This is a genomic window from Acinetobacter sp. LipI_23, from assembly GCF_058243045.1.
Genome location: NZ_JBZAYJ010000001.1, coordinates 2,534,552 through 2,649,894, shown reverse-complemented (window position 1 = coordinate 2,649,894; position 115,343 = coordinate 2,534,552). Strand labels below are relative to the sequence as shown.

100 protein-coding genes, 6 tRNA genes, 1 other RNA gene, 7 pseudogenes and 1 riboswitch (2 of these 115 running past the window's edge) are annotated in these 115,343 nt (G+C 40.9%); of the genes and pseudogenes, 71 read left to right on the top strand and 43 right to left on the bottom strand.

Going from position 1 to position 115,343, the window contains the following annotated elements; translation table 11 throughout:
* The 11 genes and pseudogenes from nuoG to AC4CVD_RS13010 all read left to right on the top strand — a co-directional run.
* On the top strand, window positions 1-2,300 hold the 3' portion of the coding sequence (gene nuoG / locus AC4CVD_RS13060; RefSeq protein WP_094148763.1) for an NADH-quinone oxidoreductase subunit NuoG. It extends 382 nt beyond the left edge of the window; 2,300 of the gene's 2,682 nt are visible here — the last part of the coding sequence; its start codon lies off the left edge, out of view; the stop codon is at window positions 2,298-2,300.
* 3 nt (window positions 2,301-2,303) lie between these two features.
* Window positions 2,304-3,311 (top strand): NADH-quinone oxidoreductase subunit NuoH, encoded by a 1,008-nt coding sequence (gene nuoH / locus AC4CVD_RS13055; protein ID WP_004695391.1) that lies wholly within the window; start codon window positions 2,304-2,306, stop codon window positions 3,309-3,311.
* Window positions 3,312-3,327: 16 nt separating this feature from the next.
* The gene (gene nuoI / locus AC4CVD_RS13050; protein WP_004651038.1) at window positions 3,328-3,870 is read left to right on the top strand and encodes an NADH-quinone oxidoreductase subunit NuoI; all 543 of its coding nucleotides are present in this window, start codon (window positions 3,328-3,330) and stop codon (window positions 3,868-3,870) included.
* The gene (gene nuoJ / locus AC4CVD_RS13045) at window positions 3,870-4,388 is read left to right on the top strand and encodes an NADH-quinone oxidoreductase subunit J (protein ID WP_171056751.1); all 519 of its coding nucleotides are present in this window, start codon (window positions 3,870-3,872) and stop codon (window positions 4,386-4,388) included. The genes nuoI and nuoJ overlap by 1 nt, the downstream gene beginning before the upstream one ends.
* The gene (gene nuoK / locus AC4CVD_RS13040) at window positions 4,388-4,696 is read left to right on the top strand and encodes an NADH-quinone oxidoreductase subunit NuoK (RefSeq protein ID WP_004695395.1); all 309 of its coding nucleotides are present in this window, start codon (window positions 4,388-4,390) and stop codon (window positions 4,694-4,696) included. The genes nuoJ and nuoK overlap by 1 nt, the downstream gene beginning before the upstream one ends.
* Entirely contained in the window at window positions 4,693-6,582 is a 1,890-nt protein-coding gene (nuoL, locus tag AC4CVD_RS13035; protein WP_490753262.1) for an NADH-quinone oxidoreductase subunit L, read from the top strand. Before nuoK ends, nuoL begins: the two co-directional genes overlap by 4 nt.
* Window positions 6,583-6,589: 7 nt before the next feature.
* Window positions 6,590-8,197: an NADH-quinone oxidoreductase subunit M gene (gene nuoM / locus AC4CVD_RS13030; protein ID WP_171262524.1), complete on the top strand. Its 1,608-nt coding sequence runs from the start codon at window positions 6,590-6,592 to the stop codon at window positions 8,195-8,197.
* 3 nt (window positions 8,198-8,200) lie between these two features.
* Window positions 8,201-9,697, top strand: a complete 1,497-nt coding sequence (gene nuoN, locus AC4CVD_RS13025; protein WP_004982902.1) for an NADH-quinone oxidoreductase subunit NuoN — start codon at window positions 8,201-8,203, stop codon at window positions 9,695-9,697.
* Window positions 9,698-9,819: 122 nt separating this feature from the next.
* Complete coding sequence (upp, locus tag AC4CVD_RS13020) at window positions 9,820-10,455, top strand: uracil phosphoribosyltransferase (protein WP_004695401.1); 636 nt, start codon at window positions 9,820-9,822, stop codon at window positions 10,453-10,455.
* A gap of 81 nt (window positions 10,456-10,536) precedes the next feature.
* Window positions 10,537-10,830 carry a cold shock domain-containing protein gene (locus AC4CVD_RS13015; RefSeq protein WP_490753261.1) on the top strand — a complete coding sequence of 98 codons (294 nt, stop codon included), beginning with the start codon at window positions 10,537-10,539 and terminating at the stop codon, window positions 10,828-10,830.
* Between the two features lie 121 nt (window positions 10,831-10,951).
* Window positions 10,952-11,683, top strand: a pseudogene (locus tag AC4CVD_RS13010) (cold shock domain-containing protein).
* A gap of 30 nt (window positions 11,684-11,713) precedes the next feature.
* Here the strand turns inward: AC4CVD_RS13010 and gigC are convergent.
* Window positions 11,714-12,592, bottom strand: a complete 879-nt coding sequence (gene gigC / locus AC4CVD_RS13005; RefSeq protein ID WP_004695408.1) for a LysR family transcriptional regulator GigC — start codon at window positions 12,590-12,592, stop codon at window positions 11,714-11,716.
* A gap of 85 nt (window positions 12,593-12,677) precedes the next feature.
* On the opposite strand from gigC, the gene AC4CVD_RS13000 reads away from it, so the two are divergent.
* The 6 genes from AC4CVD_RS13000 to AC4CVD_RS12975 all read left to right on the top strand — a co-directional run bounded on the left by AC4CVD_RS13000 (window position 12,678) and on the right by AC4CVD_RS12975 (window position 18,785).
* A complete protein-coding gene (locus tag AC4CVD_RS13000; protein ID WP_058870135.1) occupies window positions 12,678-13,439 on the top strand; it encodes a ferredoxin--NADP reductase in 762 nt (253 codons plus the stop codon).
* Between the two features lie 155 nt (window positions 13,440-13,594).
* Window positions 13,595-14,617: a molecular chaperone DnaJ gene (locus AC4CVD_RS12995; RefSeq protein WP_490753260.1), complete on the top strand. Its 1,023-nt coding sequence runs from the start codon at window positions 13,595-13,597 to the stop codon at window positions 14,615-14,617.
* A gap of 88 nt (window positions 14,618-14,705) precedes the next feature.
* Window positions 14,706-15,896: a molecular chaperone DnaJ gene (locus tag AC4CVD_RS12990; RefSeq protein WP_490753259.1), complete on the top strand. Its 1,191-nt coding sequence runs from the start codon at window positions 14,706-14,708 to the stop codon at window positions 15,894-15,896.
* A 446-nt stretch (window positions 15,897-16,342) separates the two neighbouring features.
* A complete protein-coding gene (locus tag AC4CVD_RS12985; RefSeq protein WP_490753258.1) occupies window positions 16,343-17,206 on the top strand; it encodes a phosphoribosyltransferase-like protein in 864 nt (287 codons plus the stop codon).
* Window positions 17,206-17,526, top strand: a complete 321-nt coding sequence (locus AC4CVD_RS12980; protein WP_490753257.1) for a hypothetical protein — start codon at window positions 17,206-17,208, stop codon at window positions 17,524-17,526. Before AC4CVD_RS12985 ends, AC4CVD_RS12980 begins: the two co-directional genes overlap by 1 nt.
* 221 nt (window positions 17,527-17,747) lie before the next feature.
* Window positions 17,748-18,785 carry a reverse transcriptase family protein gene (locus AC4CVD_RS12975; RefSeq protein ID WP_490753256.1) on the top strand — a complete coding sequence of 346 codons (1,038 nt, stop codon included), beginning with the start codon at window positions 17,748-17,750 and terminating at the stop codon, window positions 18,783-18,785.
* Between the two features lie 45 nt (window positions 18,786-18,830).
* Here AC4CVD_RS12975 and AC4CVD_RS12970 read toward each other — a convergent pair whose 3' ends face one another.
* Window positions 18,831-21,725: a valine--tRNA ligase gene (locus tag AC4CVD_RS12970; RefSeq protein WP_490753255.1), complete on the bottom strand. Its 2,895-nt coding sequence runs from the start codon at window positions 21,723-21,725 to the stop codon at window positions 18,831-18,833.
* Window positions 21,726-21,908: 183 nt separating this feature from the next.
* Here AC4CVD_RS12970 and AC4CVD_RS12965 point away from each other — a divergent pair, with 183 nt between their 5' ends.
* Together AC4CVD_RS12965 and AC4CVD_RS12960 are read left to right on the top strand one after the other, a co-directional pair.
* On the top strand, window positions 21,909-22,583 hold the full coding sequence (locus AC4CVD_RS12965) for a hypothetical protein (protein ID WP_004982886.1): 675 nt from the start codon (window positions 21,909-21,911) through the stop codon (window positions 22,581-22,583).
* A gap of 12 nt (window positions 22,584-22,595) precedes the next feature.
* Complete coding sequence (locus tag AC4CVD_RS12960) at window positions 22,596-23,402, top strand: SDR family NAD(P)-dependent oxidoreductase (RefSeq protein ID WP_490753254.1); 807 nt, start codon at window positions 22,596-22,598, stop codon at window positions 23,400-23,402.
* A gap of 94 nt (window positions 23,403-23,496) precedes the next feature.
* On the opposite strand, the pseudogene AC4CVD_RS12955 reads toward AC4CVD_RS12960, so the two are convergent.
* From AC4CVD_RS12955 to sdsA, 9 genes and pseudogenes are all read right to left on the bottom strand, one after another.
* Window positions 23,497-24,525 (bottom strand): annotated as a pseudogene (locus AC4CVD_RS12955) (agmatine deiminase family protein).
* A 180-nt stretch (window positions 24,526-24,705) separates the two neighbouring features.
* Window positions 24,706-25,143, bottom strand: coding sequence for a YbjQ family protein (locus AC4CVD_RS12950; RefSeq protein WP_078389118.1), 438 nt, complete (start codon window positions 25,141-25,143; stop codon window positions 24,706-24,708).
* A gap of 3 nt (window positions 25,144-25,146) precedes the next feature.
* On the bottom strand, window positions 25,147-25,503 hold the full coding sequence (locus AC4CVD_RS12945; protein WP_176538152.1) for a YbjQ family protein: 357 nt from the start codon (window positions 25,501-25,503) through the stop codon (window positions 25,147-25,149).
* A 103-nt stretch (window positions 25,504-25,606) separates the two neighbouring features.
* Window positions 25,607-27,064 (bottom strand): multidrug efflux RND transporter AdeIJK outer membrane channel subunit AdeK, encoded by a 1,458-nt coding sequence (gene adeK, locus AC4CVD_RS12940; protein ID WP_490753523.1) that lies wholly within the window; start codon window positions 27,062-27,064, stop codon window positions 25,607-25,609.
* Window positions 27,064-30,243, bottom strand: a complete 3,180-nt coding sequence (adeJ, locus tag AC4CVD_RS12935) for a multidrug efflux RND transporter permease subunit AdeJ (protein ID WP_286407478.1) — start codon at window positions 30,241-30,243, stop codon at window positions 27,064-27,066. Before adeJ ends, adeK begins: the two co-directional genes overlap by 1 nt.
* Before the next feature lie 12 nt (window positions 30,244-30,255).
* Entirely contained in the window at window positions 30,256-31,500 is a 1,245-nt protein-coding gene (locus AC4CVD_RS12930) for an efflux RND transporter periplasmic adaptor subunit (protein ID WP_419277694.1), read from the bottom strand.
* Between the two features lie 25 nt (window positions 31,501-31,525).
* Window positions 31,526-32,137 (bottom strand): phosphatase PAP2 family protein, encoded by a 612-nt coding sequence (locus AC4CVD_RS12925; RefSeq protein WP_490753253.1) that lies wholly within the window; start codon window positions 32,135-32,137, stop codon window positions 31,526-31,528.
* Window positions 32,138-32,283: 146 nt separating this feature from the next.
* Window positions 32,284-34,338, bottom strand: a complete 2,055-nt coding sequence (locus AC4CVD_RS12920) for a site-specific recombinase (RefSeq protein WP_490753252.1) — start codon at window positions 34,336-34,338, stop codon at window positions 32,284-32,286.
* 33 nt (window positions 34,339-34,371) lie between these two features.
* Window positions 34,372-35,349 (bottom strand): All-trans-nonaprenyl-diphosphate synthase, encoded by a 978-nt coding sequence (gene sdsA, locus AC4CVD_RS12915; RefSeq protein WP_004982856.1) that lies wholly within the window; start codon window positions 35,347-35,349, stop codon window positions 34,372-34,374.
* A 467-nt stretch (window positions 35,350-35,816) separates the two neighbouring features.
* Between sdsA and rplU the strand changes: the two genes are divergently transcribed.
* The 8 genes from rplU to AC4CVD_RS12875 all read left to right on the top strand — a co-directional run bounded on the left by rplU (window position 35,817) and on the right by AC4CVD_RS12875 (window position 42,727).
* Window positions 35,817-36,128, top strand: coding sequence for a 50S ribosomal protein L21 (rplU, locus tag AC4CVD_RS12910; RefSeq protein ID WP_004695441.1), 312 nt, complete (start codon window positions 35,817-35,819; stop codon window positions 36,126-36,128).
* A gap of 19 nt (window positions 36,129-36,147) precedes the next feature.
* The gene (rpmA, locus tag AC4CVD_RS12905; protein WP_004695443.1) at window positions 36,148-36,402 is read left to right on the top strand and encodes a 50S ribosomal protein L27; all 255 of its coding nucleotides are present in this window, start codon (window positions 36,148-36,150) and stop codon (window positions 36,400-36,402) included.
* Window positions 36,403-36,762: 360 nt separating this feature from the next.
* A complete protein-coding gene (locus AC4CVD_RS12900) occupies window positions 36,763-37,527 on the top strand; it encodes a YadA C-terminal domain-containing protein (protein WP_490753251.1) in 765 nt (254 codons plus the stop codon).
* Window positions 37,528-37,747: 220 nt separating this feature from the next.
* Window positions 37,748-38,446, top strand: a complete 699-nt coding sequence (gene lolA, locus AC4CVD_RS12895; protein ID WP_490753250.1) for an outer membrane lipoprotein periplasmic chaperone LolA — start codon at window positions 37,748-37,750, stop codon at window positions 38,444-38,446.
* Between the two features lie 131 nt (window positions 38,447-38,577).
* Entirely contained in the window at window positions 38,578-39,390 is an 813-nt protein-coding gene (locus AC4CVD_RS12890; protein WP_490753249.1) for an RsiV family protein, read from the top strand.
* A 100-nt stretch (window positions 39,391-39,490) separates the two neighbouring features.
* Window positions 39,491-40,762 carry a serine--tRNA ligase gene (gene serS / locus AC4CVD_RS12885; protein WP_004695457.1) on the top strand — a complete coding sequence of 424 codons (1,272 nt, stop codon included), beginning with the start codon at window positions 39,491-39,493 and terminating at the stop codon, window positions 40,760-40,762.
* Between the two features lie 76 nt (window positions 40,763-40,838).
* Complete coding sequence (gene cysG / locus AC4CVD_RS12880) at window positions 40,839-42,215, top strand: siroheme synthase CysG (RefSeq protein WP_490753248.1); 1,377 nt, start codon at window positions 40,839-40,841, stop codon at window positions 42,213-42,215.
* Window positions 42,216-42,247: 32 nt separating this feature from the next.
* Window positions 42,248-42,727 carry a tRNA (cytidine(34)-2'-O)-methyltransferase gene (locus AC4CVD_RS12875; RefSeq protein ID WP_428854106.1) on the top strand — a complete coding sequence of 160 codons (480 nt, stop codon included), beginning with the start codon at window positions 42,248-42,250 and terminating at the stop codon, window positions 42,725-42,727.
* A 24-nt stretch (window positions 42,728-42,751) separates the two neighbouring features.
* Here the strand turns inward: AC4CVD_RS12875 and AC4CVD_RS12870 are convergent, their stop codons facing one another.
* Entirely contained in the window at window positions 42,752-43,138 is a 387-nt protein-coding gene (locus AC4CVD_RS12870; protein WP_436905599.1) for a winged helix-turn-helix transcriptional regulator, read from the bottom strand.
* Window positions 43,139-43,253: 115 nt separating this feature from the next.
* On the opposite strand from AC4CVD_RS12870, the gene AC4CVD_RS12865 reads away from it, so the two are divergent.
* Window positions 43,254-44,036, top strand: coding sequence for an SDR family NAD(P)-dependent oxidoreductase (locus tag AC4CVD_RS12865; protein ID WP_490753522.1), 783 nt, complete (start codon window positions 43,254-43,256; stop codon window positions 44,034-44,036).
* Between the two features lie 95 nt (window positions 44,037-44,131).
* Window positions 44,132-44,685, top strand: a pseudogene (locus AC4CVD_RS12860) (flavodoxin family protein).
* A gap of 65 nt (window positions 44,686-44,750) precedes the next feature.
* On the opposite strand, the gene AC4CVD_RS12855 reads toward AC4CVD_RS12860, so the two are convergent.
* From AC4CVD_RS12855 to rpoD, 6 genes are all read right to left on the bottom strand, one after another.
* Entirely contained in the window at window positions 44,751-46,145 is a 1,395-nt protein-coding gene (locus AC4CVD_RS12855; RefSeq protein ID WP_005400375.1) for an APC family permease, read from the bottom strand.
* Between the two features lie 265 nt (window positions 46,146-46,410).
* Entirely contained in the window at window positions 46,411-47,595 is a 1,185-nt protein-coding gene (locus AC4CVD_RS12850) for an iron-containing alcohol dehydrogenase (RefSeq protein ID WP_490753247.1), read from the bottom strand.
* 1 nt (window position 47,596) lies between these two features.
* Window positions 47,597-48,076: a hypothetical protein gene (locus tag AC4CVD_RS12845; protein WP_216076700.1), complete on the bottom strand. Its 480-nt coding sequence runs from the start codon at window positions 48,074-48,076 to the stop codon at window positions 47,597-47,599.
* Between the two features lie 132 nt (window positions 48,077-48,208).
* On the bottom strand, window positions 48,209-48,868 hold the full coding sequence (gene lipB, locus AC4CVD_RS12840; RefSeq protein ID WP_010327322.1) for a lipoyl(octanoyl) transferase LipB: 660 nt from the start codon (window positions 48,866-48,868) through the stop codon (window positions 48,209-48,211).
* A 162-nt stretch (window positions 48,869-49,030) separates the two neighbouring features.
* A complete protein-coding gene (locus AC4CVD_RS12835) occupies window positions 49,031-49,318 on the bottom strand; it encodes a YbeD family protein (RefSeq protein WP_010327321.1) in 288 nt (95 codons plus the stop codon).
* A gap of 122 nt (window positions 49,319-49,440) precedes the next feature.
* Entirely contained in the window at window positions 49,441-51,327 is a 1,887-nt protein-coding gene (rpoD, locus tag AC4CVD_RS12830; RefSeq protein WP_062033953.1) for an RNA polymerase sigma factor RpoD, read from the bottom strand.
* 433 nt (window positions 51,328-51,760) lie between these two features.
* On the opposite strand from rpoD, the gene AC4CVD_RS12825 reads away from it, so the two are divergent.
* Window positions 51,761-51,970: a PA3496 family putative envelope integrity protein gene (locus tag AC4CVD_RS12825; RefSeq protein ID WP_004982817.1), complete on the top strand. Its 210-nt coding sequence runs from the start codon at window positions 51,761-51,763 to the stop codon at window positions 51,968-51,970.
* Window positions 51,971-52,040: 70 nt separating this feature from the next.
* The gene (locus AC4CVD_RS12820; protein ID WP_004695482.1) at window positions 52,041-52,565 is read left to right on the top strand and encodes a YecA/YgfB family protein; all 525 of its coding nucleotides are present in this window, start codon (window positions 52,041-52,043) and stop codon (window positions 52,563-52,565) included.
* 117 nt (window positions 52,566-52,682) lie between these two features.
* Here the strand turns inward: AC4CVD_RS12820 and AC4CVD_RS12815 are convergent, their stop codons facing one another.
* The gene (locus tag AC4CVD_RS12815) at window positions 52,683-53,285 is read right to left on the bottom strand and encodes a LysE family translocator (protein WP_490753246.1); all 603 of its coding nucleotides are present in this window, start codon (window positions 53,283-53,285) and stop codon (window positions 52,683-52,685) included.
* A 104-nt stretch (window positions 53,286-53,389) separates the two neighbouring features.
* Between AC4CVD_RS12815 and AC4CVD_RS12810 the strand changes: the two are divergent.
* The 3 genes and pseudogenes from AC4CVD_RS12810 to AC4CVD_RS12800 all read left to right on the top strand — a co-directional run.
* A pseudogene (locus AC4CVD_RS12810) lies at window positions 53,390-53,585 on the top strand (LysR family transcriptional regulator); the annotation flags it as partial.
* A 61-nt stretch (window positions 53,586-53,646) separates the two neighbouring features.
* Window positions 53,647-54,597 (top strand): IS481 family transposase, encoded by a 951-nt coding sequence (locus AC4CVD_RS12805; protein WP_006582413.1) that lies wholly within the window; start codon window positions 53,647-53,649, stop codon window positions 54,595-54,597.
* Window positions 54,594-55,292 (top strand): annotated as a pseudogene (locus AC4CVD_RS12800) (LysR substrate-binding domain-containing protein); the annotation flags it as partial. The gene AC4CVD_RS12805 and the pseudogene AC4CVD_RS12800, both read left to right, overlap by 4 nt.
* A 64-nt stretch (window positions 55,293-55,356) precedes the next feature.
* Here AC4CVD_RS12800 and AC4CVD_RS12795 read toward each other — a convergent pair.
* The 4 genes from AC4CVD_RS12795 to trhO form a co-directional block, all read right to left on the bottom strand.
* The gene (locus AC4CVD_RS12795) at window positions 55,357-55,770 is read right to left on the bottom strand and encodes an ABZJ_00895 family protein (RefSeq protein ID WP_333641536.1); all 414 of its coding nucleotides are present in this window, start codon (window positions 55,768-55,770) and stop codon (window positions 55,357-55,359) included.
* 22 nt (window positions 55,771-55,792) lie between these two features.
* Window positions 55,793-56,407: a DedA family protein gene (locus AC4CVD_RS12790; RefSeq protein ID WP_490753521.1), complete on the bottom strand. Its 615-nt coding sequence runs from the start codon at window positions 56,405-56,407 to the stop codon at window positions 55,793-55,795.
* A 78-nt stretch (window positions 56,408-56,485) separates the two neighbouring features.
* Window positions 56,486-56,785 carry a hypothetical protein gene (locus AC4CVD_RS12785; RefSeq protein WP_004695491.1) on the bottom strand — a complete coding sequence of 100 codons (300 nt, stop codon included), beginning with the start codon at window positions 56,783-56,785 and terminating at the stop codon, window positions 56,486-56,488.
* A 214-nt stretch (window positions 56,786-56,999) separates the two neighbouring features.
* Window positions 57,000-57,932 carry an oxygen-dependent tRNA uridine(34) hydroxylase TrhO gene (trhO, locus tag AC4CVD_RS12780; RefSeq protein ID WP_490753245.1) on the bottom strand — a complete coding sequence of 311 codons (933 nt, stop codon included), beginning with the start codon at window positions 57,930-57,932 and terminating at the stop codon, window positions 57,000-57,002.
* Window positions 57,933-58,112: 180 nt separating this feature from the next.
* Between trhO and AC4CVD_RS12775 the strand changes: the two genes are divergently transcribed.
* Both AC4CVD_RS12775 and AC4CVD_RS12770 read left to right on the top strand, forming a co-directional pair.
* Complete coding sequence (locus AC4CVD_RS12775) at window positions 58,113-58,598, top strand: DUF1289 domain-containing protein (protein WP_490753244.1); 486 nt, start codon at window positions 58,113-58,115, stop codon at window positions 58,596-58,598.
* An 82-nt stretch (window positions 58,599-58,680) separates the two neighbouring features.
* A pseudogene (locus tag AC4CVD_RS12770) lies at window positions 58,681-59,294 on the top strand (LysE family translocator).
* 62 nt (window positions 59,295-59,356) lie between these two features.
* On the opposite strand, the gene ribB reads toward AC4CVD_RS12770, so the two are convergent.
* A complete protein-coding gene (gene ribB / locus AC4CVD_RS12765) occupies window positions 59,357-60,013 on the bottom strand; it encodes a 3,4-dihydroxy-2-butanone-4-phosphate synthase (protein ID WP_490753243.1) in 657 nt (218 codons plus the stop codon).
* A 105-nt stretch (window positions 60,014-60,118) separates the two neighbouring features.
* Window positions 60,119-60,281, bottom strand: a riboswitch (FMN riboswitch).
* A gap of 249 nt (window positions 60,282-60,530) precedes the next feature.
* Between ribB and AC4CVD_RS12760 the strand changes: the two genes are divergently transcribed.
* Together AC4CVD_RS12760 and AC4CVD_RS12755 are read left to right on the top strand one after the other, a co-directional pair.
* Window positions 60,531-62,315: a DUF2157 domain-containing protein gene (locus tag AC4CVD_RS12760; RefSeq protein WP_490753242.1), complete on the top strand. Its 1,785-nt coding sequence runs from the start codon at window positions 60,531-60,533 to the stop codon at window positions 62,313-62,315.
* Window positions 62,312-62,914 carry a GDYXXLXY domain-containing protein gene (locus tag AC4CVD_RS12755; RefSeq protein ID WP_490753241.1) on the top strand — a complete coding sequence of 201 codons (603 nt, stop codon included), beginning with the start codon at window positions 62,312-62,314 and terminating at the stop codon, window positions 62,912-62,914. Before AC4CVD_RS12760 ends, AC4CVD_RS12755 begins: the two co-directional genes overlap by 4 nt.
* 63 nt (window positions 62,915-62,977) lie before the next feature.
* Here AC4CVD_RS12755 and panD read toward each other — a convergent pair whose 3' ends face one another.
* The 11 genes from panD to AC4CVD_RS12700 all read right to left on the bottom strand — a co-directional run bounded on the left by panD (window position 62,978) and on the right by AC4CVD_RS12700 (window position 69,066).
* Complete coding sequence (panD, locus tag AC4CVD_RS12750; RefSeq protein WP_004695506.1) at window positions 62,978-63,358, bottom strand: aspartate 1-decarboxylase; 381 nt, start codon at window positions 63,356-63,358, stop codon at window positions 62,978-62,980.
* A gap of 143 nt (window positions 63,359-63,501) precedes the next feature.
* A complete protein-coding gene (gene pth, locus AC4CVD_RS12745; RefSeq protein WP_004695508.1) occupies window positions 63,502-64,083 on the bottom strand; it encodes an aminoacyl-tRNA hydrolase in 582 nt (193 codons plus the stop codon).
* Window positions 64,084-64,101: 18 nt separating this feature from the next.
* Window positions 64,102-64,398 (bottom strand): 50S ribosomal protein L25, encoded by a 297-nt coding sequence (gene rplY, locus AC4CVD_RS12740; protein WP_078389139.1) that lies wholly within the window; start codon window positions 64,396-64,398, stop codon window positions 64,102-64,104.
* 101 nt (window positions 64,399-64,499) lie between these two features.
* Complete coding sequence (locus tag AC4CVD_RS12735; RefSeq protein ID WP_004695513.1) at window positions 64,500-65,453, bottom strand: ribose-phosphate pyrophosphokinase; 954 nt, start codon at window positions 65,451-65,453, stop codon at window positions 64,500-64,502.
* A gap of 36 nt (window positions 65,454-65,489) precedes the next feature.
* A tRNA-Gln gene (locus AC4CVD_RS12730) sits at window positions 65,490-65,564 on the bottom strand.
* A 90-nt stretch (window positions 65,565-65,654) separates the two neighbouring features.
* Window positions 65,655-65,729 (bottom strand) — tRNA-Gln (locus tag AC4CVD_RS12725).
* 19 nt (window positions 65,730-65,748) lie between these two features.
* A tRNA-Gln gene (locus tag AC4CVD_RS12720) sits at window positions 65,749-65,823 on the bottom strand.
* 28 nt (window positions 65,824-65,851) lie between these two features.
* A tRNA-Gln gene (locus tag AC4CVD_RS12715) sits at window positions 65,852-65,926 on the bottom strand.
* Between the two features lies 1 nt (window position 65,927).
* The gene (ispE, locus tag AC4CVD_RS12710) at window positions 65,928-66,758 is read right to left on the bottom strand and encodes a 4-(cytidine 5'-diphospho)-2-C-methyl-D-erythritol kinase (RefSeq protein ID WP_490753240.1); all 831 of its coding nucleotides are present in this window, start codon (window positions 66,756-66,758) and stop codon (window positions 65,928-65,930) included.
* 11 nt (window positions 66,759-66,769) lie between these two features.
* Window positions 66,770-67,351, bottom strand: a complete 582-nt coding sequence (lolB, locus tag AC4CVD_RS12705) for a lipoprotein insertase outer membrane protein LolB (RefSeq protein WP_004695517.1) — start codon at window positions 67,349-67,351, stop codon at window positions 66,770-66,772.
* 5 nt (window positions 67,352-67,356) lie between these two features.
* Complete coding sequence (locus AC4CVD_RS12700) at window positions 67,357-69,066, bottom strand: tetratricopeptide repeat protein (protein ID WP_490753239.1); 1,710 nt, start codon at window positions 69,064-69,066, stop codon at window positions 67,357-67,359.
* A gap of 77 nt (window positions 69,067-69,143) precedes the next feature.
* Between AC4CVD_RS12700 and hemA the strand changes: the two genes are divergently transcribed.
* Window positions 69,144-70,427 (top strand): glutamyl-tRNA reductase, encoded by a 1,284-nt coding sequence (gene hemA, locus AC4CVD_RS12695; protein WP_490753238.1) that lies wholly within the window; start codon window positions 69,144-69,146, stop codon window positions 70,425-70,427.
* Window positions 70,428-70,453: 26 nt separating this feature from the next.
* Here hemA and AC4CVD_RS12690 read toward each other — a convergent pair whose 3' ends face one another.
* Together AC4CVD_RS12690 and AC4CVD_RS12685 are read right to left on the bottom strand one after the other, a co-directional pair.
* A complete protein-coding gene (locus AC4CVD_RS12690; RefSeq protein ID WP_419276338.1) occupies window positions 70,454-72,349 on the bottom strand; it encodes a DNA primase in 1,896 nt (631 codons plus the stop codon).
* A 193-nt stretch (window positions 72,350-72,542) separates the two neighbouring features.
* The gene (locus AC4CVD_RS12685; protein WP_490753237.1) at window positions 72,543-73,526 is read right to left on the bottom strand and encodes an outer membrane protein assembly factor BamD; all 984 of its coding nucleotides are present in this window, start codon (window positions 73,524-73,526) and stop codon (window positions 72,543-72,545) included.
* Window positions 73,527-73,597: 71 nt separating this feature from the next.
* On the opposite strand from AC4CVD_RS12685, the gene rluD reads away from it, so the two are divergent.
* The 3 genes from rluD (at window position 73,598) to AC4CVD_RS12670 (ending at window position 76,094) form a co-directional block, all read left to right on the top strand.
* Window positions 73,598-74,650 carry a 23S rRNA pseudouridine(1911/1915/1917) synthase RluD gene (gene rluD, locus AC4CVD_RS12680; RefSeq protein WP_087012731.1) on the top strand — a complete coding sequence of 351 codons (1,053 nt, stop codon included), beginning with the start codon at window positions 73,598-73,600 and terminating at the stop codon, window positions 74,648-74,650.
* Window positions 74,651-74,680: 30 nt separating this feature from the next.
* A complete protein-coding gene (pgeF, locus tag AC4CVD_RS12675) occupies window positions 74,681-75,421 on the top strand; it encodes a peptidoglycan editing factor PgeF (protein ID WP_490753236.1) in 741 nt (246 codons plus the stop codon).
* Window positions 75,422-75,527: 106 nt separating this feature from the next.
* Window positions 75,528-76,094 (top strand): flavodoxin family protein, encoded by a 567-nt coding sequence (locus AC4CVD_RS12670; RefSeq protein ID WP_490753235.1) that lies wholly within the window; start codon window positions 75,528-75,530, stop codon window positions 76,092-76,094.
* Between the two features lie 41 nt (window positions 76,095-76,135).
* Here AC4CVD_RS12670 and smpB read toward each other — a convergent pair whose 3' ends face one another.
* Window positions 76,136-76,612, bottom strand: a complete 477-nt coding sequence (gene smpB, locus AC4CVD_RS12665; protein ID WP_004695532.1) for an SsrA-binding protein SmpB — start codon at window positions 76,610-76,612, stop codon at window positions 76,136-76,138.
* 141 nt (window positions 76,613-76,753) lie between these two features.
* Between smpB and coaD the strand changes: the two genes are divergently transcribed.
* From coaD to AC4CVD_RS12645, 4 genes are all read left to right on the top strand, one after another.
* Window positions 76,754-77,245 carry a pantetheine-phosphate adenylyltransferase gene (gene coaD, locus AC4CVD_RS12660; RefSeq protein ID WP_004695534.1) on the top strand — a complete coding sequence of 164 codons (492 nt, stop codon included), beginning with the start codon at window positions 76,754-76,756 and terminating at the stop codon, window positions 77,243-77,245.
* 1 nt (window position 77,246) lies between these two features.
* A complete protein-coding gene (locus AC4CVD_RS12655) occupies window positions 77,247-77,510 on the top strand; it encodes a YfhL family 4Fe-4S dicluster ferredoxin (RefSeq protein WP_183174784.1) in 264 nt (87 codons plus the stop codon).
* 26 nt (window positions 77,511-77,536) lie between these two features.
* Window positions 77,537-77,914: RNase P RNA component class A (gene rnpB, locus AC4CVD_RS12650), an RNA gene on the top strand.
* Window positions 77,915-77,987: 73 nt separating this feature from the next.
* Window positions 77,988-78,064: transfer RNA gene (locus tag AC4CVD_RS12645), tRNA-Met, on the top strand.
* A gap of 52 nt (window positions 78,065-78,116) precedes the next feature.
* Here the strand turns inward: AC4CVD_RS12645 and AC4CVD_RS12640 are convergent.
* On the bottom strand, window positions 78,117-79,109 hold the full coding sequence (locus AC4CVD_RS12640; protein ID WP_490753234.1) for an RDD family protein: 993 nt from the start codon (window positions 79,107-79,109) through the stop codon (window positions 78,117-78,119).
* 692 nt (window positions 79,110-79,801) lie between these two features.
* Between AC4CVD_RS12640 and AC4CVD_RS12635 the strand changes: the two genes are divergently transcribed.
* Window positions 79,802-79,878, top strand: a tRNA-Met gene (locus AC4CVD_RS12635).
* 117 nt (window positions 79,879-79,995) lie between these two features.
* Here AC4CVD_RS12635 and AC4CVD_RS12630 read toward each other — a convergent pair.
* Entirely contained in the window at window positions 79,996-81,621 is a 1,626-nt protein-coding gene (locus AC4CVD_RS12630) for an NAD+ synthase (protein WP_490753233.1), read from the bottom strand.
* A 203-nt stretch (window positions 81,622-81,824) separates the two neighbouring features.
* Between AC4CVD_RS12630 and AC4CVD_RS12625 the strand changes: the two genes are divergently transcribed.
* The 4 genes from AC4CVD_RS12625 (at window position 81,825) to AC4CVD_RS12610 (ending at window position 85,943) form a co-directional block, all read left to right on the top strand.
* On the top strand, window positions 81,825-82,331 hold the full coding sequence (locus AC4CVD_RS12625; RefSeq protein ID WP_078425310.1) for a type IV secretion protein Rhs: 507 nt from the start codon (window positions 81,825-81,827) through the stop codon (window positions 82,329-82,331).
* Between the two features lie 183 nt (window positions 82,332-82,514).
* The gene (locus AC4CVD_RS12620; RefSeq protein WP_335997463.1) at window positions 82,515-83,471 is read left to right on the top strand and encodes a metal-dependent hydrolase; all 957 of its coding nucleotides are present in this window, start codon (window positions 82,515-82,517) and stop codon (window positions 83,469-83,471) included.
* A gap of 15 nt (window positions 83,472-83,486) precedes the next feature.
* The gene (locus AC4CVD_RS12615; protein ID WP_490753232.1) at window positions 83,487-84,332 is read left to right on the top strand and encodes an SDR family NAD(P)-dependent oxidoreductase; all 846 of its coding nucleotides are present in this window, start codon (window positions 83,487-83,489) and stop codon (window positions 84,330-84,332) included.
* A gap of 18 nt (window positions 84,333-84,350) precedes the next feature.
* On the top strand, window positions 84,351-85,943 hold the full coding sequence (locus AC4CVD_RS12610; RefSeq protein ID WP_490753231.1) for a flavin-containing monooxygenase: 1,593 nt from the start codon (window positions 84,351-84,353) through the stop codon (window positions 85,941-85,943).
* 148 nt (window positions 85,944-86,091) lie between these two features.
* Here AC4CVD_RS12610 and gltA read toward each other — a convergent pair whose 3' ends face one another.
* A complete protein-coding gene (gltA, locus tag AC4CVD_RS12605) occupies window positions 86,092-87,366 on the bottom strand; it encodes a citrate synthase (RefSeq protein ID WP_004695551.1) in 1,275 nt (424 codons plus the stop codon).
* 1,027 nt (window positions 87,367-88,393) lie between these two features.
* On the opposite strand from gltA, the gene sdhC reads away from it, so the two are divergent.
* From sdhC to AC4CVD_RS12555, 10 genes are all read left to right on the top strand, one after another.
* Window positions 88,394-88,792 carry a succinate dehydrogenase, cytochrome b556 subunit gene (gene sdhC / locus AC4CVD_RS12600; protein ID WP_005400408.1) on the top strand — a complete coding sequence of 133 codons (399 nt, stop codon included), beginning with the start codon at window positions 88,394-88,396 and terminating at the stop codon, window positions 88,790-88,792.
* Window positions 88,792-89,157, top strand: coding sequence for a succinate dehydrogenase, hydrophobic membrane anchor protein (gene sdhD / locus AC4CVD_RS12595; protein WP_262470122.1), 366 nt, complete (start codon window positions 88,792-88,794; stop codon window positions 89,155-89,157). Before sdhC ends, sdhD begins: the two co-directional genes overlap by 1 nt.
* 12 nt (window positions 89,158-89,169) lie before the next feature.
* Window positions 89,170-91,068: an FAD-binding protein gene (locus AC4CVD_RS12590; RefSeq protein ID WP_004695556.1), complete on the top strand. Its 1,899-nt coding sequence runs from the start codon at window positions 89,170-89,172 to the stop codon at window positions 91,066-91,068.
* Window positions 91,069-91,082: 14 nt separating this feature from the next.
* Complete coding sequence (locus tag AC4CVD_RS12585) at window positions 91,083-91,793, top strand: succinate dehydrogenase iron-sulfur subunit (RefSeq protein ID WP_004982744.1); 711 nt, start codon at window positions 91,083-91,085, stop codon at window positions 91,791-91,793.
* An 804-nt stretch (window positions 91,794-92,597) separates the two neighbouring features.
* Window positions 92,598-95,420, top strand: a complete 2,823-nt coding sequence (locus AC4CVD_RS12580; protein WP_490753230.1) for a 2-oxoglutarate dehydrogenase E1 component — start codon at window positions 92,598-92,600, stop codon at window positions 95,418-95,420.
* A gap of 16 nt (window positions 95,421-95,436) precedes the next feature.
* Entirely contained in the window at window positions 95,437-96,651 is a 1,215-nt protein-coding gene (gene odhB, locus AC4CVD_RS12575) for a 2-oxoglutarate dehydrogenase complex dihydrolipoyllysine-residue succinyltransferase (RefSeq protein ID WP_004982740.1), read from the top strand.
* A 59-nt stretch (window positions 96,652-96,710) separates the two neighbouring features.
* Window positions 96,711-98,144: a dihydrolipoyl dehydrogenase gene (lpdA, locus tag AC4CVD_RS12570; RefSeq protein WP_078425314.1), complete on the top strand. Its 1,434-nt coding sequence runs from the start codon at window positions 96,711-96,713 to the stop codon at window positions 98,142-98,144.
* A 172-nt stretch (window positions 98,145-98,316) separates the two neighbouring features.
* The gene (gene sucC / locus AC4CVD_RS12565) at window positions 98,317-99,483 is read left to right on the top strand and encodes an ADP-forming succinate--CoA ligase subunit beta (protein WP_490753229.1); all 1,167 of its coding nucleotides are present in this window, start codon (window positions 98,317-98,319) and stop codon (window positions 99,481-99,483) included.
* An 11-nt stretch (window positions 99,484-99,494) separates the two neighbouring features.
* The gene (gene sucD, locus AC4CVD_RS12560) at window positions 99,495-100,385 is read left to right on the top strand and encodes a succinate--CoA ligase subunit alpha (protein ID WP_078425316.1); all 891 of its coding nucleotides are present in this window, start codon (window positions 99,495-99,497) and stop codon (window positions 100,383-100,385) included.
* A 377-nt stretch (window positions 100,386-100,762) separates the two neighbouring features.
* The gene (locus tag AC4CVD_RS12555; protein WP_279736877.1) at window positions 100,763-101,137 is read left to right on the top strand and encodes a hypothetical protein; all 375 of its coding nucleotides are present in this window, start codon (window positions 100,763-100,765) and stop codon (window positions 101,135-101,137) included.
* 300 nt (window positions 101,138-101,437) lie between these two features.
* Here AC4CVD_RS12555 and AC4CVD_RS12550 read toward each other — a convergent pair.
* A pseudogene (locus AC4CVD_RS12550) lies at window positions 101,438-102,580 on the bottom strand (flotillin family protein); the annotation flags it as partial.
* Window positions 102,581-102,639: 59 nt separating this feature from the next.
* Here AC4CVD_RS12550 and AC4CVD_RS12545 point away from each other — a divergent pair.
* The 5 genes from AC4CVD_RS12545 to AC4CVD_RS12525 all read left to right on the top strand — a co-directional run bounded on the left by AC4CVD_RS12545 (window position 102,640) and on the right by AC4CVD_RS12525 (window position 109,501).
* Window positions 102,640-104,019 carry a tyrosine-type recombinase/integrase gene (locus tag AC4CVD_RS12545; protein WP_490753228.1) on the top strand — a complete coding sequence of 460 codons (1,380 nt, stop codon included), beginning with the start codon at window positions 102,640-102,642 and terminating at the stop codon, window positions 104,017-104,019.
* Window positions 104,020-104,042: 23 nt separating this feature from the next.
* On the top strand, window positions 104,043-106,055 hold the full coding sequence (locus AC4CVD_RS12540) for a hypothetical protein (RefSeq protein ID WP_490753227.1): 2,013 nt from the start codon (window positions 104,043-104,045) through the stop codon (window positions 106,053-106,055).
* The gene (locus tag AC4CVD_RS12535; RefSeq protein ID WP_490753226.1) at window positions 106,042-108,000 is read left to right on the top strand and encodes a hypothetical protein; all 1,959 of its coding nucleotides are present in this window, start codon (window positions 106,042-106,044) and stop codon (window positions 107,998-108,000) included. The genes AC4CVD_RS12540 and AC4CVD_RS12535 overlap by 14 nt, the downstream gene beginning before the upstream one ends.
* A complete protein-coding gene (locus tag AC4CVD_RS12530) occupies window positions 107,993-108,394 on the top strand; it encodes a hypothetical protein (protein ID WP_490753225.1) in 402 nt (133 codons plus the stop codon). Before AC4CVD_RS12535 ends, AC4CVD_RS12530 begins: the two co-directional genes overlap by 8 nt.
* Before the next feature lie 81 nt (window positions 108,395-108,475).
* Complete coding sequence (locus AC4CVD_RS12525) at window positions 108,476-109,501, top strand: IS30-like element ISAba125 family transposase (protein WP_201702131.1); 1,026 nt, start codon at window positions 108,476-108,478, stop codon at window positions 109,499-109,501.
* Between the two features lie 171 nt (window positions 109,502-109,672).
* On the opposite strand, the gene AC4CVD_RS12520 is transcribed toward AC4CVD_RS12525, so the two are convergent.
* Complete coding sequence (locus AC4CVD_RS12520; RefSeq protein ID WP_490753224.1) at window positions 109,673-110,161, bottom strand: hypothetical protein; 489 nt, start codon at window positions 110,159-110,161, stop codon at window positions 109,673-109,675.
* A 69-nt stretch (window positions 110,162-110,230) separates the two neighbouring features.
* Here AC4CVD_RS12520 and AC4CVD_RS12515 point away from each other — a divergent pair, with 69 nt between their 5' ends.
* The 5 genes from AC4CVD_RS12515 to AC4CVD_RS12495 form a co-directional block, all read left to right on the top strand.
* Window positions 110,231-110,449, top strand: a complete 219-nt coding sequence (locus AC4CVD_RS12515) for a helix-turn-helix domain-containing protein (protein WP_130131375.1) — start codon at window positions 110,231-110,233, stop codon at window positions 110,447-110,449.
* Window positions 110,450-110,770: 321 nt separating this feature from the next.
* On the top strand, window positions 110,771-112,252 hold the full coding sequence (locus tag AC4CVD_RS12510; protein WP_490753223.1) for a type I restriction-modification system subunit M: 1,482 nt from the start codon (window positions 110,771-110,773) through the stop codon (window positions 112,250-112,252).
* On the top strand, window positions 112,252-113,454 hold the full coding sequence (locus AC4CVD_RS12505; protein WP_490753520.1) for a restriction endonuclease subunit S: 1,203 nt from the start codon (window positions 112,252-112,254) through the stop codon (window positions 113,452-113,454). The genes AC4CVD_RS12510 and AC4CVD_RS12505 overlap by 1 nt, the downstream gene beginning before the upstream one ends.
* A gap of 14 nt (window positions 113,455-113,468) precedes the next feature.
* Window positions 113,469-114,218: a DUF4850 domain-containing protein gene (locus AC4CVD_RS12500; RefSeq protein ID WP_490753222.1), complete on the top strand. Its 750-nt coding sequence runs from the start codon at window positions 113,469-113,471 to the stop codon at window positions 114,216-114,218.
* Window positions 114,219-114,274: 56 nt separating this feature from the next.
* Window positions 114,275-115,343, top strand: partial view of a DEAD/DEAH box helicase family protein gene (locus AC4CVD_RS12495; protein WP_490753221.1) — the start only. It continues 2,372 nt past the right edge of the window; only the first 1,069 of its 3,441 coding nucleotides appear in the window; the start codon lies at window positions 114,275-114,277; the stop codon falls past the right edge of the window.

Sequence of the window (115,343 nt, the reverse complement as noted above, 5' to 3'; positions counted from 1 at the left end):
ACCGTTTCACTAAACGTACACACTACAACCAAGAACTAGGCTCATTTATTTCACACGAAATGAACCGTTGTATTGCATGTTACCGTTGTGTTCGTTACTACAACGACTATGCGGGTGGTACAGACTTTGGTGTGTATGCAAGCGCGTCACGTGTTTACTTTGGTCGTCCTGAGTCAGGTACTTTAGAGTCTGAATTCTCGGGTAACTTGACTGAAGTCTGTCCTACGGGCGTATTCACCGACAAAACTCACTCAGAACGCTATAACCGTAAGTGGGACATGCAGTATGCGCCAAGCGTATGCCAAGGCTGTTCTTCGGGTTGTAACATTTCTCCGGGTGAGCGTTATGGCGAACTTCGTCGTGTCGAAAACCGTTTCAACGGTGAAGTGAACCAATACTTCCTTTGTGATAAAGGTCGTTTTGGTACAGGTTATGTGAACCGTGCAGATCGTCCACGTCAACCGCAGTTCCGTGATGGTGCTGAAGCAACTACAGTTTCTGTAGATCAGGCATTAGATACCGTGATTGCAAATATCCAAGGCAAAAAAGTATTAGGTATTGGTTCTCCACGCGCATCACTTGAGTCGAACTTCGCGCTTCGCGAATTAGTCGGTCAAGAGAACTATTCAACAGGTATGTCTCAAAAAGAGCAAAACTTGGTTGAATTGGCTGCATCGATTATGCAAACCGAAGGTGTATATAACCCCGGTATGCGTGAAATCGAAAGCTATGATGCCGTGCTTATTTTGGGTGAAGACTTAACGCAAACTGCGCCACGTATGGCGTTGTCTGTTCGTCAAGCGGCGAAAAACAAAGCCAAAGAAATGGCTGCAGAACGTCGTACCCAAGACTGGTTAGCAGAACCGCTACAACGTATTGCTCAAGATGCGAAATCACCGATTTTCATCCTCGCTGCAACGCAAACTCGTCTTGCTGATGTTGCTGCAGGTGAAGTGGTTGCTTCTCCAAACGACATCGCTCGTTTAGGTTTTGCCGTTGCTGCTGCTGTGAAAGGTGATGCAATTCTTGGTCTGGCAGATGATGCGAAAGCATTTGCTCAGAACATTGCAGATACACTGAAAGCGGCGAAGAAACCACTGATCATTTCAGGTACAAGTTTACAAGACGCATCCATCATGGAAGCTGCTGCACAAGTTGCGCAAAACCTTGGTGGAAATGCTGGCTTAAGCTTGACGGTTCCTGAAGTGAACTCTATGGGCTTAGCAATCTTCGGTGGTCAAAGTTTAGAACAAGCGTTTGCGCAAGACTATGACACGGTTGTGATCGTTGAAAATGATCTATTCCGTCGTTTGCCAGCGGTACAAGTTGAAGCAGCACTTTCTGGTAAAGACGTGATTGTTTTAGATCACTCTGAAACTGAAACTGTGAAGAAAGCGGATATCGTACTTTCTGCTGCGTCATTTGCTGAAGGCGATGGTACGGTTGTTTCTCAAGAAGGCCGTGCACAACGTTTCTACCAAGTGTATGACCCGAGCTACTACAAACCTGAACTGGCGATCAAAGAATCTTGGCGCTGGTTACATGCCATTGAAACCGGCGTGAAGGGCAAAGCGATTTCTTGGACCTTACTTGATGACGTGATTGAGTCAGTTGCGAAAAATGTACCTGCACTTGCTGCGATTCAAGATGTAGCTCCAGATGCGGGCTTCCGTGTCCATGGTTTGAAAGTTGCGCGTGAACCGCGTCGTTACTCTGGTCGTACCTCTATGCGTGCACCATTGAACGTGCATGAACCGAAACAACCGACAGATATCGACTCTGCATTAACATTCTCTATGGAAGGTTATGTTGGGAACCAGACGCCGTCTCCACTGGTACCATTTGCATGGTCAGCAGGTTGGAACTCACCACAAGCTTGGAACAAATTCCAAGATAACGTGGGTGGTCACTTAAAAGGTGGTGATTCGGGTGTGCGTTTATTCGATCGTTTAGCGAAGCGTCCAGCACGTACTTTCGTTGCTCCAGCGGTTGTGGTTGCAAACCCTGAAAGCTTCCGTCTAGTGCCAATGCATCACATTTTTGCTTCTGGTGAATTTACTGTGAAAACACCTGCAATGGAATCGCGTATTCCTGAAGCGGTCTTTGCAGTGGGTGAGCAAGATGCAACTCGTTTGAATGTTCAAGATGGTCAAAAAATCACTGTGAAATCAGGTGAGACTTCGATCGTACTTCCAGTTCAAGTGATTGATTATTTACCTACAGGTTATATTGGTTATCCAGTTGGTCTTGCACCTACGGTTTCACTTGCTGAGCCTGTATCAGTCGCGGTAGGAGCGTAATTCATGCAACAAGAATTAATCCGTCAAACGCCGCTTTGGGCTGAGAACTGGCCAATTGCCTACTCAGTCATTCAAGCGATTGTGATTTTACTCGTTGTAGTACTCATCGCTGCGTTGATGTCTTTTATTGAGCGTCGTTTACTGGGCTTATGGCAAGACCGTTATGGTCCGAACCGTGTAGGTCCTGGGGGAATGTTCCAGATCGTTGCCGACATGTTGAAAATCATGTTCAAAGAAGACTGGACACCAAAGTTTGCTGACAAATTGACTTTCCGTTTAGCTCCTGCTGTTGCCATGGCAACAGCGGTGATGTCGTTCATGGTTATTCCTGTATCACCATACTTAGGTGTTGCAGACATGAGCATCGGTCTATTGTTCTTTATGGCAATGGCAGGTATTGCAGTCTATGCTGTATTGTTTGGTGGTTGGTCCTCAAACAACAAATATGCATTGCTTGGCGGTCTACGTTCTGCAGCTCAAACCATTTCCTATGAAGTGTTCTTGGGTATTTCATTGATGGGTGTGGTTGCAATTGCAGGCTCATTCAACATGCGTGAAATTGTAGAAGCACAAAAAGATGTATGGTTTGTAATTCCACAGTTCTTAGGTTTCTTAATCTTCGTGGTTGCAGGTGTTGCGGTAACTCACCGTCACCCATTTGACCAACCAGAAGCAGAACAAGAATTGGCGGAAGGTTACCACGTCGAGTACGGCGGTATGAAATGGGGGATGTTCTTCGTTGCGGAATACGTCAACGTAGTTCTGATCTCTGCATTGATCGTAACGCTATTCTTCGGTGGTTGGTTAGCGCCATTTAACATCGATATTCCGTTCATTCCACCAGTATTCTGGTTCATTATCAAAACAGCATTCTTTGTGATGATGTTTGTCTTGGCTCGTGGTTCACTTATGCGTCCGCGTTATGACCAAGTGATGAACTTTGGTTGGAAGATTTGCTTACCATTAGCGTTAGTTAACTTATTAGTTACTGGCGCAGTGATTCTGTGGTAAGGGCAGGGAGAATAAAATGTATAAAATTCTAGCTGGGTTCGGGTCAATCGTACGTTCACTGTGGATGGTTTTCTCACACGTGACACGTAAACGTGACACCATTCTTTACCCAGAAGTGCCAGCCGAACAAATTGTTCCACCACGTTTCCGTGGTCGTATCGTGTTAACACGTGACCCAGATGGTGAAGAACGTTGTGTTGCGTGTAACTTATGTGCAGTTGCATGTCCTGTTGGCTGTATTTCATTACAAAAAGCAGAAAAAGAAGATGGTCGTTGGTATCCGGAGTTTTTCCGTATCAACTTCTCACGTTGTATTTTCTGCGGTATGTGTGAAGAAGCATGTCCGACGACTGCAATTCAAATGACTCCAGATTTCGAGTTGGGTGAATACGTTCGTCAAGACTTGGTATATGAGAAAGAAAACTTACTCATTTCAGGTCCTGGTAAATACCCAGACTACAACTTCTACCGTGTAACAGGTATGGCTGTAACTGGAAAAGACAAAGGTCAAGCACAGCGTGAAAGCGCACCAGTTGATGTACGGAGCTTATTACCATGATGTGGCCATTTTATTTGATGGCACTTGTGGCCATCGTTTCTACGATTCGTGTTGTGACCAACGCGAATCCTGTACATGCTTTATTAAGCTTGATCGTGTCACTTCTTGCAGTTGCAGGCATGTTTATGATCGTGGGTGCGCCATTTGCTGGCGCGCTTGAGATCATCGTCTATGCAGGCGCGATCATGGTGTTATTCGTATTCGTAGTGATGATGTTAAACCTTGGTCAACACACCGTTGAACAAGAGCGTAAATGGTTAACATCGTCTGCTTGGGCCTATCCAGCACTCATGAGCTTCTTAATGGGCTTGGTGTTGGTGTGGATGCTCGGCTCTGACTACACAGCGGCTGGCCCTGTTATGGGTACTGAAGTTGTGGGTCCAAAAGTCGTTGGCCAAGCACTCTTTACTCACTATTTATTATTGGTTGAAGTTGCTGCCATGTTATTGCTTGCTGCGTTGGTTGCAGCATTCCATCTTGGCAAACGTGAACCAGGTGCAGAAGAGGACAAACAATAATGGGCAACATCCCTTTAGAACATGGTTTGATTGTTGCAACCATTCTTTTTGCACTGGGTTTTTACGGTGTGATGGTGCGACGCAATCTATTATTTATGTTAATGAGCCTTGAAATCATGATGAACGCAGCTGCGCTTGCGTTTGTTTTGGCTGGTAGTGCATGGGTACAACCAGACGGACAAATCATGTTTATTCTGATCTTAACGCTTGCTGCGGCAGAGGCTTGTATTGGTCTTGCAATCGTCCTTCAGTTCTACCATCGCTTCCATCACTTGGATGTGGATGCTGCTAGTGAGATGCGCGGATGAGTTTTTTATATTTAACAGTATTATTCCCGCTCATTGGTTTTGTCCTTTTAGCGGCAGGTCGTAACAAGCTTCCTGAAAATGTCGCTGCCATTATTGGTGTGGGGGCGGTTGGCCTTTCTGCATTGGTTGCTTTGATCGCTGGTCTAGACTTTGTTACTAATGGCAAAGTGACTTATGTTCAACATCTTTGGACATGGTTCAATGTTGGCAATCTAAGTCCAGGCATTAGCTTACATCTTGACGGTTTATCACTGCTCATGATGGGTATGGTGACAGGTGTGGGTTTCCTGATTCACATCTTTGCATCATGGTATATGCGTGGTGAAGAAGACTTCGCGCGTTTCTTCTCTTATTTCAACCTGTTCGTTGCTAGCATGTTGCTGCTCGTATTGGGCGATAACTTAGCGTTATTGTTCTTAGGTTGGGAAGGCGTAGGTCTATGCTCTTACTTGCTGATTGGTTACTACTACCAAAACCCTGCAAATGGTTTTGCAGCAATTAAAGCATTCACCGTAACACGTGTCGGTGACGTTTTCTTACTGATCGCTTTGTTCTTAATTTACCAACAGTTCGGTACTTTAAACATTGCAGAAGTGGTTGCAGCTGCACCAACAGTGATGACACAAAGTTCATCTTTAACCATTTGGACAGCACTGATGTTGTTCTTGGGTGCTGCAGGTAAATCTGCACAGATCCCATTACAAACATGGTTGGCCGATGCAATGGCAGGTCCTACTCCTGTATCTGCATTGATCCACGCTGCAACGATGGTAACTGCAGGTGTTTACCTGTGCTGCCGTATGTACACCGTGTTTGAAATGGCCCCTGAAGTGATGATGTTTATCTCAATCACGGGTGCGGTAACGTTGTTAGTGGCTGGTTTTGCTGCATTGGTTCAAACCGACATCAAACGTATTTTGGCTTACTCAACGATGAGTCAGCTGGGTTATATGTTTATGGCTGTGGGTGCTGAAGCTTATCAAGCAGGCTTGTTCCACATGCTGACTCACGCATTCTTCAAGGCATTATTGTTCTTGTCTTCGGGTGCAGTGATTTTGGCTTACCACCACGAACAAAACATCTTCAAGATGGGCGGTTTGTTCTACAAGAACAAATTCCTATTTGCTTGTTTCGCCATTGGGGGCGGTGCATTGGCCGCGATTCCATACATCACCGTAGGCTTCTTCTCTAAAGACGCGATCTTGGGTGCAGTTTGGGTACAAGGCGAATCAATCGCAGTGTATAACTCATTATACTGGGCGGGTGTAGCAGGTGCATTCTTAACGTCGATTTACACATTCCGTCTGATTTGGGTTGTGTTCTTTGGTAAAGAAAATACGCCGTATCATGCGATTAAAGGCATCACATACTGGGGACCTTTGGGTATTCTCGCTGTACTTTCGACCTTCATTGGTGCGGTACTTAAAGCGCCTGTAGAAAGCATTTTAAATGCAGCAAAAATTCCAGCATTTGTAATTCCAGAAGCGTTAGAACATGGTATGCACAGCGCTGAATGGACTGCTGTGGGTATTGCATTGGTTGGTTTAGTGATTGGTGTGGTCTTGTTCGCGTTTGCTTATAACGCAGTGAAAGGCTTTGCTAAAACGTCATTGGGTGCAGGTCTTGCAAACATTTGCCGTAATGCACTGGGCTTCGATGCGCTTTATGACATCGTTTTTGTGAAACCATATTTGCTTATTGCGAAGATTTTAGGTCGTGATCCAATTGATCGTTTGTGGTTAGTCTTGCCTGCACTTGTAAAAGGCGGTCACAGCTTCACAAGTTCACGTCAAACGGGTTCATTGCGTGATTACGCATCAAGTATGGCATTAGGTATCTTTGTATTGCTAATGGTCTTGATCGTAACTCAGATCGTGGGGAAATAAGATGGAAATCACAAACAACTGGATTCTACCCGCGCTGATCTTAGTTCCGTTCATTGCTGGTTTTATTTGTTGGTTAGTCGACAAACTCGACGACAAACTGCCGCGTTATATCGCATTAGTGGGTATGCTCATTACTTTGGGCTTAACTGTTGCGCTATGGCAGACAGGTACATTTAACTACGAACTTGGCGCGAAAGTGCCATCGTGGTCTGCTGAATTCATGTTGCCATGGATTCAGACTTTAGGCATTAACATCCACTTAGCGGTGGATGGTCTATCTCTATTAATGGTGGGCTTAACGGCACTTTTAGGTGTGTTGGCTGTCGGCTGTTCTTGGGGTGAAATTCAAAAGAATGTTGGTTTCTTCCACTTAAACCTTTTATGGTCTTTAGGTGGTGTGATCGGTGTATTCTTAGCGATTGACATGTTCTTGTTCTTCTTCTTCTGGGAGATGATGCTTGTACCTATCTACTTCTTGATTGCGCTTTGGGGTCATAAAGGGGCGGAAGGTAAATCACGTGTTTACGCTGCAACCAAATTCTTTATCTATACGCAAGTCGCTGGTCTTATTATGTTGATCGGTATCCTAGGCCTCGTGGTTTATGGTTACATGATGACAGGTATGATCGGTTTTGATTACAACTACTTATTAGCTGTAGCCAACACTTTAGACAAAGAATTACCTACCGTTGCTTATGCATTCATGCTGTGTTTATTTGTCGGTTTTGCGGTAAAACTTCCAGTTTTCCCATTACACGGCTGGTTACCAGATGCGCATGCACAAGCACCTACAGCAGGTTCGGTTGACCTTGCAGGTATCTTAATTAAGACCGCTGCATATGGTTTACTACGTTTTGTGATTCCATTCTTCCCAGCGGCTTCTGCACAGTTTGCAGACATCGCAATCATTTTCGGTTTAATCGGTATCTTCTACGGTGCTTGGTGTGCTTTCCAGCAAACCGATATGAAACGTTTACTTGCGTATACTTCAATTTCACACATGGGCTTTGTTTTACTTGCGATTTACGCAGGTAACATCTTAACCTTCCAAGGTTTGATGATCATGATGTTGGCACATGGCCTATCATCTGCTGCATTGTTCATTATGTGTGGTCAAGTGTACGAGCGTGTTCATACACGTGATATGCGTTTGATGGGTGGTATGCGTGGTCAGTTCCCATATCTTGCATTCTTCCTCATGTTCTTCGTGGCGGCGCTTGTAGGTATTCCAGGTCTAGGTAACTTCATTGGTGAGTTCCTGATCTTGATGGGTTCTTATGCAAAATTCCCAGTGTTTACTATTCTTGCAGCAGTAAGCTTAGTATTTGCAGGTCTTTATGGCTTGATTCTGATCCACAAAGCGTTGTTTGGTACGCCAAACGAAGAACAACAGCAGCACTACAACAACCCATTGAAAGATTTAAATGCGCGTGAAGTAGTGATCTTGTTAATCTGTGCTTTCGGTCTGTTATGGCTTGGTCTGTACCCACAAAGCTTCCTTGATATTTCAAATTCAAGCATGGCGTGGTTAGCGAACAGCTACATTCCTGTACAAGAAGTAGTTGACGTTGCGAGTCAAGCAACTGTTCAACTCGAAAATGTGGAGATGCAATAAGTCATGAACTTCACAATGTCATTTTCTGAGCTTATGCCTTTAGCTCCTGTGATGATCGTTGCTTTAACAACGATTGTCGTGATGATTCTTACTGCGATTAAGCGTAACCATAACTTAATTGCAACAGCATCAGTGGTGGGCTTAAACCTTGCAGCAGCATATGTATTATTCACAATGTTCGGTGGTGCTTTTGCACCTGCGAACGTGATGGGTATGTTCATGGTGGATGCGTTCACCTTGCTGTACCAAGTAATTATTCTAATTGCTGCTTTGGCATGCTGTACTTTGTCGCATGCCTATATCGAAAGCTATAAAGATAACCGTGAAGAACTGTATATCTTAATGTTGTCATCAGTGACTGGTGCAATGTTAATGGTGGCAAGCTCTCACTATGCATCTTTCTTCATTAGCCTTGAGTTGATGTCGATTCCTGTATATGGCTTATTGGCCTATACACACCAGCGCTCTAAGTCTTTAGAAGCGGGTGTGAAGTACTTGGTGCTTTCAGCAACAGCTTCGGCAATGTTGTTGATGGGTATGGCTTATATTTACGCGTACACAGGTTCAATGTCGTTCTATGACAATGTTCAAGCGTTAATGCAAAACATCCAACAGCCAATGGTACTTTTAGGTTTAGGCCTGATTGTTTTTGCTGTGGCATTCAAACTGTCTTTAGCGCCATTCCACAAATGGACGCCAGACGTTTATGCAGGTGCACCGACTCCGATCGCAACATTCCTTGCTACAGCTGCAAAAGTAGCGACGATTGGTCTGTTTGTACGTTACATCCTTACTTCAGGTGCGATTCTTGTTGACTCAATCGTGACGATCTTAACCGTGATTGCGGTGTTATCGATCTTGGTGGGTAACTTCCTTGCAGTGAAACAAGTGAACTTGAAACGTATCTTGGCATACTCTTCAATTGCGCACTTTGGTTACTTGTTGATTGGTTTAATCAGCATGACTTATGCAAGCCTTGGTAATGTATCTGTTTATGTAATCACTTATGTGTTAACTACGATTGGTGCGTTCGGTGCGGTTGCATTGATGTCTAGTCCATACAACAACGTAGACGAAGCAGAAAGTCTAGCGGACTACCGTGGTCTATTCTGGCGTCGTCCAGTGTTGACTGCCGTATTAACCGTGATGATGCTATCGCTTGCTGGTATTCCATTGACAGCGGGCTTCATTGGTAAGTTCCTTGTGGTCATGGCTGCTGTAACGACTCAGCATTGGTTCCTTGCTGCGATGATCATCGTTGGTTCTGGTATTGGTCTGTACTACTACCTCCGTGTGATGGTTGTTATGTACATGACACCACCAGATGCACCGCGTGTAGACGCTGTGGATCATTGGGGCCAAAAAGTGGGTGGTATTATGGTGCTTTTAGCTGCGGCAGCAGTGCTTGTGATTGGTATCTATCCAGATCCAATTATCAAGTTAGCACTCCAGTCAGAGATTCTATCTCCAATCCACTTTATGCTTTCTCAACAGCACTAATTTTTAAAAACGTTTCGTTTTAACAAAAAAGCCTCCATCAATTGGGGGCTTTTTTGTTTTTATCACACGATAAAAAGCTTTATAATGTAAGGAATTTTATTTTACCTTTTAGGTGCTCTCCCGTGGCTATCCATGAAATTCGTCATCCACTCATTCGTCATAAGCTTGGTCTTCTTCGTCGTGCAGATATCAGCACTAAAAACTTCCGTGAGCTGGCTCAGGAAGTGACCATGCTGTTGACCTATGAAGCGACCAAAGATTTACCTGTTTGCGACCATGAAATTGATGGTTGGAATGGTAAAGTAACGGTAGATCGCATTGTGGGTAAAAAAATCACGGTTGTGCCAATTTTACGTGCGGGTATTGGTATGTTGGATGGTTTTTTAAACCTGATTCCAAGTGCCAAAGTGTCTGTACTGGGTTTAGAGCGTGATGAAGAAACACTTGAAGCACGTACTTATTACAAAAAATTAGTTCCAGATGTACAAAACCGTTTAGCGATGATTATCGACCCAATGCTTGCAACGGGTTCTTCATTGGTTGCTGCAATTAATGTATTGAAAGCAAGTGGCTGTAAAGACATCCGTGTGATGGTGTTGGTTGCGGCGCCTGAAGGTATTAAACGTGTTTTGGATGCGCATCCAGATGTCACTATTTTCACGGCTTCAATTGACCAAGGCTTAAATGCCAATGGTTATATCGTGCCGGGTCTAGGCGATGCGGGCGACAAAATCTTTGGTTCAGTTCAAAAAGATTAAGATTAAGCCCCAGCAAAAAGAGGCTTTTATAGCCTCTTTTTTATATACTACAACAAAGCGTGTACATATTAGGATCTGTTTATGAAGGCCGAGCAATATCAAGGAAAAGTTAAGCAATATAACGCTGACAAAGGTTTTGGCTTTATTTCCTCACCTGAAGGCGACGTATTTTTTCATATCTCGGATTTCCCTGCAGACTCAGGTGAGCCGAAACGTAATGAACGCGTGAAGTTTAATGTGGTTGAAAATGGCGATCGCTATAAAGCAATTAAAATTGAGCGGGTTGAAGACAACTCTGCCAAAGCCAAGAAATCGAAAGTCTCAAGTCATAATGAATCGATTACCACAGACTTATTGTCTAATTTTAGACGCTAAGTCAGCGTTGATTCAGAGTGAAATCGTGCAAAGGTTAATCTTTGCACTTTGAAGCAAAGAGGCTTTTTAGCCTCTTTTTTATTGATTACAATACGAAAAAGACAGTTGAATAGAGCAGATTATGTTTCTGAAAGGAAAAATCAAAAGCTTTAGTACCCCACGTGGTTTTGGTTTCATTGCGGTGGAAGGGGATATTGATGATGTGTTTTTTCATATCAAAGATTTGCCACAGAACAACATTGAACCCAAGCTTGGTGAAGTGCTTAAGTTTATGATTGTAGAAGACCAAGGCAAATTTAAGGCTGGCAATATCCAGCGGCTTGGTCTGTTCTCAGAAAGCAAAGCAACGATATCATCAAATAAGAAAAAAGCGCGTACCCAAGCCTCACCACGTTACCATTAGGCAGGGCATAAAAGTACCATCATCACCGTGATTGGCATCATTATCGTCGCGGTATTGAGCTTTTTGACCTATGGGAAATATCAAAGTTATAGTGCAGAAAAACAGCGTAAAGCTGAACAGTTGATGCTTGAGCAGCAACAGATTGTAGAAGAACAGCGTAAAGCTTTAGGAAAGTTGCCCGATCAAATCCTATCTGAGCAAGGGAAGCGTAATTTAGATGCAGGTCTGCATCAGACCAATCAACCTCGCTCGGAACGTGTGACGCAGAGCATTGATAAACAAAATGGTCGTTTACCTGTCAGCACTGGACAGTTTAAATGCGATGGACGAACCCATTGCTCCCAAATGCGTTCTTATGAAGAAGCGGTTTATTTCTTAAGGAATTGTCCAAATACCAAAATGGATGGGAACAATGATGGTGAGCCTTGTGAGCGCCAATTTGGGAAATAAAAAAAGCACCCTCGGGTGCTTTTTGCTTACTTATTTTTCGCAGAATTTCATAAAGGCTTTGAGTCCTGGGCCTTGGTACTTCTGACGATGTACCAACATGAACAGTGGACGTGTTAGAGACCAGAACGGCGTATCAAGTACCACCAACTGGCCTTTTTCGCGCAAAGGTTCAGTTGCCAGCTTTGAAATACAGGACATCCCTAAACCACCCGCCACGATTTTTAAAATCGCTTCATTATGACCCAAGGTCAGACGGATGTTGGCATCAGGCAAGTCTTTTAAAATAGCGTTATCAAACACTTCACGTGTACCTGAACCTTCTTCACGCAAGATCCATTCGACTGATTTAAAGTCTTCAGGCGTTAATGTACGATTTAACTGCGCCAAAGGATGTTCTGGTGCACAGCAGACCGCTAATTCATCATCACGCCAGTGAATACATTGCAGTTGAGGCAAGTGACAAGAGCCTTCAATCAAGGCCAAATCTAGTTGGAACTGATTTACCGCCTCAATCATTTGACGAGTGTTGCCAACTTGCAGCTGTAAATGGGCTTGAGGCTGAATTTGTAAGAAGTCAGCCATCAGGTCAGGCATGAGGTAGTCACTGATGGTCAGGGTTGCACCCAAACGTAAATCAATGCTTTGTAACTCACCTTTAGCGGCTTGCTCGAAAGCATCACAGCGACCCAAAATTTCTAAAGCTTGTGGCAGCAGGAAACGACCCAGATCATTGAGCTGAAGACGCTTACCTAGACGGTCAAACAGAGGAGCCCCCAAACCGTCTTCTAGATCTGCTAAAGCCATACTCGCAGCACTCTGGGTGAGTCGAACCGCATCACTGGCTTTGGTTACTGTGCCTTCTTGAGCAACTGCTACAAAAACCGCCAACTGGCGTAAAGTCATGCGCATGAATATAGCCTTAACATTTAAAAAATATTAACAAATTATGTGGTCATGCTAACATGAGCAACGTCTTTGATGCCACGCTGAAATCATGTCAATTGAAAAATTTAGCCTAGAAAAGGTTTTATCCGTACACCGTTGGACCAATACACTTTTTAGCTTCACCATGACGCGACCTGCACATTTTAAGTTTACCGCAGGACAATTTGCCCGTATTGGCATCAAAGTGGGTGATGAATTGGTGGTTCGAGCGTATTCGGTGGTGTCCTCTCCTTTTGATGAAACTTTAGAGTTTTTCTCGATTGTGGTGCCTGAAGGTGCATTTACCTCAAATTTACAACATTTAAAAGTTAATGATGAGATCTACCTCGAAAAGATCCCGTATGGCTTTTTGACTTTGGCGCGTTATCAGTTGCCGTTACCAAAAGACTTATGGTTACTGGGCACGGGCACAGGACTTGCACCTTTTATTTCGATGTTACAGGACTTTGAGACGTGGTCGAAGTACGAGAGCATTACACTGGTGTATAGCGTACGCACAGCCTCTGAACTGGCCTATGCAACACGTATTCAGGAAATTGCAGAGACTTTTGGTGAGGGGCATACGGGCTTTAAATTTGTGCCGATTATTACCCGTGATCCGCATGCGCCACTGCATGACCGCTTACCTGTACTGATTGAAAATGGTGACTTGGAAAAAGCAGTTGGTTTAAGTCTAAACCCTGAAACCAGCCATGTGATGCTGTGTGGTAACCCGCAAATGGTCGAAGATACCAAAGAGGCATTAAAAGCACGTGGCCTGACCATGAACCGCCGTGGTGAAGGGAATATTGCGGTCGAAAACTATTGGTAAAGCTATTTCGCTAAATAAAAGGCTCATCGAATGATGGGCTTTTTTTCACTCAAAATTTGAATCACTCAGATTTTAAACTTGGCTCAAAGAGAGTAGCACTGCTTGTGCGTTAAGATCGCGCTATAATTTCTCCTTTGTATTGGATTGGATGGGTTATGTCTTCAGCGTTAAAAACGACGGCTCAGCCAGAGGCGAGGCTTAGCCCACAGCAGAAAAAATTAAATCGCTTAATTGACCAGATTGAACAACAAAAACAAGAACTGGCAGCATGGAAAAATGCGCAAGCCGATATTCAAAACTATACGCGCAGTAAGCTTTTACCTGTGTATAGCGAGTTACACACGGTTTTATTTGCACAGCTTGATACTCTATGGAATCACTTAGCCAGCGATGGCTTTAGCAAAGTTGATCTGGCGCAGATTGACACCAAAATAGCCGCTTTAGCCAAGATGCTAAGAAAATCACAAATGCTAACTTCAGCGCAGAAAGAGCAAGTAGAGAAAATTGATACTTTCTATATGCAGCATGCAGAGCATATACGCTCGAAGAAAACCAAAGCGAACTCAATACAAAATCATGACCTCGCTGAAATAGTAGAACAAAACGTGGATGTAGACTGGGAAAATTATGAATACGATTCTGCCCAATATGAAGCAGAGCGAGAACGTGCCAAGCAGTTAAAACAACAAGAAAAACGCGAGCAAGCCGCCAAAATGGCAGCGCAGTCACTGAAAACGGTGTATTTAAAAATTACTGCGATGATCCATCCTGACCGTGAGCCTGATGAAGCGAAGAAGTTGAAGAAGACCGAACTTTTGCAGAAGGTCAATGAAGCTTATGCAGCGCAGGATTTATTTTATTTATTGAAGCTTCAGTTACAGCTAGAGATCAATAAAAGCCTAAGCTCAAAAGCTTTAAGCTCGGAGCAAGTGAAGTTTTATCAGTTGGTTTTGGAAGCGCAGAGTCAGAGTTTACAAGGTCAATTAGATGAGATCTTTGCGTCTTTTCACTTGAGTAGTCATATCAATACCCAACAGCTCAAAATGAGTGATGTGTATAAGGTCATAGATCAGGATGCTACCGAGTTAAAACAGCAATTGAAGTGGGAAAAAGAACGTTTAAAGCATATGAAAAAGGTGAGTGGAGTAGAGATGTTGTTGGAGCATGGGGTTCTATGAGATAAGATTTTACTTTTTAAACAAATAGTCGTAGGCATGCTTTCTGTTAAAATATTGAGTCAAATCGCATTTGTATTGAAATAAAGTCATGAGCATTTTAGATTTAAGTTTGCATCACGAAACTGAAAATTTATCTCCACAACAAAAAAAGTTTAATCGTCAGATTCAAAAAATTGAGAAATTACAACTCTCTTTGGTTGAGTGGCAACAAGCACAACAAAAAGTACAGGAGGATGCAAGTGTTGAACTCTTGCCATTATATGTCCAATGGCACCAAGTTTTATTTAGTCAACTAGAGGTACTTTGGCAATATAAACAATCGCATAAATTTGCTAAAACCCATTTAGAGCGTTTAGATGAAAAAATCTCAATTTTAGTGAGTCAACTGTTAGATAATCCCAATCTGTCTGAAGAGCAACATGCATTGACCATCGTCATTGCTCAATTTTATAAAATTTTAGAAGACCGTGATCATTTGCTTACCTCACAAGTAGAGAATGCAGAAGATGATTTTCATTCAGAGCATGATGTTGATGAAATGATGCAAAAACAAGTGATGAAAGAAATTTTTGCAGATCAATTAGGTGTGTCTGAGGACTGGATTGACTTTGATTTTGATCTCGAAAATCTTGAAGAGTTTATGCAAAAAGTAAAAGAAAAGTTTGATCGAGAGGAAGCTGATTTCATTCAAAATCAACTTAATGATCATGAACGTGAGGCATATCAAAAGTTTGCAGAAAAAGAAAAAAAGAAAATTTTAAAGAAGAAAATGCAACTTGAAGATGCAAAAAAAATGGCAGGGCAGTCATTAAAAAGTATTTATTTAAAAATTGCCTCTGTGATCCATCCTGACCGTGAACGAGATGAGCAAAAACGTATAGAGAAAACTGAGCTTTTGCAGCAAGCAAATACTGCACTTGAAGAAAAAGATTTACTTACGATGTTAAAGTTACGTGCTTATACAGAACAAGGTGATCAAAAACAAGCAGTTAAAATCGCAAATGAACATTTGAAATCTTATAATTTATTGCTAGAAGATCAAATTGAACAATTGCAAATTGAGTTAGATCACATTATTTACTCATTTGATTGGGAAAGCTCAGGTTTTTATAAACAGACTTTTAAACCTGCTGATTTGGCTAAGAAGTACCAATATGATTTGACAGAAATTCGAAGAAAGCTATTGCAAGATGAACAGTGTTTAAATAGTTATAAGGATTTTGATTGTTTAAAAAACTTACTTAAAAATAGAGCATTCGGCTGGTCATTTAATTTTTAAAGTGGGTTGAGCCTGTAAATAATTTTGTGTAATTGATTTTCATCAATTAAAGGTGATTGCTTAGGGGTGGTCAACAAATTCAATAATAAAGCGGCTCATGGCTAAACGCCATGAGCTGCACAGCAGCGCAAGATAAGCGTATTTCACTTTTTAGACGCTGCATCACAATGGCTAGATAAATCACGTTACGCACAGCATCTTCATTGGAGAGACTTTACGCTTTTTAATCGCTTAGCGTATTTTCCATCTTTAATGACTTGATTGCTTTGGTGGCGTATATGGCTTTGCATATCTCTAATGGATAAGCAAAAAAGTAAAAGTCGAGCATGTGTATAGGAAAAAAGTGAGTGGGGTAGATAAATTGATGGAGAATGGGTGCTTGTAAACTTGTATTGAAATTATTATTTTGATAGTTTAATTTTTTATACAATATTTTACAGTAGTTTATGAGTAGAAAAGAACATCTTGAACTATCAAAGATAATTGCTCAACATCCATGGCTAAGTGATAAATCAAAAGAAATTAGAAATCTTTTATTTAGTGAATGCGAAACTGATGAACATAGACACTTAATAACAGCCTTAATTTCTGAACTAGTCCATGTAGATATGCATTCTTACAAAGAGTTAATTAAAAGTGTAGCTGAAAATATTAAAAATACACATCTCATGCCTTCCACAACTTTGATTGTATCTATGACAGGAGATCGTTCCGCTGATAGTGGGCAGCATGTTCTATATGAGCTTAAGTATTTTTTGAGATATTACAAATGGACAGGCTATACAGCTGTTAATAAATATAATGAATCTCACAAGATTTTTAAAGATAATGGACAACAAGATACTGATTTGATTTTAGTTGATAACTTTATTGGTAGTGGTCGAACGGTGCAGACACGAATTAATTGGGTACAGGAAACTTTCACAACAAAAAATTATAAAACTCCCAATATTAGTGTAAAAGTTGCTTTATGTACTAAAAGTGGATTTGACTTTCTAAAAAGTCAAGGCGTAGATGTTTATGCCTCTAAAATTATAAATGATAAACTTATTGAAAATTTATTTTCTTCCAATAAAGATCATTATATTGAAATGATGCAGTATCTAGAGAGTAAATTACTAACTGTGTATAAAACTAAGAAAAATATTACAAAGTTATTACCATCTCTAGGTTACGGTAAAGCTCAAGTTGCATTGTCAATTGAAACAATGAATACGCCTAATAATGTATTTCCAATTTTTTGGTGGCAGTATGCTAATAATGCAGAGGAAAGAGAAGTATTATTGCTTAGGGATATGGAGGATGCTTAATGAAAGCATTGGATTACACCGAACAACTTTTACTTGGTGAGCTGTTTTCATCATCTCAAAAAAGACTCCAATCCTATACTTTAATGACTAGATTGGCGCTAGATGAGAATGTATTTTTTAGTACTATTGGTCGTTTACAAACCAAAAATATGATCAATTTTCATGAAATCTATGTAGAAATAAATGAATTAGGAATAGAAACTTTGATGGCACATCAATATATGAAAAAAATTAAATCTGATGTACCAGAGGAGTTCAAAAATCCTTATAGAGTCAAGATGAACTCTTTCTATACACCAAAGAAAAAATTGATTTTTTAGAAATAAATTGTTATCAATATATTACCTGTTAGGGATTAGTATATTGAAGTGATGTCGCTTCTTGTGTTTAGGGGTCATTGACCTTGTACCTATATAAATTTTTTCAAAATTTATATAGGTACCGATCAAGCTTTGCTTGGCTCGGTTCTATCAACAAAACCTTAGGTTTTTGTTGATAGAAAAGCAAGTATTTTGAGTAATCCCTAATAGGTACCTAATTCATGTCATACACCATAGAATCTGTTAAAAGCCCAAAAGAATGGCTTATATACTTTGAAGATGTAGGGGTTAAAGAAGAATATATTTCAATATATATTGAAATTATTGAAAAGCTTTATAAAAATAAAAATCCTATTATTTTTGAAATAGAACATTTTTCGAAACTAGTTGGTGTGGAAGTAGATGTACTACTTAGTATGATTTTTTCTAAGAAAAAATTTTATAGACAATTTAAAATTAAGAAAAAATTAGGTGGAGATAGGCTTATCACTGTGCCATCTCCATCCTTAATGATGGTTCAAAAATGGATTTATAAAAATATTTTGATAGGTAAAAGAGTTCATTATTCTGCTCATGGATTTAATTTTAATAAATCAATAATTACTAATGCTAAAATGCATATTGGCCATAAAGCATTTCTTAAAATTGATTTAAAAGATTTTTTTCCTTCTATTCCTATAAATTGGATTATAAATTATTTTAAGCAACAGGGGTATCCACCGAAGATAGCATTTTATATGGCATCCCTTTGTACCTTAGATGACTCTTTACCCCAAGGAGCTCCTACAAGTCCTATTTTATCCAATATACTTTTTTACAATTTAGATAAAACTTTATATAAGTTTTCTAAGAAAAATAATTTGATTTATACTCGATATGCTGATGATTTGATCTTTTCTGGCGATTATATATCATTAAAATTCAGAAATTTCGTGATCTTTTTAATCAAGAAATACGGTTTTAAAGTTAATTCTAAAAAAACAAGTTTAAAAATTAATGCGGGTCAAAATATTGTTACAGGTGTTTTAGTGAAAGACAGTATTTTTGTCCCCAAAAAGTATAAAAGAAAATTACGTCAAGAAATGTTTTTTATTAATAAATTTGGGATTTTATCCCATATCGCTAGTTCTAATATTAGAGATCCTAATTATATTTATAGTTTAATGGGGAGAATTAATTTTGTACTTAGTGTTGAGCCAGATAACAAGGAATTTATTGAATATCAAAATAAAATCAAAATAATAATAAAAAAGGGCTGAATAATCAGCCCTTTATACTACAAATTAGATCAAACTAACAACACATTAAAGCGCTGCAATCTGCTCCATATTCGCTTTAATCTTAGCTAATTGATCAGCAAACTCAGCAAGTTTCACTTTCTCACCTTCAACTACAGCCGCAGGTGCTTTTGCAACGAAACCTTCGTTAGAAAGTTTGTTGGCAATTTGGTCATGCTGTTTCTGAACTTTGTCTAAGTCTTTTTGCAGACGACCCAATTCAGCTTTCGGGTCAATTAAACCCTTCATTGGAACGAATACAGATACGTGACCAACAACTGAAGATGAAGACAGAGGAGGTTGCTCGCTGTCGCCTAAGAAATTGATGCTTTCAACTTTCGCCAATGCTTTGAACAGTGCTTCAATACGTGTGATCTGTGCTTTTTCAGCTTCAGTGGTGTTCTGAAGAAGAACAGGCAACAAGCGAGCATTACCTAAGCCCATTTCACCACGAATGTTACGCACCGCACCAATCAAACCTTGTAGCCATTGCATATCTGCTTCGGCTTGTTCGTTGATTTTGGCTTCATCTGCAATAGGGTAGTTTGCCAACATAATGGTTTCGCCACCCAAGCCAATCATTGGCGCAAGGGTTTGCCAAATTTCTTCCGTCAAGTACGGCATGATTGGGTGCGCAAGACGTAAAGAAGCTTCCATCACCGCAAGTAATACACGACGAACTTCGGCTTTGCGTTCTTCAGAAACAGATTCATCATTCAGAACAGGTTTGGTTAGCTCTACATACCAGTCGCAGTATTCATTCCAAATAAAGTCATAAATCGCTTGCGCAGCCAAGTCTAAACGGTAAGTTGCAAACGCTTGATGAACAGCTTGTTCTGCCTTTTGTAAACGGCTCACAATCCACTGTTCAGGCAATTCCCAAAGGTCTTGACGTGCTTCTTGACCAACCGTTTGACCTTCAACATTCATCAATACAAAACGAGTTGCATTCCAAATTTTGTTGGCAAAGTTACGGTAACCTTCCACACGTTTCATATCAAACTTGATGTCACGACCTGTGTTTGCCAATGCACAGAAGGTAAAACGAACGGCGTCTGTACCATAAGCCTGAATCCCTTCTGGGAATTCTTTGCGGGTTGATTTTTCAATCTTCGCCGCTTGTTTCGGGTTCATTAGACCAGTCGTACGTTTTTGTACCAAGGTCTCAAGGTCTACACCGTCAATCAAATCTAATGGGTCAAGCACGTTGCCCTTAGACTTCGACATTTTTTGACCTTCGCCATCACGGACTAAACCGTGAACATAGACCGTTTTAAACGGGACTTGTGGCGTACCATCTTCATTCTTCATGAAGTGCATCGTAAACATAATCATACGTGCAACCCAGAAGAAGATGATGTCAAAACCAGTCACCAATACATCCGTTGGGTGGAAGGTATTGAGGAAATAGTTTTCCGCATCGATCGAAGCATCGCCAGTCCAACCAAGGGTTGAGAACGTCCAAAGCGCAGAAGAGAACCACGTATCTAATACGTCTTCATCTTGACTTAAAGTAACATCAGCAGGGATGTTGTTTTTCGCACGGACTTCAGCTTCGTCACGACCCACATAGATGTTGCCCTCAGCATCGTACCAAGCAGGGATACGGTGACCCCACCACAATTGACGCGAGATACACCAGTCCTGAATGTTGTTCATCCACGCCATATACATATTGCTGTATTGTTCAGGCACGAACTTGATGCGACCATCTTTCACTGCTTCAATTGCAGGCTGCGCCAACGGTGCAATTTTGACATACCATTGGTCGGTCAATAATGGCTCAACAATCACGCCCGAACGGTCACCGCGAGGTGGTTTTAGCGTGTACGGTTGGATCTGATCTAACCAGCCTTCAGCTTCCGCTTGCTCAACCAGTTTCTTACGTGCTTCAAAACGCTCTAAACCGATGTAATCTGCAGGTGCAGGAATGGTTTTAGAAATTTGTTCGCCGGCTTTTTCGATATATTCAAACTCAGCCAGAACTTCGGCATTTTTGTTGAAGATGTTGATGATTGGCAATTCGCAGCGTTTACCCACTTCATAGTCATTGAAGTCGTGGGCAGGGGTAATTTTCACACAGCCTGTACCGAATTCTTTATCGACATATTCATCTTTAACGATTGGAACCGCACGACCAGTAATCGGCAGAATGATGTTTTGACCAACAAGGTGCGAATAACGCTCATCATCAAGTGCAACCGCAACCGCTGTATCACCTAACAATGTTTCTGGACGCGTGGTTGCAACCACGATGTGATCTTTACCATCGTGGGTGCGAAGTGATTTATCTTCAAAGAAGTATTTGAAGTGCCACAAAGAACCTTGTTCTTCTTTATCAGACTCAACTTCTAGGTCAGACAGGGCAGTTTGCAGTTTAGGGTCCCAGTTAACTAAGCGTTTACCGCGGTAAATCAAACCTTCTTCATGCAGTTTCACAAACACTTCTTTGACTGCATTGGATAAACCTTCATCCATGGTGAAGCGTTCACGTGACCAGTCAACAGAAGAGCCTAAACGGCGAATTTGACGAGTAATCGTACCACCAGATTGTTCTTTCCATTTCCAAATCTTTTCAATGAACTTTTCACGACCTAAGTCATGACGGCTGATATTTTGTGCGCCAAGCTGACGTTCTACGACCATTTGTGTGGCAATACCTGCATGGTCTGTACCCGGTTGCCATAAGGTATTTTTGCCCGACATACGGTTAAAGCGAGTGAGAGCATCCATAATGGCGTTGTTAAAACCATGACCCATGTGCAAGCTACCTGTGACGTTTGGCGGCGGAATCATGATACAGAATGATTCGCCTTTTTCAGACGGCTTAAAGTAGCCGTTTTCTTCCCAAGTCTTGTACCATTTTTTCTCGATCTCGGTAGGATCGTAGGTTGTAGCAATATTTTGCGCTGAATCAGTCATAGTTCAAACAGTTCAAAAGTAGATAAAAAATTGCATCTATTGTAGCAAAGAAATCGTAAATGGGGGCATGTAAAGCAAATGCGTTGATCTAGCAATTGCGACATGATGCAGAGCGCTTTATGATGTGTCTAAACCTAGAGTGCGCTTTGTTCGCAGTAAAAATCAAAAAAGGGGAGGATCATTATGACTTATCAAATATCATTAAAATTAAAACCTGAAACTCACCAACGCTTTGCTCACATTCATCAACAGCTTAATGCCGGCGAAAGCCAAAGTCTTGCCAAACCTTTGGGTGAGGTTTTAGCGGATATTTCATGTGAAGTGATTGATCAAGTCTTTGGCGATCTTGCACGCTTGTCTACCTCAGGCGATGGGGAGTCTGAGAAAATTATTCAGCACATTGTAGACACTATGCGTAAGTACATGCCGTGGTCCGTGTCTTTTTTTTCAAATGACCGTCTAATTCCAATGGTGAATTATCTAGAGCAAATGATGTATGACACCGAGAGCATGCATTTTTTAAGCTACCCAGTCGAAAAAACCTTAGTTACCGAACTTTTGGGTTGTGCGGAACAGATGGAAAAGGGCAATAACAGTTATGTTGCTCCAGCTTTGAAGGTGTTTACGCAAATAGTCGATCAAGGGGTGACCAGTCTGGTTCGCGAACCCAAAAAGATGCTTAAATTTAATCTGGTGGTCGATAAAACACTAAATGGGGTGATTAACTTGACGACCCAGTTGGGCTATAAACGTTTTGATAAATTAGGGCGTATCTATGATGCGCAGATGATGAGTCAATATTTCGATCATTTCCTGACTTTTTTAAATGATCAATCTGCAAATAAAACTTCGGTATGAGGCAATAAGGACATGGCACAGTTAAACAGTTTAGACGCTAAAGTGGTATGGATTACGGGGGCATCTTCAGGGTTAGGTGAAGCACTAGCTAAAGAATGTGCTTTACAGGGTGCTGAGGTCGTACTCACGGCAAGACGTTTTGACGAACTCGAAAAAGTTCGTGTCGGGCTGCTCAATCCAGATCAACACATTTCCATTTGTGCCGACATTACCGACGAAGCTCAAGTTCGTCATGCTTATGAGCAAGTGCTACAGAAAAAAGGTCGAATTGATTGGTTGATTAATAATGCAGGTTTAAGCCAACGTGCCTTGATTTCTGACACCAGCATGCAGACTGAACGTGCGATTATGGAAGTGGATTATTTTTCACAAGTGTTTTTAACCAAAACCGTTCTACCGACATTTTTAGCACAAAAATCTGGCCGTATTGCCTTTGTTTCGAGTGTTGCAGGGCTATTGGGGACGCAGTACCGTGCCAGTTATTCAGCAGCCAAGGCTGCCATTCATATGTGGGCAAATAGCCTGCGTGCCGAAGTGGCCAATGAGGGCGTAGATGTATCGGTGATTTTCCCAGGCTTTGTTAAAACCAATGTCTCGTTTAATGCTTTAAATGGTGAGGGTAAACCACAGGGGCATCAAGACGAAGCAATTGAAAATGGTTTAGAACCCGATATCTTTGCGCAAACGGTGGTGAGTGCATTGCTCAAAGGTGAAGAATACATTGTAGTCGGCGGTCGCAAAGAGAAAATGGGGGTGCTGGTGTCTCGTTTATCGCCTACAACGTTGTATAAAATGATTCGTAAGATGAAAGTGAAGTAAATTTAAAAAGGCAGGAGGAAAGTCTCTTTCACCTGCCTTTTGGGATCAAGTTGTTCCTATACCCCCCATGTTTTGATAGGGGAACAGCACTGTACTACTTACTGATTTTATTTAAATAGTTTAAGAACATTCCGCATTTTTCCCACGCACTTGCCAAGACATACAACGCACACCACCGCTCATATGACAGACATTAGCAGACTGTACTGGAACAACAGTACGTTTGGTTATGCTACGAATTTGCTGTAACGCGACAGCATCCTCTTTAATGCCAAACTGTGGGAAGTAAATCCGTTCAGGCGTCACCAGCATATTGGTGTATAAGCCACATGCAGAACCAAATTTTTCATCGTAGATTTCGCTGCCATCATAAGGGGGGATGATTTCACGAATTTTAACATTCGGAATGCTGCGCTTTAAATCGGCTTTAAGTTGCTTGGCATAGTCGGGATGGGTAAGCGTTAATCACCAAGGTATTTTGGTCGACAAAGCTGACCACACCATCGGCATGTTCCAAGCCCCCTTGTTCATCGGCCTCAATGAAGGCAATCTGCTTTGCACCTGTTAGAGCCATGAGTTTCTTACGGGCTTCGCTTTCGGTGAGCTTGTTATCCGCTAGGAATTTGGTGCTGAGGACGAGATTGCCATAACCATTTTCAACCCAGTTTCCGCCATCATTCAATAGCTTGCTTTGAGTAAACTGTAAGCCTGCTTTTTGACTATAGTATTTAAACTCATCTTGCACTTCATCAGAAATGGTCTGACCTTTTTTAGCGCCACCTTGTCCTGCGGCAGTGTAGCGGAACATGACGGGTTGAGCTGGATTAGCGCTGCTGAAGTCGCGCATCCAAATGTCATGCATCGGTACGATTGCCACATGCTTTTTGCCCAAGGCTTTGACATAGTCGGGGTAGAGGCCTTTGTCCGTCAGAACAACGACATTGTCTCCATTTTTAATAATTTTTTTTGCATAATCGACGTGAAAATCAAAAATACTATCAATCATTTTTGCATAGTAAGCATCATTACTTTGAGGCGATGCCAGTACAATTAATTCAGCTTTGGCTACAAGTGGAATCATGCTGAGTACAGCCATACTTATTTTCAGGGTTAAAGATTTCATTATCTGTGACCTATTTATAGTGTAGGTAATGTCCATTTTTATTGTGTTCAGTGGAGAGAATTATGCTCTAGTGAGCAATCTGCCATCCGAATGTACGATAGAAGGTGAGGGAGCATGAGCTATTTTGAATGTTCATGCTGTTTGAGTTTAGTGAATGGATGATTGGTCAATAGTCGCTGTTTAAGGACTTTGAATGGCGGTCCCATAAGCAAAGACTTCGACCATACCACCTTGCATGCCCATTTCGGTAGTCGCCAGTCTTATGCAAGCGATATGCGTTGCGCCGTGTTTTTCCGCTTCAAGTTTGAGTCGGACAATCGCTTCGCGACGGGCACGATCGACGACACTTTCATAGCTGGTGAGTCTACCCCCAAAAAAGTTTTGCACGGTCGCCAATACATATTTGAAATAGTCATGAGAAATCACAACATTGCTGCTGATCATGTGCCCAGACTGTTCGAAGCTTACTTTGCGTAAATTACCCACGGTAATGTAGGCAAGACGCTTCTCATTCTGTTCAAGCTCCGCCAAATGTTTACGTTCATTGTAGCGACCAAAGCCAAAACCGACGCTAAAGAGCACCGCAAAGATCAGCAGTTGGAAAACTAAACTTTCCATGGTTTAGGCCTGTGTTGGAAATGGATCGGGGAGATGGTTGTCTAACGGTGTAATACGGACCGCAGTGCCATAAACAAATAACTCAGATGCACCTTGGGCAATGTTAGAAGTTGAAAAACGAATACCTACAATGGCATTGGCACCTAAGCCTTGTGCTTTTGCAATCATACGATTCATGGCTTCTTGGCGGGATTCTTCTAAAAGCTCAGTATAGGCAGTGAGTTCACCACCGACAATATTTTTTAACCCTGCCAAAAAGTCGCGTCCGACATGTTTACTCCGAACCGTACTGCCATAGACCACATCCAATTGTTGGGAAATGGTATGTCCAGGAACAGACTCAAGGTTACTTAAAAGCATAATGTTCAATATTCAAATGATTTGATTATCTTTGAAGATAGGAAAAAGCCCAGCAAAAAGCAATAAAAAAGCCCACCGAAGTGAGCTTTTGATGTTGCAAACCTTAGTTCGCTGTTTTGTTGTATTTCACATCTGAAGAAGAAGGCTGTTTCACCACTTGATCCGTCGTGTTGGCTTTTACACCGCCACCGAGGGTTTTATACACTTCAACTTGGTTGTTTAAGTTTGCTTGTTCAAGCAATAACAACCCTTGTTCCGCTGAGTACGATGTACGTTGTGCATCAAGTACAGTCAGGTAGTTATCGATACCTGCACGGAAGCGAGCAGTTGAAAGTTTATAAGTGGTGTTGGTTGCATCTACCAGACGACGTTGCGCTGCTAGACGGTCACCAATATTTTCACGTACTGCCAAGGCATCATTCACTTCACGGAAAGCAGTTTGAATGGTTTTTTCATAATCTGACAACGCAATTTTTTGGTCAGTTTCTGAAATCTTCACATTGGCACGACGTGTGCCCCAGTCAAAGATTGGAATATCCAAGCTTGGGCCAAGTGACCATACAAAGGCACCTGATTTAAACAAATCGCTTAAATCTGTCGATGCATAACCCGCTGTGCCTGTTAAGCTGATGGTTGGGTACAACTGTGCTTTTGCCGCACCAATGTTGGCACCCGCAGCAGACAATTGATATTCCGCAGCGCGGACATCAGGACGGTTATTTAACAAGTCGCTTGGCAAGCCCGCTGTCAACGCCGTACTTTGGGTAATGCGTTTCACAGGTTGAGGAGACAATAAATTTGCAGGAACAGGCTGACCCACCAGTAGGTTGAGTAAGTTCTGTGCTTGTGCAAGTTGAGTCTTGTAGTTCGCAACGTCATTACGCGCAGTTTCAACCGAAATTTGTGCTTGACGTACAGGGACTTCGCTGTCGATACCCACATCAAAACGTTTTTTGTTTAGATTGTACGACTCAAGCTGCGCTTTTAAGGTTTGGTCTGCCAGTTTTAAATTGGCATTAGCAAACGAATAGCTCAGCCATGCTTGCGCAACCTGACCAATCAACGAAATTTGTGTTGCATCACGTGCACTTTGAGTCGCTAAATAGCTGTCTAAAGCATTGTCTTTTAAGCTACGAACACGACCCCAAAAGTCTAACTCATACGCAGTTACGCCAAGGCCAACATTATAGGTTGTCATGGGTTTGTTGCTGCTGAGTGTATCTTGGCGAAGCACACTACCACTTGCACCAATGGTTGGCAGTTGGTTGTTTTCGCTAATTTGATACGCTTGCTGAGCACGTTGAATATTTAAAGTCGCCGTACGGAGGTCACGGTTATTGGCTAGTGCTAACTCGATGACTTGGATTAAACGCTGATCAGCAAAAAAGCCTTTATAGCCTTGTTCTGCAACAGATGGACCTGTCGTTGAACCAATATATCCTGTTGGGATATCCGCTTGAGCGACGGGTTCTGGACCACGCATGCTTTGACATGCAGTCAAAGCAAGCGCAAGTGCAGATACCGCAATGCTACGACCTGAAATAGACCATACTTTTTGCATCACGATGTTTGCTCCTGATTATTTTGTTTCTTAGGTTTGTATTTGAAAATACTACGAATCCAAACAAAGAATACTGGAATGAAGAAAATACCCAACAGTGTAGAACTAATTACACCACCAAGGACACCAAAGCCTACTGAATGTTGGCTACCTGCACCAGCACCTGTTGAAAGGGCAAGCGGAAGGACACCAAAACCGAATGCAAGGGTGGTCATGATAATTGGGCGTAAACGCATTTTTGCAGCATGAAGGGTTGCATCAAACAAGTCTTCACCTTGTTCTTGCAACTCTTTTGCAAACTCTACGATCAAGATCGCATTTTTCGCAGAAAGACCAATCACGGCAACAATCGCAACTTGGAAGTAGATGTTGAACGATAAGTTTGGATCGCCCTTAATGATCATACCTAACCATGTCAGTGCAAATGCACCAAGAATACCGAGTGGTACAACTAGTAATACTGAAACAGGGATAGACCAACTTTCATACAATGCGGCAAGACATAAGAAGACGATAAGCATCGAAAGAACAAGCAGCGGAGCTGTTTGATTGCCCGAATCACGTTCTTCTAAAGATAAGCCTGTCCATTCATAGTCGAAACCTTGTAAGCCCATAGATGGTAACTTACCAATAATTTCTTCCATCGCGAGCATTGCATCACCTGAACTTACGCCCGGTGCTGGAGTACCTTGAATGTTTACAGAAGATACACCGTTATAACGCTCTAGACGTGGTGAACCATAAGTCCATTCGCCTGTTGCAAATGCTGAGAATGGAACCATTGTGCCGCTACTATTACGTACATACCACTTGTTCAAGTCTTCAGGCATCATACGTGCATTTGCTTCGCCTTGCACATAGACTTTTTTCACACGACCACGGTCTACGAAGTCATTAATATATGAACCACCCCAAGCCATGCTCATGGTTGTATTGATATCCGCAATACTGACACCCATTGCGCCTGCTTGTGCTTGGTCAATACTAATTTGATACTGAGGTGTATCTTCTTGACCATTTGGACGCACACCTGTAAGGCGTTTATCCTGTGCTGCCATACCTAAAATCGCATTACGTGCAGCAATCAGTTTTTCATGACCTTGACCACTCGCATCTTTTAATTGGATGTCAAAACCAGCAGATACACCTAATTCAGGCATTGCAGGTAACTGTAATGGCATGATGTAAGAGGCGTCTTTCACGATCATATTCAATGCCATACCACGTTGAATGATGGCACCAATTTGCGACTCAGGTGTCGTACGCTCACTCCAGTCCTTCAGCTTGATAAAGGCAAGACCTGCGTTTTGACCAACACCTGTGAATGAGAAACCAGAAACAGTAAAGATGGACTCTACATGTTCTTTTTCTTTATTCATGAAATAGTCTGTCATTGTGGTGATGACTTTATCGGTACGTTCAAGGCTTGCACTTGGTGGAAGCTGAACTAAAGTCATGACGACGCCTTGGTCTTCGTCAGGCAAGAATGAGGATGGTAAAGCTTTATATAGGCCAACTAAGCCTGCAATCACCAGTAAATAAACCACACCAGAAAATACTTTATGATGGGTCATACGGTTGACACCACCTTGGTATTTTACGGATAGCTTTTCAAAGCTGCTGTTAAACCAACGGAAGAAACGCGCAAAAATATTATTACTTTCTGCTTTATTCGGATCGTGTTGTTTTAACAAGGTTGCACACAGGGCAGGAGTGAATGTTAATGCCACGATCAGTGACAAAATCATTGCGGTAACTAGCGTAATCGAGAACTGACGGTAAATAACACCCGTTGTGCCTGCAAAGAATGCCATCGGTACGAATACCGCAGTTAATACACTGGTAATACCGACCAAGGCACCAGAAATCTGTTGCATTGATTTTTCGGTCGCAGCTACAGGGTCGAGGTGTTCTTCTTGCATTACCCGTTCGACGTTTTCCACCACAACAATCGCATCATCGACCAGAAGACCAATCGCTAAGACCATCGCAAACATAGTGAGCGTGTTGATTGAGAAACCGAAGATGTTAATGACAGCAAATGTGCCCAATACAACCACTGGAACAGCTAATGTTGGGATAATCGTGGCACGCCAGTTCTGTAAGAATAAGAACATGACAATGAACACCAACACGACAGCTTCAATCAACGTGTGTACAACACTTTCAATCGACAGCTTAATAAACGGTGTGGTGTCATAAGCCAGTTGATCTTTTAAACCATTTGGGTAGTTTTTACGAAGTTCACTGAGGCGCTTTTCTACAGCCGCTGCTGTATCTAGTGCATTTGCACCAGTTGCCAGTTTAATCGCAACACCGCCAGCAGCCTTACCATTAAATTTAGAGTCGAACTGATAGTTATCTGACCCGAGTTCAACACGCGCAACATCACCCAAGCGAACCTGAGCACCTGAAGCTGTATTTTTTAGAAAAATATTTCTAAATTGTTCAGGGGTTTGCAACATGCTTTGAGCATTCACTGTTGCGTTCAGCACTTGACCTTGCACAGATGGTGCACCGCCTAACTGACCTACCGCCACTTGTGAGTTTTGCGCATTAATGGCAGTTGCAACATCACTTGGAGTAATTTGTAAGCTGGTCATTTTCGCTGGATCAAGCCAAATACGCATCGCGTATGAACCACCAAAAACTTGGACTTCACCCACACCTGCAACACGGCTCAGCGGTTCAGAAATGTTTGAGTTTACATAGTCTTTAATGTCGGCAGCAGATAAGCTTCCATCTGGAGAGTAAAATGCAAGAACTTGCATAAAGCTCGCACCAGACTTGGTGACTTTTAGACCTTGACGTTGTACATCTTCAGGTAAAAGCGCCGTTGCCGATTGTAGTTTATTCTGTACTTGAACTTGAGCAATATCAGGATCGATGCCTTGTTCAAAGTTTAAGTTAATAGACGCTTGACCGTTACCCGCACTGTTTGAAGAGATATAACGTAGACCATCCAGACCATTCATTTGTTGTTCAATGATCTGAGTGACTGTGTTTTCAACAGTCTGTGCAGAAGCACCCGGATAAGTTGCAGAGATTGTCACCGAGGGCGGTGAAATCGTCGGATATTGGGCAACCGGCATTTTTGTCAGCGTGATAATACCCGCCAACATAATCACCAGTGCAATCACCCACGCAAAAATGGGGCGATGAATAAAAAATTGAGCCATTCAGTCTACCCCTTATGCGTTTGAAGTAGCTTTTTGTTCAGTTTTCGCACCAGCTTCTGTCTTTTTAGCATCCGTTGTTGGAGCTTGAGGTGCTGCTGCTTTAGGTTGATACGGTTTCGCAACAACTTTCTGTTCAGCTTTAACTTTCGCTATTCCGTCAACAATAACTTTTTCACCTGTTTTAAGGCCTTCAGTCACAATCCAGTCTTGGCCTTGAATACCAACTGTGGTGATTTGACGAGCCTCTACTACACCTTTGTCATTCACAATCATTGCCATTGCTTGACCTGTTGGTGTACGAGTCACTGCAATTTGCGGCACTAACATCGCATTCGGGATTACGCCTTGAACGATTTGTGCATTGGCAAACATACCAGGAAGCAATAAGTGATTCGGGTTCGGGAACACCGCACGAATCGTCACAGTTCCTGTATCTGGATTGACACTAGCATCAGAGAACGCTAAACGGCCTTCGATTGGATAATCACTGCCATCTTCTAGTTTCAGCTTCACACGCGTGTTGTTACTGCTGTCTAAGCTACCTTTACTCAATTGTTGACGCAAACGAAGAAGTTCAGAACTCGATTGGTTGATATCAACATAGATTGGGTCTAAACGTTGAATTGTCACCAATGGCTCTGTTTGGTTTGCAGTCACCAAAGCACCCGCAGTAACTGTAGAGCGGTTGGTTTGACCTGAAATTGGTGAGCGGATGGTTGAATAACCTAAGTCCACTTCAGCATTTTTAACTTGAGCACGTGCTGCTGCCACTTGTGCCTCAGCAACATTTACTTGACCCACTAAATCGTCATAGTCTTGTTTCGCAACAGCGTTGCTTGAAACCAGTTGCTGATAACGATTTAGTTTGGTTCTGAGTGTGCTTAAATTCGCTTCTTGTTGTAATAATGCTGCTTTGGCATTATCAAATGTTGCGCGGTTGGTACGAGCATCAAGTTCATAAAGTGCTTGACCTTCACGTACATAACTGCCTTCCGCAAACAAACGTTTTAGAATGATTCCACTCGTTTGTGGGCGAACTTCAGAGATTTCAAATGCCGTGGTTCTGCCAGATAACTCTACAGATTGTTCTACATTTTGTGGTTGTGCAACAATGACACCGACTTCAGTAGGTGGCGTTTGTTGAGAAGCGCCAGCTTGCTGCGCATCTTTTGGATCTTTGCTACAACCAACAAGTGCAATACTCGTTGCTAATGCGCAAGCGGTAAGGGCTGGGGCCCAAAGCTTTGCCGACATCATTGTTCCACCTCGATTAGATTCTTATCTAAAAATAATGTGTATTTAATTGGGTATATCTGCCGCACAAGATGTAAAGCAGTGAAATCCAGATAATACTAATGCTCCAACCTGCGAGAACGTCGGATGGGAAATGTACTCCAAGATAGACTCTTGAAATTCCCATCATCAGCATCCATAAAAGAGCAATGCATACAACATAACGATGTGCAGGAAATGGTCGACTTAAGAAAATGGCAAGACACGCCAAAGTGGCAGCATACATACTGTGCGCACTCGGAAAGGAAGCACCATAGCTCGTCACTAGGTGAAACATTTCTGGTGGGCGTGGTCTCGAAATTAGAAATTTAAGTAGCCAAGCAGAAGCAATACTTCCAACAACGCCTAAACCAATAAAAACAACATCTCTATACTTTTTATACCATGCACGATGGAAACACCATAGAGTGGTTAGAAATAATACAAACGGCATGCCGCCGAGTGCTGATAAAAGTATTGCAAGCTTATCTATAGGTTCAGTTCTTAATGTGCTGAAATATTCGACCATCGCCAGATCTAAATCTGTGAGTGATTGAATGCTTAGGACTAATCCACTGATTATAAATAAAATAATACCGATAAAAAGCAACAAGTAAGGCATGCTGGAACTCGTGTCATTTCAACCGATTTAAGCGCGGTTATTTACTGGGTTAAAGTGTACTCATCAGTACACTTTAATTCAAGTGTTGATTAATCATGTATAAAATTTTGTTTACAGTGTAACAAGAGCTCAAAATCGGTACAAAATCATTTTGGATGGTGTTTTGTACTGTTTGAACTTTCTTCAACTTCAAGTGGGACGTTCGGGGGCCAAAAGAAATCACTAGGGCGAGTCAGAAAATGGGTGAGTACCAATTTTGCTAAAGGTTTCCATTGTTCAAATCGAACTCGACGTGCACGTAAAGCCACAATAATCGTGAGGGTAAAACTGACAAATAAGTTCGTTAGACCAATAGCGAGCACTCCGAGGAACGATACAATAATCAAGCCAATCTCAGGACTACCATTAATATTCATCAGACCTTGAATGAAGTTTGCAGAAGCAAAGGCAATATGGCGAATATCTAGGGGTAAACCCAAAATATAACCAATGGTTCCCATACTTCCTAACATAATCCCGAACAGGAAATTACCCGCCAGCGCGCCTAAGTTGCGTTCTATATAGCCTGCAAATTTATCGAGTCGTTCTTGCCCCATGATCGTTTTGAGACGAGGGTGTGCTTTTAAGCGAGGGCCAACTTTGCGATAAACCGCCATATTGTCAAAATAACCTGCCAAAAGTCCCGATAAAAACAAACAGACACCCGCAATCGCGGCATGTGGAATGGCCAAAGAGGTAAAAGGGTTTAAGTCATGTAAAACTTTCGCCGCTTTCGCATGGTTGAGTAGCGGTTCATGCATGCCAGTTGCCCATGCCCACGTAATAAACGCGGCAACAGGAATGGCAATTGAGATATTTCCCAAAATAGCAATGAACTGGGTACGGATAATATTGATAATCAATGCTGCTAATTCAGCAATTTGCGCGGTTTTAGAACCTTTGCGGTGTTGTACTGTTGCTGCAAGGGCTGCAGCAGTCATTGCGGGTTGTTTGGTCGCTACAGTAAAGTGCAAGACATGAATCAGCATAAAACCTAGTGAGTAATTCATACTGTAAATAAAGGCTTGCATGAGTGGTGCCATGACCATACGTGCCGACAAGGTTTTGAGCGTTGCCATAATGGCAATAATAACTCCTGCACCCGCTGCGGACTTATACATGGCTAAAAAGCCTTGTTTGTCTGTACTTACATAGTGTTCCCCGGTTTTACTGGCATTTTCAGTTACCTGTAACGCAATTAGTTCACTATTGGTAGTGAGTAGAGAGCGTACGCTGCGTTCGCTATAAATCGCAGCGGTAATATCGACCAAGAGCATACTCACCGCTTCATAGTGTACTTCGCCTTCTTCTACAATTAAATTGAGCAACAGTTCGACGCGGTCTAAGCATTGCTCAAGTAAGGAAATCAGATAGGTTAAACTGACACTGACTCCAATACGTCTAGTCGCACGACGAATTTTCAATACCACATCACGACACTGCTCAATCATGACCAGCGCTTGAGAAGCGTCGGGTGGGGCAACCACACTCGAGGTTTCTGCGTCTTGATGTGCCTTTTTATACTGTTGAATGAATTCGACAATTTCGCGGTTCTGCACTAAAAAAGGCGATTCATATTCGGTCAGCTCAGGATGCGCATTAATAAACTCTGGATATAAACCAATACCACTAATCCGATAAGACAACACCGTAATGGCTTTAATCACTTCACTGCGAATTTTGACTTTTTCTTTTTGATTGGCATGCCCGTGATTGAGCAGGTTCAGCAGTTGTAGCCAGTCACTGTCTCGGATGTTATCGAGCCAATATTTGTCACTTCGGTTGGGAAAAACGCGACGGACTAAATTTTGCAGTTGAGTTTCGTCATTAATCAGCGGGAGAAAATGTGCCCCTAAACGCTGTGACAATTGGTTCCAAAACCCATCTAAAGACAAGATACCTGTATCGGCATAAAGACTGGTTTGTTTATATTGGGAAATAAGCCGCAGTACAAAGCTTTGTAAGGTTGATGCGGCATCGGGAGTGATGAGTAATGCTTGAATGAGCGCTTGAAATTTTTGGTGGATTTCATCGGTTTGATACGCATCTATTGGACGAATACGCTCCACCAACTCAATTAAAAGTTGATCATTTAAAACAGCTTGAGGTTGCTCAAGCTGTTGCTGCATTTGAGAAAACAGATCATTAAATTTTATATGCATAGGCAAGTTAAAAACATTTTAAAGCATCATTTGTTATTGAATTCGATGTAAAGCCAGTTGGGTTAAATTGACCAGTGCTTGACGATATTGGCTGTCAGGTAAAGCCTGTAATGCTTGAAGTGCGGCTTCGGTTTCTTCATGCGCCCGTTGTCGGCAGTAATCTAGTGCGCCAGAACTGTTTACGATAGCAATGACTTGATCAAGATCTGCCGTTCCGCCTGTCGCAATACTTCGACGAACAATGTCATGTTCTTCACCCGTTGTATTTTTCAATGCTGAGATTAACGGCAAAGTCGGTTTACCTTCCATTAAATCATCGCCAATATTTTTACCTAATGTTTCAGCATCTGAGGTGTAATCTAAAATATCATCAATGATTTGAAAGGCATTGCCAAAGTGGCCAGCAAATAAACGCAGCGGTTCACGGTACTGCGGTGTCCCAGAAAGAATGGCAGCCCCTTCAGTTGCCAGTTCAAATAAACGTGACGTTTTACCGTGAATAATATCTAAATACGTTTGTTCTGTGGTTTCAGGTTGGTGCTGTGCTTGAAGTTGTAACACTTCACCTTCGGCAATTTCACAAGTCCCTGTAGAAAAATCTTTGAGTAAGGTCATGTCACCGAGATCGACCAACAAATCAAAGGCACGTGAAATTAGAAAGTCACCCACCAGTACAGCGGTCTGATTGTTCCAAGTCGCGTTGGCCGTTGGGCGACCACGACGTAAGCCAGATTCATCGACCACATCATCATGGACTAAGGTTGCGGTATGCAGCATTTCAATGATGGCAGCAAGTTTGCGCTGGCGTTCCAAGTCTTCTGCACCACAGGCTTTGGCAGCCAATAAACACATAATGGGACGCATGCGTTTACCACCTGCTTCAACCACATGTTTACTCACCGCCATGACTAATGCCACTTTAGAGGTAATGCCTTCATTAATAAATGTGTCCATCGTGGCAAAGTCTTGAGCTACAGGGGCGAGAATATCTTGCTTAAAGTCGATGGTCATTTGAAGAGCGGCCTCATCTATATAAAGTGATAAAAATCAGCATTACCAGTATTGTGTAAATAGGGATACCTGTCTAAATGATTCATTTCAATCATAAATAAGACTCGCTAGTGTGCGAGGCTTTATTTTACGAAAGACAGTTCCTTATTTCCCCAATGTATAAGCGTACTGCATTTGTAGGCTTATTTACATTTTTAAAATCAATTCATCCATACTATAGCGGATTGATTTTAAAAATCTATTTCATTGTAAGCAAAGTCAAGCCAGAGTTGAACTGTAATTTGTTGATTGAGTTTTTCTCGATTATTAAATAATCGTTAATTTAGTCTAATAAGTTCGGCAAATCTCTTGTTGTTTGAGTCAATATCACTTAAAATCCTTGCCCTTGATTAACCCCAGTGGCGTTCGTATTAAGATCGATATCTTCCTTTATCGGCACGACGACACGGGCATGTTTGGAGTACATTATGTACGCAGTAATCCAAAGCGGTGGTAAACAGCACCGTGTTGTAGAGGGTGAAACCCTTAAAGTTGAATTGTTGAAAGCTGAAACTGGCGCAACTATTACGTTTGATGACGTATTAATGCTAGTAAATGGTGACAGCATTCAAATCGGTGCTCCAGTTGTTGCTGGCGCTACTGTAACTGCTGAAGTAGTTAGCCATGGTCGTCACGACAAAATCCGTATTGTAAAAATGCGTCGTCGTAAACACTACCGTAAACAACAAGGTCACCGTCAATGGTTCACTGAGTTGAAAATTACAGCTATTTCAGGCTAATCACGAGGAGTAATGAGACATGGCAACTAAAAAAGCCGGTGGTTCGACTAAGAACGGTCGTGATTCGAACCCTAAAATGCTTGGTGTTAAAATTTACGGTGGTCAATCTGTGACTGCTGGTAACATCATCGTTCGTCAACGTGGTACAGAATTCCACGCAGGTCAAAACGTTGGTATGGGCCGTGACCATACTTTGTTTGCAACCGCTGACGGCGTAGTAAAATTCGAAGTGAAAGGTCAGTTTGGCCGTCGCTACGTAACTGTTGAAGCGTAAGTTTTAATAGTAAGAAAAACCCACATTTTGTGGGTTTTTTTTCGTCTATTCATATTGTTAGCTCATTTTCTTTGCATTTTTTAATTTGAATAAAAACACTAAATACCAGTAAGTGGTGATATACGTCACAAAAAATAGGAGCGTAATAATAATGTAAAAGTAAAAGAAAGGCAGACAGACATGAACAGAATATTCACAAAAGTCTTGGAAAAATCCTGCTGCCATATGGTTGTTGCAAAACAAAACAGTCAAATTGAAAAAAACCATATGATGAAAGAGACAGCGTTGCGTATTTCTCATGGGTCAAACACTGAGAATTGCGGCGTTGTTACGAATCTAAGACTTACTCCGAAATTATTGTTGTTGAGTATTGTATTGGCCATGGGGAATGCTGCATGGGCAACCCAAGGGGATAATCATCAAGAACAGGGACAAGGGCACGAGTCACATGGGAATGGAAATGGATATGGTCATGGGTCGCATGGCAACGGAGATGGTAACGGGTACGGAAATGGTAATGGGCATGGAAACGGCAACGGGCAGGGAAATGGTAACGATCATGGAAATGGCAACGGGCACGGAAATGGAAACGGTAATGGGCATGGAAACGGTAACGGGCATGGAAATGGTAACGGCCATGGAAATGGTTCTGGAACTCAAGGACCACAAGGTCCAATGGGGCCAGAGGGTCCACAAGGTCCGCAGGGCCCACAAGGAGCGGATGGTACCAACGGCATTAGCCCAGAAGTAATGGCAGCAGCATATACGAATATCTTGAATCAGGCACAAACCTATGTGAACCAAGTTGGGCAACAAACCCTCAATCAAGCAAATGCTTATACGGATAGTCGTGTAAATGCCTTGAACCGAGACATGCGAAAACTCGAAGATCGAACCTATGCAGCAGTAGCATCAAGTATTGCGATAGCATCTTTACCGCAACCGACAGATGCTGGCTACAATATGTTTAGTGCCGGCGTGGGTACATGGGAAGGTGAGCAAGGTTATGCTTTTGGTCTCAGCGGTGTGACTGAAAGTAACAAATATGTATACAAAGTAGCTGTAACAACCAATAGCGAAGGTAATTTCGGTGCAGGTGCAGCAATTGGTTGGCAATGGAAATGACAGTGATAATTCTTAACCTCAGTTAGAAAAGCCTCTGCATATTCAGAGGCTTTTCTATATCTAAAGAGCACATCTTATCTTCATCATGATGGATATTTCACAACATTAAGCACCAATAAATATACAAATCTTCTTATATTCTCAATTATTAGCCATAAAATTTGATTTAAGATAGCTCATCTAACGAATTGCGACTGCGCAAATTATAAAAGGTGAGATTATGAAAATGCTTCGTAAGACTTTATATGCAATGACAGTGGGGGTAGTAACACTTGGCCCTGTTATGAGCAGTACAGTATTTGCAGCTCCGGTTGCAGCATCGGAGCAACAAGCGACGACGAGTTTAGTGAAACAGTTGAGTGGTATCCAAAGTATCAGTTCTAACTTTGAACAAACCACCAAAGTCAAAAATTCATCTAAAGCGCCGAAGAAACAAGGTTTATCAGCCCAGCATATGAATCAGACCTTTAAAGGGGTGATGAAAGTTGAGCGTCCAGGGAAATTCTATTGGGAAACCACAAGCCCTGCGAAACAAACCATTGTAACTTCGGGTAAAACGGTATGGATTTATGATCCAGACTTACAGCAAGCGGTTCGTCAAACTTTAGATGAACAGGTGGCGAATACACCTGCACTATTATTGTCAGGGAATACGGAACAGATTCGTAAGTCATATCGTATTACGCAACCAAATCAGAGCAAAACTTACTATACCTTGTACCCAAAAAGCGATGATGGTGCATTTCAAAGCTTAACGATCAGTTTTGGTGCGAAAAATGCGCCGACGCTAATGATCTTAGAAGATTCTTTGGGACAAACAACCTATGTACGTTTTAATAACACTAAGGTAAATATCAATATTCCAGCTTCAACCTTTAATTTTACTCCACCTAAAGGCACAGACATTATTGACCAATAATATGAGTCTGTTGTTCAAAACCACCTTCGGGTGGTTTTTTATTGGATCACGTTCAGTTACATAACGTGGTGGGAAGTTATGGCTGTGCTTTGTATAGTCTGTGCTATTGAATACTTAACTGCGGGTAAATCATGATATTACTTCATAACAATAAAATTGGATCTGTCTTCGCAATGATGTTGTGCGCGGGATTGCTCAGCGCATGTCAGCCACGAAATGACAGTAATGCTGCAAAAAGTGAAGAGACAACTAAACCAGCTCAAGTCACACAGACTTTACCACTGATTGAGGCAAAAGTTCGACCATTACAATTGGCGCGTTCTATTGCATGTGATGAGGAAGGATGTACCCAATACAAGCTGTACAGCTTGGAAACCAATGTCCCATGGATCAGTCAATATTTTGATGAGCGGATGAAAAAAGCCAATCCTGTGGCATTTGAAAGCTCGAAGCAAGCAAAGCCACAGATCGATGAAAACATGCTCAGTGAAACTTTGTCTGATGTCCGTTATGTGGCGCAGCGTGGAAAATATGCTGATTTTGTCTTGATGTATTATCACTACCCAGCGCGTGCCGCGCATGGCATGTATCACAACGAATACATCACCTTAGATTTGGCAACGAAAAAACGGGTTGCGCTGAGTGATATCGTGGTAGACAAGACTGAATCGCAATTATTAGATGCATTATATAGTGCCAATAGCATGTGGCTGTCCGATCATAATATTTCACGCGAGCAATTGAAGCTGACAGATAATTATTATATGAGTGCCAAAGGTGTGGTGTTCGTCTATCCCTTATATGAATTAGCGTCTTATGCAGAAGGGATGTCTGAATTGGTTTTACCGTATCAACAAGCCAGCGGCTTAATTAAGGCGGAATATTTGCCGAGTTTTGTCGATTATGCAGCTGAACGAGAAAAAGCGAGCAAAGAAAAGCCATGAAAATTGCTGTAATAAGCCACAGCTAGTGATCGCGTGACTGTATTTTTCGGCCTGAAGCGCTTACACTATAGCCAGTTTTTTTCTTTGCAAAAGATTGGCTATGATCGACCCGAAATTACTCAGAAATAATATTGAGGCTGTAAATTTAGCCTTAGCAAAACGTGGTGTACAACTGAATGTTGAAGAATGGGCATCACTAGAAGCTCGCCGTAAAGAGATTCAATCCAAAACTGAATCTCTTCAGGCTGAACGTAATTCGGGTGCAAAACAAGTTGGCCAAATTAAAAAAGCTGGTGGTGATGCATCTGAAATTATGACGCGCATGTCAGCGATTGGTGATGAAATCAAAGCCGCAGAAGTCGCTTTGTCTGAATTACAAGCTGAACTTGAAGCAAAATCACTTAGCATTCCAAACTTGCCAGATGAGTCTGTTCCTGAAGGAAAAGACGAAAGTGATAACGTGGAAATCCTCACATGGGGTACGCCGCGTACGTTTGACTTCGAAATTAAAGACCATACTGACCTTGGTGAGTGGATGGGTGGTCTTGAGTTTGAAACAGCGACCAAATTGACAGGTTCTCGTTTCAGCGTGCTCAAAGGACCACTTGCTCGTTTACAACGTGCGATTACACAGTTCATGTTGAATACACATACTTTGGAAAATGGTTATACCGAAGCTTATGTGCCATATTTAGTCAATGCTGACTCACTCCGTGGTACAGGCCAATTGCCTAAATTTGAAGAAGATTTATTCAAATTACAAGGTGAAAAAGAGTATTACCTCATTCCAACTGCGGAAGTGCCTGTAACCAACTTCGTGCGTGATGAAATCATTGATGCAGACCGTTTACCACTGAAATATGCAGCACATACGCCATGTTTCCGTAGTGAAGCAGGTTCATATGGTCGTGATACGCGTGGGTTGATTCGTCAACACCAATTCGACAAAGTTGAAATGGTGCAAATTGTTAAACCAGAAGACTCAATGCAAGCGCTTGAAGAGCTTACAGGTCATGCTGAAGGGATCTTGAAAGCACTTGGTTTGCCGTACCGTAAGATCATTCTTTGTGGTGGTGATATGGGCTTCGGTGCAACTAAAACTTACGATCTTGAAGTTTGGGTACCAAGTCAAAATACATACCGCGAAATATCTTCATGTTCAAACATGGGTGACTTCCAAGCGCGTCGTATGAAAGCACGCTACCGTGCAGACCAAAAGAAAACTGAATTTGTACATACGCTGAATGGTTCAGGTTTGGCTGTGGGCCGTACTTTACTTGCGGTCATGGAAAACTACCAACGTGCTGATGGTTCGATTGAAATTCCGACCGTGCTTCGTCCATATATGGGCGGCGCTGAGTACATTGACTAATAAAGTCGATGTACTGCACAGTTTTGTGCACAATAATTGCTTTAAGACAGTCAGATAAAACTCATTGAGGTCGTGTGTGGATATTTTTCCAATCTCTTTAAAGTTGCAACAGCAACCTTGTCTGATTGTCGGTGGTGGGCATATTGCTTACCGTAAGGCAGTGTTGTTACATAAAGCAGGAGCGGTGATTCATGTCATTGCTCCTGATATTGATGCAAATTTATTGCAACTGGTTGAAGAAAGCCAAGGGCAATATATCCAAGCGCTATATCCTGCGCAGATTCAACTCAATGACTATCGTTTAGTGATTGCTGCAACAGATGATTATGCGGTGAATACTCAAGTCTTTGAGGACTGTGAAGCGCTGAAAATACTGGTCAACAGTGTTGATGATCCACCGCATTGCCGTTTCATGGTTCCTGCTATTGTTGATCGTTCGCCTTTGGTGATTTCAGTGGCCAGCAATGGTACATCCCCCGTCTTATCTCGCCAAATTCGAACCCAGCTTGAAACCAGTATTCCACATGGCATGGGTAAGCTGGCTGAGTTTTCAGGAAAATGGCGTGCAGCGGTGAAAGCGAAGATTTCTAATCCTGATGAGCGCCGTGTTTTTTGGGAAGACTTATATGCAAGTCCCCTGAAAGAACAGGTTTTTCATGACAATCTTGTAGAAGCAGATCGTTTAATCGAGCAAGCGCTGTTGGAGTGGAAAACACCGAAAGGTGAGGTATATTTGGTTGGTGCAGGTCCAGGTGATCCTGAGTTGCTGACCCTCAAAGCATTGCGTTTGATGCAACAAGCCGATGTGGTGATTTATGATCGTTTGGTTTCTCCTGCGATTATGGAACTCTGCCGTCGCGATGCAACAAAAATTTATGTGGGTAAAGCCCGCTCAAACCATGCTGTTCCACAAGAAGGCATCAATGCCTTACTGGTGGAATATGCCTCAAAAGGTCAACGTGTTTGCCGTTTAAAAGGTGGTGATCCTTTCATCTTTGGTCGTGGTGGTGAAGAAATTCAAGAACTTTTTGCCGCTGGTGTGCCATTTCAAGTGGTGCCAGGGATTACTGCCGCGTCGGGCTGTTCGGCTTATGCAGGTATTCCTTTGACACATCGCGATTATGCGCAAAGCGTACGTTTCCTTACGGGGCACTTAAAAGAAGGTTCGCCTGAGTTACCGTGGGATGAGTTGGTCTATCAGAATCAAACACTTGTGCTGTACATGGGCTTGGTCGGTTTAGAAAAAATTTGTGAAAAGTTAATTGAGCATGGGCAGCGCCCAGACATGCCCGTTGCTTTGATCTCGAAAGGTACCACGCCAGAACAAAAAGTGGTGGTCGGGACCTTAGCGGATATCGCATCAAAAGTTGAAGAAAATCATATTCAAGCGCCTACATTGACCATCATTGGTGATGTAGTAAGCTTGCGTGAACAATTACAGTGGCAAGATTAATTATTGTCATATTGAAAGAGTAGAGAAAAGCTGTGATCCATGTTGTTTTATACGAGCCCGAAATTCCTGCAAACACAGGCAATATCATTCGTTTATGTGCCAATACTGGAGCGCAGCTGCATTTGGTGAAGCCACTTGGCTTTGAACTGGATGATAAAAAACTCAAACGTGCAGGTTTGGACTACCATGAGTGGGCGCGCATGCAAATTTGGGAAACATTCGATGAGTGTTTAGCAAATTTAGCTGAAAAAGGTGTCGATATAAACGCGATTTATCCTCTAACCACCAAAGGAACGGAAACCCCGCATACTTCGGATTTGAATCGTCCCGTGGCTTTACTCATGGGACCTGAGACGCGTGGTCTGCCTGAACAGGTTCGTATGTTGTTTCCAAAAGAGCATTGGATTCGCTTGCCGATGGCTGAGAACTCGCGCAGTTTAAACTTATCCAATGCGACGGCTGTGATTGTGTATGAAGCATGGCGTCAGCAGGGTTTTAAGCCTTTAGATTAATCAAATTGTTGTGACAGAGCCCGCTTAAGTGGGCTCTGTTTTTTCTAGCTTTTGATCGAATCCAGCTCTGGATTTTAAAACTTTAAGCATATTGGCTTCGACCCAATCTTTCATTTGATAGGCATTTTGAGCAAAGTCTTTGCCAATCTCAGTTAACGCATATTCCACTCGAATCACATTGTCTTCATGAATGGTTCGCGTCAAAAAACCATCGCGCTCTAAGATCTTTAATTTTTGTGACAGCACTTTAGGTGAAATACCTAAAACATTTTTCTTAAGCTCATTAAAGTGCTGTGATTCTTGATCCAGCGTATACACAATCAATAAAATCCACTTGTCTGCAAATTTTTCAAAAAAAAGACGAGCAGGACAATCTGGATGAAAAATATTAAATTTCATTGGCTTATTCATTTCTAACCATGCTTCTTTTACATTCTATCTTCATTTGAAACAATCAATCAGACCAGTTACCAGGTAGTAACTAATTGATACTAGGTTTCATAAGTGTATCATGAATACAGACTTAATGCAGCGCTGTCATCAGACTACGCTTTCGCAAGATATTGGCAATTGGATGGATCACATGATGAAAGTTTCAGAGGCTGTTGTTTTTATTACGGGTGCAAATCGTGGTTTAGGACTTGCCATCGCTCGAGAGGCACGTCGTCAGGGTGCTAGAAAGATCTATGTGGGTATGCGTCAGATCGGTAACTTTCAGGAAGAAGGGCTTACCCCGATTCAACTCGATGTAAATGATGAAGCATCTATTCAGCAGGCAGCAGAACAGTGCGCAGATACCACGATTCTTGTGAATAATGCGGGCATTGCGCTTTTGAATGAGCATCCTGTCGATGCCAGTATTATCACGACTACGCAAAAGATTTTGGAAACCAATTTGTTGGGCTTGATGCGAGTGACGCAAATTTTTGCTCCGATCTTGCAAAAGAACCAACAGGCTTATGTGGTCAACATTCTATCGGATGTGTCATGGGAGCCAAGCACTGTTTTGACCAGTTATGCCATTTCCAAGGCAGCAGCATGGTCCTATACCAACTCAAGTCGTCAGTGGTTGTCTCAATTTAATATTCAGGTCATGGGAGTGCATGTGGGTTTTATTGACACCGATCTGACTCGTTCATTACCCATTCCGAAGATTGCGCCAGAAACAGTAGCTCAAGAAATCTTTCAAGGCATCGAGCAAAATGCGTATGAAGTTTTGGTCGGTGAAAAGACCCAGCAGTTGAAGCAGGGCCTAAGCGATGAAGTTGCAAGTTATTTGAAACTTAAGCCCGATCAGGCAAGTGTTTAAGATATTTCATACTGTTTATTTTTAATGGTTTACGTGGCACAGCATCATGATTGACGCAGCGATGCCAATCAACTAATTCAAAAGAGGAAACTAAAATGTCGAATATTTCAGTGGTTTTTTATTCAGGTTATGGTCATACCAAAGTGATTGCACAAACTTTTGCGCAAGAAATTGGTGCAAATCTGGTGGAGATTGACCAAATGGAGACATTCCAGAGCAAGATTGGCTGACACTGGATCAATCTGATGCAATTGTATTTGGTGCACCAACTTATATGGGTACTGCGCCGTGGCAATTTAAAAAGTTTGCCGATGCATCTTCAAAAAAATGGTTTACTCGCGCATGGCAAGATAAAATTTTCGGTGGCTTTACCAATAGCGCAAGCTTAAATGGTGATAAGCAAGTGACCTTAATTCAACTACAAACACTTGCATCGCAGCATGGCGGTATTTGGGTAAGCTTGGGTTTATTGCCTGCCAATAGTAAAGCGGCAACCCGTCAAGATGTAAATAATTTGGGTGGTTCTGTAGGCTTGTTGGTGCAATCACCAGCGGATGCAAGTACGGATGAAATCCCAGCAGGGGATCTCGAAACCACAAAAGCCTATGCACAACGTATTGCTAAAATGACTAAACAATTTAAGGGCTAGTTTTTTAGCTCTAGTTTAAAAAAGAAAAAGACGCACTTGGCGTCTTTTTCTTTTTGAATGAAAGATTAGAGCGGATCGTCAAATTCATTATGTTGTGGTGCAGGTTGCTTAAAGCCTTTGGTTTTATAACCTAAGTATAAAATACCAAACATTGCCCACCATAAACCGAATTTCAACGCGGTTTCTTCAATCTCTAGCCACATGGCAAAGATACTGAGGAATCCACACATTGGAATCACCACAAAGCTAAAGATATCTTTAATATTCTTTGTGCGGCCATCACGCAGTGCATATCTTGAAATCACCGATAAGTTTACAAAGGTAAATGCAGTTAACGCACCGAAGCTGATCATCGAAATAACGATGTCTAAGTCCATGAAGCCAGCGGTTAATGCTACAGCACCTACAATGAGAATGTTATAAGACGGTGTAAAGCTTTTCGGACTAATGTGACCAAAAATCTTCTTGTTAATCACGCCATCGCGGCCCATTACATACATTAAGCGTGAAACGCCTGCATGTGCCGAAATACCCGATGCCATAACAGTTACAATTGCGAAGTACAACACCACCGTTTTAAACGCAACGCCACCGACGGCTTGTAAAATGTCAGGCTGTGTTGCAGCAACATCTTCAAAGTAAGTCTTTGGATCGTTCGGGAAGTAAATCTGCATGAAGTAGGTGCTGATAATAAAGATCACACCGGCCAAAAGTGCCGTTAAGAAAATCGCTTTAGGTAGTGTTTTCTCGGTATCTTTTGTTTCTTCTGCAAGCGAGCTGAGCGAGTCAAAACCTGTGAATGAGAAGCACAGCAAAGTCGCACCTGTAATCAGGGCACCCAGTGAAGTAAGCTCATTCCAGAATGGCTCTAAACTCCATAACTGATATTTCGCATTGACCAAAGTACCATCTGCGTTGACGCCACCAGCAAGCAAGCTGTAAACCATCCACGTGAAGTAAGCAATCACACCCAACTGCACAAAAACGATCAAACCATTAAAGTTTGCAACGAAGCGTGCACCACGTAAGTTGACCGCGGTCATAAATGCAGTTAAACCAACCACCCAGACCCAATGGTTTACATCCGGGAATAAGGCCTCAAGGTAAATCACGGCAAGAATGATGTTGACCATTGGAGACAATAAATAGTCTAACCATGATGACCAACCGACCATAAATCCGACATTCGGATGGATGGACTTTTGCGCATAGGTATAGGCTGAACCCGAGGAAGGGTAGCGACGAATCATGTGACCATAACTGATCGACGTGAATAAAATTGCAATTAAAGCAATGATATATGACGTTGGCACATGATAATGACTTTCTTCTGATACTAAACCGAAAGTATCAAATAATGTCATTGGTTGAATATAAGCTAAACCAATAATAATGATGTGCCAGAGACCTAGCGTTTTTTGCAGTTTAGCTGCCGATTGAGTCCCAGAAATATTAGTCAACGGCGTTATCCTCTTAATCGTTGATCAAGGATCAGTCATGTTTAATAAGGATCGTTTGAGACGAACGATCCCCCCTGTGTTTAATTTCAAAAGTGCGCCAATCTACATTAATTTGGCCGCTTTTGTCAGTAACTTTTTCAGATTTTTTAGCAGTTTTTATGCCAATAGGTATAAGGAAAGTATTATTCCTTATGGCAAATAAAAGCCCGATGTTTAAAAAAGCATCAGGCTAAGATTGTCGCTATATTGGCTGATTTTTTATGAATTACCAAGCTTTTTCTAAAATTGCTTTTAAATCTTTTAAGCTGGCTTCTTTCGGATTATAAATGATCGAACCATCGTTGAGGGCCTTTTCTGCGACCTCATCCAGTTGTTCTAAGGTTACTTTTCCTGTTTCACTCAAGGTACGGGGTAACTTGGTTAGGGTAAATAAGCGATCACGCATGGTGAGTAATGTGCTGATGGCTTTGTCTGCACGTAAGTGGGCAGGAGTCTGCGCATAAATGTCTGGCCCTGCAAGCGGTAACAGGAGCTCTGCAATCTTGTCACCATTCACTTCCTTGTTAAATTCAAGCACATAAGGGAGGAACAGGTTCATGCATAGTCCATGCGGCAAGTGTGCCACTGCACCTAAGGCATGTCCAAGTGAGTGTACAAGGCCCACCATCGAGTTTGAAAATGCAATGCCAGCCATGGTCGAAGCTTGAGCCAATTCTAAGCGGCCGTTGGCATCGCTTGGATTATCCAGCACATTAAACAAGTGATTGCTGACTTTCTTAATTGCAGCTGTAGCATAGGCATCTGAAATCGGATTGTGTGCCATGCATGTATAGGCTTCGACGGCATGGGTCATGGCATCCATTGCGGTCATCGCGGTTAAGTGCGGTGGCAGGGTTTGGGTCATGCGTGGATCGAGAATCGCAGCATGCGGCATTAAATAGTACGATGCGAAAGGCAGTTTGACATTTTTCTCTGGATCAGACACCACCGCAACCATGGTGACTTCAGACCCTGTACCTGATGTGGTTGGGATCACAAAAAAGGGTTTGAGTGGTTTAGGTAGGTTGTGTGCCCCAGAGTATTTGAGTAAGTCATCACCACCTTCAGATACCAAAATATTAGTGGCTTTCGAGGTATCAATCACCGATCCGCCACCGACAGCAATAATCGCATCGCACTGGTGTTCACGATATAAATTGGCCGCTTTACGTACTGTCTCTAAGCTTGAATCGGGTGGAACATCATCAAAAATTGCACCAATCACCGCATCGGTAGACTCAAAAGCCGCTTCAATGGGTGTAAGTAAATTGTTGGCACGAACACCTTTGTCGGTAATGATTAAAGGTCGGGTTGCGCCTAATGTTGCCAGTTCAAACGGAATGTGTTCTAAAGCAGCATGACCAGCGATCACTTTTACAGGACAGAAAAATTCGTAATAAGGCTTCGCCATGTTATGCACTCCGTTTTAAATATGATTGGGCTACTTTGAGATAAATATTTGCAGCACCAGTGAGTTTTTCTTTTAAGCCCAATTCAGTTGGGTATTCTTTGACGGCAAGTTCAGCGACCATTTTCGGTAAAATCAAAGATTCCATTTTATTCAGACAGCGGACGAGGCGAATCGCATAAGAAATATCTCCATCTGCAATCATACGGTCGTGTGCAAAAGCTTGCGCTGTACTTTCTTGAAATGAAAACACCAAAAAGGCATGGCTTAAATGTTTAAAAGTGATGGTTAAATCTGCCTTTAAACTTCCTGGAGTAAGTAATTCGAGTTGATGGTTTTCGGTCACTTTGGCTAAAAAAGCCGGGCCGTTTGGAAAAACATTCATCGATAAGGTGAAATTGGCTGGAAATTTTGCAACTTCTTGCTGAATTTCACTATCGACTTGGCTGGCCATGACCAATCCTCGGCCAATCACATCCATCATAAGTTTGACATAGGTCAATTGCAGAGCGGGTTTCACTGAATTTACGTTAATCACTCGCTGTTGTCCTTTCTAAAAATAATTATTAGTTTAGAGTAAATACTCTAATTTATTTTTCCATGAAAAGCAAAGCCTTTATATATGCTGTACTTGAACTTCTTTAAAGTAACCGCTGTGCTGTAAAGTTTCAATAATGTCGGCACATAAGTTTTCAAAGTGCGGGTAGTCTGGTTTGAGGTCTGAGATACGCACCATTTCTAAGCCCGCATAGCCGCATGGATTAATGGTGTGAAACCCAAATAAGTCACAATCAATATTTAAGGACAAACCGTGATAACTGCGGCCTTTACGAATTTTAAAACCCAATGAGCCAATCTTGCGTCCATCGACATACACGCCGGGTGCATCAGGTTTGGCATAGGCTTCAATCTCATATTTTTTGAGTAACTCAATCATTAGGTTTTCAGCATAAGACACCAAGGTGCGGACGTTCCAACCAAGTCGGTTGAGGTCAAACATAAAATAGGCAACCAACTGACCAGGACCATGCCAAGTGACTTGCCCCCCGCGATCCGTTTGTACCACGGGAATGTTGCTGCTCATGAGGATGTGTTCAGGTTTTCCAGCTTGACCTTGGGTGAGCACGTCATGATGTTGCAAAATCCAAAGTTCATCTGGTGTGTCTGCATCTCGTTGTTCAGTCAGTGCTTTCATTTCTACAAAGCGGTCAGCATATGAAGTTAAATTATCAAACTGGCGAATAATGAGTTGTGGTTTGAGAACGGCATCTGACACGGCACTTGCGTCCTTATAAAACAAAAAGTATGTCTGAAATTATAAAGAAAAGATCTAGAGCGTAGGGGGATTTCTTCAGTGAATAAGCTGAATTCAATAGATCAAAAATTTAGGCACAAAAAAACACGCTCGTAAGCGTGTCTCATTGATACATCATTTGAATTACAGCGCCGTTTTAATTAACGGACAAGCCGCAAGGTCTGCATACAGTTGATGAACTTGTTCTAATTCTTCAAAACGCAATTGAGCAGTTAAAGAATGGTATTTACCTGTGCGTGATGGCTGGACTTGGATCGATTCACCATCAAACTCAGGGAAATGTTTGACTAAAATTTCAACCACTGCAACATGTAACTCAGTGCTGGCAAAGCCAATGAGTTTGATCGGGTAGTCCATAGGGAATACCCAAAGATGTTCTTGTAATTCACGTGATGGTGTACGGTCTAACATAGTCATGAGCGTCAGTCCCCCTTATTTCAAACGCCTGCGAAACTGCAGGCGTTAGGTGTTGCTCTTAAATACTTAATGGAGACTCGAGATTAAATTTCAAGTCTCCAATGTATCGGTATCAATTAGTCGTTTTCTAGGAATGAACGTAAGTGTTCAGAACGAGAAGGGTGACGTAATTTACGTAGTGCTTTCGCTTCAATCTGACGAATACGTTCGCGCGTCACGTCAAACTGTTTACCTACTTCTTCCAAAGTATGGTCCGTTGGCATGTCGATACCAAAACGCATTTTCAAGACTTTCGCTTCACGTTCAGTCAAGTTTTCAAGCACTTCACGAGTTGCTTCTTTTAAGCCTTCAGACGTTGCAGCATCGACAGGTGAAGTGATGTTGCTGTCTTCAATGAAGTCACCCAAATGCGAATCTTCATCATCGCCAATCGGTGTTTCCATCGAAATTGGTTCTTTAGCGATTTTCAGCACTTTACGCACTTTGACTTCGTCCATTTCCAAACGTTCACCGAGTTCTTCAGGTGTTGGTTCACGGCCCATTTCTTGCAGAAGTTGGCGTGATACACGGTTGATCTTGTTAATGGTTTCGATCATGTGTACTGGAATACGAATGGTACGTGCTTGGTCGGCAATCGAACGAGTAATGGCCTGACGAATCCACCACGTTGCATAAGTCGAGAACTTATAACCACGACGGTATTCAAACTTGTCTACCGCTTTCATCAAACCAATGTTACCTTCTTGGATCAAGTCCAAGAATTGTAAGCCACGGTTGGTGTATTTTTTCGCAATCGAAATGACCAAACGTAAGTTCGCTTCAACCATTTCTTTTTTCGCGCGGCGTGCTTTCGCTTCGCCTACAGCCATACGTTTTGAAATCTCTTTGATGCCTTTAACATCAAGGCCCAAATCTTTTTCGATGTCTGCAATTTTTTGTTGGAACGCTAAAACGTCAGGGCGTACTTTTTCAAGATAGCCTTTTTGGTCTGGTGAAGCTTTCGCAATTTGTTCATCTAACCAAGCAAAGTTTGACTCTTGACCTGGGAAAGAGGTACGGAATTGAGTACGATCCATACGACCACGACGTACTGCATAGCGCATTACTTCACGTTCAGAGGTACGGATTTGTTCATGTGTACCACGAATCATTTCTGAAATGATGTCAAATAAACGTGGTGTAAATTTGAACATCATAAACACAGTTGCAAGTGACTCTAAAGCATCTTCTGCTTCTTTGCTTGAACGACCATGTTTTTCGATGATAGTTCGGGTGTTTTTCCAAGCAGCAGTCAGTTCGTCAAAACGCGCTTTGGCAATTTCAGGATCTGGGCCAGATTCACCTTCAGAATCATCATCACTTTCAGACTCTTCTTCTTCCTCGTCATCATCCAATTTCACGTCTTTGGTTGATTTGGTTGAAGAATCATCTTCTTCATCAATTTCAGACTCTTCTTCAAGGACTTCTGGAATCGCTTCATCAGTTTCAGGGTCTAAATAACCTGAAAGGATGTCTGCAAGACGACGTTCGCCCGCTTCATAATCTTTGTATTCTTGTAATACCACTTCAACCGCATTTGGCCAGTAAGCAATCGAGTGAAGAACGTCACGAATCCCTTCTTCAATACGTTTTGCAATACTGATTTCGCCTTCGCGCGTCAACAGTTCAACAGTACCCATTTCACGCATATACATGCGGACAGGGTCAGTGGTACGACCAGGCTCATTTTCTACAGAGGCAAGAACAGCAGCGGCTTCTTCTTCAGCAACTTCATCGGCAGCTTCATTACCACCTTCAAACATTGCATCATCAGATTCAGGCGCACGTTCGTGCACAGGAATACCGACGTCTTGAAGCATTTGAATAATGTCTTCAATCTGTTCGCTTTCAGTGATCGAGTCTGGGAGATGATCGTTAACCTCAGCGTAAGTTAGGTAACCTTGCTCTTTGCCTCGGCTAATCAGAGCCGCTACTTGTGAAGTAGGGGAAGTCATATCGCTCATCTTTGCTTACTCTTCGTTGAATCTGTGGCAGTGGAAAATTGTGCATCTGGGCACAATTCGCTTCATAAACTTATTTGTAAATAACTGCGTATTCCATCAGGGATAGTCAGCCAAAAGCTGCCTGATAAAATATTAAAAATATAAATTCAGTGATTTAGATGGGGGTGAATTTGTTGTTTTCAAGTTCATCCCTAGCGTACTCAAGTTCAAAACCCAAATTTGAAATCTGAACAATTTGGATTTTATTTGACCATTTAGAGTCGTAAACTACAAAGACGCAGGGTGGATTATATCATGCCATAAAAATTGGTTAGAAATAAAGACTAAAAATCAAATTAATTGCTCTAAATGCAAATAAAACTTGACAAGGTTCTGTAACCCATATAAATAGCGGCTAAGACCCTTCACATTTTTTCACTATGAGGTAGTTTTAGTGTCTTCTACAGATTTTGAACTAGATGATAACTACGCTGATGATGATGTTAATTTTGATGAGTCATCAAGTAAAATTAGTGCGAAAGAATCATTAGAAAAACGTCGCCTGATTGATGACCTTCTTGCACAGCGCCGTTTGGAACGTGAGCTTAAAGATTTTGATTACGACATCGACGATGACGACGATTTTGACGACGAAGAAGACTAAAATCAGATGTAGCATCGTGTCTGAAAATGCTATGCTAATGCCCTAATCAGTTTCTGAATTTGGATTTGAAATGAGTGCTTTAGATTTAGACTTATTGAGTGAATATCTAGATGGTGACCAAAATGAGTATGGTCTAGATTTTGCAGCGACTCATGGTTTCTTGTGTGCAATTGCAGTTGGTCCTACTTTTGCAAAATGGTTGGATGAACTTTTTGATAATAATCAAAAGAAAGTGCCTGCCGAGATCATCGCGCAAGTGAAAGCTTGGCTTGAGTCTATTCGTCAAAACCTTGCCAATGAAGAAGGGATTGAATTTCCTTTTGAAATTGAAGAGGCAGATGTTGAGTCAAGTCTAGGGGATTGGAGCGTTGGTTTTGTCGATGCAATGTTCCTCAATGAAGATGCATGGTTCACGCCTGAGTTTGAAGAGCAACTGGTCGATCTTACTTTACCAATTATGGTATTTAGTGGGATTGATGAAGAAGATCCGCAAATGGAAACTTTCCGCCGTAACGGTCAGTTAATGGATGAGCTTGCAGAAGAAATTCCAGAGAACTTAAACGAACTTTATCTCATGTATCATACGCCAGCATAATTGTTCTTGTGTCGTGACATCAGCGACGCAGGCATTAGTAAGCAAATAAAAAAACGTCCCTAGAGGACGTTTTTTTATGCCCAAATTTTAGTGTTTAAACGCAGGTACCACTCATGCTTAATTTGTGAGAAATAAGCAAAGTCCTAAAGTTGCGAGTACGGTACCGATGACACGGTTAATACTCACTTGTTTGCGTAAAATTTTATTTCGGATCACTGGGGTAGAGCAGAATAGTGAAATGAGCAAAAACCACAGCAGATGACTGACCGAGATAAACACGCCATAACCAATTAAATGCATTAGACCATGATTGCCTCGCAGTAACTGTGCAAAGATGCTCATCACAAATAGTGTAGTTTTGGGATTCAAACTGTTGCCAAGAAAACCTTGTATAAATGCTTGATGTGGATCCAGTAAAGTATGAGTGGCATGGTCACTAATTTGCTGATGGGTAAATGTTTTGTACCCGATATACATCAGATACAGTGCGCCAATATATTGAATGATATGCAATAGGTTTGGAATGTAGTGCTTTAAGAAGCTGAGCCCCAGTACGCTATAGCTAATGTGGATCCATACAGCACAAGCAATACCATATGCGGTATAGATCCCTTGTTTACGCCCATATAGATAACTATTTCGGCTGACCAAAGCGAAGTCAGCACCAGGACTGATGACTGCAAGTAGGGTGATAACTGCAATCGCTATCATTTCATTCACTCATTGATCCTTGTTCAGGTTGAATTAAAAGGATTTATATATTTTTCATATATTTGCTATAGTGAAAATCGATTTTAATTCTTTCCTATCGATGAGTTTTTGGAATGATTGAGCGCTTATCACTGAATTCTCTTAAGTTTTTTTATTATGTCGCCCGTTATGACAGTGTCACCATCGCTGCTGAAAAACTCTTTGTCACTCAAGGGGCGGTCAGTAAGCAGTTAAAAAATTTTAGAAGAGGCATTGGGGCGTCGTTTATTTATTCGTGACGGCAAAAAGTTACAGCTGACGGGTGATGGCCTAGGTGTTTAGTCCCAGATTTTAATGGTGCAATATTCTCAGATAAATGGAAGGAAGCACTATGGGACAAGTTCTACACAGCAGCGCCACAACGACACAGGCAGTGCGTCGAGCAATACAAAATAGTCAAGAGAGCTTAAGAACGCTAGCCAAGCGTTACGGCATCAATCAAAAGACCGTCGCAAAATGGAAGAAACGTACTTCAGTAGATGATCTTACAACCGGCCCAAAGAATCCTCGCTCAAGCGTGTTATCGCCTGAAGATGAGGCGGCAATTGTTGCTTTTCGAAAACGCACTTTGTTGCCGCTAGACGATTGCCTTTATGCATTGCAGCCGAGTATTCCTTATCTGACACGCTCGTCGTTACACCGCTGCTTACAGCGGCATGGTATTTCACGACTGCCTGAGGTACAAGGTGATCGCCCTGTCAGGAAGCGCTTCAAGAGCTACCCCATTGGTTACTTTCATATCGACATCGCTGAGATGCAAACAGCACAGGGTAAGCTTTATCTCTTCGTTGCCATTGATCGCACTTCCAAGTTTGCGTTCACTGAATTGCATACTAAAGCCAGTAAGATGGCAGCCGCGGAGTTCATGCGCAATCTGGTTAAGGCTGTGCCCTATAGAATCCATACGGTGCTAACAGATAACGGCATCCAGTTCACGAACCGCACCTGTGATCGCTACGCCTCTGAGCACATCTTTGATCGGGTTTGTACTGAATGTGGCATTGAACATCGTCTTACCAAGGTTAAGCATCCATGGACCAATGGACAGGTCGAGAGGATGAACCGAACGATTAAAGAAGCTACTGTCAAACGGTTCCATTACGACGATCACACTCAGCTATGCATTCACCTTGCTGATTTTATTGCTGCATACAACTTCGGCCGCAGACTCAAAACACTCAGGGGCCTGACTCCCTACGAATTCATCTGCAAACAGTGGACAGATGAACCTGAACTTTTTAAAATTGATCCGATCCATCAAATGCCGGGACTAAACACCTAACACTGTTTGATTGTTGTGAGCAGGTCTTTCCTTAGATTGACCAATGTCTTGTACAGATGGCAAAAGAAAAGAAGAATGAGAAGAAGGCCTTAATCTTATCCTGTGAACCGACCATCGCCATGAAATGGCTGATTCCGCGCTTGGTTCAATTTAAGCTACGTTACCCTGAGATTGATATCAGTTTGTTAACAGCTGGTGGAGAAGCGGATTTTAAAGTGCAAAACATTGACTTGGCCTTAAGGCGTAATGATTTTGAGTGGGGCAAGGCCATTTATAGTGAAAAAATGGCGGATGAGCATATGGTTGGTGTATCGCGTCACAAGCATTTAGCCCTGACCTCACAGCTGTTTATTTCCAGTCCGCGACCTAAACTTTGGACACAATTTAAAGATGCATATAAAGCGCAGTTTACGCATTTTCAAAAAGTAGCATTGGAACATTTTTATTTGTGTATAGAGGCATGTTTAGCAGGGTTAGGGGCAACAGTGGTTTCAGCCTATATGGTTGAAAAAGAGCTCGATTTTCAAATGTTAGATATGCTTAGCCCGATTGTGCAAGATGGCTCTGCTTATTATTTACTTTCCGCATCTCCTTTTGAGGATGATCCGCATAAAGTCATTTTTAAAGATTGGTTGATTGAAGAAATGAGAGCCAGCCAAACAAAGTTAATGGCACTTTCCGCTCAAAAGCACTAATCACGTGTGGCATTTGATCGTTATCTATCAAGCATAAAAAAACACCTCAAACGAGGTGCTTTTTTTATGGCAACTGTTTAAAACAATAGTCTGCGTACCAACCATAGGCAATATGAAAAATAGCGCCATGAATCGCGACCATACACAGCATAACGACAGCGGTGAGTCCAATGCCAGCATTATCGACGGATTTCATAATCGCTTCAGCATTGGGATTCATTAGTACTAAAAACAGTACAAAGAAACTACCGATGATAATTGCGACAGCACTTGAACCCCAAACCAGTTGAATTTTTTCATGATTGTTTGGAACACGGTGTTCTTTTTTCACAAAGTGTCCGACACTAATCAGTGCACAAGCCACTAATGTCGGAATTAAGGTTAAACCTCCAAGGTTTAGACCAAAGACCAGTACAGTGATTAACAGCACCAAAGCAATGCTATATACCGCCGCAAAATGCAGTAAATAGTGTTTCATGTATTTCCCCAAAATAAATAAATTAGCTGCGTGTTTTACGCAAATGCCTGCGATAAAAAAACCAAAGGATAATCACAGCGACAATGGCAATAATGACATAACCGACTTTGCTAAAAATTTGATGCATCAGTGCTTGGTTTTCACCAAAGTAATAGCCGACTGTTGCTAAAAATGTTGTCCAGATAATTGTACCGAGTCCACTATAAAACATGAACTTCCAAAAGGGCATACGGCTCATCCCCGCAGGGATACTAATCAGTGAACGCACTGCAGGAATCATGCGACCAAAAAATACAATACGGTGACCATACTGCTCAAACCAATCTAAGGATTTTTTCACATCGGCGGATTTGATAAATAGATATTTACCATAGCGGTCGACCCATCTGAAAATGTACTCTTGTTTAAATTGATAGCCGATCCAATACAGCACTGCCGCGGCAAAGAGTGAACCAATACATCCTGCAATAATCACCCCAACTAACACCAACTCACCTTGTGATGCGGCATAACCTGCAGAAGGCATAATAATTTCAGAAGGAATAGGCGGAAAAACATTATCAAGAAACATCAGTAAGGCTATTCCCCAATAACCCAGTTGTTCCATGACGGAGATGATCCATGCACTGAGGTTCATATAGACCATAAAAATAAATGCGATAAGTTATCTTAAGGACTTATCGCATGTGGGTAAAGAATTGAAATGTATTGTTTTCTATTCGTCGAAACGAGTGTGGGTCAGGGTGTGAATATAGACTTTACGTAAGCTATAGGCCAACGCAATCGGGATTAAACTGAGCAACGTATAATTTAAGAGATTTGAGCTTAAATGGTAACCAATGCCGAGCGCGATACTTGAACCAATCAACATGCCCAAAACCACAATAAACAAATGCGTGCGTTGTTCAAGCTTGCTTTTGATTTCGTTGAAGCTGGTATTGTGATATTGCTCGATACGGTTTGCTGCGGCATTGCGAATCAATGTGCGATGGCGGGGCATGATTATTTTATGCATGGCAATCATCCTATTTTCGTCGTTTAGGCATGTCATTTTTATTGTTATGTGGAGACCTACAGGACACCACTTTAGCTTATTATTTATACAGTATGACTCAGATTGAGTTCAATGTTGTGACAAAATTGTTAAATATTTTTAAAAAACGCGAACTGGATAAAAAAATAAGCCCTCAAATGAGGGCTTATTCTTGAACTAAATCATCTGAATGATTTTAAAGGCGTTTACGTTTAGCCGCAGCAATCTGCGACTGGCGCATACGGAAGCCTTCTTTTTGTTTTTCTGTGGTTTTGTCGATACAGTATTTGCATGACACACCATGTTCATAGCTAGCTTCTTCTGCTTCAGCAGGAAGAAGTGGCCAACCACAAGCATGACACTTAATGTTAAGGCCTTCTTCAACACCATGAGTGACCGCAGTACGACCATCAAAAACGAAACATTCGCCTTCCCACATGCTTTGTTCAGCAGGGGTTTCTTCTAAGTATTTTAAGATGCCGCCTTTTAAGTGATAAACCTCGTTGAAACCTTCTTGAAGAAGAAGGGAGGTTGATTTTTCACAACGGATACCACCTGTACAGAACATCGCAATTTTTTTATCTTTGTGCTGTTCAAGGTTTTGCTTAACGTACTCTGGAAATTCGCGGAAACTTTCTGTTTTAGGGTCAATAGCGCCCTTAAATGTTCCGGCTTTGTATTCATAGTCATTACGAGTATCGATCAAAATGACGTCATCACGAGCAATCAGGTCATTCCACTCTTTCGGATCAAGGTAGTGACCGACTAAATCACGTGGCTTTACTTCAACGCCTAAAGTCACGATCTCTTTTTTAAGTTTGATCTTCATTTTACGAAATGGTTTGTCTGCACTGTCAGACTCTTTGTATTCCATTTCTTTAAAACCTTCCTTCAGAAGGAATTGATGAATCATATCGATCGCGGCACGGTCGCCTGCAACCGTACCATTAATGCCTTCGCCCGCTACAATCAGAGTACCACATAGGTTGATGGTTTTTACCAAGTCTAAAAGACGTTGTTGCAGATCAGCAGGATCTTGAACTTCTTTGAATTGATAAAGTGCGGCAACAACCCAACCAGTCGTCGCTTGCTGTTCTACAGGTGCAAGCTGTTCTACAGTAGCGTTCATGGAGTACTCCAATGTATTTTGATAGATAATTTTAAGGCGCACATTTTACATGGAATTGAATCAAGATGCGAGATAAGTAAACATTTTAAATGGCTTCTCAAGTGGTAGGGGAGCGTGTATATTCAGTTGCCAAAGACAAAATCCGTTTTGTTTTGGTGCGTTTATTAACAGGAGTATGTTTTGAGTACAGATCGTCGAATTGCCTCTTTGACCCCATGTGCAGGGCGTTGTTCAACGGTATTTGGTGATTCTGTGTGTCGTGGTTGTCGTCGTTTTAATCATGAAGTGATTCAGTGGAATACCTACACTTCGGAGCAGCATCGTTCAGTTTGGCAACGCTTAGATGCACAACTAGATCAAATTTTAGTGCCAATGTTGCGTTTTGCTGATATCCAGCAGGTCGAAGCTTTTGTTTTATCTAAACGCGTTCGTTTACGTCCCGATGCATCAAAAGGGCGGAAGCTTTATCATGCGTTAAAAGTATGTGAAAAAAATAAGAACTTTACCGAAGAAAGTGGTTTAGGCATTCAAGCGCAGCAAGTGAAACCGATTTGGCAAGAGTTTGAGCGCCGTGTTCTTGCACTTGCTACAGCCAGTTATGATTTGGCTTTTTTGCGTGCTGACGCAATTCGGCAACATCTCATCCATATGGAAGAGGACGAATAAGTCCTCTTGGTTTGATATAGAAAAAGAATACTCCGCATACCTAAGCTATTTGCGAGAGTGACTGGGGAAAAGGGTTTTTTCGATGGTGAATGTATTTGAGCTGGTGTTGTACTGTACGGCTGTGGTGGTCATGATTGCAACACCTGGCCCAGTGATGTTGTTGGTTGCCAGTGCAGGTCTAAAAGGTGGGTATAAACAAGCCTTAAAAACCATTTTTGGGACGAATTTAGCCTCTTTGGTTCTTATTGTACTATCTGTGCTCATCTTAAAAGGATTTTTAAACATTGCAGAGCATTGGTTAAATGCGATTAAGATTTTAGGCTGCGTATATATTGCTTATCTTGGCTTTCAAATTTTAAAAGAAGCCATTGCACAAGAAACAGAAACATCACCTGTGCAACTAAAGGCGGTGCAGGGAGGCTTTAAGCAAGGTTTCTTGGTGGGTATTTCAAATCCGAAGGATATTTTTTCTTTGCTTCATTTTTCCCACAGTTCATTGGGGTAACCAGTGATGTCGATGTCAGCCTTGTACTATTGACCATTCTCTGGATTATTCTAGACTTCAGCACATTGTCTTTGGTTTATTTGGGTTTTAATAAATTATCGCAGTCCGCTTTGTACAATAAGTTGTTAGGCGTTTGTGGTGCGATATTGGTCACAATTGCGCTCTATGGTATTTATACTGTCTTTGTTTGATGCTGATGGTACTGCATCAAAAAGCCTCCAATATGGAGGCTTTTTAATCGGGAGCCTAAAAATTAGACTCCGTGTTTAATGCGATATTGCACCAATTCTTCAATGGTGATCACCGTCAACTGATGCGTTTGCGCATATGCCAACACTTGAATGCCAGAGGCCATAGTCCCATTGGCATTAGTCAGTTCACACAAGACACCTGCTGGCTTCAAGCCTGCTAAACGAGCTAAATCAATCGTTCCTTCGGTATGACCACGACGGGTGAGCACACCGCCTTGGCGTGCACGAAGAGGGAATACATGACCAGGGCGGTTTAAGTCGCTGGCAACAGCCCCATCTTTAATTGCTTTGACTGTGGTGGTACGATCTTGCGCAGACACACCTGTGGTCACGCCAGTTGCAGCTTCAATGGTCACCGTGAATGCAGTTTTAAACTGACTTGAGTTATCTGACACCATAGGCATAAGATCTAAGTGATCGGCCAGTTCATCGGTCAGACATAAACAGACAATGCCAGAACCATCACGAATCATGCGTGCCATCGTTTCGACAGTGAGAGTTTCGGCAGCCACAATGAGGTCGGCTTCGTTTTCACGGTCAAAGTCATCCATCACCAAAACAGGTTTACCTTGGCGGATATCTTCTAAAGCTTGTTGGATACGTTGTTCAGCTGGAGAAAGGGCTGAAAAGAAAATTTCGGGTTGAATCAAACTAGACATTGAAACGCTCGCGTAAAATTGAAGTACGGTTGAACATTTCAGGACTTTGAAAAATTGGCGTAGCAATAAATCCTCACAGGTTTGTACCTGAGATTCTATTGGTCACGTCGTCTTCTTTCATCCGGACTATACCGTCGGCTTTGGAATTGAACCAAATCTGCGAGCCAAATAGATGATTTCTGCTTGGCTGGCTCGTGGGCTGATTCAGTTTTAAAGATTCAACTGAACTTACCACCGGTGGGGAATTACACCCCGCCCTGAAGCGATGTAACTCTATTATAGTGCTAAATATTTAGAAAAACAGGGGGCGTTTTAGAATGATCAGTTTTATACATAGAACAATTTTTGCTATAGCTTTGCTAAAGATCAACAATCTCTTTGCATGATTTCACTTAGTATGGGGATAAAGTTTCAAAAATGAATGCCCAAGAAAAAGTGCATAATTTGAATCGGCAGAGCTTTTATAGGCTGAATACTTTTAAATAATGAAGATAAAAATAAGAGTGAGGAATTGGGATTGATCAAAATTCAACAATATGATTACCCTTGGAGTGCTGAATCCTTCATAAAGCATCTTCAAGTTTTTGGTTTTACCCTCATCGCGGTCAGTATGTTGTATTTGGTTGCTGCTAATTGGTTTATGTTGCCACAGAATATTCAGCTGGCTATTCCTCAGTTGTTATTATTCCTCAGCGCAGTTTGCAGCTTGTGGTTGACAAAACATGATTTTCTAGTGCAATGTTTACATAATATCTGTGGTTTGATGATTGGTTTAAGTCTGGCTGTGATTGGTCAAATTTATCAAACCGGTGCTGACAGCTATTTGTTATTTCTACTTTGGTCTGTGCTGCTTTTACCGTGGTTATATCGTCCGAATATCGGTGTGTTTTTCCTTCTATGTATTACCAGCCAATTGGCATTGTTTCTATTTTTTATCCAAACCTTTTGGGGAGATCAATATCCAGATCTTTTCTTAATCAGTATTCATGCATTTGCACTGATTCAATTCTATTTCTGCAATAAATATTATTCGAAACTCCGTTACTTATTCTTGCTGTGGTTTGCCATTCTCTCGATTTGGCATATGGCGATGTATCTTTATGTGGATAAAAGCATTCTTTATTTCATCGTGTCTTTTATCTTGTTGGGCATTTCACTGGCTTACTATTATCAAAATAAAGATCAGTTGTGTAGTGCACTTTCAGCCGTGGGCTTGGGCATTAGCTTTACCTTGATCATTGTGAAGGCGGTGACGGAGTGGTTTGGTCATAATGAAATTTTTGAATTATTTTTTATCGCACTGATTATTTTTGCGTGGTTTGCTTTCATCACTTACATGTTGATTAAATTTATTCCGCATAGTCGGTTCAATGCTATTCCCCTTGCTGTGGGGGCTTGGATTGCCGGCAGCGTCTTTGCAACGTTGATGCTGACCTTTTGGGGGAATTTCTCTTTGCTTATGGGTGTTGTCTTTGTGGCTTTGGCGGCTTATCTGTTAAAAGCCAAACAAAGTTTGTTTTTAAGACAATTTGCTTATTGTCTCTGGGTTGCAGGACAAATTGCGGTGATTTTTCACACCGTTGATTTAATGAATCAAATTCTTCCTATTCTATTGTTACAATTGGCGATGCTAGCACTTGTTTATTTCATGCGAACACATTGGTTCTTTGTCTTTATTCAAATTTTGGGTTTATATGCAGCAGGTGTGGCGTATATTTGGGATATTAATGCACATCTCAGTTGGCGTAATATTGTTGAAAATTTTGTTTATTTAGCACTTTGGAATTATGTTTTTTATCTGGGAATTTTGGCTATAAAATTCATACAGCCAATTGAATATCAACGCAGTATATTGCTTGCATCGCTTGGGATTATTCTATTTTCCATGGGCTTTTATACTTTATTTGGAAAATATGAATTAGCGAAAATTGAGCACATTCCTATATTGGCTTTTGGCTTACCGATTTTATGGTTTGTACTTTTTGTCTTTTTACATATTCAAAAGCAGTTTCATTTATTTGCGCATTTTATTTTGACTGCTTTTGCAGTAGGGCTGATTTTTTATGGTTATTTCGATATTTTTATTTGTTTGGCCATCATTTCATGGGCATTAAAAACACAAGATAAAGTGATCTATGGATTTGCGCTGGCAATTTTCGCTTTAATTTTAGGGTTTTTATATTATTCCCTTGACGTGACCTTTCTAATTAAAAGTTTAAGCATGTTCTTGTCAGGTCTGATGTTGCTCTTGCTGACATTGAGCTTGATGCTATTTAAGCAAAAAGAGGAGTTCGACATATGAAGAGAATGATTCCTCTTGCTTTGGCATTACTCAGCATCGCGGTATTTTTAGGCTTAATTTTTAAAAATGAATGGCACTTAAACAATAGTCAAACCATGTATGTGCGTTTGCAACCTGTAGACCCGCGTTCGATTATTCAGGGGGATTATATCGCGCTGAATTATCAACTTTATTTTGCGCCTCAGCATTTGAGTCCAGAAAGTACCAGCCAAGCCAACAGCAATCAAGAAGATCAGATTTTTTCAGGTCATTATTTTGATGAAGTGATTAAGAACAAATCTTCGGTGCTCACTTATGTTGAACTCGATTCACAGAGGCGCGTGATACATAGCTATTTTGAGTTGCCGAAAAATGTTCGTACAGCTCGACTGATTTTACAAAACCCGAATAATCGCTATAGCGGGCTTTATCCTGCGTCGAGAAGTTTTTTGTTTGCAGAAGGTTTAGCGGATTGTTATCAGCAGGCAGAATATGCTGAGTTTAAAGTCGATGAGCAGGGCAATGCGATACTCACGGCATTGAAAGGTGATCAGCTACAAGATTTAGGCTGCGAGAGCAAACGAGATTGGTTGAGCGGGTTTCGTGCTACTCAGAATTGATCCAATTGCATTATTCTGCTCATAAAAAAATCCGCACGCAGCGGATTTTTTAATCTATTGGGCTTAAGCCACTTGTACCGGAATACAGTTTGCCATGTGACTTACAGTATTGTCTGGATTTGCATAAACTAAACGTGGTTTATGTGCATTTGCTTCAGCTTCTGTAAAATCACCAAATGTCGCAATAATCATTAAATCGCCTACATCGGCCTGATGTGCTGCACCACCATTGACTGAAATGATGCCAGAACCTTCTTCACCACGAATTGCATAGGTACTGAAACGCTTACCATTAGTCACGTTCCACATGTGAATTTCTTCATATTCGCGGATACCGGCTAAATCCAATAAAAGACCATCGATTGCACATGAACCTTCATAATGAAGTTCAGCTTGAGTAACAACACAACGGTGGATTTTTGCTTTTAATAAACGAGATAGCATGGCTAGCGTCTCCTGAGTGGACCTAAGATCGTTATCTTATGGTTGAATCAATCTGAACTTGCTGGATAAGCAATCAGGCAAGCGCATTTTGCCTTTAAAATGACAGTATGGCAAGCAGCATGGTTCAACATTTTTTTGACTTATCAGTTTGGTTTGTAAGCATTGATTTGATTCATGGCAGGCTGAATCTCACCATTCACTAGCATTTTAGTGCGAGCCAATGCGTGATGGATTGCGTCATCCATTAAATTTTGTTCATTGCTTGGTGCTTTGCTTAAGACATGTCCTGAAACACGTTCTTTTGAACCGGGGTGACCAATACCAATGCGTAAGCGATGGAAGTTTGGACCGATATGAGGGACTATGTCACGTAAACCATTATGACCACCATGACCACCACCTGTTTTTAGGCGAATGACACCAGGGTTCATATCCAGTTCATCGTGAGCAATCAGTATTGCTTCTGGAGCAATATTGTAGAATTTTGCGAAGGGAACAACACTTTTACCAACAAGGTTCATAAAGGTTGTGGGTAATAGCAGACGGACGTCTTGACCTTCGATATTACCACGCCCACTCATTCCATTGAATTTTGGGTCTTTTTTAAGCGTAATGCCATATTGTTCTGCAAGGCGTTCAACAAACCAAAAGCCTGCATTATGGCGGGTTTGGGCATACTCAGAACCTGGGTTGCCCAAACCAACAATCAGTGAAATATTTGACACTAATTACACCAATAACACTTATGCGCGAACGAAGTCAGCGTGCATAGGCGTGTTTTTAGCTGGGTGACGTTGTAACGCTTTGATTTTAACGCTTTCAACTTTGTCGCCAACTTTGATTTCAACAACTTCTTCGAAGAAAGCGTTGTTTTCTAAAGCTTTAACAAGCTCACGAAGTTCTAAAGTAACAGCTACAGGTTCAGCAGTACCACCGTAGATGATAGCTGGAACTTGAGCAGCGTGACGAAGGCGGCGGCTCGCACCTTTCCCTTGGTTAGCTGCTTCACGCGCTTGAGCGTTTAATACGAAGTTTGCCATGATAGACATCCTTAATTTAAGTTTTAAATAAACTAGATCTGCGACCGACCTAGTGAGACAAAGCCCTGCACTGGGCAGGGCTTTTAAAATTCAGCGCTATATTATAGATAAGAATCAAACATTGCGCTAATAGATTCTTCGTTGTTAATACGACGAATTGTTTCAGCAACCATACTCGCAACTGAAACTTGGCGAATCTTACCAAGAGCTTGAGCTTCTTCAGAAAGAGGAATGGTGTCTGTAACAACCAATTCATCAATCACAGAGTTTTTCAAGTTTTCGATAGCTTTACCTGATAAAACAGGGTGAGTTGCATAAGCAACCACTTTGCGCGCACCAAATGTTTTCAATGCATCAGCAGCTTTACATAACGTACCTGCAGTATCCACCATGTCATCTACGATGACGCAGTCACGGCCTTTAACATCACCAATCAAGTGCATGACTTGTGATTCGTTTGCCTTCTGACGACGTTTGTCGATGATAGCAAGGTCAATATCGCCCATTTGCTTAGCAACAGCACGTGCACGAACGACACCGCCAACGTCAGGAGAAACCACCATGAGGTTATCATGTGACTGTTGACGAAGGTCAGCTAAAAGCGCTGGTGTACCGTAGATGTTGTCTACAGGGATATCGAAGAAACCTTGGATTTGGTCAGCGTGAAGGTCGATCATTACCACACGGTCAATTCCTACAGTTGTCAGCATATCTGCGACAACTTTTGCAGTAATTGGAACACGTGATGAACGAGGACGACGGTCTTGACGCGCATAACCGAAATAAGGAATCACTGCGGTAATACGACCAGCACTTGCACGACGCAAAGCATCAGCCATAACGAGGATTTCCATTAGGTTATCATTCGTTGGGGCACAAGTAGGTTGTACGATAAATACGTCTTTACCACGAACATTTTCAGTAATTTCGACAGCAATTTCACCGTCAGAAAATTGACCAATAGATGCAGCACCTAAAGGGATGTGCAAGTGGCTTACGACTTTTTGGGCGAATTGTGGATGTGCAGATCCACTAAAAACGACAAGATTGGGCATGAAGCACCCTTGGCGGTTGGCAATTTAGGAATTAGATGGCAGGGGTAGCTGGATTCGAACCAACGGATGCCGATATCAAAAACCGGTGCCTTACCACTTGGCGATACCCCTAATGCGGCAGAACTTTAATATTTTTGCGTCTTTCTGTCAAGGTAAATTAACAGTAGAACAGCAAAGTGTTGTTCTGTCTTTTTTGGAAAATGGCAGGGGTAGCTGGATTCGAACCAACGGATGCCGATATCAAAAACCGGTGCCTTACCACTTGGCGATACCCCTAAATTTGATTACTGTAAAATGGCAGGGGTAGCTGGATTCGAACCAACGGATGCCGATATCAAAAACCGGTGCCTTACCACTTGGCGATACCCCTAGTACAGTCATCTACAGGTGAAATAAAATGGCAGGGGTAGCTGGATTCGAACCAACGGATGCCGATATCAAAAACCGGTGCCTTACCACTTGGCGATACCCCTATCAGGTAACGTTGAAATGTCTTATTGGTGATTCATTCAAGCTGTTGACCAAGTAAGCTTTACATGGTGCATTTGCAAGAACATCATCAATGTTCATATCACTCGTTACTTCAGCAAAAACACAAGCACCTGTACCTGTAAGTTTTGCAACACCGAACTGGTCGAGATATTGCATCGCTTCATCTACCTCTGGATATAAACTTCTTGCCAAAGGCTCAAAATTATTTCCAAAATCAGATGGCTTTAACTGATAGGCGCAAAATTTAGAGCTCTTCGTGTTTCTTGTCAATGTTTTTTGTGAAAAAAGCAATTGAGTGCTGATAAAACAATCAGGTTTTAACATAATGTATTGTTTTTGATCTAAGTCTATGAATGTTAAGTGCTCACCTATGCCTTCAGCCCATGCATTGCGACCATGGATAAAGATGGGAACGTCTGCGCCTAACTGAACACCCAAGTCTGCTAGTTGCTCAGTATTTAGCCCGCATTGCCACAGTTGATTGACCACGATTAATGTCGTCGCGGCATCCGATGAACCACCACCTAAGCCTGCACCCATCGGAATATTTTTTTCAAGACGAATGGATAAACCGGTAGCTGTTTGTGCATACGGTTTAAGTATCTGCGTCGCTTTATAAATCAAATTTTGACTCAAATCGACACTGTTTAAGCCTTCAATATGAATCTCTTGATCTTTACGAAGCTCAAATTCCAACCAATCACACAGATCGATCAACTGGAAAATACTTTGCAGTTCGTGGTAGCCGTTTTCACGACGACCTGTAATGTGTAAAAACAAATTCAGCTTTGATGGGGCAGGGACACGGATCATAACGAGATCAACTAGCGGTTTTGAATGACCATTGTAATACGGTTTTCTGCACCATTTTCAAGTGCTTGTTTTAAAATCAACCGATTTGGCATATGGGCTTGCTCATTATAGCTCAGCTCAACGCTCCAACCATCTTCAATGATCTGTACCGCTCGTTTGGCACTGTCACGTTGGATTTGTGCTTGAACTGTTGCCGGTTTGGCTTGAACCCAATTGACTAAATGGGTGATGGGCGCCTGCCAACCAGTTGCTGTTTTTAAAAGTTCTTCAGGAGTTTCAGCTTGGATGAGGCCAGTTTTAGCACTATTCAGGCTAACTTCACCTGGACGACCGGTAATTTGCGTCTTACCAACGCCTAAAATTCCACTGAGCTCAATATCAAACTCTTGTTGCTGTTGTACCCATGTGAAAAAAGCACTGCCTGTCTGTTCAGGCGTACGCACCCCAATTTTACCTTGTAAGCTAAAGTGTTGATCAGATTCGGTTTGTATGGTGTTTGGATCAAGCTGTGGTTTGGTAAATTGTTGACAGCCTGTTAGTGCCAAGCTACTTGCAGCAAGTAAGCTTAAGCTCAGATTTGAGAAAATACGCATAAAAACTATGAGCTCTTTTTCAGTTGTTGGGGTAACAATAAAGTATTGAGTTGATCCAATTGAGGATCATTTGGGTGTTTTTGTTTGAGTTGTTGTAACACAGTGGAGAATTTTTGCAGATCACCGAGCATATAGACTGATCGTGCATAACGTACCCCAATATTGACACTACCACTGATGAGATAGGCTTTTTCTAAAACTTCGGCTGACGTGCTAAAGTCATTTTGTAAGTAACAAATAAAGCCTAAGGTATCTAAGATGGAGGCTTGTTCAGGGGCATATTCTAAAGCATGTTCAACAAATCTACGTGCATCATCTAAGCGTCTGTTTTGCAAGGCTAAAGTGTATGCATAAGCATTGAGGTAGGTTGGGCTATTGGGCTCAATACTTAACAGTTGGTTTAGCAACTTTTCAAGTTTGTCTTTATCCGTATGTGGATCCAACATTAGCACTTCAGAATAGATCAGTTCAGGATCATCCGGTAAGTTTTTAATTGCCTCATCTAACAGTCGCATGGCTGCGGCTTTATTATTCATGCGCTTTAAAATATCGGCTTGCGCCTGATACAAAAAGCTTGCATGTTGTGGATAGTTCACCCGTTCTTGGGTTAAAAAGCGCAAGGCATCATTGGGTTTGTTTTGCAGGGTATAGATACTGATGAGGCTACGACGCGATACGGTATACAAGCTACCATCGACCAGACGATAGTAGGCTTTGGCTGTTTCAAAATGCTGTTTTCGTTCAGCATTCACCGCGAGATAGTAATAAGCTTCATTTTGATATTCGGCCGAATTACGTAGTTCAACCAGATATTTTTCCGCTTTTTCGTACTTCTTTAAATCAATACTGGTTAATCCCGCAATAAACAAGGCTTCTTCTTGGTCAGGCCATTTTTTAATCAGGCTCTCAAGCTTGGTTAAGGCCTCATTCGACGCATTAATTTTAATCAGATATTTGGCTTCGGCTAAACGGATATCGACATTGTCGCGGTGTTTACGACTCGATTTCGCATACCAATTACGGGTTTCTTCCTCTTGACCGAGTGCGCTGAGTAAGTTGGCTTTCATCAGGATGTAGCCTGTGACTTTTCCGCGCTTTTTTAGGGCTTTGTTAATGGTGGTCAGGGCTTGTTCAAGCTGCTCATTTTGCGCTTCTAAACCTGCAATCAGAGCTAAAATAGAGGGGTTGTTGCGCTCTTTACTTGAACGCAGGGTTTGAATTAAGACTTCTTGATCTTCAGGTTCTTCTGGGGCAATTCCTGCAAAAATTTGTTCCAAATCGGCATTTGCGTCGATATTGAGAATTTTGTCTAATGTTTCAGCAGCAAGCTCATATTCATGCGCTTTCAGTGCAATGTGGGATAGATAGAATAATGCAGGAACGTCAGTGGGTTCTTGCACCACCCAATGCGTCGCAATGTCGAGTGCGGCACGTAAGTCATTTTGTTCAAGGGCAATATTTAAAGCGCGTTGTTTAATGGTGGTGGAATTACTTTTAATCGCAAGGACCGTATAATTATGCAATGCCGTTGCATTATCTTGGTAGGCTAGTGCAAATTCGGCAATCATACTTTGTTGAATTGCATCATAATTAGATAGCGAAAATTCTCCAGCTGCTCTAAGATGAGCACTAGATGCCATGCTACCGACGAGTAAGAATGTGGTAGAATATTGCTTAATTCTCGCGCCGCTCAGTCGGCAATGTGTTTGACGCAATTTTTCTTGATCCAAGTATGCTTTTTATGACACCGTTATTGCACAATAGCATAAATTTAGCGAAATGATGATCTGATATGTCTTTCTTTGCATTGGGTGTCAACCATCAAACCGCCTCCGTAGAGTTGCGTGAACAAATTGCATTTAACCCTGAAAAGTTAACGCAACTGCTTGAGCAACAAGGCCAAAACCATGACTTAAATGAAATGGTGGTGGTGTCTACGTGTAACAGAACAGAAGTGTATGCTATGTCTGAAAACTCAGATATGGTATTGAACTGGCTCGCCCAAGCAAATGGCATAGATGTTAAACAATTGTTGAATCATGTATACCGTTATGAAAATGCGCAGGCTGTGACTCACTTGATGCGTGTTGCAAGCGGTTTAGATTCACTCATGCTTGGTGAACCGCAAATTTTGGGGCAGGTTAAATCTGCACTATCTCTAGCGAAGACTGCTCATACTGTTTCTCCTCATTTAAACCGAATTTTTGAATATGCCTTCTATGCGGCGAAACGCGTCCGCTCTGAAACGGCTGTGGGTAGTCATGCTGTATCGATGGGCTACGCGGTGGCTCAGCTGGCATTACAAGTGTTTAGTAAGCCTGAAAAGTTGACGGTCATGGTGGTGGCTGCGGGCGAAATGAATAGCTTAGTGGCGAAGCATTTGGCTGAAATGGGAGTCGCAAAAATCCTCATTTGTAACCGTACACGTGAACGGGCTGAAACTTTGGCTCAAGAAATAGCTCATCGTGTAGATGTTGAAATCATTGAATTTGATCAGTTGGCCAATAACTTAGCGCGTGCAGATGTCATTTCCAGTTGTACCGGTAGTTTACATCAAGTGATTCATTATCCAGATGTCAAAGCTGCTTTAAAAAAGCGTCGTTATCAACAAATGTTGATGGTGGATTTGGCTGTTCCGCGTGATATCGATCCGAAAGTGGAAAGTTTGGATGGCGTCTATTTATATGGCGTAGATGATTTGCAGTCGGTGATTGATGAAAACCTTGCTCAACGTCGTCAGGCGGCGGTTGAAGCAGAGGTGATGGTCAACCAATTAGCAACGGAGTTGGTGACCCAGCAGAAGGTTAATCTCGCAGGTGAAACCATTCATGCTTACCGTCAGCAAGGTGAACAGTTAAGACAAGAAGAATTAGATCTAGCGCTGGCACGGATTGCGAAAGGAGAACAGGCGGAACGGGTGATGCAAGAGTTTGCATATCGTTTGACGCAGAAGTTGCTACATCCGACCTCGATTATGCTGCGTGAAGCAGCCAAATCAGAAGATCCGAGTCATTTTGAACAAATGCAAACATGTTTAAATGATACTTTTGACAAACGTCGTAAAACTAAAAAGTAAATCCAAATACAAAAAATGTAATAGGTTTAAGTAATCAGTCTTAAGCCTATTTTTTTGGTCAGTTCATTCAGCTTTTGACGTAAATTACGTGATTCAAGCAGGCTTAAAGGCGCTTTTAGTTTTTGGCGCAAATATTTTTCTTCAAGCGAGAGAGCATATTCACTGGCCAGTTTGTCGGCCATTTCAGGTGTTTTTGTCAGAACTTCAATATTGGTGCGCTGCATAATATCGGCTATTGCGTTGGCATAACGGCTACATGCACCCAAAACATAATAGGTTGCCAGTTCTTGGTCATCAGGTAAATCATCAAAGATGCCATCTAAGACTTGTAGCACATGCGCTAAAAGTTCATCTTCAGGTAAATAGGCGCGTAGAGTTTCAAAGTGAATATACAAAAACGGATGATGGATCAGAACAGCGAGCGCGAAGTCTTCGTCTTTGGTACGAATATTAAAAGACAACGAGGCATCGTTGCTGACTTGAGGTGTCCAGCGACGACCAAAACCGAGTTTTTCTTTGAAGGATTGATTTAGCAAATAACGGAAAGAGCCTGTTTTGGGCAATAAGTCCGTCAGTTGACGTAACTCACTCATGACCTGACTTTTACCTTCAGGGCTACTAATGTCATGGTTCTGCGTCAGATGTGCAAAAACAAAGTCTGACAGCAGTGGAGCCTGTTGGAGCAGTTTATTAAAGTTTTCAATACCTTCGCGACGAATCAGTGAGTCAGGGTCATGATCATTTGGTAAAACAAAAAACTTCAGCTCGCGACCATCATTGAGCAACGGTAATGCAATTTCTAAAGTACGGCGAGCCGCTTTTTGTCCAGCTACGTCACCATCGAAGGCAATGGTAATACGGTTGTTTTGTTTAAACAGAATATTTAAGTGTTCGGTGTTACTGGCAGTTCCTAAGGTCGCCACAGCACCTGCAATCCCATACTGCTGTAGCGCAATCACATCCATATAGCCTTCGACCATCAGCCAGTCTTGGGCTTTTTGTTTACGGCCTTCATATAAACCATAAAGTAATTGGTTTTTATGAAATACTTCAGAGTCTGGTGAGTTGATGTATTTGGGCTTAATTTCGTCATTTAGAGCACGACCACCGAAGCCCACGACACGACCTTTGGCATCACGAATCGGAAATATGACGCGATCCCGTAACAAGTCAAAGTCACGACCATTGTCACTGGTACGAATCAGTCCGAGTAGCTTTAAGCCTTCGATATCTTGCGGGAAGGCTTTTTCTAAGTGTTGCCAGTCCTCAGGTGCATAACCTAAACGCCAATATGCAATGGTATCTCGGCTGAGACCACGCTGTTTAAAGTACTGCTGAGCAGAGCGACTATGCGGTAGTTGTTGCTCATAGTATTGCGCAATATTTTCTAACAGGTCGTATAAGTTGCCTTCTTGAACGGGGGCAGTGTTGAAGCCCTCGAAAGTATCAAAATCAGCGTAACCTTCTTGGTAGTCCATGGACTGAAATTCAGCAAAAGGATCATGCTCAATCTGAAACTCAGGTTGTGCTGGAGCTGGCTCAGTTTTCTTGGCTTCAGTGGCATCGACCTGTGGTTTTTGGACAGGTTTAGCTTCGCGCTTATACACCAGTTTTTTCGAGTCACGGTTGTCTTTTGGAAGTTCGATGCCTGTTTGACTCGACAAATCCTTCATCACATCAATAAAGCTACGACTGTCGATGTCCATTAAAAAGCGAATGGCATTCCCATTGGCCTGACAACCAAAACAGTGAAAATATTGTTTGTCACGATACACGTGAAAAGATGGTGATTTTTCTTGATGGAACGGACAACAGCCTGAATAGGTGCGACCTGACTTTTTAAGTTTCACACGTTGACCAATCAGGTCGACAATGTCGGTCCGATCTAAAATTTGGTCAATGGTGTGTTGAGGAATAGCCATGTCGAATCGTCAGTCGCTGATGTTTTGAAAACCGTGAAAATAAGCAGAGATGTAAGTTTTAAAATGCAAAAACCCATCGGATCTAGATTGTTTTGTATACCGTTTAGGCGTTTTGATCAAGCGGAAATCGCACAAAACAAAAGGGCAAGTATGATAACTTGCCCTTTCTAAAATAGCGAATATTTCAGAGGAATTATTCGGTTTCAGTATTGATGTTTTGCTGTGTATCAGGGCGATCGAGTAAACCGAAACTGATACGGTTGGTAAAGCTGCGCTCTGTTGTTTGTTTCGGCTGTTCGATTTTTTCTTCAGAACTGTTTTGTTCTTCACGACCAAACACACCTAAAGTCGCACGGTTGACCCAACTTGCTTCTTTACGGGCAGCACGTAAGTTCACTTCACCATTCGATTTCACTAAATTTGGATAATTTAGTTTCAAGACATCGGTATATTGTTGCGCAGTTTGCTTGTCGCCCAATTGGTTATACGAATAAGCAACAGTTGCTAAAGCTTCAGGCACTTGAGGGCTTTGTGGATAATGTTCAATCACCCATTGCGCACGCTCTAGTGCTGCGACCCATGCTTTACGTTTGATATTAAAACGTGCTGCATTCATTTCGCTTTCAGCCAACTCATTGCTGATAAACTTCATGCGTTGTGCGGCATCTACAGCATAAGTGCTTGAAGGGTAACGACGAATAAAGTCTACGAAGTTTTGATATGCCACTTTAAGATAGCTCACATCGCGATGTGCTTGCTTTAAAGAAGTATAACGAATCAAACCATCATAGTTTTGTTCCATATTGGCTACGCCACGTACATAGTAGGCATAGTCCACATTTGGATGCTGAGGGTTCAAACGAATGAAACGATCAGCCAGTGCAATCGCACCTTCATAATCTTTCTGCTGAAATTTCACATAGAGCAGCTCAAGTTGAGCTTGTTGTGCATATTCACCTGTAGGGTAATAGGTATCTAATGCTTCTAAGTGTTTTGCAGCGTCGGTATATTGACCACTTTGCAGTGCTTTTTCTGCTTTTTGAATATAAACCTGTTCACTCGATTGTGGACCGGTATCTACCACTTCTTTCTTGGGATTGCTGCTACAGCCTACCATTGCAGATGCAATGCCAATCGTTAGAGCAAGCATTGTCATTTTATAATGTGGTAGCGACATAAAAATTCCTCTGTTAATACGGGCAATGAGCTACAATTGCGCTATTAAATCACTTTTATTTGAATGATCAAATGGCTCAAGCACAATCTTCCGATCCAAATTTCCCTGAAACCGATTTCAATTTACTTGAAGATTCTGAGGATGCAGATAACCATACTTCAAGCTCTACTGCAACACGTTTATCGTTGCAATTTCAATTGGATGAAACTTATCTCGGACAGCGTATAGACCAAGTCGCAGCAACAATTTGGAGCGACTTTTCGCGTGAAAAACTCAAACAGTGGCTAAAAGAAGGCCATTTGTTGGTAAATGGTAACAGTGTCAAACCGAAATATAAATGCGAAGGATTTGAACTGTTAACCCTTGAAGTTGAGTTAGAAGCCCAAACTCGTAGTCTGCCTGAAGATATTCCGTTGGATATCGTCTATGAAGATGACGATATTATTGTCGTTAATAAACCTGTTGGGATGGTGGTTCACCCAGGTGCAGGCAATTCATCGGGTACGTTGGTAAATGCATTATTGCATCACTATCCAAAATCGGCAGAACTGACTCGTGCGGGTTTGGTGCATCGTATTGATAAAGATACGTCAGGCTTATTGGTCGTTGCGAAAAATTTAGAAGCGCAATTTTCACTCAGCAAGCAATTGGCGAAAAAAACGGTTTACCGTGTTTATGACCTGATTGTGTATGGCAATGTGATTGCTGGTGGCACGGTGGATGAACCGATTAAACGTCACCCTGTAGATCGTGTCAAAATGGCGGTATTACCAGGTGGTAAAGACGCTGTAACACACTACAACGTGAAAGAACGCTTCCAACATTTCACCCGTATTCAAGCTCGTCTTGAAACTGGACGTACGCATCAGATTCGTGTGCATTTTAGTTATATTGGTTTTGGTTTAGTTGGCGATCCTGTGTATATGCCACGTGTACGTGTGCCCGCAGGCGCAACAGAACTTCTAGATGAGACCTTGCGCAGTTTTAGACGTCAAGCCTTGCATGCAGCAGAGCTAGGTTTGAAACACCCACGTACAGGTGAAGAAATGTTGTTTAAAGCGCCGTGGCCAGCAGACTTGGCGACCTTGGTCGATGTACTACGTACGGAAAACAAAGCCTACTAAGTTATAGCTGAATCATCATAAGGACAGTATATGCAATTTGTTCAAGGACTTCCGGCAGGTGTTTTTGTGGGGCAAACCCGTGTGCATCATGATCGTGCTTTAAAAACCATTCAATCTGAACTACAAGGCTTTAATTTGGCTTTGCATGTACAGGATGATGCTGCACGTGTGCAACAGCATCGCATGATCTTGCTCGAAGAGTTTGCAGGCTATGGGGTCGATAAAATCACGTGGATGACGCAAACCCATAGCACCATTTGCCGTGTAGTGAATGAGCAAATTGACTTTGATGCTCAAGAAGGGGATGGTTTGGTGACACAGCGCCCGAAGCATGCCCTGATGATGATGACAGCCGATTGTTTGCCCGTGGTTTTAGGCAATGCGGATGGAACTGAAGTAGCCAATTTGCATGCAGGTTGGCGCGGGCTGGCGCATGGCATTATTGAAAATACCATTGCCAGTATGAACACTCAGCCGACATGGGCTTGGTTGGGCGCAGCTATTAGCCAACCTTGTTTTGAAATTGGGGCGGAAGTAAAAGAAGCCTTTTGTTCAAAGTATGCTGAGCTTGAGTCCGCTTTTCAAACAGGTGCGCAAGCTGGAAAGTATTATGCTGACTTATATGCGATCGCAAAATTCATTCTAAAACAGCACGGGGTTGAAGTGGTTTTTGGCGGTGATCAGTGTTCCTTTAGCCAGTCGAATGAGTACTTTTCTTATCGACGCCATGCCAAAACTGGGCGTATGGCGACCTTTGTGTTTATGCAATAGTTTGGGTTTCTGATCAAGTGCTTGGCTGTTTTAATCCTTGTACTTACTCCCCCTCAGTGATTGGAAGTGTTAAACTTAACTCAATTCTTTGGTCTTAAAAGTCTCCATGTCTGTACCTGATCTTGTTTCTGCTGCACCTGTTCATGTGTGTGTGGTTTATCATAGCGCCTATGGTCATACGGCGAAAGTCGCTCAGTATATTGCACAAGGTGCAGAGCAGGCGGGTGCTGATGTGCATTTAATTTCTGTTGCTGCAGTGCAGTGGGACTTCTTAGATCAGGCCGATATTATTGTGATGGGTTGCCCAACGTATATGGGCAGTCTTACAGCAGCGCTTAAGCAGTTTATGGAAGATTCCTCTAAGCGTTGGTTAGCACGGGCTTGGCAAGGAAAACTGGCTGCAGGCTTTACCAATGGTGGGGGCTTAAGTGGCGATAAACTGGCGGTATTACAACAGATTAATTTATTTGCTATGCAGCATGGTATGTTGTGGGCTGGTTTACCGTTTATGCCGACGGGACGTAGCCAACACGATATTAATCGGATGTCGAGCTTTTTAGGTTTGATGACTCAGTCAGACAACGCCAGTATTGAAATAACCCCACCCGAAGGTGACTTGGAAACTGCTCGAAAGTTCGGAAAATATTTGGTCGAGCTAAAAGCTGACTATTAACAGTTCTGATAATAAAAAACCTCCACATGGGAGGTTTTTTATTATTTATGCATAATACGGGCTTTATCACGTTGCCAGTCACGGTCTTTTTCCGTGGCACGTTTGTCATGTAGCTGTTTGCCTTTCACTAAAGCGATTTCTAATTTCGCACGTGGTCCTTTCCAATAAGCAACAAGTGGAACACACGAATAACCTTTTTGATTCACTGCGCCGAGTAACTTATCCAGTTCACGACGGTTCAACAGTAACTTACGGGTACGAGTCGCTTCAGGAACAATGTGCGTAGATGCACTGAGTAAAGGCTGAATTTGAGCACCGAACAGGAAAGCTTCACCATTTTTAAAGGTGATATAACTCTCAGACAGCGTCATACGACCTGCACGTAATGATTTCACTTCCCAGCCTTGCAGTGACAGGCCAGCTTCAAATTTTTCTTCAATAAAATAGTCGTGACGTGCACGTTTATTCTGTGCAATCGTCCCGCTGGTATTTTTTTTAACTACAGTTGCTTTCGCCATAATCAATTACTTCCAACAATGTACCTATTGTGCCTTAAAGCAGGGTTAAGGTGAAGTTTTTTCAAATTTATGGAGTTTCTTCACCTATAAAACAAGTTTTTGCTAAAATATGGCTCTACAAAATCAACAGAGTAAAAATGGATGTCTAAAACTCGCGTCATTTACCCGGGGACTTTTGATCCAATTACCAATGGTCATATTGATTTGGTCACACGTGCATCACGTATGTTTGATGAAGTGGTGGTGGCCATTGCCATTGGCCATCATAAAAACCCTCTCTTTAGTTTAGAAGAGCGTGTGAGCTTGGCCAAAGCATCATTAAGCCATCTTGATAATGTTGAGTTTGTAGGTTTTGATGGTTTGTTGGTGAATTTCTTCCGTGAACAAAAAGCAACAGCTGTACTGCGAGGATTGCGTGCAGTGTCTGACTTTGAGTACGAGTTCCAGTTAGCCAACATGAACCGTCAACTTGATTCACACTTTGAGGCGGTATTTTTAACGCCGTCAGAACAGTATTCATTTATTTCATCGACGTTGATTCGTGAAATAGCACGTTTAAAAGGTGATGTGACCAAGTTTGTACCGCAAGCTGTAGTCGCTGCTTTTGAACGTAAACATCAACAAGGTTGGTAGCGTGTCTTTATATATAACCGATGAATGCATCAATTGTGATGTTTGTGAACCTGTGTGTCCCAATGAAGCCATTTTCATGGGGGAATTGATTTATGAAATCAATCCAAACTTATGCACAGAGTGTATCGGACATTATGATAAACCCCAGTGTCAATTGTTTTGTCCAGTGGACTGTATTCCGCTTGATCCCAATCATGCGGAAACTGAGGATGAGCTCATGGATAAATATAAAAAGCTGATTGCTCAAAAAAGCGCAAGCAATTAAGTCTAAGATTTGATACTATGCGCCTCGAAGTGAGCCAGACGATCGCTGCTGTGGAGATCTCCGTGATTGAAGCAGGGGAGGAAAGTCCGGGCTTCATAGGGCAAGGTGCCAGGTAACGCCTGGGCGGCGTGAGCCGACGGAAAGTGCAGCAGAGAGTAGACCGCCTTCATTATGGTTTCGAGCAATCGAAATCGGAGGTAAGGGTGAAAGGGTGCGGTAAGAGCGCACCGCATGGCTGGTAACAGTTCATGGCATGGTAAACCCCACCGGAAGCAAGACCAAATAGGGATCCTTTAGGCATGGCCCATGCTGGATCCGGGTAGGTCGCTTGAGCGTATGAGTGATTGTACGCCTAGAGGAATGATCGTTCTCGACAGAACCCGGCTTATCGGCTCACTTCAACAAATTTTGATCAATTAAGCGCGCAAGGTACTTGACGTACTGGTGAGAAAACCACATAATGCGCGCACAGTTTACGGCTATGTAGCTCAGTTGGTTAGAGCACCGCACTCATAATGCGGGGGTCACAAGTTCAAGTCTCGTCATAGCCACCATTTTTATAGACCACGTTCCAAAACGTGGTCTTTTTTTGTCCTTATTTTGGGCTTAATACCCACCTCCAATTTGCGTTTGTTGTTGTGAAGAAACTTCCTGAGCAGTAATTTTCTGCTGATCATCTGTTTCAATTAAATAGGTGGAAGAACGTTTTTTTGAAATTAACCCAAATTGATAGCGAGCGGTGAGTTGAACATAATTTTCTAGATATTTTGCACGGTGACGTGGTTCTAATTTGAAAATATATTGTGCAAATTCTTCAGCATAACTTGGATTATTGAGTAAATTAGGATCGGTAATCGTGGCTAAATAATAATGTTGAGTTGGATTTATACCTTCCTCATTTTTAGGAAGGATGAGATAACCATAATCAAATTGGCTTAATTCCTTAAATTTTAGATTTTGTAAAGAAATAGGAATATAGTCTTGGTCATTTGTAATACTGTTCCAAACTTGTAACCCTGAAAAAATGAAAACTAAAATAGTCGCGATGTAAAAATGTACATTCCATGTTGTAGAAATAGTCTTAGGTTCAACCCCATTTTTTATGACAATTGTGTGTGCTAGATAGTCGTGAATAGAGCGGCGATTTTTTCGGTTAAAAATATATAAATAAAGTATAGAAATCAGTAAGCTACCTAAGAGTATCGTAAAGATGCTATTCAATACTGGGTGAAAAAGTAGCGTAAAAGACATTAAGCAGAAAGGGGCATATAAAATTGCCGATCGTAGAAATGAGGCGGATAGGCTGAGATACTGCTGATCTAGTTTGACGACTTTAATGGATTGAAGAATTTTGCCGATTGTTTGTCCATTATTGTTAACGCTATTGCAATAAGTAAAATATAGAACAACGAAAAGATAACCAATTAATGTTATGAGTATAGGGTATTCATAAGGAAATTTACCTAATAGGCTAGAGATAATGTTACAGAAAGCACCGATGAGCAAAGCATCAATGATAAATGCGAAGCTTCTACGCCAAAAGCCTGCAATATAAGGTTGTGTATCAGGTGATACATCATTTTCAATTGTATTATCCAAAATAATGACTCATGCTGTTATAAAATTATTGGTTTTGATGTTAAAAGTAATCAGTAATTAAAAAGTTTTAATCACTTTATTAAATAGTGAGCTGTTTTACAGAATTGTAGAGATGAAATCAATAATTCGAAGAGATTCTTTTTATTTATATTAAGTTGATACTTCTGCAATTTTAATCCTTGGCCGCTGTTTTTTTGGTCTGCATATAGGCAGTACATTGTTCTGCAAAAATTTATTTTTTTAGCCTGTAATTTTATTCTTTGTTCAGTTTAGTTGCGCATAGCATTTAGCATTGCAATTTCAAGTTGCTTATATGGTGATCTTTTTGAACATGATATAAGCGTTGTCAGGTCTTGCTGAGCTATGCCATGTATCGTTTTTTTGTTACATGTTCTATAAGTGTTGATTGATGATTCATTTGGCAACATCCATGTAAGCGTGATTATAATTGACCAAGGCTGGACTCACGAGCTGGCATGCACTTAGTGCTGTTAAGAGTGTAGTAATAAGCAAGGATTTGATCTGCTTAAGGATAGTTTCCTTTATATATTTAGCTATTGTGCCCGATGTTTTTTTACTAAATATGTATTAATTTTAAACATTTAATTATCAATTGTTTAAATGCTGATCATTGGGATAGGGTAGGGCTTGACGGGTGTTTAATATGTATAGATAATGCCCCCACAGTTTACGGCTATGTAGCTCAGTTGGTTAGAGCACCGCACTCATAATGCGGGGGTCACAAGTTCAAGTCTCGTCATAGCCACCATTTTAAAAGACCAAGCTCTCAGCTTGGTCTCTTTTTTTGTGCGTAAAAAATAGATTTGAATATGTCGATATAAAAAAGCCCAAACATCTGTTTGGGCTTTTTTATTGGAACAGCAGCTTATATGCCAGCTTTCCAGCCATTCATGATTGGGTAGCGACGTTCACGGCTAAATGCACGTGAGCTGATACGCGGACCAATTGCACCTTGGCGACGTTTGTATTCATTGAAATCAACCAAACGAATTACTTTTGCAACCACTTCAGCATCAAAGCCTTTGCCAATGATGTCATCTTGGCTCATATCTTCTTCGATATAGGCATACAAAATGGCATCCAGTACATCATATGGCGGTAAAGAGTCTTGGTCTTTTTGATCTGGACGTAGCTCTGCTGAAGGTGGGCGAGTAATCACACGCTCAGGAATCACAGGCTTGTCTGAAATGCTGTTACGGTATTTCGCAAGTTCAAACACAATGGTTTTATACACATCTTTCAGTACCGCAAAACCACCGACCATGTCACCATAGAGCGTGCAATAGCCCACCGCCAATTCTGATTTGTTGCCTGTAGACAGGACCAAATTACCAAATTTGTTGGATAAACCCATCAGCAGTGTACCGCGGGCACGCGCTTGTAAGTTTTCTTCAGTTGCATCCGCAGGGCTGTTGCCAAAGAACGGATAAAGCGTTTGCATAAAGCTGTTTACAATCGGGTTGATTTCAGCAATCCCAAAAGTCACCCCCATACTCTTCGCTTGTTCAGCAGCATCTTCTACACTGATTTGAGCGGTATAGGTATATGGCATCATTACGGCTTGGACTTTGTCGGCGCCAATCGCATCGGCTGCAATTGCAAGAGTTAGAGCTGAGTCGATCCCGCCTGATAAACCCAAAATCACTCCGGGGAAACCTGAGCGCTGTACATAGTCACGAGTCGCCATCACTAAGCTTTGATAAATCTCTGCCATAGTGTCTAAAGCAGGCGGCAGCGCATTGGCCTTAAAAGCTTGTTGTTCTGCTTCGTATTCAGCGAAATACAGAGACTCTTTAAAGCTTTCTGCTTGAAGTACAACCGAGCCATTTTTGGCAATCACGAAGCTTGTACCATCAAAGATCAGGTCGTCTTGACCGCCGACTTGGTTAGCATAGACCAAGTTGAGGTTCATTTGTTTCGCCAGTGCAGACATGGTTTCAACACGGTGCTGCGGCTTACCGACTTCATATGGTGAAGCATTTAAGACCAAAGCCGTTTCTACATTGAGCTGTGCCAGTTGTTGTACGGTTGAAAGTGACCAAACATCTTCACAAATCAACACACCAAACTTATGACCCAGATATTCAAAAACAAGGTGTTGATGCCCTTCGGTGAAGTAGCGCTTTTCATCAAATACGCTATAGTTTGGCAAGTTTTGTTTGTTATACACACCCAAAACTTGTCCATCTTTCATGACCGCAGCGGCGTTGTAGCGTTGACCATCTTCGGTTTGGTTGACAAAACCAAAGACCATCACAATGTCTTTTACTGTTTTAAGTTGTTCAAAAACTTGTTGCGTGCGTTTGGTTAGGCTTGGACGTAGAAGTAAATCTTCTGCTGGGTAACCAATGCTCGAAAGTTCTGGAAAAATAATTAAATCAGCATTTTGTTTTTTTGCTTCATTGGCCTGCTCCAACATTTTTTGGGCATTTGCTTCAAGGTTGCCAATGTGCGGAGAGAACTGTGCAAGTGCAATTTTAAAACTTTTCATTTCCAACTAAATCCTATACCTATAGGGATATACACGACGATTGAGTTTGTTATAGCTATAAGTTCTACGTGGTGTAAGTGACGATAAACAAATAGAAGTATTAATCAATAATAAGTGCGAATACTATATACGAAATGCGATTTTTTTTAAGGGATATTCTAAAAAAAATCCGTAAATGTCCTTAAAAAGAACAAATTGTTCTAATGTCTTTATGGAGTGTGATTGTGTGGTTTCAACCGCTTTTACAAAAAATACAGCAAAAGTTTGAACTTAAAAACAGGCCCTTGACTGAAGGGGAGAAAAAGTTTGCCAGCAGTATTTTTGGGAACAGTCTGAACATGGATTCGGTTCGAATTATCGCGCATCGGGCAGTGCTGCCTCATTATGCGATTAGCCCCAATGGACATGTCTATTTTAATATCAAAGACTGGTGCGAAAACTTTGCCGACCAACCGATTCATCAACAAGCTTGGTTGATTCATGAATTAACGCATGTTTGGCAAATTCAGCAGGGACTCGCTGTAGTCCGTAAGGCACTTTTTAACCGTCAATATCGTTATGCATTAAAACAAGGCAAGCAGTTTTTAAGCTATGGCATTGAACAGCAGGCGCAAATGGTGCAAGACTATTTTCTCAAAAAACACTATGGCGAAGAATGCTCAGCCTATGAACAGTGTATTCCCTTTGTGGCACACAAAGCCTCGTTCTGACCCCGATAGATAAATCTGTGGAGTGATTGTTAGACAACAGATTTTAAAGTCATAAATTGCAAATCATTTGAAGAAAAATGCCAGTGGCATAGGGGAAGCGGACTCTTATTTTGAATGCAAAGCACAGGTAAAAATCGTGAGATTGAGCCTAAAAAATGAGCTAAAAATAAGAAGGAATGTCCTATGCGTATCGCTCTTCCATTGAAAGGCAAAGCCAGCCAAATTTTTGCAGGACCCGTATTCGATGCTGAAAAACAGTCTGCGATTATTCCAATTCGGCATAGGAAATTTGACTTTGAAGCTGAGAAAATTGATCCCAAATTTTACTTAAATGCGGAGCTAGCCAGTGCTTACTTTGCATCTCTCTCGATCTTTCTGACCTATGGTGAAGACTTGGTGATTGATACCGCCCGTTATCACCGCGATTTCCTCACAGACCCTGTATTAAAACAACGTGTGACGTCTTTAATTGGACAGGAGGCACTGCATTCAAAGCTACATGAAGAATTGAACGATACTTTTAAACAGGTTGATTTACCCGTTGGCATTTTTCGTTATTTAGCCGAAATCGTTTTTGACTACGGTTTTAACCGTTTACCACAGCCGATGAAATTGTCTTTAATGGCAGGCATTGAACATTTTACCGCAGTGCTGTCTGAATACATGATGAACCATGAAGAGATTTTTTTCGATTCTCAAGACGAAAAGCAACGGGCGATTTGGATGTGGCACATGCTAGAGGAATCTGAGCACAAAGACATTGCGTATGATGTGTTTCAATCACTTTCCAATAACTATGCCTTACGTATTGCGGGTTTTTTCCCAGCCCTTATCACTATTTTACTGCTGATCTCTGTGGCGTCAGTTTTTGTTCCGTTTTATCGCAAACCGTCTAATTTGGTGAGTCTCAGCTATTGGAAGGATGTGCCGCGGAGTTTCAGTCTCTTGTTTGGGCTGAAACGTGGTGTTTATGGCAGTAGTTGGATGCATATTTTTGACTATTTACGTCCGAGCTTTCATCCGAATGATTATGACACTTCTGCATTTTTAGATTATTACAAAGAGCGTTTACTACATCCTGAAACAGGAGTATTAACCCCCTATTTCACCAAAGAATTTACTCCAGCACTTAAATCATAAAGAGGAGGTTATGACATGGGACTGTTGAGTAAAAAAAATAAACCAAGTCAAAAGGCCTATGCAGTTGTAACGGGTGCAGGTAGTGGAATTGGTCGTAGCTTTGCATTGGAACTGGCAAAACGCGGTGGTGATGTCATCTGTGCAGATATTGATTTAAGCTCGGCACAGGAGACGGTAGATTTGATTCAGTCGATGACATCTTCGTCAGCCTATGCGGTGCATTGTGATGTTGGATTAAAAGAATCTGTACACGCTTTGGCGGAGCAAGCGGAACAGCTTTTGGGACATCCTGTCACCTTGGTCATCAATAATGCCGGAGTTGGGCTAGGTGGTAAGTTTGATGAGGTGTCTCTGGAGGATTGGCAATGGTGTATGCATGTCAACCTGTGGGGGGTAATTCATGGTTGCCACTACTTTGTACCCAAATTTAAACAGCAAGGTTTTGGTGCCATTATCAATGTGGCATCGGCAGCGGGCTATACCGTAGCCCCTGAGATGACAGCGTATAACGTGACCAAGTCTAGTGTTTTGGCACTATCAGAAACCCTAGCTTCAGAACTTCATGCTTATAACATTGCAGTCAATGTGCTGTGCCCGACCTTGGTGCCGACCAATATTATGAAGAATGGGCGTTTGCCAAGTCGCTATTCTGGACTGGCTGACAAACTGCTGATGAACCATGCGTTTACCACCAGTGATGCTGTAGTCAAAAAAACATTAAATCGCTTAGATGCGGGCAAGCTTTATACCATTCCACAACCTGATGCCAAATTGTTCTGGTGGATGAAGCGTGCATCGCCAAGCTTATACGTCAAACTTTTAGGTTTGGGTTACCCACTGTTTAATCAAATCACAAAATAAGAATAGAGAAAAATGAATATGGAAACGCAATTAGAGATAGAGCAAGCAGATGTGCAAGCGCCGTCTGATCAAATGCAAGATCAAACCACGACGCCAAAAAGTGTGGAAGCTCAACCCAAGCAGACCCGTAAAAAGGCTGTGCTTCGTCCTAAAGCTGTACATACTTACGATACCATTGTTGTGGGAGCAGGGATTTCGGGCATTGCTGCGGCTTATAAAATGAAACAAGTGGGCTATCAGGACTATCTGGTTTTAGAAAAAGCGGATAGGGTCGGTGGTACGTGGCGTGATAATAATTACCCTGGCTGTGGCTGTGATGTACCTTCGGCATTGTATTCATTTTCCTTTGCACCTAGTCATCAATGGAGTCATTTATTTGCGAAACAACCTGAAATTTTAAGTTACTTGGAACAGGTGGTTGAGCAGTTTGAGCTGCAAGATAAAATTCGTTTTCAGCATGAGTTACTCAGTGCAAAGTGGAATGAAGAGGCGGGTATTTGGCAACTCGAAACTTCTCAAGGGGCATATCAAGCACGAACCGTGATCTTTAGCACAGGGCCGATTACAGAACCGTCCTTACCTAACATTAAAGGGATAGAAGGATTTAAAGGAGAAATGTTCCATTCAGCCCGTTGGAAGCATGATTATGACTTGACGGGAAAGCGGGTTGCAGTGATTGGAACAGGTGCATCTGCCATTCAGTTTATTCCACAAATTCAGCCGTTGGCGAAAGAGTTGATCGTATTTCAGCGTACTGCGCCGTGGGTTTTGCCCAAAGCGGATATGCAGCTCAATGCTACAGTAAAGTCGCTGGTGGCCAAATTCCCGATGATTCAGCAAGGCTGGAGGAAGAGTGTTTCCAGCATTTTAAATGGGATCAACTTTGGGCTTCGTCATCCGTCACTGCTTGAGCCAGTTAATTTTTTAAGCCGTCAATTATTAAAATTACAAATACAGGATGACTCCTTACGTAAAGCCGTAACGCCTAACTTTTCGATCGGCTGTAAGCGACTTTTATTTGCCAACAATTATTATCCAGCACTGCAACAAGACAATGTCACGTTGTTATCCCAAGGTTTGGTCGAGATTGATGGGCAGAGTGTCATTGCGGCAAATGGTGAGCGATTTGAGTTCGATGTCATTATCTGGGGAACTGGTTTTGAAGTGGCACATCCTCCAATTGGGCAACGCGTATGGAATGCCCAAGGTGAGCGACTGGCCGACCTTTGGAAGGGCGGTTCTCCAGAAGCGTACTTGGGTACAAGTTTGGAAAATGTGCCGAATGCCTTTTTGGTATTGGGGCCAAATATCTTGGTCTATGACTCTTTTATTGGCATTGCTGAAGCACAAATTCAGTACATTGTAGATGGTCTACTAAAAATGAAGGAGCAAGGCTTTAAACGTATGGTGGTGAAACGAGATGTTCTGCGTTATCACAATGCCAAGGTACAAACTCATTTAAAAACCACCGTATTTAACCGAGGCGGCTGTTCAAGCTATTATTTAGATCAAAATGGGCGTAACTTCGCGGCTTGGCCGTGGTCATTGGCCGAGTTAAAGCAACGTTTATCTACGCTTGAGCTAAAACACTACGATGTTGTTGAAGCTTAAAGTAGTCACATTAAGTATTAAAAACAGCCTGAGTCTGTTCAGGTCTTTTAATACTTTAAGGGTGTCATTCATGAATGGTAGGTTTAGAGTTCAACATATAAAAAAACCACCCATACGGGTGGTTTTTTGTCTATCAACGCAGACCGAATTAACGGTTGATGTCGCGTTGAACTTCGCCAGTGTAAAGCTGACGAGGACGACCGATCTTGTATGGACCGCTGTGCATTTCTAACCAGTGGCTGATCCAACCAACAGTACGTGCAAGCGCGAAGATCACTGTAAACATTTCTGTCGGGATACCAATCGCTTTAAGGATGATACCTGAGTAGAAGTCTACGTTCGGGTATAAGTTACGTTTGATGAAGTATTCATCAGAAAGCGCGATACGTTCAAGTTCCATAGCAAGAGCAAGCTGTGGATCGTTGATGCCAAGCGCACCAAGAACTTCGTCGCAAGTTTCTTTCATTACTTTCGCACGTGGATCGAAGTTTTTGTACACACGGTGACCGAAGCCCATGAGTTTAACTTCTTTAGTTTTCACTTTTTCCATGAAGTCAGCAACGTTCTCTACAGTGCCGATTTCATCAAGCATCTTAAGAACAGCTTCGTTCGCGCCGCCGTGAGCAGGGCCCCAAAGTGCTGAGATACCCGCAGCGATACATGCATATGGGTTCGCGCCAGTAGAACCAGCTAAACGTACTGTAGACGTAGAAGCATTTTGTTCGTGGTCAGCGTGAAGCGTGAAGATACGGTCCATTGCTTTAGCAAGGATAGGATCTACTTTGTAATCACGGTCTGCTGGAGTAGCAAACATCATGTACAAGAAGTTTTCAGCGTAGCTTAAGTCGTTACGTGGGTAAACAAATGGTTGACCAACAGTGTACTTGTAGCTCCACGCAGCCAAAGTAGGTACTTTAGCAATTAAACGGATCGCTGTAATTTCACGGTGATCAACATTTTCGATGTCTAAGTTGTTGTGATAGAACGCAGAAAGCGCACCAACTACACCAACCATGATCGCCATAGGGTGAGCATCGCGACGGAAACCATTGAAGAAGCGGCTAACTTGATCGTGAACCATAGTGTGGTTACGAACTTTAGCATCAAATACTTCTTTTTGTTCAGCTGTTGGAAGCTCGCCATTGAGAAGTAAGTAGCAAGTTTCTAAGTAGTCAGCTTTAGTTGCTAACTGGTCGATTGGGTAGCCACGGTGTAAAAGCACACCTTTGTTACCGTCGATGAAAGTGATTTTAGACTCGCATGCAGCAGTAGCCATAAAACCAGGATCAAAAGTGAAGTGACCTGCGGCCAATACATCCTTAACGTCGATTACATCTGGGCCCAATGTGCCGCTGTAAATTGGTAATTCAATTTCTTTGCCATCAAGCTGTAAAACGGCTTTTTTGCCAGTTGCTTCAGACATTCAATAGATCTCCTGTCCTGGTGAATGATTTATCTGACTCGAAATACTCATCTTTTAATGCACGAATCAGACGGATTAAAAATTTGCTCTAAGAGTAGAGAGTGCTGAAATTTTGTCAATTATACTTATGGATAAAATGATGACTTCCGAAGTTATAGTTAAGATTTAATCCATTAAAATTTGCATAAAATCACAGCACCGCCACACTATAATAAGTTAATTCAAGGAGCAAGTGCATAAATAAAAAATGTTGCTGGCGCAATTGTAAGCAGTTTTATATTGAAAAAAGCGCTTGAAAAGAAACAGAATTCAAGTCGTCATATATTTACATTTATTATGATTCTCGTAACTTACGCATCATTTTAAAAAGAAAATGCTGCTTTCGTAGTCATTGTTAAAAACAATAAGTGACTCAAAAAAAATGATTTAATTGTATAAAAAATAGCTTATTTGGTATTTCGAAAACGATATATAAGTCACTTTTTTTATTTATACGGATGTGAAAAAATTGTTTTAATTAAAATTTATTACGAGATATTTCAATCTTGTAGGGGATTAATCTGTTGCACCAACATCATGCATATTTATGCCACTATATTAAAATAAAATAATGAACATTTTATATATAAATAAAAAATAATTAAAATAAAGCAGTGAAATTAGCCAGTTTTTAAAACAAGACTTTTTTGTGCATCATTAGTCTAAAGTCGAATTTGCCCGTTTTTGTATAAATTTTAGCGCTTGAATTTGGTGTTTATTTTATAAAAACCAACTATATAGCTGAGATTTAAAGCTAAAGTATTGTAGCGCAAGGTATTTATCTATGTGTTAATGATTCTTATTTAAAGAATTTTTATGCAAAAAGGCCAAGGGCATTGTTTGTATTTTGATAGTTCACGTCTTATAATTCAGTGTCGTTTTAAGTTCAAACGCTATTTAATTTAGAGTTTTAAAGTAGCTGCTGAACAATGCCAGCTTTCCTTCGAATTAATTCCAACAAACTCCGGATGGAGTTTTTACTTACAGGATGCCCGCTGTGAAAAGCAACAGACCTGTCAATTTGTCCATGGGTCAAGTTTTAGAAGTAAACTTAAAATCCCCTGTGGCTATTGCATCAATCTTACACCGTCTATCAGGTGTCATCGTATTTTTACTCGTACCGGTACTTCTATGGATCTTAGACAAGTCATTGTCTTCGCCTGAAGGATTTGCTCAAGTTCAGGCTATTTTTAATAGCTTCATTGTGCGTTTTGTCGTATGGGTATTTGTAGCCGGCTTAATTTTCCACTTTATTGCGGGTGTTAAGCACTTACTTGCAGATATCGGTATTGCTGAAGAACTGCAAAGTGGTCGTATCGCAGCTACTATTTCATTGATCTTGTCTGCAATCGGTATCGTTGCGGCATTTGTATGGATTGTTATCTAATGAAAAGTGCTACTGGTTTAACGGGTTCAGGTTCTCGCGATTGGTTTATCCAACGTGTAAGTGCTGTCGTATTAGCAGTTTATACAGTTGTTGTTTTAGGTTGGATCCTATGCAATGGCGGTTTTAGCTATGAACAGTGGTACGGCTTTATGATGACAGCGCCAATAAAGATTTTATCTTTATTGGCCGTCTTATCTCTTGTTGCACATGCTTGGATTGGTATGTGGCAGGTATTCACTGACTATGTGACTACTCGTCAAATGGGTCCTTCAGCTTCAGGTTTACGCCTTGTACTGACTTCAGCAGTAATTATTGCTGTATTTGCATATGCGATCTGGGCAATCCAGATTTTTTGGGCGAATTGATAGGAATAGATCATGGGCGCTATAACCCCTAAAGAAGATTACACAAATATTCCACACGAAACTTTCGATGCTGTCATCGTTGGTGGTGGTGGTTCAGGTATGCGCGCGTCTTACCAACTTGCTCAAGCTGGTTTGAAAGTTGCTGTTTTAACTAAAGTATTCCCAACTCGTTCGCACACAGTTGCAGCGCAGGGTGGTATTGGTGCATCTCTTGGTAATATGCAAGAAGATAACTGGCACTACCACTTCTACGACACTGTTAAAGGTTCTGACTGGTTAGGCGACCAAGACGCGATCGAATTTATGACGCGTGAAGCGCCACAAGTGGTTTATGAGTTAGAGCACTTAGGTATGCCATTTGACCGTAACGCAGACGGTACGATTTACCAACGTCCATTCGGTGGTCACTCTGCAAACTACGGTGAAAAAGCAGTTCCACGTGCATGTGCTGCTGCTGACCGTACAGGTCATGCACTTCTTCACACGCTTTATCAAAGCAACGTGAAAATGGGTACGCAATTCTTTGTTGAGTGGATCGCGCTTGACCTGATTCGTAACGAAGCAGGTGATGTTCTTGGTGTAACAGCAATTGACCAAGAAACGGGTAAAATTGCAGTATTCCAAGCCAAAGCGACATTGTTTGCTACAGGCGGTGCGGGTCGTGTTTACCGTGCATCAACCAATGCTTATATCAACACTGGTGACGGCCTTGGTATGGCTGCGCGTGCAGGTATTCCATTGCAAGATATGGAATTCTGGCAGTTCCACCCAACGGGTGTTGCTGGCGCAGGTGTATTGTTAACCGAAGGTTGTCGTGGTGAAGGTGCAATCCTTCGTAACGATGCAGGTGAGCCGTTCATGGAACGCTATGCACCAACTTTAAAAGACTTGGCGCCACGTGACTTCGTATCACGTTCTATGGACCAAGAAATTAAAGAAGGTCGTGGTTGTGGTCCGAAGAAAGACTACATCTTGCTTGATATGACGCACTTAGGTGCTGAAACGATCATGAAGCGTCTTCCATCTGTATTCGAGATTGGTAAGAAATTCGCGAACGTTGACATCACGAAAGAGCCAATTCCAGTTGTACCAACAATTCACTACCAAATGGGTGGTATTCCAACGAATATCCACGGTCAAGTGGTTGTGCCTGAAGGTTCTGAAACTGAAGCATTTGCAGCACATTATGACAAAGATAGCGATATCTATTCGACTAATGCGGGCGATCGTAACTTTACGAAACCTGTTAAAGGCTTCTATGCAATTGGTGAATGTTCTTGCGTGTCTGTACATGGTGCAAACCGTTTAGGTACGAACTCATTACTTGACTTGGTTGTATTTGGTAAAGCTGCGGGTGAGCACATCATCGACTACGTGACTAAACATCACGGTGATGAATACCAACCACTTCCTACGACTGTACTTGAGCAAACTGTTGCACGTATCCGTAAGTTAGATGACTCATCTACAGGTGAAAATGCTCAAGAAGTTGCAGATGCAATTCGTGACATCGTTCAAGACCATGCTGGTGTATTCCGTACAACTGCACTTCTTGAAGAAGGTGTGAAGCAGATTCTTGCGATTGAACCACGTGTACGTAACATTCACTTGAAAGACAAATCTAAAGTATTTAACACCGCGCGTGTAGAAGCTTTAGAAGTTGAAAACTTGTATGAAGTAGCTAAAGCGACATTGATTTCAGCAGCAGCTCGTAAAGAGTGCCGTGGTGCGCATACGGTTGTAGACTTTGAAGAGTCGCCAGATCACCCAGCTTACCCATATGGTCGTCGTGATGATGAGTGGATGAAGCACACATTATGGTTCTCTAGCGATAACCGTCTTGAGTACAAGCCAGTGCGTTACAAGCCATTGTCAGTTGCTGCAATTCCACCTAAACCACGTACATTCTAATTGGGAGAAGTAAGATGAGTAGAGGTACTCGTACATTTAATATCTACCGCTACGATCCTGATAAGGATGCAGCGCCGTATATGCAAACTTTCAAGTTAGAATTGACTGATAAGCACCGTATGTTGCTTGATGCGCTTCTTGCATTGAAAGTACAGGATGAATCATTAACATTCCGCCGTTCATGCCGTGAAGGTATTTGTGGTTCGGATGGTGTGAACATCAATGGTAAAAATGGTTTAGCGTGTCTTTGGAACCTAAACGACTTACCAGAAGTGATTACAGTTCGTCCTTTACCTGGTTTGCCAGTGGTTAAAGATTTAGTTGTGGATATGAACCAGTTCTACGATCAGTACAACAAAATTCATCCATTCTTGATCAACAACCAACCTGCGCCACCAAAAGAGCGTTTACAGTCTCCTGAAGAGCGTGAACACTTAGATGGTTTATATGAATGTATTCTTTGTGCATGTTGTTCAACTTCATGCCCATCATTCTGGTGGAACCCAGACAAGTTCTTGGGTCCTTCAGCATTGTTGAATGCATACCGTTTTATCATTGACTCTCGTGATACAGCAACTCAAGAGCGTTTGGCTCGTCTAGACGACCCATTCTCGCTATTCCGTTGTAAAGGCATCATGAACTGTGTATCAGTGTGTCCTAAAGGTTTGAACCCAACTAAAGCAATCGGTCACATCCGTAATATGCTTTTAGATGCTGCGGGTTAATCTCTAGGCTGATTTATCAGTTAGAAAAAGCACACCTTGGGGGTGTGCTTTTTTATTTTATAGCTAGATTTTTGCTGTAAAAAATAAAGTTGAGTGAAAGCGTGAGGTTGGCACTATTTTTGTTTGTGATAGGTGGTTTTTGTGGAAATTGCACCAGATTGGTGAAAAGCGCGGCGATTTAAAACAAATGTCATAAATAAGTGCAAGTATGAGTCTGCAAAAAAAGTTATGAAGATGTTAATATGGATGTTGTTGATGGGGAGGGCATATTGAAAGATGATGCTCTCTTTTCGTATGTGTTTTTTGGAGTAGACTTTGGTCTACGTTGAAACTCGGTTTTATTTAAAGCACCATATATTAGATGAAATTTTGATATGTGTATTTCGCCAATTTATGAAAGGTATGTGTCAAAAAAATCAATTGAAATATGGGGAGTATGTTAAAATTTTTGCACGTTTATATTTAAAAAATGCGCGCTAAATATGTACATTAATTCAACATTTAAGCCGCATTAGAGCGAGTATAAATGAAGGGTTAGTCGCTTTAGAAAAAATAATGCAATGCCTTATTTTTTCTAAGTCGATTTGCAAAAAATTGCTCGGTTTTGGCCGGGTATGAATGAGTGATGATGCCGCTGAGGGCGTTATGATTCATTGTCACATTGGGTAATTCTAATGTAGTGATAACGCCTCATGGCATCCGCCTTATGGGGACTAATGTCATGTTACCAATTTGACATTACTAATCATGGGTTCGCTTAAAAAGCATCCTGAAATGTTTTTGCAATAGGAAATGGGTCCACAAATGCAAGAAGTTGCTGACGCATTGCGTCTTGACACTGAACTTTCCGCTGATAGTGCAGCGTATATTGAAGAACTTTATGAGCAGTACTTGGCTGCACCAGACTCAGTAGAAGCTGACTGGCGTGCATACTTCGATAAATACCCGAAAGGTGATCAACCACACAGCAATGTACGTGAGCAATTCTTATTACTAGGTCGTAATTCAAGTCGTGTTCAAGCAGTGGTACAGAGTTCTGTTAGTACAGAACATGAGCGTCGTCAAATTGGCGTACTACAACTGATTGCAGCGTACCGTAACCGCGGTCACCAAAAAGCGAAGCTTGATCCTTTAGGTTTGGCAAAACGTGAAATCGTGCCAGATCTTGACCTTGCTGCACATGGTTTAACCCAATCTGATTTAGACACTGTGTTCAATACAGGTAATCTTTTGATTGGTAAAGACGAAGCAACTCTAGGTGAAATGGTTCAAGCCATGGAAGCAACGTATTGCGCTTCAATTGGTGCAGAATACATGCACATTGTTGATACCAAAGAAAAACGTTGGATTCAACAACGCCTTGAAGGTGCGCGCGGTCAATTCAACTTCACTGCAGAACAGAAAAAACACGTATTAGAGCGTTTAACTGCGGCTGAAGGCCTGGAAAAATTCCTAGGTAATAAATACGTTGGTGCAAAACGTTTCGGCGTGGAAGGTGGTGAATCTTTCATTCCAATGGTTGATGCTTTAATTCAGCGTGCAGGTTCTGTAGGTTGTAAAGAAGTTGTCATTGGTATGCCTCATCGTGGTCGTTTGAACCTTCTTGTAAACATCATGGGTAAAAACCCAGCAGACCTATTTGGTGAGTTCGAAGGTAAGAGCTTACATAAAAAAGGTTCTGGTGACGTTAAGTACCACCAAGGTTTCTCTTCAAACGTAATGACTCAAGGTGGCGAAGTTCACTTGGCATTGGCGTTTAACCCATCACACTTAGAAATCGTCGGCCCTGTGGTTGAAGGTTCAGTACGTGCACGTCAAGTACGTCGTAAAGACATTGGTGGTGATGACGTATTGCCAGTAATTGTTCACGGTGATGCTGCATTTGCTGGTCAAGGTGTTAACCAAGAAACCTTCCAAATGTCACAAACACGTGGCTATACTGTGGGTGGTACGGTTCACATTGTGGTGAATAACCAAGTCGGTTTCACAACCTCTGATCCACGTGATGCGCGTTCTACAGAATACTGTACGGACATCGCGAAAATGATCCAAGCGCCGATTTTCCATGTGAACGGTGATGATCCTGAATCAGTATTGTTTGTTGCGCAATTGGCACATGACTTCCGTCATACTTTCCGTAAAGACGTTGTCATTGACATGTTCTGTTACCGTCGTCGTGGTCACAACGAAGCGGACGAGCCAGCTGCAACTCAGCCAATGATGTATCAAGTCATCAACAAAAAAACTACAACGCGTGCGCTGTATGCAGACCAATTGGTTCAAGAAAGCGTTTTAGACCGTGCTAAAGCGGATCAAATGGTTGAAGACTACCGTTCGGATCTAGAAGCAGGTAAGCACGTTGCCAATGCACTGGTACTTGAACCAAATACAAAAATGTTTGTAGATTGGGCGCCGTACTTAGGGCATGACTATACAGATGTATGGGATACCACATGTTCTGAAGATCGCCTAAAAGAACTTGGTCGCAAAATGCGCGAGCTTCCTGAAGGCTTCGTTATGCAGCGTCAAGTTGCAAAAGTGATTGACGATCGCTTAAAAATGCAAACTGGCGAAATGCCATTGAACTGGGGTGCTGCGGAAACTTTGGCTTATGCATCTATTTTAGATGATGGCTATTTGGTTCGTTTGACCGGTGAAGACGTTGGTCGTGGTACCTTCTCACACCGTCATGCAAAACTGCATAACCAAGTGGATGGTTCAACCTATATTCCGCTTTGCCATATCAAAGAAAATCAACCACGTACTGCTATTTATGACTCATTATTGTCTGAAATGGCGGTGTTAGGTTTTGAGTATGGTTATGCAACGACTCTGCCTAAGAGCTTGGTGATTTGGGAAGCACAATTTGGTGACTTCGCCAACTGTGCGCAGGTGGTGATCGATCAGTTCATCGCATCAGGTGAAACCAAGTGGGAGCGTGTGTGTGGTTTAACCTTACTTCTTCCTCACGGTTTTGAAGGTCAAGGTCCAGAGCACTCATCTGCACGTTTAGAGCGTTTCTTACAGCTATGTGCTGAAGACAACATGCAAGTAATGACGCCAACTACGCCTGCACAGATTTTCCATGCTTTACGTCGTCAAGCGATTCGCCCAATTCGTAAGCCAATGATCATCATGTCACCGAAGTCTTTACTTCGTCACAAACTTGCAACGTCTACTTTAAGTGAACTTGCAAATGGTACATTCCAAACTGTGATTGATGAAATCGATAACATCAACAAAGCAGACGTGACACGTTTAGTGCTTTGTGGTGGTAAGGTTTACTACGACTTGCTTGAGAAACGTCGTGAGCAAGAGTTGAATAACACTGCAATCGTTCGTATTGAACAATTGTATCCATACCCTGAACAGCGTATTGCTGAAGTTCTTGCTCAATATCCAAATGTGAAAGACATCGTTTGGACGCAAGAAGAGCCGAAGAACCAAGGAGCTTGGTTATTTATTGCTCCTCGTCTATATGATGATGTAATGAAGTCAGCTAAACCAGTACGTATCAGTTATGCAGGTCGTGAAGCTTCTGCTGCACCGGCTTGTGGTTCACCATATTTGCATGCAAAACAACAAGCTCAGCTCGTAAATGACGCTTTAGCGATCGTAGCTGAATAACAGGAGATTCTTAGTAATGGCAACCGAAATTAAAGCACCGGTATTCCCTGAGTCAGTTGCGGATGGAACAATCGCAACTTGGCACAAACAACCAGGTGAAGCAGTATCACGTGATGAAGTGATCTGTGATATTGAAACAGATAAAGTTGTTTTAGAAGTTGTTGCTCCTGCTGACGGTACAATTGCATCGATCATTAAAGGTGAAGGTGACACTGTTCTTTCAAATGAAGTGATTGCACAGTTTGAAGAAGGTGCTGTATCTGGCGCTGCGCAAACTGAAGCAGTTCAGTCTGAAGCGAAAGTAGAACAAGCAGTTACTCAAACTGAAGCGGGTGCTGCACCAGTCGTTGAACGTGCTCAAGTTGCTGATCAAGCGCCTGCTGTGCGTAAAGCATTGACTGAGTCTGGCATTCCAGCTGCTGATGTTGCAGGTACAGGCCGTGGTGGTCGTATCACGAAAGAAGATGTGACAAATCACCAAACTAAACCAGCAGCTCCAGCTGCAGCACCATTAAGTGTTGCCGTGGGTGAGCGTGTTGAGAAGCGTGTTCCAATGACACGTCTTCGTAAGCGTGTTGCTGAGCGTCTGCTTGCTGCAACTCAAGAAACTGCAATGTTGACGACGTTTAACGAAGTGAACATGAAGCCAATTATGGAAATGCGTGCACAATACAAAGACGCATTTGAGAAGCGTCATGGTGCGCGTCTTGGTTTTATGTCATTCTTTGTTAAAGCGGCAACTGAGGCGCTTAAACGCTACCCAGCAGTTAATGCTTCAATTGACGGTGATGACATTGTTTACCACGGTTACTATGACATCGGTGTAGCAGTATCTTCTGAGCGTGGTCTAGTTGTACCTGTGCTTCGTGATACAGACCGCATGAACTATGCTGAAGTTGAAAATGGTATCCGTGACTTTGCTTACAAAGCACGTGATGGCAAATTAGGCATCGAAGACATGACTGGCGGTACGTTCACAATCACCAACGGTGGTACTTTCGGTTCATTGTTATCGACTCCGATCTTGAATACACCACAAACTGCGATTTTGGGTATGCATAAAATCCAAGAACGTCCAATGGCTGTAAACGGTCAAGTAGAAATCTTACCGATGATGTATTTAGCGCTTTCTTATGACCACCGTCTAATCGATGGTAAAGAAGCAGTTGGTTTCCTTGTAACAATCAAAGAATTGTTAGAAGAACCAGCTAAATTGATCCTTGACCTTTAATTCTAAAGAATAAAACATGGGCTTAGAGCGATCCTCTAAGCCCATTTTTGGAGATAAAAATGTCTCAACAATTTGATCTTGTTGTAATTGGCGGTGGCCCAGGTGGTTACGAAGCAGCAATTCGTGCAGCGCAACTTGGTTTTAAAGTTGCTTGTATTGAAAAACGTATACACAAAGGCAAACCATCTTTAGGTGGGACGTGCTTAAACGTGGGTTGTATTCCGTCTAAAGCATTGCTGGATTCTTCTCACCGCTATGAAGATACAGTGCATCACTTAGCTGATCACGGTATTACAACAGGTGAAGTGAACTTTGATTTGCCTAAACTCCTTGCGCGTAAAGACAAAATTGTTGACCAACTTACCATGGGTATTGATGGCCTTCTAAAAGGTAACGGTATCGAGTGGTTAAAAGGTACAGGTAAATTACTTGCAGGTAAAAAAGTAGAATTTGTATCTCACGAAGGTGAAACTCAAGTTTTAGAGCCTAAATATGTGATTCTTGCAACGGGTTCTGTGCCAATTAACATTCCATCAGCACCAGTTGATCAGAACATCATTGTTGACTCAACTGGCGCACTAGAATTCCAAGAAGTACCTAAGCGTTTAGGTGTCATTGGTGCGGGCGTAATCGGTCTAGAGCTTGGTTCAGTATGGCGTCGTCTAGGTGCTGAAGTTGTTGTATTTGAAGCAATGGACGCATTTTTACCAATGGCTGATAAAGCATTGGCGAAAGACTACCAAAAACTTTTAACTAAGCAAGGTCTAGATATCCGTGTTGGCGCTAAAGTTGCTGGCACAGAAGTTAATGGTTCTGAAGTCACTGTTAAATATACTCAAGGTGGCGAAGAAAAAACTCAAGCGTTTGATAAGTTGATCGTTTGTGTAGGTCGTCGTGCATACGCTGAAGGTCTATTGGCTGATGATTGTGGTATCAAATTAACTGAACGTGGTTTAGTTGAAGTGAATGATTGGTGTGCGACGTCTGTTGACGGTGTATATGCAATTGGTGACTTAGTACGTGGTCCAATGCTTGCACATAAAGCAATGGAAGAAGGCGTAATGGCTGTTGAACGTATTCACGGTCATGCAGCTCAAGTGAACTATGATACGATCATTTCTGTGATTTACACACACCCAGAAGCGGCGTGGGTCGGTTTAACAGAACAGCAAGCGATCGAGAAAGGCCACGAAGTGAAAACGGGTCAATTCGGTTTTGCTGCAAACGGCCGTGCAATGGCTGCGGGTGAAAATGCTGGTTTCGTGAAGTTTGTTGCTGATGCAAAAACAGATCGTTTACTGGGTATGCATGTGATTGGGCCTGCTGCGTCTGATATCGTACACCAAGGTATGATTGCGCTTGAGTTTGTATCTTCGGTTGAAGATCTACAGTTGATGACTTTTGGTCACCCAACATTCTCAGAAGTGGTTCATGAAGCTGCACTTGCAGTGGATGGTCGAGCGATTCACGCAATTCAGCGTAAACGCAAATAAGACAACGAAAAGAGCGACTACGGTCGCTCTTTTTTGTTTCAGGTGTTGTCTTCTCATGAAGAATCATCTAAAAATAAAGACAAGAAGTTTTTAAAATCCAAAATGGTTACTGTGATAGTAAACAGTTTTGGTGCAACAAAAAGTAAATAAGCAGTAATAAAAAGGTTAGTCGATGAATTTACATGAATATCAAGCTAAAGTGCTATTAAAAAAATATGGTATGCCTGTCCAAGAGGGCATACTAGCCACCACTCCAGAAGAAGCAGTAAAAGCCTTTGAACAAATAGGCGGAAAATTTGCTGTCATGAAAGCTCAAGTTCATGCGGGTGGTCGTGGTAAGGCGGGTGGCGTAAAAGTTGTAAAGTCTGCAACGGAAGCTGCTGAATATGCAAAAAGCATCATCGGGACCAACCTTGTTACCTATCAAACCGATAGCCATGGCCAACCTGTAAATAGCGTACTTGTCGCGGAAGATGTTTATCCTGTAGAGCGTGAACTGTATTTAGGTGCAGTGGTTGACCGCTCAAGCCGTCGTGTGACCTTTATGGCTTCGACCGAAGGTGGCGTCGAAATTGAAAAGGTTGCAGAAGAAACCCCTGAAAAAATTATTAAAGTTGAAGTCGATCCTTTGGTTGGCTTATTGCCATTTCAAGCGCGTGAAGTTGCATTTAAGTTGAACCTTAAAGATGGTCAAGTGAATCAATTTGTGAAAGTGATGTCTGCTGCGTATCAGGCGTTCATTGAGAATGACTTTGCTTTATTTGAGATTAACCCGCTATCTGTGCGTGAAAATGGTGACATCCTATGTGTCGATGCCAAAGTGGGGATCGACTCAAACGCGCTGTATCGTTTACCTGAAATTGCTGCGCTGCGCGATAAGTCACAGGAAAATGAACGGGAGTTGAAAGCATCTGAATTTGACCTCAACTACGTCGCGCTTAAAGGCAACATTGGCTGTATGGTCAATGGTGCAGGCCTTGCGATGGCAACCATGGATATTATTAAACTCTATGGCGGCCAACCTGCGAACTTCCTTGATGTCGGTGGTGGTGCAACCAAAGACCGTGTGATTGAAGCGTTTAAAATTATTCTGGCAGATACCTCTGTACAAGGGGTGTTGATTAATATCTTCGGTGGAATTGTACGTTGTGACATGATTGCTGAAGCAATTATTGCAGCGGTTCAAGAAGTAAATGTGACCGTACCTGTGGTTGTTCGTTTAGAAGGGAACAATGCTGAATTGGGTGCCAAATTACTTGATGAATCAGGTTTAAAACTTATTTCTGCAAATGGCTTGTCGGATGCCGCAGAAAAAATTGTTGCTGCAGTAAAAGCGTAAGGAGTATCAATATGAGCGTATTAATTAATAAAGACACCAAAGTATTGGTACAAGGTTTTACAGGTAAAAACGGCACATTCCACTCAGCACAAGCACTAGATTATGGAACTAAAGTCGTTGGCGGGGTAACTCCTGGTAAAGGTGGCACAACCCACCTAGATTTACCTGTATTTAACACCATGAAAGATGCAGTTGCTGGTACAGGCGCAGATGCGACTGTGATTTATGTACCAGCTCCGTTTGTATTAGATTCAATTATTGAAGCAGTGGACTCAGGTGTTGGACTGATTGTAGTCATCACAGAAGGTGTGCCAACTTTAGACATGCTCAAAGCTAAGCGTTATCTAGAAACCAATGGCCATGGTACACGTCTGATTGGTCCAAACTGTCCGGGTATTATTACTCCGGGGGAATGTAAGATCGGGATTATGCCTGGTCATATTCACCAACCGGGTAAAATTGGTATTATCTCTCGCTCTGGTACATTGACGTATGAAGCGGTTGCGCAAACGACTAAGCTTGGTTTAGGTCAATCCACCTGTATTGGTATTGGTGGTGATCCAATTCCGGGTATGAACCAAATTGATTGTTTGAAACTGTTCCAAGAAGATCCGCAAACTGAAGCGATTATCATGATTGGTGAGATTGGTGGTACGGCTGAAGAAGAAGCAGCTGAATATATTCAATCGCATGTGACTAAACCTGTGGTGGGTTATATTGCAGGTGTAACAGCACCGAAAGGCAAGCGTATGGGGCATGCGGGAGCAATTATTTCTGGTGGTAAAGGGACAGCGGAAGAAAAGTTTGCAGCATTTGAAAAGGCGGGGATGGCGTACACGCGTAGCCCAGCAGAACTCGGTTCAACGATGTTCCAACTTTTAAAGGATAAAGGTTTAGTTTAAGCCTTTTATATTTTAAAGGAAAAAGCCGTATGTCTTAATTGCACATACGGCTTTTTTGTGGAGAGCATATTGGTTTGCACTAATACATTTCTCTGTATAAAAATAATATGGGTATTAGAGTTTTTAATCTCAGCTGAAAACTATATTTAGCCACATTGAAAAATCCATATTGGACAAAAGACAAAATGGTTAAATTAGAGCAAGATTTACTATGTACTTAACAATCTGAGAATTGATAAATATTTGGTGTTCACTGTTTCTATAGGAGACTATGCTATATTCATAATTAAAATAATTCTTTTGAAGACATAATATTACAGATGTTTAAGCCTATTCATTTATTGTTTTGTCGCTGCTTATTCTTGTTTGGGCTTGCGATGAATAGTGCTTATGCTGAAAATGAAGACGTCTACTTGGCTGATTCTTTAAGTGATGATATTTTCCACTATTATCAACAGTTAGCGGCACAACATGATGAAGAGGAAAACGATTATACATTGATCAATAATGATTTTTATGAGAATGAATATATTCGTGTATTTAACTACTCGGCCTACAACTCGGATGGTTTGAGCCATAAATTAGGGACAGGGGAGTTTCACAGTTCAGACTTGGATGTACTCAGTATTTCATTCGGGTATGGTATCGAAATTAAAGTTAATAAAAGAAATAAAGTTGGATATGAGTACCTTTCAAATTTTCCTTATGATCGTGGGCAATTGATCCGTTTCTTTTGGGTGCGTTTGCACTAAATGGATTAATTCTATTTATTCATAAAAAAGTTTTTTCCATTACTGTTTAGAATATTTTCACTCAATTGTAGCGTCTAGGATGTTTACATTACTTCTTTACATTTTCTGATGGTCGACGAATCGATTACCAAGCTAAACTAACTTAAATTTTTATAATAGATGATAGGCTTACTGTGCTGAGTGAATTCTTAGGTTTATCATTTTAACAGCTTAAATGTGTATTTTATTGAAAGTTGAATATTAAAATAGATGATAAAAAACGCGACAGATCGTCGCGTTTTTTGCTTGTAAGTCTAACTACTATTGAGCTTTGCTTTGCGGTTTTAAGCTTTGGGTTAAACCATTGATGTCGCCGCCTTGAATCCCTAGTTCATTCATCAAGCTATCAATTAGTGGTGCTTGAGTACGATAGCGTAGCGCACTATTTACCACTTGATCAGACAAAGCAACTTGTGAAGATTCCGCACCATCAACCCCAGATGCTACTGAACCGACATTGCCTAAACCATTGACCTGTAAAATTTTGATGTCATCAATATTTTCCATCGGTTTAACACTTTCACGAATGATTTCAGGTAAGTATTTTAACAATGCTAGGCGAATTTGCATTTCGACTTGCTCAGGAGATAAGACGTTGTTGGCCTCATTCACCGCACGTGTACCATCAGCGTCGACTTGGTATTGTTTTTCCATTGCTTGAGCCAACAGTATTTTGGCATCTGCTTCACCTTTGGCTTTTAAGCGAGCTTGTTCGGCTTGAGCTTCCGCTGCAATACGAACGGCTTCGGCATCATCGGCAGCGGCTTGTTTGCCTGCTTCAGCTGCAACCGTAATTGCAATAGCATCTTTTTCTGCAGCTTGCTTCGCAGCAACCAACTCAACTGCTTTTTGACGCTCAGCACGCTGGGTTTCACGTACGGTAATCACTTCTTCTTCGGCTTTAACGGCTTCAGCACGGGCACGGTCAGCAGAAGCTTTGGCTTCAGACTCTTCACGCGACTTTTCAGCAATTGCAATGGCACGTGACTGTTCAGCCAGCTCGATGGTTTTCTTTTGTTCAACCTGCGCTTGTTCAATAATTTGTGATTTTTGAATATTTTGGCTTTCCACATCACGTGCTGCACCAATACGCTTTAACTCTACTTCACGCTCAGCTGCAATACGTGCTTCTTCTGCTTCACGTTTTTTCTCAGCTTCTTGTGAGGCAATTTCAGCCAATTGTTCTGCACGGCGAATTGCAATTTCACGCTCTTGTTGTAGTTTGGCGTATTCCTCTTCACGAATGATTTGTAGACGTGCTTGTTCTGCTTCTAAGTTTTTGGTCTTAATGGCAAGGTCAGCGTCTTGCTCGATGTGATTACGTTTACGACGGCGGTCTTCAATTGTTTCAGTCAGCTTAGTTAAACCTTCGGCATCGAATGCATTTTGAGGCAATGTATACTTACAAATATGGAATTTCAATGTAAACTAGATAAATTATGGAATTGAGGAAATAACTTGAAATGGATAAGTTTGATAATGAATGTAAAAAAGAAAATAAAATTGAATGTAAGAAGATTAGAGAATATCGACCTACTGAATATGATGTAGAGAGAAATGAACATATTGAGACAGGAGAATATTGTTCTAGTTATCCAATCGTTCTTAAGAGTGATGGTACTGTCTGGGATAAGGCTTCTTTATATATTGATTTTTTGCGTTCTGATAGGAATAGATCCTCGGCCTTACTAAGAACTGCTGGAAACGATTTATTAGACTTTTTAAGATTTATGGAAGCTAATAATCTTAATATGCTGCATTTACCTATTAAAAAAGCACAAAGGGTTACTTTTAGATATAGACATGATCTATTAGAAAGAGAAAAGGAATTTAAGCTAAATGGGCGTAAAAAAATTGGTAGAAATACTATTAGTCAAAGAATAAATAGGATAGTTGATTTCTATGAGTTTTGCATTGAAAATAAAATCTTCACTTTTACTGAACTAGATAATAGACCATATACTCTATTGAAAAAAAGAATATATTTTGAGGGTGAAAAAGGATTTACTCAAAAAAAAATTGTACGTTCATCTGATTTAAGTATTCCAAGGGCACCACGTGCTATTCAAACTTCTGATTCTATTAAAGATGGTAGAAAACTACATCCTTTAACAGAGCAGGAGCAAAGTATTTTTATAAGTTATTTGAAAGAATCTAATAATAGAGCACTTCAATTAATATGTCTCATAGCATTGACTACAGGAGCTAGAATTCAGTCAATTTGTACATTAAGAGTAAATGATATTAAGAAGATGATGATTAGTGAAAAAGTAAATGGAAGTTTTAAAAAAATACAGATTGGTGGTGAGTCTATAGATAATAAAAATGATAAAAAATATATAATTTTTTTTCATACTGAATTATTAGAGATGTTGAATAACTACATAAATTCAGAAGAGTGGATTGAACGGTCAACTCAAAGTTATTATAAGGATAAAAATAACTATGTATTTTTAACTAAGTTTGGAGAGCCATTTTATACAAGTAAAAAAGAGCTAGAGGATAGAAAAAATAGACTATTTCCTGTTAGTAAGCCATTTTCTGAAAAAGATGGTAAAGCTGTGTATAAAAATATGAAAGATCTTTTCCAGAAGATGGAAAATGATAAGCAATTAATACGAAAATTTAGTATTCATGATTTAAGAGCAACATTCGGTTTAAATTTAGTACATCTTCTTCGAAAATATGGTGTACCTGAGTCTCATATAATCGAAGAAGTTAGAGAGAGAATGGGACATAAAGACAGAGAAACAACATATCTTTATTTGAATTATAGTGCGAAAAATAAGCTTTATGAAAGTGTGAAGCAGGAATTTGTCGAGCTTATTTATTGTTTTAATTAATTGATATTGATAGCAGTGAAACTATGTTTGAAAAAAGAAGTATTGAATTCGTCCATATAGAAAATTTCTATAAGTTTTCAGAAAATGGCTACGATGTGGAAAAATTAGTTTTAATTACAAAACAAGGCAATACAAATAGTTATGTTGATATAGGTTCTCTTTGTTATGCTAAAAGATCTAAATCATGCAAAACAAACCATAATGCAAAAGTTGTTAAAAGTACATTTAATGAAAAGATTGCAAGTGCAATTAAAGAGTTTCTAGATTACAAATGCACTAAGTTAACCGTTGGTTCAGCAAGAGTAATTTTAGGGCGGTTAAAAGTGACACTTGATGAATTGTATTCTATTGGTAGCGAACAGAATATAGAAATAAGTTTTGATGATATTAATCAATGTCACATTATTTATGACTTTTATACTAAGTTTCTTGTAGCAAAGATTAAAAATGAGTTTAAAAATCCCAATTTTAAATCTACAAAAAATATAGCTGCTAGGCAAAAAATATGTGCTGAATTAATATCTTTAATTTGTAACGTAGATTTGGAAGATTTTATGGGTAAGTATATTAATATTAAAGGATATGATTCTCCAAATAAAGATAAAAAAGTATCTGAAATTGAGGATTACCGTGTATATGTAAATAATTGCCAGAAGATATATAAGATCTTTTCTCAGTTTTCTTTAAGTAATAGTAATTTTCCAATTAATTTTAATATCAATGGTAACATTTCTGAAGTGCCTTCTTTTTTATATATTACACGTACTTCTGCTCTTGTAAAAAAATGTTTTTATAATAAGGAAGGTAGGTTTTTAAACAGAATTGAAGCAGTTCAGAATGTTAAAAATATTGATGATGTAGACGAGTTGAAAATTCGTTATAAAGATAAAAATGACGAATTACCCTTTGATCTTAAAAAGAGCTATAACAAGCATTTGAAAATGCTTTTAAATGCTAATAGACATAATAGTAGAGAGCGGTTAAAGGTTATTAATATAGCTATGTCAAGTATGGCATTATGGATAATAACGGATTCAGGATGTAATTTGTCTGTGATATATGGACTACAAACTCAAGATTTGAAGAACTTAAATCCTGATGTACCAAATCAAAAAATATTTTATGTTAAAGAGCGTTCAGGTAGAGGAACTGTTGCTGTAGGGTTAACTAATAAAATTGTTCAGCCTTTAAAAGACTTTTTAGCCTTTCGTGAATATGTATTGAATTTAGTTGATGAAAAAGAACGAAAAAAAATAGGGAATTATGTTTTTTTTACATTTAAATTAAATGCTAATAAAAATATTAAGGATCTAATAGGTCTTTATAGTGATAAAGATCTGAATTTATACAAAAATTGGTATAACTCAATATTTGGTAAAGGGTCCTATATAGGTCCAAGAGTAGGACGAGGGAGTCATGCCAACATCTACAAGAATTTGGAAGGTGTTGAAAATTATAATCAAGCAATTGATATTAGTGCAGAAATATTAGGTCATACCTCTACAGTAGATTTTAAACATTATACTGATGCTACCAAGGAACAAGTACGTTCTCAATTTACTAAATTTTTTGATAATGTATATGACCATATGATTTTTAAGAATCGTACTACAAGGAAAACTATTCCTGTTATTACTGATATTGAAAGTAGCCCTACCATGGCTGGACATTGTACTGATACATCGCCTATTAGAGCTGATGGTTTTAACGAAAATATAGAGCAGCCAAATTGTTCAAATCCATCCACATGCTTATTTTGCGAAAATTATGTTTTACATACAGATGAAATTGATTTACGTAAATTACTTTCTTTAAGAAAAATTACAGAGATGCATTCTGATCTAAACGAGGAAATGCTAATAGTTAAATTTCGTATAGATGAAATATTGAAACAGATAGTTAATAAATATGATCACGTAAAAAGTCTTATACATACTATTAAAGCTGAAGTGGATGATGGGTATTTTGATGAAAACTGGCAAAACATATTAGAGTTATTGATTGATTTAGGGGTGCAGTTTTATGTTGAAGACTAAATTTATAAATTTAGAAAAAATTAAGCTTTCAAATACATTACCCAATCAATATACAATAGTAATTTTTGAAGATGATAAGCCTTTAAATTACTTTACTGATGATTGTTGGGATTTTAAAGATTATATTACAAGTTATGCTCAAGCGACTGTAATTGATTTTAGTAAATCTAATTTGAGTGATGAGTCAAAATATTATGTAAAGTTATGTTTGTATTATTATATATACTATTATTCAAATAATGCAGCAGGACTTTCCTTTAATACTATTGAAGGTAAATATTCAGATCTAAGAAGATTAGCAATCTTATGTGAATCCTTTAAATTGAATTTTTCTAATATGAGGGATAATGTTCTTTATTTCAATGCATTAATTGACACATTGGCAACTGATAATAGAATGCTTATCGAAAAGTATATATCTATTTTATCTTTGATCAGTAAAACTGGTATATTTTTTAATCTTGAAAATTTTGGGATTTCAAAAAATCAGTTCTCCAAACTTTATAAGATGAAAAAGGTGGCCACTAAAGAACCTAATCAAACTATATTGATTCCTTCAAGAATACTTGCCGATTTTATATATAAATCAACTGAATTTTTTCAACTTTACCATAGTGTTCGATCTGAACTTATAGATTTTATTAATCATGAAAAATTCACTAGTAGACGCCCTAGTAAAGGTTTTAGATGCTCTTTTAGCCAACTTTTGATTAATCTTAATATATCAAATGAGCTTAAACTTTATTTTGACAAATATTCAATTACACAAAGACCTCATTTAATAAGTCATTTTCTTTACATTCAATCATTGGGAAGTGCATTTATTTCTTGTTTTAGTGGTATGCGTAAGAATGAGATTACTAATTTACCTTATTATTGTTTAGAGGAAATAACGAATAAGGCGGATAATAGTAAGACTTTTATTTTAAATAATTTTACTTCTAAGCTCACTAAATTAGGAGTAGTGTCTGCAATTTGGGTAACTTCAAAGCAAGTAGTTCAAGTTATTGAAATTCTACAAGATATTGCTAAGCTACATAAGTTTTTATTGAGCATAGGATTTATTGAAGAAAAAATAATAAATATCCCTCTTGAAGAATACCCTTTATTACCAATTTTTAATCAGCAGAAACACCCTGTTGGTATAAATCCTTTATATGATTATGCTACTTTGTTTACACCTACTTTAGGTAAAAATATTTATAAAATAATTGAACCTATTATAATTGAAAAATCTGATCTTGAAGAGTTGTTTAATTTCAATATGTTAGTAGACTGGGAGAGTGATTATAACATCCAAATCGGTCATGCATGGAATTTTGCCTATCACCAATTTAGAAGAAGCCTAGCAGTTTACGCTTCTCGTAGTAATATAGTTAAGCTACCTGCACTAAAAAAACAGTTAAAACACATTAGTTTTAGTATGACTATGTATTATGGAAATAACTTTCATAATGCAAAAAACTTAAACTTTCAAAAGGATATAGTTAATGAGTATAGAGCAGAAAGAGAGTTATTCCAATTTTCCTCCTTCTCGCATAACGTTATTGAAAATGATTCAGTCTTATTTGGTGCAAAAGGAACTTATTTTGAACTACAGAAAACTGCCCCTCACCAACCTAAGTATTTAACTGATCGTCAGCAAACTCTTAAACATATTAAAGCAGGTCGCATTTTTTATAAAAAAACTCCCTTAGGAGGCTGTGGTAAAAGTGATAACTGTAACAAATTGTCTTTTGCATTTGCTACTGCATGTGTAACTTGTAGCGAAGCAATTTTTGATGATAATTCGTTGGTTGCGTTGAATACAGCAAAGGAAAATTATTTAAAACAAATTGATAAATTGGATGAAAATTCAATTACATATAAGCAGTTTAGAATAGAAATTGATGCCATTGATAGAGTATTAGCGAAAAGAAATTTATTGGAGGATAACAATGTCTAAAATGCGTGAAAACTATGAATTAGCATTAGACCGTTTAATTTTAAATAAGCCTACCCATCCTGAATTAATTAATAAGAAATACAAGATTAATAAGGCAACTGTAGCAATTGAAGCTGGTAGAGACCCTAGTTCAATTAGAAATGATAATCCAGAACTTGAAGAGTTAAGAGATAATATAAAAAAGGCTGAGCTTGCTAGAAGAATTGCATCAAATTCTCCCGTTCAGAAGGACCTGAAAGCAAGTATTACTATAAAAAATGATAAATACAAAGAATTATGTGCTCTCTATGAAATAGCACTAGGGCAAGTTAATTCATTAATTATTGAAAATAAAAGATTAAAAGATGAGCTTAAATATTATAGAAAAAAGGATAATATATTAGATTTTAAGTAAAAGTTTGATCCCTAAAAGTTATATCTAGGCAGAGTAAAACTTGAAGTGCGACATAAACCACCTAATTAATTTAAAGGGTTTATGGAGTATATAAAATTGTCATACCATCATCTTAACTTTGAAGATCGTACTGCATTAATGCTTGAATCAAGAAAAGAAGGCTTTTCACCCAGAAAATTTGCTGAACTTATTAAAAGACATCCTAGTACGATCTATCGTGAACTTAAAAGAAATAGCATCAATGACGTTTATCAAGCCCGATATGCTTCTGATCACACCTTCGCTAGACGTAGACGTGGTCATAGAAAACTCAAAATCGATTCAATCCTTTGGAAATTTATTGTTGAAGCGATCCGTTGTTTATGGTCTCCTCAGCAAATAGCAAAGCGTTTAAAGACATTTCCTGATTTGGATCAAACAATGAATGTAAGCCATACAACGATTTACTCAACTATACGAGCATTACCAAAGGGTGAGTTGAAAAAAGACTTATTATCCTGTCTGCGTCATGAAAATAAAAAGCGAAAAGCTAACGGTGAACCTAAAAAAGATTCTATATTACAGGATATTAAAACTATTCATGAGCGCCCAGCCGAAGTTCAAGAAAGAAAAATACCGGGTCATTGGGAAGCCGATTTAATTAAAGGTAAAGACAATAAAAGTTCGATAGCAACACTTATTGAACGAAATACACGGCTCTGTATCTTGGCAACATTACCTGATGCAAAGGCAGAATCCGTGCGCAAGGCTTTAACTGAAGCTCTGAAATATTTACCTGCAGAACTGCGTAAAACGTTGACCTATGACCGTGGACGTGAGATGTCAGAACATAAAATACTCGAAGAAGATTTAGGCATAGATGTATATTTCTGTGACCCACATTCACCCTGGCAAAAAGGCACATGCGAAAATATGAATGGTTTAATTAGGCAATATTTACCTAAAGGGATTGATTTAAATCAGGCAGATCAGCATTATTTAAATCAAGTTGCCATGTCACTGAATACTCGTCCTAGAAAAGCGTTAGATTGGCTTACACCATTAGAGAAATTTGCTCAGCTTGTTGATTATCATAAGGCTTTTGAAACTGTCGCACCTCATGTTTGAATTCGCCCTAGTTTCTAAAAATTATATGTGAAATTATTTTAATTTTAAAGTTTTTTAGATATTGGCTTTAAGTAAATCTTAGCCAATATCTAAAATATTTATACATTAGAAATGCGTGGTTAAGTAGATTGTTATCAGACTTCTTTTTATTGTTGCTGTTATTTTGGAAGATTATGAAATATTCTCTAAAATAATATCTATAGCTAGCAATTCTGATTCAAGTTTTAAAAGTTTATAATCTCGTTCATTCATAAATGAAGCAATTTTTTCCTGAATCTTGGGATACAGTAATAAATACTTATTAAAAATTTCTAGTTCTGCTTTAATTTTATGTAATTCTGAATTTTTTTGATGATAATCGACTAACAGTTGCTTCTGTAAAGCATTTTTATCATATGATTGCTCTAATAAACTTAAGAATTTTTTTTGGTCAGTATTCGTACTGTATTTATAAGTACAGCCAGATTTATCAATTTCAAGTAAGTTTAATTCCTCAAACTCTCGGATGAGATGATAAATTTTTTGGTAATACTTTTTTGACTTAAATTTAGGTAAATTTTTGGTAAATCCTTCATATATATACTTAAATTCACTTTTCTCAAAAGTATTTTTAGATAGATATATCAAAATATCCTGTTTGAGACTGTGAGCAACATTCATTCTAGAACCAAAGACTTATAAGATATCCTATTTTGGGATATTTTATCTCATAGTTCAATATCTGTTTCTATGAGTTCATTACATGATCCTAGATATAGGGCATTCATCAGAAAGTTAATTGAATTACGTGAGTCTAAAGTAATGACTCAGGTACAACTTGCTTCGTCTTTAAAAAAGCCGCAGTCATATGTGGCTAAAGTTGAAAATTTTGATCGCCGACTTGATATTATTGAATTGCAAGACTGGCTCAATGCATTAGATATAGATATATCTAAATTTTTTAATTAATTTTTTTCTTTTTCTCATTTTTAAAAATATAGGTGTTGATAGGGATTTTGTTAAAAACTCAATCAAAATTGAACGAATTAGAAGATCTTGTTGTTAAATACTATATAGCTGGTGATCACGGAATCTTAATGTCTTAATAAATCATGAACTGCCTGTAAAGAAATTATATTGAAAAATAATTAGATATAAAAAAAAATCTCTTTTATTACTACTATACTTAAGTATTTAAACGCCATTCTCTGTCGCATCTCCTTTAATTCCAATAGCTTTTCCCTTTCAAATCCCAGACAATAGATCCCAAAGAAATTTGAGATTCATCACGTGATTACAGGCGAAATTAAAAGCAAAATTGACCAGATTTGGAATGCATTTTGGAGTGGTGGTATCTCCAATCCATTAGAAGTCATGGAGCAAATGACTTATTTGCTGTTTATTCGCCGACTTGATGAAATTCAGATCACCAAAGAAAAGAAAGCTAATCGATTAAAAAAAGAAATCGAACATCCAATTTTTACACCTGAGCAAGATCATCTGCGTTGGTCGAAGTTCATTACCTTAGGTGATGCGGGGGCGTTGTATAGCACGATTGCCAATGAAGTTTTTCCTTTCATTAAAAGCCTTGGTGCAGAAGATGAAACGACTTATAGCCATCACATGAAAGATGCTCGTTTTACCATTCCTACGCCTGCGCTTTTAACCAAAGTGGTGGATTTGTTGGCTGAAGTGCCGATGGACGATAAAGACACCAAAGGCGATATTTACGAATATATGCTCGGTAAGATCGCTTCAGCAGGTCAAAACGGTCAGTTCCGTACTCCTCGCCACATTATTAAGATGATTGTGGAGTTGATGCAGCCTAAACCCACAGATACGATTTGCGACCCTGCTTGCGGTACAGCGGGCTTCCTCGTTGCGGCAAGTGAATATCTCAATGATCATCACAGCACTGAAATTTTTGCTAACCCTGAAGCAGCAAAACGCTTTAGTGAAGAAACTTTCTTTGGTTATGACTTTGACAGCACCATGCTTCGTATTGGTTCAATGAACATGATGCTGCATGGTGTAGAGAATCCACGTATTGAAAACCGTGATTCTTTGAGTGAAGCACATTCACATATTGCGGAAAAATACAGTCTGATTCTTGCCAATCCACCCTTTGCAGGCAGTTTGGACAATGAAAGCTGTGCTAAGAATATTCAGGCAGTGGTGAAGACCAAAAAGACGGAATTGCTATTTTTAGCCTTGTTCTTACGTTTGTTAAAAACAGGCGGTCGTGCTGCGGTGATTGTGCCTGATGGGGTACTGTTTGGTTCGTCTAAAGCGCATAAAGATTTACGCCAAAAGATTGTGGAAGAGCAAAAGCTAGAAGCGATCATTTCGATGCCATCAGGCGTATTTAAACCTTATGCAGGGGTTTCGACTGCGATTATGATTTTCACCAAAACCATGTCGGGCGGTACGGACAAAGTTTGGTTCTATGATATGCAGGCAGATGGTTACTCGCTAGATGATAAGCGTAATGAACTCGATGCCTCTAAGCATGAAAATAACAACATTCCTGACATCATTGCTCGTTTTAAAAATTTAGAGGCAGAAACAAACCGTAAAGCCACTGAGCAAAGCTTTATGGTGGACAAAGCCGATATTGCTGCCAATGGTTATGACCTGTCGATTAACCGTTATAAGGAAGTGGTGTATGAGCAAGTGGAATATGAAGCACCAAGTAAAATTTTGGCGGATTTAGAACTACTTGAGCAGGATATTTTAAAAGGAATGGCTACGCTTAAGGAGTTACTTAAGTGATGGCAATGATTCAAGAACCTATTAAAATTGTTCATGCTGATGAATGTATGGATGTTCGTGACGGTACACATGATTCTCCTCAATCTGTACAAACTGGAATCCCTTTAGTAACTTCTAAAAATTTAGTAAATGGAAAAATTGATTTTTCAACGTGTAATTTTATAAGTGAAGAAGATCATGAAGCTATTTCGAAAAGATCTAAAGTTGATGATGGAGACATTCTTTATGCAATGATTGGGACTATTGGTAATCCAGTTATTGTTAGTAAAGACTGCGATTTTTCGATTAAAAATGTAGCCTTATTTAAATTTAATAATGCTGATGTTTACAATCGTTATATCTACCATTTTCTGAATAGTGAAATTGCAAAAAAGCAATTAACAAAGCTTTCACGTGGTGGGACTCAAAAATTTGTGTCCTTAGGAAATTTAAGAAAATTAAAAATCCCACTCCCTCCACTTGCAGAACAACGCCGAATTGCGTCTATCTTAGATCAAGCGGATGAGTTACGACAAAAACGCCAGCAAGCGATTGAAAAGTTAGATCAGCTTTTACAAGCCACCTTTATTGATATGTTTGGCGATCCTGTCAGTAATCCTAAAGGGTGGGATTTGGTAAGAGTTGGAGAAGTAGTCGATGAGTTTATTGGTGGGAAAAATATAGAATGCCCTGATGAAAGCGACTCTGATTATAAAATTTTAAAAGTTAGCGCAGTCACTTCAAAAGTTTATAAACCTAATGAAAGTAAATTTGCACCTAACACATTTGAGCCTAATCCTTTAGCAATTGTCGAAAAAGGTGATTTACTTTTCAGTCGAGCAAATACAACCGAATTAGTTGCGGCAACAGCATACGTTTGGGAAACTCCTGAAAATATTGTTTTGCCTGACAAATTATGGAAGTTTTCTATTTCAGATGAATCTAAAGTAAATAAACTTTATTTATGGGATTTATTTAAAAACATAGAGTTTAGAAATGAGCTTTCAAAACTATCAAGTGGTACGAGTGGCTCAATGAAGAATATTTCCAAAGGGAAATTGAATGAGTTAAAAATGCCATTACCTCCTAAAGAACTTCAAGATAAATTTGCGGAATTTTCAACAAAACTTTGGGGGCAAATTAAGACTTTTCAGCAATCTTCTGATAGTTTGGATTCATTATTTAATTCACTACAAAACCAAGCATTTAACGGTACTTTATAAATACAAGGACAGTTATGAAATTTAAATTAATCGTAGCCGTTGGCTTAAGTTTTTTTTCAACTGCTAGTTTTGCTGAAAAATATACATTTTCTCCTGTAAGAATAGATATCAGCGTAAATGAACAAAGAAAAATACATCCTCTAACTGCAATAGGAACTGCAATATTTAAAAATGGTGCACAAGTCCCTGCGTATTCGATCAGTGTCCCTATGGGTACGGATGAAACTGATGCACCACATAGACCTACAGCAAGTTGTAATAAGTCAAAGTGCTATTTCGCAATGGATTTACCAAAAAAACTTGCTGCCAACATGAGGGTATATAACATTGCTGAAACAGATGAATGGATCTTAGCACCTGCTGAATGGACACGATTGAAAGGTGCTATTGGTGTAAATGGCAATACCGTTTTAGCACTCGCATCAGCAGATCAAAAGTCAAACCTAAGTTTATATGCTGTACCTGCTTGTGTCGGTTGTGGACTTGATGCCGCGACACCATTTTTCCCAGAAGCTGCAAGGCAAAATCAGCAGTTATATGGCACTAAGTTTAGTGGAACAACACCACCTGTACAGATAGTAAGAGCGAATCAACAAACTGTTTATTATCAGTATCAATTAAAAGGACAATATCAAACCAATGGTGTCGCAAAATTTCGACCAAATGAGGATAATATTTATGATGGACTTAGTGTTACTGTTGCATCAGATAAAATGGAATATGCTAGAACAATGTTGAATTTTTTTTCTTTAACACATAAGTAAATTACCTAATATCAAGAATCTATAAAATTTAATTTAATATTTAAGGGGATATATACATGAGCAACTTCTCGTTTTTAGAACCTGAATTTAAAAGCTTGGCAGCGACTGCCAAAGAAGCCGAAAAGCTCACGTATATATCCCCACAATTTGCCCTTGCAGCAGCTCGTACATCGCTTGAAAACCTTGTACTGTGGCTGTATCAATACGACAAAAAACTGACTCAGCCTTACGATCCATCCCTATATAACTTAATCAATGACCTCAAATTTAAAGACCTAATTCCGCCTTATATTTGGGACAAAATGGACAATATCCGCATGGTCGGCAACAGTGCCGTACATGGGAAAAAGTTCAAACAACTCACTACAGAAGAAACCGTAAAACACATCAGCCATTTATTCCTGATGTATGTCTGGTTTGAACGTAACTATGGCTCACCATCTAAAGACCGTTCACAGCCGCATATTTTTAAAACCGAACTGATTCCTAACGCAGATAACATTCAGCAAATCACTGCGAATCAAGAGCAACTACAGAAAGAAACCGAAGCCAAAGAAAAGCAATTTGCAGAGCAACACAAAGCGCTACGTGAACTTGAACAACGCCTGTTTGAACAATCTGCAAATCTAGAAGAACGAGAAAAACTCCTTGCTCAAGCAGATGCAGAACGAGCGCAGATCCGTCAGCAAGTCGAACAAGCTAAAATTGCCAACAGCAAAATCGAAGACCATAACGACTATAAAGAAGATGAAGCCCGTAAGTTTAAAATTGACCTCATGCTTGAAGAAGCAGGTTGGGACATTGGCACAACGGTGCGTGAAGAAGTTGCTGTTACAGGCATGCCAAGCCCATCGGGTAAAGGTGCAGTCGATTATGTACTGTATGATGCCAATGGCTTGCCTTTGGCTGTGGTTGAAGCTAAACGTACATCAACTGACCCAGATATTGGTCAACAACAAGCCAAACTCTATGCAGACTGCTTAGAACAACAAACAGGACAAAGACCTGTCATTTTCTATAGCAATGGCTACAAAACCCGAATCTGGAATGATGTTCAAGGTGGCCCACCACGCTTAGTTCATGGCTTTTACACACAAGCAGAACTCAAACGCTTGATCGAAAGAC

Excerpts from the sequence above, each read along its gene's own strand:
- coaD (WP_004695534.1), top strand. The coding sequence starts at position 76,754 with ATGTCTAAAACTCGCGTCATTTACCCGGGGACTTTTGATCCAATTACC.
- AC4CVD_RS12965 (WP_004982886.1), top strand. The coding sequence starts at position 21,909 with ATGACTTATCAAATATCATTAAAATTAAAACCTGAAACTCACCAACGC.
- sdhD (WP_262470122.1), top strand. The coding sequence starts at position 88,792 with ATGAAAAGTGCTACTGGTTTAACGGGTTCAGGTTCTCGCGATTGGTTT.
- AC4CVD_RS12585 (WP_004982744.1), top strand. The coding sequence starts at position 91,083 with ATGAGTAGAGGTACTCGTACATTTAATATCTACCGCTACGATCCTGAT.
- AC4CVD_RS12515 (WP_130131375.1), top strand. The coding sequence starts at position 110,231 with ATGAGTTCATTACATGATCCTAGATATAGGGCATTCATCAGAAAGTTA.
- rplU (WP_004695441.1), top strand. The coding sequence starts at position 35,817 with ATGTACGCAGTAATCCAAAGCGGTGGTAAACAGCACCGTGTTGTAGAG.
- ribB (WP_490753243.1), bottom strand. The coding sequence starts at position 60,013 with ATGTCTAGTTTGATTCAACCCGAAATTTTCTTTTCAGCCCTTTCTCCA.
- AC4CVD_RS12985 (WP_490753258.1), top strand. The coding sequence starts at position 16,343 with ATGAGTAGAAAAGAACATCTTGAACTATCAAAGATAATTGCTCAACAT.
- nuoN (WP_004982902.1), top strand. The coding sequence starts at position 8,201 with ATGAACTTCACAATGTCATTTTCTGAGCTTATGCCTTTAGCTCCTGTG.
- AC4CVD_RS12975 (WP_490753256.1), top strand. The coding sequence starts at position 17,748 with ATGTCATACACCATAGAATCTGTTAAAAGCCCAAAAGAATGGCTTATA.
- AC4CVD_RS12735 (WP_004695513.1), bottom strand. The coding sequence starts at position 65,453 with ATGCCCAATCTTGTCGTTTTTAGTGGATCTGCACATCCACAATTCGCC.
- AC4CVD_RS12990 (WP_490753259.1), top strand. The coding sequence starts at position 14,706 with ATGAGCATTTTAGATTTAAGTTTGCATCACGAAACTGAAAATTTATCT.
- nuoH (WP_004695391.1), top strand. The coding sequence starts at position 2,304 with ATGCAACAAGAATTAATCCGTCAAACGCCGCTTTGGGCTGAGAACTGG.
- AC4CVD_RS12945 (WP_176538152.1), bottom strand. The coding sequence starts at position 25,503 with ATGCTTTTAAGTAACCTTGAGTCTGTTCCTGGACATACCATTTCCCAA.
- sucD (WP_078425316.1), top strand. The coding sequence starts at position 99,495 with ATGAGCGTATTAATTAATAAAGACACCAAAGTATTGGTACAAGGTTTT.
- AC4CVD_RS12580 (WP_490753230.1), top strand. The coding sequence starts at position 92,598 with ATGCAAGAAGTTGCTGACGCATTGCGTCTTGACACTGAACTTTCCGCT.
- AC4CVD_RS12925 (WP_490753253.1), bottom strand. The coding sequence starts at position 32,137 with ATGCCTTACTTGTTGCTTTTTATCGGTATTATTTTATTTATAATCAGT.
- AC4CVD_RS12615 (WP_490753232.1), top strand. The coding sequence starts at position 83,487 with ATGGGACTGTTGAGTAAAAAAAATAAACCAAGTCAAAAGGCCTATGCA.
- AC4CVD_RS12845 (WP_216076700.1), bottom strand. The coding sequence starts at position 48,076 with ATGATGGATGTGATTGGCCGAGGATTGGTCATGGCCAGCCAAGTCGAT.
- AC4CVD_RS12755 (WP_490753241.1), top strand. The coding sequence starts at position 62,312 with ATGAAGAGAATGATTCCTCTTGCTTTGGCATTACTCAGCATCGCGGTA.
- AC4CVD_RS13000 (WP_058870135.1), top strand. The coding sequence starts at position 12,678 with ATGTCAATTGAAAAATTTAGCCTAGAAAAGGTTTTATCCGTACACCGT.
- serS (WP_004695457.1), top strand. The coding sequence starts at position 39,491 with ATGATCGACCCGAAATTACTCAGAAATAATATTGAGGCTGTAAATTTA.
- sucC (WP_490753229.1), top strand. The coding sequence starts at position 98,317 with ATGAATTTACATGAATATCAAGCTAAAGTGCTATTAAAAAAATATGGT.
- AC4CVD_RS12785 (WP_004695491.1), bottom strand. The coding sequence starts at position 56,785 with ATGCATAAAATAATCATGCCCCGCCATCGCACATTGATTCGCAATGCC.
- rluD (WP_087012731.1), top strand. The coding sequence starts at position 73,598 with ATGGCTCAAGCACAATCTTCCGATCCAAATTTCCCTGAAACCGATTTC.
- AC4CVD_RS12505 (WP_490753520.1), top strand. The coding sequence starts at position 112,252 with ATGGCAATGATTCAAGAACCTATTAAAATTGTTCATGCTGATGAATGT.
- AC4CVD_RS12620 (WP_335997463.1), top strand. The coding sequence starts at position 82,515 with ATGCGTATCGCTCTTCCATTGAAAGGCAAAGCCAGCCAAATTTTTGCA.
- AC4CVD_RS12865 (WP_490753522.1), top strand. The coding sequence starts at position 43,254 with ATGCAGCGCTGTCATCAGACTACGCTTTCGCAAGATATTGGCAATTGG.
- lolA (WP_490753250.1), top strand. The coding sequence starts at position 37,748 with ATGAAAATGCTTCGTAAGACTTTATATGCAATGACAGTGGGGGTAGTA.
- AC4CVD_RS12630 (WP_490753233.1), bottom strand. The coding sequence starts at position 81,621 with ATGAAAAGTTTTAAAATTGCACTTGCACAGTTCTCTCCGCACATTGGC.
- nuoL (WP_490753262.1), top strand. The coding sequence starts at position 4,693 with ATGAGTTTTTTATATTTAACAGTATTATTCCCGCTCATTGGTTTTGTC.
- AC4CVD_RS12920 (WP_490753252.1), bottom strand. The coding sequence starts at position 34,338 with ATGCATATAAAATTTAATGATCTGTTTTCTCAAATGCAGCAACAGCTT.
- AC4CVD_RS12525 (WP_201702131.1), top strand. The coding sequence starts at position 108,476 with ATGGAGTATATAAAATTGTCATACCATCATCTTAACTTTGAAGATCGT.
- nuoK (WP_004695395.1), top strand. The coding sequence starts at position 4,388 with ATGGGCAACATCCCTTTAGAACATGGTTTGATTGTTGCAACCATTCTT.
- trhO (WP_490753245.1), bottom strand. The coding sequence starts at position 57,932 with ATGAACGCTACTGTAGAACAGCTTGCACCTGTAGAACAGCAAGCGACG.
- AC4CVD_RS12535 (WP_490753226.1), top strand. The coding sequence starts at position 106,042 with ATGTTGAAGACTAAATTTATAAATTTAGAAAAAATTAAGCTTTCAAAT.
- AC4CVD_RS12970 (WP_490753255.1), bottom strand. The coding sequence starts at position 21,725 with ATGACTGATTCAGCGCAAAATATTGCTACAACCTACGATCCTACCGAG.
- odhB (WP_004982740.1), top strand. The coding sequence starts at position 95,437 with ATGGCAACCGAAATTAAAGCACCGGTATTCCCTGAGTCAGTTGCGGAT.
- adeK (WP_490753523.1), bottom strand. The coding sequence starts at position 27,064 with ATGCAAAAAGTATGGTCTATTTCAGGTCGTAGCATTGCGGTATCTGCA.
- AC4CVD_RS12890 (WP_490753249.1), top strand. The coding sequence starts at position 38,578 with ATGATATTACTTCATAACAATAAAATTGGATCTGTCTTCGCAATGATG.
- AC4CVD_RS12590 (WP_004695556.1), top strand. The coding sequence starts at position 89,170 with ATGGGCGCTATAACCCCTAAAGAAGATTACACAAATATTCCACACGAA.
- AC4CVD_RS12960 (WP_490753254.1), top strand. The coding sequence starts at position 22,596 with ATGGCACAGTTAAACAGTTTAGACGCTAAAGTGGTATGGATTACGGGG.
- lpdA (WP_078425314.1), top strand. The coding sequence starts at position 96,711 with ATGTCTCAACAATTTGATCTTGTTGTAATTGGCGGTGGCCCAGGTGGT.
- AC4CVD_RS12795 (WP_333641536.1), bottom strand. The coding sequence starts at position 55,770 with ATGAAACACTATTTACTGCATTTTGCGGCGGTATATAGCATTGCTTTG.
- AC4CVD_RS12980 (WP_490753257.1), top strand. The coding sequence starts at position 17,206 with ATGAAAGCATTGGATTACACCGAACAACTTTTACTTGGTGAGCTGTTT.
- ispE (WP_490753240.1), bottom strand. The coding sequence starts at position 66,758 with ATGATCCGTGTCCCTGCCCCATCAAAGCTGAATTTGTTTTTACACATT.
- rpoD (WP_062033953.1), bottom strand. The coding sequence starts at position 51,327 with ATGAGCGATATGACTTCCCCTACTTCACAAGTAGCGGCTCTGATTAGC.
- AC4CVD_RS12625 (WP_078425310.1), top strand. The coding sequence starts at position 81,825 with ATGTCTTTATGGAGTGTGATTGTGTGGTTTCAACCGCTTTTACAAAAA.
- AC4CVD_RS12835 (WP_010327321.1), bottom strand. The coding sequence starts at position 49,318 with ATGTTAGACCGTACACCATCACGTGAATTACAAGAACATCTTTGGGTA.
- hemA (WP_490753238.1), top strand. The coding sequence starts at position 69,144 with ATGTCTTTCTTTGCATTGGGTGTCAACCATCAAACCGCCTCCGTAGAG.
- AC4CVD_RS12520 (WP_490753224.1), bottom strand. The coding sequence starts at position 110,161 with ATGAATGTTGCTCACAGTCTCAAACAGGATATTTTGATATATCTATCT.
- AC4CVD_RS12555 (WP_279736877.1), top strand. The coding sequence starts at position 100,763 with ATGAATAGTGCTTATGCTGAAAATGAAGACGTCTACTTGGCTGATTCT.
- AC4CVD_RS12530 (WP_490753225.1), top strand. The coding sequence starts at position 107,993 with ATGTCTAAAATGCGTGAAAACTATGAATTAGCATTAGACCGTTTAATT.
- AC4CVD_RS12545 (WP_490753228.1), top strand. The coding sequence starts at position 102,640 with ATGGATAAGTTTGATAATGAATGTAAAAAAGAAAATAAAATTGAATGT.
- AC4CVD_RS12850 (WP_490753247.1), bottom strand. The coding sequence starts at position 47,595 with ATGGCGAAGCCTTATTACGAATTTTTCTGTCCTGTAAAAGTGATCGCT.
- AC4CVD_RS12670 (WP_490753235.1), top strand. The coding sequence starts at position 75,528 with ATGTCTGTACCTGATCTTGTTTCTGCTGCACCTGTTCATGTGTGTGTG.
- AC4CVD_RS12870 (WP_436905599.1), bottom strand. The coding sequence starts at position 43,138 with ATGAATAAGCCAATGAAATTTAATATTTTTCATCCAGATTGTCCTGCT.
- AC4CVD_RS12950 (WP_078389118.1), bottom strand. The coding sequence starts at position 25,143 with ATGGAAAGTTTAGTTTTCCAACTGCTGATCTTTGCGGTGCTCTTTAGC.
- gigC (WP_004695408.1), bottom strand. The coding sequence starts at position 12,592 with ATGCGCATGACTTTACGCCAGTTGGCGGTTTTTGTAGCAGTTGCTCAA.
- sdsA (WP_004982856.1), bottom strand. The coding sequence starts at position 35,349 with ATGACCATCGACTTTAAGCAAGATATTCTCGCCCCTGTAGCTCAAGAC.
- sdhC (WP_005400408.1), top strand. The coding sequence starts at position 88,394 with ATGCCCGCTGTGAAAAGCAACAGACCTGTCAATTTGTCCATGGGTCAA.
- nuoJ (WP_171056751.1), top strand. The coding sequence starts at position 3,870 with ATGTGGCCATTTTATTTGATGGCACTTGTGGCCATCGTTTCTACGATT.
- AC4CVD_RS13015 (WP_490753261.1), top strand. The coding sequence starts at position 10,537 with ATGAAGGCCGAGCAATATCAAGGAAAAGTTAAGCAATATAACGCTGAC.
- AC4CVD_RS12805 (WP_006582413.1), top strand. The coding sequence starts at position 53,647 with ATGGGACAAGTTCTACACAGCAGCGCCACAACGACACAGGCAGTGCGT.
- AC4CVD_RS12995 (WP_490753260.1), top strand. The coding sequence starts at position 13,595 with ATGTCTTCAGCGTTAAAAACGACGGCTCAGCCAGAGGCGAGGCTTAGC.
- adeJ (WP_286407478.1), bottom strand. The coding sequence starts at position 30,243 with ATGGCTCAATTTTTTATTCATCGCCCCATTTTTGCGTGGGTGATTGCA.
- AC4CVD_RS12790 (WP_490753521.1), bottom strand. The coding sequence starts at position 56,407 with ATGAACCTCAGTGCATGGATCATCTCCGTCATGGAACAACTGGGTTAT.
- smpB (WP_004695532.1), bottom strand. The coding sequence starts at position 76,612 with ATGGCGAAAGCAACTGTAGTTAAAAAAAATACCAGCGGGACGATTGCA.
- pgeF (WP_490753236.1), top strand. The coding sequence starts at position 74,681 with ATGCAATTTGTTCAAGGACTTCCGGCAGGTGTTTTTGTGGGGCAAACC.
- lolB (WP_004695517.1), bottom strand. The coding sequence starts at position 67,351 with ATGCGTATTTTCTCAAATCTGAGCTTAAGCTTACTTGCTGCAAGTAGC.
- AC4CVD_RS12685 (WP_490753237.1), bottom strand. The coding sequence starts at position 73,526 with ATGTCGCTACCACATTATAAAATGACAATGCTTGCTCTAACGATTGGC.
- AC4CVD_RS12500 (WP_490753222.1), top strand. The coding sequence starts at position 113,469 with ATGAAATTTAAATTAATCGTAGCCGTTGGCTTAAGTTTTTTTTCAACT.
- AC4CVD_RS12540 (WP_490753227.1), top strand. The coding sequence starts at position 104,043 with ATGTTTGAAAAAAGAAGTATTGAATTCGTCCATATAGAAAATTTCTAT.
- rpmA (WP_004695443.1), top strand. The coding sequence starts at position 36,148 with ATGGCAACTAAAAAAGCCGGTGGTTCGACTAAGAACGGTCGTGATTCG.
- AC4CVD_RS12690 (WP_419276338.1), bottom strand. The coding sequence starts at position 72,349 with ATGGCTATTCCTCAACACACCATTGACCAAATTTTAGATCGGACCGAC.
- AC4CVD_RS12610 (WP_490753231.1), top strand. The coding sequence starts at position 84,351 with ATGGAAACGCAATTAGAGATAGAGCAAGCAGATGTGCAAGCGCCGTCT.
- nuoI (WP_004651038.1), top strand. The coding sequence starts at position 3,328 with ATGTATAAAATTCTAGCTGGGTTCGGGTCAATCGTACGTTCACTGTGG.
- rplY (WP_078389139.1), bottom strand. The coding sequence starts at position 64,398 with ATGGCAAACTTCGTATTAAACGCTCAAGCGCGTGAAGCAGCTAACCAA.
- panD (WP_004695506.1), bottom strand. The coding sequence starts at position 63,358 with ATGCTATCTCGTTTATTAAAAGCAAAAATCCACCGTTGTGTTGTTACT.
- gltA (WP_004695551.1), bottom strand. The coding sequence starts at position 87,366 with ATGTCTGAAGCAACTGGCAAAAAAGCCGTTTTACAGCTTGATGGCAAA.
- AC4CVD_RS12820 (WP_004695482.1), top strand. The coding sequence starts at position 52,041 with ATGAGTGCTTTAGATTTAGACTTATTGAGTGAATATCTAGATGGTGAC.
- AC4CVD_RS12930 (WP_419277694.1), bottom strand. The coding sequence starts at position 31,500 with ATGATGTCGGCAAAGCTTTGGGCCCCAGCCCTTACCGCTTGCGCATTA.